Annotated in this window: 98 protein-coding genes, 1 pseudogene and 1 riboswitch; of the genes and pseudogenes, 59 read left to right on the top strand and 40 right to left on the bottom strand. The window is 73.3% G+C overall.

The annotated features are described in order from the left end of the window. The first annotated feature begins 177 nt into the window (after positions 1-177). The 10 genes from ACIG3E_RS38585 (at position 178) to ACIG3E_RS38540 (ending at position 10,582) form a co-directional block, all read left to right on the top strand. On the top strand, positions 178-786 hold the full coding sequence (locus tag ACIG3E_RS38585; protein WP_399625390.1) for a CDP-alcohol phosphatidyltransferase family protein: 609 nt from the start codon (positions 178-180) through the stop codon (positions 784-786). 113 nt (positions 787-899) lie between these two features. Then, entirely contained in the window at positions 900-3,395 is a 2,496-nt protein-coding gene (locus ACIG3E_RS38580) for a sugar phosphate nucleotidyltransferase (RefSeq protein ID WP_399625388.1), read from the top strand. A gap of 89 nt (positions 3,396-3,484) precedes the next feature. After that, entirely contained in the window at positions 3,485-4,384 is a 900-nt protein-coding gene (locus tag ACIG3E_RS38575) for a DUF881 domain-containing protein (protein ID WP_399625386.1), read from the top strand. Continuing rightward, a complete protein-coding gene (locus ACIG3E_RS38570; protein WP_003988855.1) occupies positions 4,381-4,713 on the top strand; it encodes a small basic family protein in 333 nt (110 codons plus the stop codon). Before ACIG3E_RS38575 ends, ACIG3E_RS38570 begins: the two co-directional genes overlap by 4 nt. 5 nt (positions 4,714-4,718) lie before the next feature. After that, positions 4,719-5,579, top strand: coding sequence for a DUF881 domain-containing protein (locus ACIG3E_RS38565; RefSeq protein ID WP_399625383.1), 861 nt, complete (start codon positions 4,719-4,721; stop codon positions 5,577-5,579). An 82-nt stretch (positions 5,580-5,661) separates the two neighbouring features. Further along, entirely contained in the window at positions 5,662-6,609 is a 948-nt protein-coding gene (locus ACIG3E_RS38560) for an FHA domain-containing protein (RefSeq protein WP_399625407.1), read from the top strand. Between the two features lie 42 nt (positions 6,610-6,651). Further along, entirely contained in the window at positions 6,652-7,395 is a 744-nt protein-coding gene (locus tag ACIG3E_RS38555) for a MerR family transcriptional regulator (protein WP_399625381.1), read from the top strand. Between the two features lie 53 nt (positions 7,396-7,448). Further along, positions 7,449-7,922, top strand: a complete 474-nt coding sequence (locus ACIG3E_RS38550; protein WP_028797289.1) for a bifunctional nuclease family protein — start codon at positions 7,449-7,451, stop codon at positions 7,920-7,922. Between the two features lie 262 nt (positions 7,923-8,184). Then, positions 8,185-8,823 carry a MerR family transcriptional regulator gene (locus ACIG3E_RS38545; protein ID WP_399625378.1) on the top strand — a complete coding sequence of 213 codons (639 nt, stop codon included), beginning with the start codon at positions 8,185-8,187 and terminating at the stop codon, positions 8,821-8,823. A 217-nt stretch (positions 8,824-9,040) separates the two neighbouring features. Further along, positions 9,041-10,582, top strand: a complete 1,542-nt coding sequence (locus tag ACIG3E_RS38540) for a DNA polymerase IV (protein WP_399625376.1) — start codon at positions 9,041-9,043, stop codon at positions 10,580-10,582. A gap of 520 nt (positions 10,583-11,102) precedes the next feature. Here ACIG3E_RS38540 and ACIG3E_RS38535 read toward each other — a convergent pair. Then, entirely contained in the window at positions 11,103-11,468 is a 366-nt protein-coding gene (locus ACIG3E_RS38535; RefSeq protein WP_399625374.1) for a PRC-barrel domain-containing protein, read from the bottom strand. 135 nt (positions 11,469-11,603) lie between these two features. After that, positions 11,604-11,701: riboswitch (glycine riboswitch) on the top strand. 186 nt (positions 11,702-11,887) lie between these two features. Between ACIG3E_RS38535 and gcvP the strand changes: the two genes are divergently transcribed. Continuing rightward, positions 11,888-14,776, top strand: a complete 2,889-nt coding sequence (gene gcvP, locus ACIG3E_RS38530; protein ID WP_399625371.1) for an aminomethyl-transferring glycine dehydrogenase — start codon at positions 11,888-11,890, stop codon at positions 14,774-14,776. Between the two features lie 177 nt (positions 14,777-14,953). On the opposite strand, the gene ACIG3E_RS38525 is transcribed toward gcvP, so the two are convergent. Both ACIG3E_RS38525 and ACIG3E_RS38520 read right to left on the bottom strand, forming a co-directional pair. Further along, a complete protein-coding gene (locus tag ACIG3E_RS38525) occupies positions 14,954-15,160 on the bottom strand; it encodes a DUF5999 family protein (protein ID WP_275940270.1) in 207 nt (68 codons plus the stop codon). A 322-nt stretch (positions 15,161-15,482) separates the two neighbouring features. Continuing rightward, positions 15,483-16,079: a hypothetical protein gene (locus ACIG3E_RS38520; protein ID WP_242715347.1), complete on the bottom strand. Its 597-nt coding sequence runs from the start codon at positions 16,077-16,079 to the stop codon at positions 15,483-15,485. Positions 16,080-16,614: 535 nt separating this feature from the next. Here ACIG3E_RS38520 and ACIG3E_RS38515 point away from each other — a divergent pair. After that, positions 16,615-18,135, top strand: a complete 1,521-nt coding sequence (locus ACIG3E_RS38515) for a glutamate--cysteine ligase (protein ID WP_399625367.1) — start codon at positions 16,615-16,617, stop codon at positions 18,133-18,135. A gap of 202 nt (positions 18,136-18,337) precedes the next feature. Further along, the gene (locus ACIG3E_RS38510; protein ID WP_399625365.1) at positions 18,338-19,138 is read left to right on the top strand and encodes a CPBP family intramembrane glutamic endopeptidase; all 801 of its coding nucleotides are present in this window, start codon (positions 18,338-18,340) and stop codon (positions 19,136-19,138) included. A gap of 81 nt (positions 19,139-19,219) precedes the next feature. On the opposite strand, the gene ACIG3E_RS38505 is transcribed toward ACIG3E_RS38510, so the two are convergent. Further along, positions 19,220-20,047 (bottom strand): PhzF family phenazine biosynthesis protein, encoded by an 828-nt coding sequence (locus ACIG3E_RS38505; RefSeq protein WP_399625363.1) that lies wholly within the window; start codon positions 20,045-20,047, stop codon positions 19,220-19,222. Between the two features lie 273 nt (positions 20,048-20,320). On the opposite strand from ACIG3E_RS38505, the gene ACIG3E_RS38500 reads away from it, so the two are divergent. Next, a complete protein-coding gene (locus tag ACIG3E_RS38500; protein ID WP_399625361.1) occupies positions 20,321-20,941 on the top strand; it encodes a PadR family transcriptional regulator in 621 nt (206 codons plus the stop codon). A gap of 165 nt (positions 20,942-21,106) precedes the next feature. Here the strand turns inward: ACIG3E_RS38500 and ACIG3E_RS38495 are convergent, their stop codons facing one another. After that, positions 21,107-21,535 carry an SRPBCC family protein gene (locus ACIG3E_RS38495; protein WP_399625360.1) on the bottom strand — a complete coding sequence of 143 codons (429 nt, stop codon included), beginning with the start codon at positions 21,533-21,535 and terminating at the stop codon, positions 21,107-21,109. 159 nt (positions 21,536-21,694) lie between these two features. Between ACIG3E_RS38495 and ACIG3E_RS38490 the strand changes: the two genes are divergently transcribed. Beyond that, the gene (locus tag ACIG3E_RS38490) at positions 21,695-22,486 is read left to right on the top strand and encodes a putative protein N(5)-glutamine methyltransferase (RefSeq protein ID WP_399625358.1); all 792 of its coding nucleotides are present in this window, start codon (positions 21,695-21,697) and stop codon (positions 22,484-22,486) included. 59 nt (positions 22,487-22,545) lie between these two features. Here the strand turns inward: ACIG3E_RS38490 and ACIG3E_RS38485 are convergent, their stop codons facing one another. Continuing rightward, positions 22,546-22,734 carry a hypothetical protein gene (locus ACIG3E_RS38485; protein WP_399625356.1) on the bottom strand — a complete coding sequence of 63 codons (189 nt, stop codon included), beginning with the start codon at positions 22,732-22,734 and terminating at the stop codon, positions 22,546-22,548. Between the two features lie 198 nt (positions 22,735-22,932). Between ACIG3E_RS38485 and ACIG3E_RS38480 the strand changes: the two genes are divergently transcribed. From ACIG3E_RS38480 to ACIG3E_RS38470, 3 genes are all read left to right on the top strand, one after another. Further along, the gene (locus tag ACIG3E_RS38480; RefSeq protein ID WP_399625354.1) at positions 22,933-23,475 is read left to right on the top strand and encodes a Clp protease N-terminal domain-containing protein; all 543 of its coding nucleotides are present in this window, start codon (positions 22,933-22,935) and stop codon (positions 23,473-23,475) included. A 90-nt stretch (positions 23,476-23,565) separates the two neighbouring features. Further along, positions 23,566-24,582 carry an EamA family transporter gene (locus tag ACIG3E_RS38475; RefSeq protein ID WP_399625352.1) on the top strand — a complete coding sequence of 339 codons (1,017 nt, stop codon included), beginning with the start codon at positions 23,566-23,568 and terminating at the stop codon, positions 24,580-24,582. 276 nt (positions 24,583-24,858) lie between these two features. Next, positions 24,859-25,857 (top strand): DMT family transporter, encoded by a 999-nt coding sequence (locus ACIG3E_RS38470; RefSeq protein ID WP_399625350.1) that lies wholly within the window; start codon positions 24,859-24,861, stop codon positions 25,855-25,857. Between the two features lie 45 nt (positions 25,858-25,902). Here ACIG3E_RS38470 and ACIG3E_RS38465 read toward each other — a convergent pair whose 3' ends face one another. Next, a complete protein-coding gene (locus tag ACIG3E_RS38465; RefSeq protein WP_399625348.1) occupies positions 25,903-26,607 on the bottom strand; it encodes a pyridoxamine 5'-phosphate oxidase family protein in 705 nt (234 codons plus the stop codon). Positions 26,608-26,701: 94 nt separating this feature from the next. Between ACIG3E_RS38465 and ACIG3E_RS38460 the strand changes: the two genes are divergently transcribed. Continuing rightward, complete coding sequence (locus tag ACIG3E_RS38460) at positions 26,702-28,033, top strand: aminotransferase class I/II-fold pyridoxal phosphate-dependent enzyme (protein ID WP_399625346.1); 1,332 nt, start codon at positions 26,702-26,704, stop codon at positions 28,031-28,033. Positions 28,034-28,082: 49 nt separating this feature from the next. On the opposite strand, the gene ACIG3E_RS38455 is transcribed toward ACIG3E_RS38460, so the two are convergent. Next, positions 28,083-29,051, bottom strand: a complete 969-nt coding sequence (locus ACIG3E_RS38455) for a DMT family transporter (protein WP_399625344.1) — start codon at positions 29,049-29,051, stop codon at positions 28,083-28,085. Between the two features lie 94 nt (positions 29,052-29,145). Here ACIG3E_RS38455 and ACIG3E_RS38450 point away from each other — a divergent pair, with 94 nt between their 5' ends. Then, complete coding sequence (locus ACIG3E_RS38450) at positions 29,146-30,048, top strand: LysR family transcriptional regulator (RefSeq protein ID WP_399625342.1); 903 nt, start codon at positions 29,146-29,148, stop codon at positions 30,046-30,048. A gap of 109 nt (positions 30,049-30,157) precedes the next feature. Here ACIG3E_RS38450 and ACIG3E_RS38445 read toward each other — a convergent pair whose 3' ends face one another. Beyond that, complete coding sequence (locus tag ACIG3E_RS38445; protein ID WP_399625339.1) at positions 30,158-30,631, bottom strand: pyridoxamine 5'-phosphate oxidase family protein; 474 nt, start codon at positions 30,629-30,631, stop codon at positions 30,158-30,160. Positions 30,632-30,916: 285 nt separating this feature from the next. On the opposite strand from ACIG3E_RS38445, the gene ACIG3E_RS38440 reads away from it, so the two are divergent. Continuing rightward, entirely contained in the window at positions 30,917-31,567 is a 651-nt protein-coding gene (locus ACIG3E_RS38440; RefSeq protein WP_399625337.1) for a cysteine hydrolase, read from the top strand. A 4-nt stretch (positions 31,568-31,571) separates the two neighbouring features. Here the strand turns inward: ACIG3E_RS38440 and ACIG3E_RS38435 are convergent, their stop codons facing one another. Continuing rightward, positions 31,572-32,060, bottom strand: coding sequence for a Rieske (2Fe-2S) protein (locus ACIG3E_RS38435; protein WP_399625334.1), 489 nt, complete (start codon positions 32,058-32,060; stop codon positions 31,572-31,574). Positions 32,061-32,336: 276 nt separating this feature from the next. On the opposite strand from ACIG3E_RS38435, the gene ACIG3E_RS38430 reads away from it, so the two are divergent. The 7 genes from ACIG3E_RS38430 to ACIG3E_RS38400 all read left to right on the top strand — a co-directional run bounded on the left by ACIG3E_RS38430 (position 32,337) and on the right by ACIG3E_RS38400 (position 38,462). Continuing rightward, complete coding sequence (locus ACIG3E_RS38430) at positions 32,337-33,113, top strand: HipA family kinase (protein ID WP_399625333.1); 777 nt, start codon at positions 32,337-32,339, stop codon at positions 33,111-33,113. After that, positions 33,110-33,520 carry a DUF3037 domain-containing protein gene (locus ACIG3E_RS38425; RefSeq protein WP_399625331.1) on the top strand — a complete coding sequence of 137 codons (411 nt, stop codon included), beginning with the start codon at positions 33,110-33,112 and terminating at the stop codon, positions 33,518-33,520. The genes ACIG3E_RS38430 and ACIG3E_RS38425 overlap by 4 nt, the downstream gene beginning before the upstream one ends. A gap of 146 nt (positions 33,521-33,666) precedes the next feature. Beyond that, positions 33,667-34,428: a 3-oxoacyl-ACP reductase FabG gene (fabG, locus tag ACIG3E_RS38420; protein ID WP_399625329.1), complete on the top strand. Its 762-nt coding sequence runs from the start codon at positions 33,667-33,669 to the stop codon at positions 34,426-34,428. A 46-nt stretch (positions 34,429-34,474) separates the two neighbouring features. Then, positions 34,475-35,230, top strand: a complete 756-nt coding sequence (locus tag ACIG3E_RS38415; protein WP_399625327.1) for an SDR family oxidoreductase — start codon at positions 34,475-34,477, stop codon at positions 35,228-35,230. A 205-nt stretch (positions 35,231-35,435) separates the two neighbouring features. After that, complete coding sequence (locus ACIG3E_RS38410; RefSeq protein WP_399625324.1) at positions 35,436-37,022, top strand: ABC transporter substrate-binding protein; 1,587 nt, start codon at positions 35,436-35,438, stop codon at positions 37,020-37,022. A gap of 106 nt (positions 37,023-37,128) precedes the next feature. Beyond that, positions 37,129-37,797 carry a uracil-DNA glycosylase gene (gene ung / locus ACIG3E_RS38405; RefSeq protein WP_399625403.1) on the top strand — a complete coding sequence of 223 codons (669 nt, stop codon included), beginning with the start codon at positions 37,129-37,131 and terminating at the stop codon, positions 37,795-37,797. A gap of 170 nt (positions 37,798-37,967) precedes the next feature. Continuing rightward, complete coding sequence (locus ACIG3E_RS38400; RefSeq protein WP_399625321.1) at positions 37,968-38,462, top strand: hypothetical protein; 495 nt, start codon at positions 37,968-37,970, stop codon at positions 38,460-38,462. Positions 38,463-38,496: 34 nt separating this feature from the next. Here the strand turns inward: ACIG3E_RS38400 and ACIG3E_RS38395 are convergent, their stop codons facing one another. Together ACIG3E_RS38395 and ACIG3E_RS38390 are read right to left on the bottom strand one after the other, a co-directional pair. Next, positions 38,497-38,997, bottom strand: a complete 501-nt coding sequence (locus ACIG3E_RS38395) for a hypothetical protein (RefSeq protein WP_399625319.1) — start codon at positions 38,995-38,997, stop codon at positions 38,497-38,499. A 135-nt stretch (positions 38,998-39,132) separates the two neighbouring features. Then, the gene (locus ACIG3E_RS38390) at positions 39,133-39,729 is read right to left on the bottom strand and encodes a TetR/AcrR family transcriptional regulator (protein ID WP_399625317.1); all 597 of its coding nucleotides are present in this window, start codon (positions 39,727-39,729) and stop codon (positions 39,133-39,135) included. 93 nt (positions 39,730-39,822) lie between these two features. Between ACIG3E_RS38390 and ACIG3E_RS38385 the strand changes: the two genes are divergently transcribed. Together ACIG3E_RS38385 and ACIG3E_RS38380 are read left to right on the top strand one after the other, a co-directional pair. Then, positions 39,823-41,115, top strand: a complete 1,293-nt coding sequence (locus tag ACIG3E_RS38385) for an FAD-dependent monooxygenase (protein ID WP_399625315.1) — start codon at positions 39,823-39,825, stop codon at positions 41,113-41,115. A gap of 10 nt (positions 41,116-41,125) precedes the next feature. Further along, positions 41,126-42,031 (top strand): Gfo/Idh/MocA family protein, encoded by a 906-nt coding sequence (locus ACIG3E_RS38380; protein ID WP_399625313.1) that lies wholly within the window; start codon positions 41,126-41,128, stop codon positions 42,029-42,031. On the opposite strand, the gene lnt is transcribed toward ACIG3E_RS38380, so the two are convergent. The 5 genes from lnt to ACIG3E_RS38355 all read right to left on the bottom strand — a co-directional run bounded on the left by lnt (position 41,955) and on the right by ACIG3E_RS38355 (position 47,109). Further along, positions 41,955-43,601 (bottom strand): apolipoprotein N-acyltransferase, encoded by a 1,647-nt coding sequence (lnt, locus tag ACIG3E_RS38375; protein ID WP_399625310.1) that lies wholly within the window; start codon positions 43,599-43,601, stop codon positions 41,955-41,957. The two genes, ACIG3E_RS38380 and lnt, sit on opposite strands and share 77 nt — an antisense overlap. A gap of 178 nt (positions 43,602-43,779) precedes the next feature. Beyond that, the gene (locus tag ACIG3E_RS38370) at positions 43,780-44,310 is read right to left on the bottom strand and encodes a nuclear transport factor 2 family protein (RefSeq protein ID WP_399625308.1); all 531 of its coding nucleotides are present in this window, start codon (positions 44,308-44,310) and stop codon (positions 43,780-43,782) included. A gap of 164 nt (positions 44,311-44,474) precedes the next feature. After that, on the bottom strand, positions 44,475-44,624 hold the full coding sequence (locus tag ACIG3E_RS38365; protein WP_374120593.1) for a hypothetical protein: 150 nt from the start codon (positions 44,622-44,624) through the stop codon (positions 44,475-44,477). Positions 44,625-44,751: 127 nt separating this feature from the next. After that, positions 44,752-45,351 (bottom strand): DUF2165 domain-containing protein, encoded by a 600-nt coding sequence (locus ACIG3E_RS38360; protein WP_399625305.1) that lies wholly within the window; start codon positions 45,349-45,351, stop codon positions 44,752-44,754. A gap of 207 nt (positions 45,352-45,558) precedes the next feature. Next, positions 45,559-47,109, bottom strand: a complete 1,551-nt coding sequence (locus ACIG3E_RS38355) for an MFS transporter (protein WP_399625302.1) — start codon at positions 47,107-47,109, stop codon at positions 45,559-45,561. A 67-nt stretch (positions 47,110-47,176) separates the two neighbouring features. On the opposite strand from ACIG3E_RS38355, the gene ACIG3E_RS38350 reads away from it, so the two are divergent. After that, positions 47,177-47,854 (top strand): TetR/AcrR family transcriptional regulator, encoded by a 678-nt coding sequence (locus ACIG3E_RS38350; RefSeq protein WP_399625299.1) that lies wholly within the window; start codon positions 47,177-47,179, stop codon positions 47,852-47,854. Here ACIG3E_RS38350 and ACIG3E_RS38345 read toward each other — a convergent pair. Beyond that, positions 47,851-48,711, bottom strand: coding sequence for a LysR family transcriptional regulator (locus tag ACIG3E_RS38345; protein WP_399625296.1), 861 nt, complete (start codon positions 48,709-48,711; stop codon positions 47,851-47,853). The genes ACIG3E_RS38350 and ACIG3E_RS38345 overlap by 4 nt on opposite strands. Before the next feature lie 156 nt (positions 48,712-48,867). Between ACIG3E_RS38345 and ACIG3E_RS38340 the strand changes: the two genes are divergently transcribed. Continuing rightward, positions 48,868-49,419, top strand: a complete 552-nt coding sequence (locus ACIG3E_RS38340) for a cupin domain-containing protein (RefSeq protein WP_399625293.1) — start codon at positions 48,868-48,870, stop codon at positions 49,417-49,419. 119 nt (positions 49,420-49,538) lie between these two features. Then, positions 49,539-51,314, top strand: coding sequence for a hypothetical protein (locus ACIG3E_RS38335; RefSeq protein WP_399625291.1), 1,776 nt, complete (start codon positions 49,539-49,541; stop codon positions 51,312-51,314). 18 nt (positions 51,315-51,332) lie between these two features. On the opposite strand, the gene ACIG3E_RS38330 is transcribed toward ACIG3E_RS38335, so the two are convergent. After that, on the bottom strand, positions 51,333-52,337 hold the full coding sequence (locus ACIG3E_RS38330; RefSeq protein ID WP_399625400.1) for an NAD(P)/FAD-dependent oxidoreductase: 1,005 nt from the start codon (positions 52,335-52,337) through the stop codon (positions 51,333-51,335). A gap of 110 nt (positions 52,338-52,447) precedes the next feature. Then, positions 52,448-53,458, bottom strand: a complete 1,011-nt coding sequence (locus tag ACIG3E_RS38325; protein WP_399625289.1) for an SMP-30/gluconolactonase/LRE family protein — start codon at positions 53,456-53,458, stop codon at positions 52,448-52,450. A gap of 298 nt (positions 53,459-53,756) precedes the next feature. Between ACIG3E_RS38325 and ACIG3E_RS38320 the strand changes: the two genes are divergently transcribed. Further along, on the top strand, positions 53,757-54,668 hold the full coding sequence (locus tag ACIG3E_RS38320; protein WP_399625287.1) for a maleylpyruvate isomerase family mycothiol-dependent enzyme: 912 nt from the start codon (positions 53,757-53,759) through the stop codon (positions 54,666-54,668). Positions 54,669-54,764: 96 nt separating this feature from the next. Beyond that, the gene (locus ACIG3E_RS38315) at positions 54,765-55,583 is read left to right on the top strand and encodes a GAF and ANTAR domain-containing protein (protein WP_399625286.1); all 819 of its coding nucleotides are present in this window, start codon (positions 54,765-54,767) and stop codon (positions 55,581-55,583) included. Positions 55,584-55,660: 77 nt separating this feature from the next. Here ACIG3E_RS38315 and ACIG3E_RS38310 read toward each other — a convergent pair whose 3' ends face one another. Together ACIG3E_RS38310 and ACIG3E_RS38305 are read right to left on the bottom strand one after the other, a co-directional pair. Then, a complete protein-coding gene (locus ACIG3E_RS38310; RefSeq protein ID WP_399625284.1) occupies positions 55,661-56,479 on the bottom strand; it encodes an ANTAR domain-containing protein in 819 nt (272 codons plus the stop codon). 220 nt (positions 56,480-56,699) lie between these two features. Continuing rightward, the gene (locus ACIG3E_RS38305) at positions 56,700-57,254 is read right to left on the bottom strand and encodes a hypothetical protein (protein ID WP_399625281.1); all 555 of its coding nucleotides are present in this window, start codon (positions 57,252-57,254) and stop codon (positions 56,700-56,702) included. Positions 57,255-57,601: 347 nt separating this feature from the next. Here ACIG3E_RS38305 and ACIG3E_RS38300 point away from each other — a divergent pair, with 347 nt between their 5' ends. After that, a complete protein-coding gene (locus ACIG3E_RS38300) occupies positions 57,602-58,261 on the top strand; it encodes a hypothetical protein (protein ID WP_399625278.1) in 660 nt (219 codons plus the stop codon). Positions 58,262-58,322: 61 nt separating this feature from the next. Here ACIG3E_RS38300 and ACIG3E_RS38295 read toward each other — a convergent pair whose 3' ends face one another. Continuing rightward, positions 58,323-58,502, bottom strand: coding sequence for a hypothetical protein (locus tag ACIG3E_RS38295; RefSeq protein WP_399625276.1), 180 nt, complete (start codon positions 58,500-58,502; stop codon positions 58,323-58,325). Between the two features lie 150 nt (positions 58,503-58,652). Beyond that, positions 58,653-59,156 carry an RICIN domain-containing protein gene (locus tag ACIG3E_RS38290; RefSeq protein ID WP_399625274.1) on the bottom strand — a complete coding sequence of 168 codons (504 nt, stop codon included), beginning with the start codon at positions 59,154-59,156 and terminating at the stop codon, positions 58,653-58,655. A 342-nt stretch (positions 59,157-59,498) separates the two neighbouring features. Between ACIG3E_RS38290 and ACIG3E_RS38285 the strand changes: the two genes are divergently transcribed. The 6 genes and pseudogenes from ACIG3E_RS38285 (at position 59,499) to ACIG3E_RS38260 (ending at position 62,782) form a co-directional block, all read left to right on the top strand. Continuing rightward, entirely contained in the window at positions 59,499-59,789 is a 291-nt protein-coding gene (locus ACIG3E_RS38285) for a hypothetical protein (RefSeq protein WP_399625272.1), read from the top strand. Between the two features lie 175 nt (positions 59,790-59,964). Next, positions 59,965-60,237, top strand: a complete 273-nt coding sequence (locus ACIG3E_RS38280) for a hypothetical protein (RefSeq protein WP_399625270.1) — start codon at positions 59,965-59,967, stop codon at positions 60,235-60,237. Beyond that, a complete protein-coding gene (locus ACIG3E_RS38275) occupies positions 60,218-60,736 on the top strand; it encodes a DUF6879 family protein (RefSeq protein ID WP_399625269.1) in 519 nt (172 codons plus the stop codon). The genes ACIG3E_RS38280 and ACIG3E_RS38275 overlap by 20 nt, the downstream gene beginning before the upstream one ends. A gap of 12 nt (positions 60,737-60,748) precedes the next feature. Next, positions 60,749-61,597 (top strand): annotated as a pseudogene (locus ACIG3E_RS38270) (helix-turn-helix domain-containing protein). A 448-nt stretch (positions 61,598-62,045) separates the two neighbouring features. After that, positions 62,046-62,438: a hypothetical protein gene (locus ACIG3E_RS38265; protein WP_399625267.1), complete on the top strand. Its 393-nt coding sequence runs from the start codon at positions 62,046-62,048 to the stop codon at positions 62,436-62,438. Then, positions 62,435-62,782, top strand: a complete 348-nt coding sequence (locus ACIG3E_RS38260; RefSeq protein ID WP_399625264.1) for a hypothetical protein — start codon at positions 62,435-62,437, stop codon at positions 62,780-62,782. The genes ACIG3E_RS38265 and ACIG3E_RS38260 overlap by 4 nt, the downstream gene beginning before the upstream one ends. 332 nt (positions 62,783-63,114) lie before the next feature. On the opposite strand, the gene ACIG3E_RS38255 is transcribed toward ACIG3E_RS38260, so the two are convergent. Both ACIG3E_RS38255 and ACIG3E_RS38250 read right to left on the bottom strand, forming a co-directional pair. Continuing rightward, the gene (locus ACIG3E_RS38255) at positions 63,115-63,987 is read right to left on the bottom strand and encodes an undecaprenyl-diphosphate phosphatase (protein ID WP_399625262.1); all 873 of its coding nucleotides are present in this window, start codon (positions 63,985-63,987) and stop codon (positions 63,115-63,117) included. Between the two features lie 496 nt (positions 63,988-64,483). Continuing rightward, positions 64,484-64,921, bottom strand: a complete 438-nt coding sequence (locus tag ACIG3E_RS38250) for a winged helix-turn-helix transcriptional regulator (RefSeq protein ID WP_399625398.1) — start codon at positions 64,919-64,921, stop codon at positions 64,484-64,486. Between the two features lie 323 nt (positions 64,922-65,244). Here ACIG3E_RS38250 and ACIG3E_RS38245 point away from each other — a divergent pair, with 323 nt between their 5' ends. Continuing rightward, complete coding sequence (locus ACIG3E_RS38245; protein ID WP_399625260.1) at positions 65,245-66,414, top strand: thiolase family protein; 1,170 nt, start codon at positions 65,245-65,247, stop codon at positions 66,412-66,414. A gap of 31 nt (positions 66,415-66,445) precedes the next feature. On the opposite strand, the gene ACIG3E_RS38240 is transcribed toward ACIG3E_RS38245, so the two are convergent. After that, a complete protein-coding gene (locus tag ACIG3E_RS38240; RefSeq protein ID WP_399625258.1) occupies positions 66,446-67,150 on the bottom strand; it encodes a TVP38/TMEM64 family protein in 705 nt (234 codons plus the stop codon). Positions 67,151-67,199: 49 nt separating this feature from the next. Between ACIG3E_RS38240 and ACIG3E_RS38235 the strand changes: the two genes are divergently transcribed. The 3 genes from ACIG3E_RS38235 to ACIG3E_RS38225 all read left to right on the top strand — a co-directional run bounded on the left by ACIG3E_RS38235 (position 67,200) and on the right by ACIG3E_RS38225 (position 70,551). Further along, positions 67,200-67,904 carry a DNA alkylation repair protein gene (locus ACIG3E_RS38235; protein ID WP_399625255.1) on the top strand — a complete coding sequence of 235 codons (705 nt, stop codon included), beginning with the start codon at positions 67,200-67,202 and terminating at the stop codon, positions 67,902-67,904. 307 nt (positions 67,905-68,211) lie between these two features. Next, a complete protein-coding gene (gene tuf / locus ACIG3E_RS38230; RefSeq protein ID WP_399625253.1) occupies positions 68,212-69,390 on the top strand; it encodes an elongation factor Tu in 1,179 nt (392 codons plus the stop codon). A gap of 327 nt (positions 69,391-69,717) precedes the next feature. Continuing rightward, the gene (locus ACIG3E_RS38225) at positions 69,718-70,551 is read left to right on the top strand and encodes a spermidine synthase (RefSeq protein WP_399625396.1); all 834 of its coding nucleotides are present in this window, start codon (positions 69,718-69,720) and stop codon (positions 70,549-70,551) included. A gap of 332 nt (positions 70,552-70,883) precedes the next feature. Here ACIG3E_RS38225 and ACIG3E_RS38220 read toward each other — a convergent pair whose 3' ends face one another. The 3 genes from ACIG3E_RS38220 to ACIG3E_RS38210 form a co-directional block, all read right to left on the bottom strand. Next, on the bottom strand, positions 70,884-71,966 hold the full coding sequence (locus ACIG3E_RS38220; protein ID WP_399625251.1) for a hypothetical protein: 1,083 nt from the start codon (positions 71,964-71,966) through the stop codon (positions 70,884-70,886). Between the two features lie 195 nt (positions 71,967-72,161). Further along, positions 72,162-73,190, bottom strand: coding sequence for a hypothetical protein (locus ACIG3E_RS38215; protein WP_399625249.1), 1,029 nt, complete (start codon positions 73,188-73,190; stop codon positions 72,162-72,164). A gap of 60 nt (positions 73,191-73,250) precedes the next feature. Beyond that, entirely contained in the window at positions 73,251-74,240 is a 990-nt protein-coding gene (locus ACIG3E_RS38210; protein WP_399625246.1) for a hypothetical protein, read from the bottom strand. Positions 74,241-74,322: 82 nt separating this feature from the next. On the opposite strand from ACIG3E_RS38210, the gene ACIG3E_RS38205 reads away from it, so the two are divergent. Together ACIG3E_RS38205 and ACIG3E_RS38200 are read left to right on the top strand one after the other, a co-directional pair. After that, on the top strand, positions 74,323-74,781 hold the full coding sequence (locus ACIG3E_RS38205) for a DUF4442 domain-containing protein (RefSeq protein WP_399625244.1): 459 nt from the start codon (positions 74,323-74,325) through the stop codon (positions 74,779-74,781). A gap of 248 nt (positions 74,782-75,029) precedes the next feature. Continuing rightward, positions 75,030-75,668 carry a DedA family protein gene (locus ACIG3E_RS38200; RefSeq protein WP_399625242.1) on the top strand — a complete coding sequence of 213 codons (639 nt, stop codon included), beginning with the start codon at positions 75,030-75,032 and terminating at the stop codon, positions 75,666-75,668. A gap of 64 nt (positions 75,669-75,732) precedes the next feature. Here ACIG3E_RS38200 and ACIG3E_RS38195 read toward each other — a convergent pair whose 3' ends face one another. Continuing rightward, a complete protein-coding gene (locus ACIG3E_RS38195) occupies positions 75,733-76,269 on the bottom strand; it encodes a gamma carbonic anhydrase family protein (protein WP_366795312.1) in 537 nt (178 codons plus the stop codon). A 137-nt stretch (positions 76,270-76,406) separates the two neighbouring features. Here ACIG3E_RS38195 and ACIG3E_RS38190 point away from each other — a divergent pair, with 137 nt between their 5' ends. Then, positions 76,407-77,192: an acyltransferase gene (locus ACIG3E_RS38190; RefSeq protein WP_399625239.1), complete on the top strand. Its 786-nt coding sequence runs from the start codon at positions 76,407-76,409 to the stop codon at positions 77,190-77,192. Positions 77,193-77,322: 130 nt separating this feature from the next. Here ACIG3E_RS38190 and ACIG3E_RS38185 read toward each other — a convergent pair whose 3' ends face one another. After that, positions 77,323-78,189 (bottom strand): EamA family transporter, encoded by an 867-nt coding sequence (locus ACIG3E_RS38185; protein WP_399625392.1) that lies wholly within the window; start codon positions 78,187-78,189, stop codon positions 77,323-77,325. Between the two features lie 112 nt (positions 78,190-78,301). On the opposite strand from ACIG3E_RS38185, the gene ACIG3E_RS38180 reads away from it, so the two are divergent. Together ACIG3E_RS38180 and ACIG3E_RS38175 are read left to right on the top strand one after the other, a co-directional pair. Continuing rightward, positions 78,302-78,886 (top strand): helix-turn-helix domain-containing protein, encoded by a 585-nt coding sequence (locus tag ACIG3E_RS38180; protein ID WP_030678512.1) that lies wholly within the window; start codon positions 78,302-78,304, stop codon positions 78,884-78,886. 50 nt (positions 78,887-78,936) lie between these two features. Beyond that, positions 78,937-79,494 carry a YbaK/EbsC family protein gene (locus tag ACIG3E_RS38175; protein WP_399625237.1) on the top strand — a complete coding sequence of 186 codons (558 nt, stop codon included), beginning with the start codon at positions 78,937-78,939 and terminating at the stop codon, positions 79,492-79,494. 9 nt (positions 79,495-79,503) lie between these two features. On the opposite strand, the gene ACIG3E_RS38170 is transcribed toward ACIG3E_RS38175, so the two are convergent. After that, positions 79,504-80,682, bottom strand: a complete 1,179-nt coding sequence (locus tag ACIG3E_RS38170; protein WP_399625235.1) for a CaiB/BaiF CoA transferase family protein — start codon at positions 80,680-80,682, stop codon at positions 79,504-79,506. Positions 80,683-80,997: 315 nt separating this feature from the next. On the opposite strand from ACIG3E_RS38170, the gene ACIG3E_RS38165 reads away from it, so the two are divergent. From ACIG3E_RS38165 to ACIG3E_RS38155, 3 genes are all read left to right on the top strand, one after another. Further along, positions 80,998-81,801, top strand: coding sequence for a GNAT family N-acetyltransferase (locus ACIG3E_RS38165; RefSeq protein WP_399625233.1), 804 nt, complete (start codon positions 80,998-81,000; stop codon positions 81,799-81,801). Next, a complete protein-coding gene (locus ACIG3E_RS38160) occupies positions 81,798-82,607 on the top strand; it encodes a lysophospholipid acyltransferase family protein (protein ID WP_399625232.1) in 810 nt (269 codons plus the stop codon). Before ACIG3E_RS38165 ends, ACIG3E_RS38160 begins: the two co-directional genes overlap by 4 nt. Before the next feature lie 279 nt (positions 82,608-82,886). Then, positions 82,887-83,312, top strand: a complete 426-nt coding sequence (locus ACIG3E_RS38155; protein ID WP_399625229.1) for a hypothetical protein — start codon at positions 82,887-82,889, stop codon at positions 83,310-83,312. A 65-nt stretch (positions 83,313-83,377) separates the two neighbouring features. Here the strand turns inward: ACIG3E_RS38155 and ACIG3E_RS38150 are convergent, their stop codons facing one another. Beyond that, positions 83,378-84,748, bottom strand: a complete 1,371-nt coding sequence (locus tag ACIG3E_RS38150; RefSeq protein ID WP_399625227.1) for a hypothetical protein — start codon at positions 84,746-84,748, stop codon at positions 83,378-83,380. Positions 84,749-84,963: 215 nt separating this feature from the next. On the opposite strand from ACIG3E_RS38150, the gene ACIG3E_RS38145 reads away from it, so the two are divergent. Then, positions 84,964-86,274: a molybdopterin-dependent oxidoreductase gene (locus ACIG3E_RS38145; RefSeq protein WP_399625225.1), complete on the top strand. Its 1,311-nt coding sequence runs from the start codon at positions 84,964-84,966 to the stop codon at positions 86,272-86,274. Positions 86,275-86,650: 376 nt separating this feature from the next. Here the strand turns inward: ACIG3E_RS38145 and ACIG3E_RS38140 are convergent, their stop codons facing one another. The 3 genes from ACIG3E_RS38140 to ACIG3E_RS38130 are packed head-to-tail and all read right to left on the bottom strand — an operon-like array spanning position 86,651 to position 88,859. Then, on the bottom strand, positions 86,651-87,415 hold the full coding sequence (locus ACIG3E_RS38140) for a class I SAM-dependent methyltransferase (RefSeq protein WP_399625223.1): 765 nt from the start codon (positions 87,413-87,415) through the stop codon (positions 86,651-86,653). Continuing rightward, entirely contained in the window at positions 87,412-88,116 is a 705-nt protein-coding gene (locus ACIG3E_RS38135) for a DUF2064 domain-containing protein (protein ID WP_399625221.1), read from the bottom strand. Before ACIG3E_RS38135 ends, ACIG3E_RS38140 begins: the two co-directional genes overlap by 4 nt. After that, positions 88,113-88,859, bottom strand: coding sequence for a glycosyltransferase family 2 protein (locus ACIG3E_RS38130; protein ID WP_399625220.1), 747 nt, complete (start codon positions 88,857-88,859; stop codon positions 88,113-88,115). Before ACIG3E_RS38130 ends, ACIG3E_RS38135 begins: the two co-directional genes overlap by 4 nt. 124 nt (positions 88,860-88,983) lie before the next feature. On the opposite strand from ACIG3E_RS38130, the gene ACIG3E_RS38125 reads away from it, so the two are divergent. Continuing rightward, the gene (locus ACIG3E_RS38125; protein ID WP_399625218.1) at positions 88,984-89,925 is read left to right on the top strand and encodes a response regulator transcription factor; all 942 of its coding nucleotides are present in this window, start codon (positions 88,984-88,986) and stop codon (positions 89,923-89,925) included. Beyond that, positions 89,922-91,037: a sensor histidine kinase gene (locus ACIG3E_RS38120; protein WP_399625215.1), complete on the top strand. Its 1,116-nt coding sequence runs from the start codon at positions 89,922-89,924 to the stop codon at positions 91,035-91,037. Before ACIG3E_RS38125 ends, ACIG3E_RS38120 begins: the two co-directional genes overlap by 4 nt. A gap of 19 nt (positions 91,038-91,056) precedes the next feature. Here the strand turns inward: ACIG3E_RS38120 and ACIG3E_RS38115 are convergent, their stop codons facing one another. Then, on the bottom strand, positions 91,057-92,106 hold the full coding sequence (locus tag ACIG3E_RS38115) for an NAD-dependent epimerase/dehydratase family protein (RefSeq protein WP_399625213.1): 1,050 nt from the start codon (positions 92,104-92,106) through the stop codon (positions 91,057-91,059). A gap of 299 nt (positions 92,107-92,405) precedes the next feature. On the opposite strand from ACIG3E_RS38115, the gene ACIG3E_RS38110 reads away from it, so the two are divergent. Both ACIG3E_RS38110 and ACIG3E_RS38105 read left to right on the top strand, forming a co-directional pair. Then, on the top strand, positions 92,406-93,095 hold the full coding sequence (locus ACIG3E_RS38110) for a hypothetical protein (RefSeq protein WP_399625211.1): 690 nt from the start codon (positions 92,406-92,408) through the stop codon (positions 93,093-93,095). A 135-nt stretch (positions 93,096-93,230) separates the two neighbouring features. Continuing rightward, the gene (locus ACIG3E_RS38105) at positions 93,231-94,319 is read left to right on the top strand and encodes a PucR family transcriptional regulator (RefSeq protein WP_399625209.1); all 1,089 of its coding nucleotides are present in this window, start codon (positions 93,231-93,233) and stop codon (positions 94,317-94,319) included. A gap of 14 nt (positions 94,320-94,333) precedes the next feature. On the opposite strand, the gene ACIG3E_RS38100 is transcribed toward ACIG3E_RS38105, so the two are convergent. Further along, positions 94,334-94,753: a CoA-binding protein gene (locus ACIG3E_RS38100; RefSeq protein ID WP_399625208.1), complete on the bottom strand. Its 420-nt coding sequence runs from the start codon at positions 94,751-94,753 to the stop codon at positions 94,334-94,336. A gap of 135 nt (positions 94,754-94,888) precedes the next feature. Further along, positions 94,889-94,983 (bottom strand): TerD family protein (locus ACIG3E_RS38095; RefSeq protein ID WP_361847963.1); only part of this gene is annotated, 95 nt, incomplete at its 5' end.

Genomic DNA, 94,983 nt, shown 5'->3' with positions numbered 1-94,983 from the left:
GCAGGGGGGACCCTGTGGGAGAGTAGGACGCCGCCGAACAAACTTTGAAGAGGACCCCCGTGCCGGATGGCACGGGGGTTTTCTGCGTTCAGGGCAAGACACCACCCCTCTGCACAGGATCCCGACAACTGACGGTAAGGTCTGGGCATCATCGGCTCGTTCACAGGAGGCCCCCGGGTGGAGGTCCAAGAGACCCGTGTCCAGACGGACCGGGTCCTCACCATCCCCAACATCCTCAGCATGGCGCGCCTCGTCGGCGTACCCCTCTTCCTGTGGCTGATCCTCAGGCCGGAGTTCGGCGGACCGAAGAGCGACGGCTGGGCGCTGCTCGTCCTGGCGCTCAGCGGCGTCAGCGACTACCTGGACGGGAAGCTCGCCCGCCGGTGGAACCAGATCAGCAGCCTCGGCCGGATCCTCGACCCCGCAGCCGACCGGCTCTACATCCTGTCGACCTTGGTGGGCCTGACCTGGCGGGAGATCCTGCCGCTCTGGCTGACCGCCGTGCTACTCCTGCGTGAGCTGGTACTGCTGGTGATGGTCGGGATCCTGCGGCGGCACGGCTATCCGCCGCCGCAGGTGAACTTCCTGGGCAAAGCCGCCACCTTCAACCTGATGTACGCCTTTCCCTTGCTTCTCCTCAGCGACGGAAGTGGCTGGTTCCCCACGCTCGCTGGTATTTTCGGATGGGCGTTCGCCGGATGGGGTACAACGCTGTACTGGTGGGCAGGGATCCTCTACGTGGTTCAGGTCCGCCGACTTGTCAGGGCGGATGCCATGGCCGATTGAGCTCGCCGGTAAGGCGGCTGTTGCGGCTTGCGGGCCCGTAAGAAACCTGAGCGGGCCAATATCGGCGGGCTGAGTCGGCTAGATCGTCACCTATCAAGGAGGACGTTTCCGACATGAAGGCCGTCGTGATGGCCGGAGGCGAAGGCACACGCCTGCGCCCCATGACCTCGAGCATGCCCAAGCCGCTCCTGCCGGTGGCCAACCGGCCGATCATGGAGCACGTGCTGCGCCTGCTGAAAAGGCACGGGCTCACCGAGACCGTAGTGACAGTGCAGTTCCTGGCATCTCTCGTCAAGAACTACTTCGGCGACGGTGAAGAGCTCGGAATGGAGCTCACGTATGCCAACGAGGAGAAGCCACTCGGCACCGCCGGCAGTGTGAAGAACGCCGAGGAAGCGCTGAAGGACGACGCCTTCCTCGTCATCTCCGGTGACGCTCTGACCGACTTCGATCTCACCGACCTGATCAGTTTCCACAAGGAGAAGGGCGCGCTCGTCACGGTCTGCCTGACACGTGTCCCCAATCCACTGGAATTCGGCATCACCATCGTCGACGAAGACGGCAAGGTCGAGCGTTTCCTGGAGAAGCCGACCTGGGGCCAGGTCTTCTCCGACACCGTGAACACGGGCATCTACGTCATGGAGCCCGAGGTCTTCGACTACGTCGAGGCCGACGTGCCCGTCGACTGGTCCGGAGACGTGTTCCCGCAGCTCATGAAGGAAGGCAAGCCGATCTACGGCTATGTCGCCGAGGGCTACTGGGAAGACGTCGGCACCCACGAGAGCTACGTCAAGGCGCAGGCCGACGTCCTCGAAGGCAAGGTCGACGTCGAACTCGACGGCTTCGAGATCTCGCCCGGAGTATGGGTCGCCGAAGGCGCCGAAGTGCACCCCGACGCCGTCCTGCGCGGCCCGCTCTACGTCGGTGACTACGCGAAGATCGAGGCCGACGCCGAGATCCGCGAGCACACCGTCGTGGGCTCGAACGTGGTCGTGAAGAGCGGGGCCTTCCTGCACAAGGCCGTCGTGCACGACAACGTGTACATCGGGCAGCACAGCAACCTCCGCGGCTGCGTCGTCGGCAAGAACACCGACATCATGCGGGCCGCCCGCATCGAGGACGGAGCCGTCATCGGCGACGAGTGCCTCGTCGGTGAGGAATCGATCATCCAGGGGAACGTACGGGTCTACCCGTTCAAGACGATCGAGGCCGGTGCCTTCGTCAACACCTCGGTCATCTGGGAGTCCCGCGGCCAGGCACACCTCTTCGGGGCCCGCGGCGTGTCCGGCATCCTCAATGTGGAGATCACGCCGGAACTCGCGGTGCGGCTCGCCGGGGCGTACGCGACGACCCTGAAGAAGGGCTCGACGGTCACCACGGCCCGCGACCACTCGCGTGGCGCGCGGGCGCTCAAGCGGGCTGTGATCTCCGCGCTGCAGGCCAGCGCCATCGACGTACGGGACCTGGAGAACGTGCCGCTGCCGGTGGCGCGGCAGCAGACGGCGCGGGGCAGCGCCGGCGGGATCATGATCCGTACGACGACCGGAGTGCCGGACTCCGTCGACATCATGTTCTTCGACGGGGAGGGAGCCGACCTCTCCCAGGCCAAGCAGCGCAAGCTCGACCGGGTGTACGCGCGCCAGGAGTACCGGCGGGCGTTCCCCGGCGAGATCGGGGACCTGCACTTCCCGTCCAGCGTCTTCGACTCGTACACCGGGTCGTTGCTGCGGAACGTGGACACGACGGGCATCGCGGAGGCGGAGCTGAAGGTCGTCGTCGACGCGTCCAACGGCAGTGCCGGGCTCGTCCTGCCGAGCCTGCTCGGCAAGCTCGGCGTCGACGCGCTGACGATCAACCCCGGGCTCGACGAGTCGCGGCCCACCGAGTCGTCCGACGCCCGCAGGTCGGGGCTCGTCCGGCTGGGGGAGATCGTGGCATCGGCGCGCGCCGCCTTCGGTGTGCGGTTCGACCCCGTCGGCGAGCGCCTGTCCCTCGTGGACGAGAAGGGGCGGATCGTCGAGGACGACCGGGCGCTGCTGGTGATGCTCGACCTGGTGGCCGCGGAGCGGCGCAGCGGCCGCGTCGCGCTGCCGGTGACGACGACGCGCATCGCCGAGCAGGTCGCGGCGTACCACGGCACGCAGGTCGACTGGACGACCACCTCGCCGGACGACCTGACCCGGGTCGGGCGCGGCGACTCGACGATCTTCGGTGGTGACGGGCGCGGTGGTTTCATCGTGCCGGAGTTCAGCAGCGTGTTCGACGGCACCGCGGCATTCGTACGGCTCATCGGTCTGGTGGCGCGCACACAGCTCACTCTCAGCCAGATCGACGCCCGCATTCCGCGTGCGCACGTGCAGCGGCGGGACCTCGCCACGCCGTGGGCGGTCAAGGGCCTGGTGATGCGGAGCGTGGTGGAGGCCGCGGGCGACCGGTCCGTGGACACCACGGACGGCGTACGGGTCGTGGAGGCGGACGGGCGGTGGGTGCTCGTGCTGCCCGATCCCGCGGAGGCGGTCACGCATCTGTGGGCCGAGGGGCCCGACGAGGCTTCGGCTCAAGCTCTGCTTGACGAGTGGTCGGCTGTCGTGGACGGCGCCGGGCGCTGAGCGTGCGGGTGTGCCGGTCCGCACCCGTAAGTGGTGCTGTCCGGCACACCGGTGGGGCCATTCGGAGGTAGCGCCCGCGACGTGCGACGATGTGCGGCATGCCGCAGCAGCCCCCCGTTCGGAGCACCGTCTCGCGCCCTTCGCGCCCGGACGCCTCCATGTCGCTGCTCACCACCGTCATGGACCACAGCCTGGACGAGGGATACGCCGAGGCCGCCGCCCGCAAGAGGGAATCCGGCACAGGAGGAGTGCCGAAGACCCTCCGGGCGAAGCTGGGGCTCGCGGCGGGGCTCGTCCTGGCCGCGCTCGTGGTGACCGTCGGGGCCGCCCAGGCGCGCATAGCGGCGCCCGTGCTCGCCAAGGAGCGCGCCGAGCTGATCGACCGGGTCGAGTCGGCCACGGCGGACGCGGACGACCTTGAGGACGAGGTCGACGACCTGCGCAACGACGTGAGCGCGCGGCAGCGTGCCGCGCTGCGGAAACACGGCGGCGGCCGGGCCGAGTTGGTGTCGCTGCTGTCCGGCGCCACGCCCGTGCGGGGGCCGGGCGTGCGGCTCGTCGTCAACGACAAGAAGCAGGCCGACCAGGGCGGTGGCGGGCCCCGGGATAGCGCCGGGTTCTCCGACACGGGCCGGGTGCGTGACCGCGACATGCAGCGCGTCGTCAACGGTCTGTGGCAGTCCGGTGCCGAGGCGATCGCCATCAATGACCAGCGGCTGACCGCGCTGTCGGCGATCAGGGCGGCCGGTGACGCGATACTGGTCGACAACAAGCCGCTGGTGCCGCCGTATACGGTGCTGGCGGTGGGCCAGGGGCAACAGCTGAGCACCAGGTTCCAGAACAGCCCCGACGGTCAGTATCTGCATGCTCTGCAGGAGAACTTCGGCATCCGGACCAACATCTCCGTGGCCGACGACCTCCGGCTGCCGGCAGCGCCCAGTGTGACCGTACGTACAGCACAGCCGAAGGCAGGAAAGGGCACATCGTGATCGCCGTACTGGGCCTCGTCGTGGGAGTCGTGGCCGGACTGTTGGTCCGGCCCGAGGTTCCCGCGGTGGTGGAGCCTTATCTTCCGATCGCCGTGGTGGCGGCGCTCGACGCGGTGTTCGGAGGCCTGCGGGCGATGCTCGACGGGATCTTCGACGACAAGGTCTTCGTGGTGTCGTTCCTGTCCAACGTGGTGGTGGCCGCGCTGATCGTCTTCCTGGGCGACAAGCTGGGCGTGGGCGCTCAGCTTTCGACGGGTGTCGTCGTGGTCCTCGGGATCCGCATCTTCTCCAACGCCGCGGCCATCCGTCGGCACGTCTTCCGGGCGTGATGCCGATGAGCTCGACGAACCCCGGAAACGGGGACGACACGCCCGGCGACGGACGCCGCAGAGAACTGCCCCCCGAGGTCCCGCCGACGCCCGGCAGGGCCGGTGGCGCGGCGGCGGGCGATGAGGCAGGCCCCGCGCCGGTGACCGGCCGCCAGCGGCTCGTGCAGGGGTTGTGGCCGCCGCGCCTGACGCGTGCTCAACTCATCGTGGCCCTGCTGCTCTTCGTGCTCGGCCTGGGCCTAGCCATCCAGGTGCGGTCGACCAACGACAGCAGTGACGCGCTGCGCGGGGCGCGACAAGAAGATCTTGTTCGCATCCTGGATGAACTGGATGACCGTACTCAGCGTCTGGAAGATGAGAAGCGGCGCCTCGAAGAACAGCGCACCGGTCTCGAGAGCAGCTCGGACCAGGCCGAGGAGGCCCGCAAGCAGACCGCCGAGAGGGAACGGCAACTCGGCATCCTGGCGGGCACGGTGGCCGCGCAGGGGCCGGGCATCACGCTGACGATCGACGACAAGAAGGGGACGGTGGAGGCACACATGCTGCTCGACGCCATCCAGGAGCTGCGCGCCGCCGGCGCCGAGGCCATCCAGGTCAATGACGTACGGGTGGTGGCCAGCACCCATCTGTCGGACGCGGCGGGCGGCGGTGTGCGGGTGGACGGCCAGAAGGTCGCCGAGCCGTACCGCTTCAAGGTCATCGGTAAGCCCCAGGACCTGGAGCCTGCACTGAACATCCCCGGAGGGGTGGTGCAGACTCTGGAGAAGGAGCAGGCCACAGTCGTCGTCGCACGTACGGAGAAGATCGTCGTGGACGCCTTGCGACCGGCGAAGCGGCCTGACTACGCTCGGTCGTCCTCCCAGTGAGGCGGGGGTGCATGCGGGCTTCCGGTCCAGGGCATGAGGTTGCGGGGGGTCGGCGCACCCGGGACGGGGTGCGTGGTGGAAACTGTTTGGCGGATACGGACGTTGTGAAGATGTCCGTGTTGGCGATGCACGCCGGTGTGTGCAGTCAGGGTTCGTCCTGCCCCACGGGCGGGTCTGTTTCGGTCAAGGGGAATCGCCCGTGAAGTTGTTTGCGAAGTTGTTCGGCAAGAGTGCGCGTGAGGACGCGCGTCATCGTGCGCCGCGCCAGGGAGACGTGCCGGAGACCCAGGTGGGCCAGCGCCCGCTGTTCCGGGACCAGGTGGCTGGTCCGGGTGGTGACAATTCGGGCGGACAGGGCGCGTCGTCTGTTGACCCTGCTACTTCCGGCCGCATAGGTTTCGGGGATCCGTCGACCTCAGGTACGGGTGGAGGGTTTTCCGACCCGTACGCGTCCCACGCCCCAGCGGGGCAGCCGCGGCAGGAGGATCCGTCCATGTCGGCCCTGGTGTGTCAGAGGTGCGGTAACCGCAATGCGCAGGCGAGCCGGTTCTGTTCCAACTGCGGCGCGCCGCTGCGGCCCGGAGCGGTGAGCGAGCGCCCGTCCGAAACCACTTCGACGATCTCCATCTCCGGTCTTGAGGCCTACGACGCCGAGACCACGGGCCAGACGCCGTCCCCGGCGCTCTCGCCCGAGGCCCAGGCGGCCGTGGACGCCCTGCCTCTCGGCTCGGCGCTGCTCGTGGTCCGGCGCGGTCCGAACTCGGGCAGCCGCTTCCTGCTGGACGGCGACCTGACGACGGCGGGCCGTCACCCGCAGAGCGACATCTTCCTGGACGACGTGACCGTGTCGCGCCGCCACGTGGAGTTCCGTCGCGCCGCGGACGGCAGCTTCACCGTCGCCGACGTCGGCAGCCTCAACGGCACGTACGTGAACCGGGAGCGGATCGACTCCGTCGCCCTGTCCAACGGCGACGAGGTGCAGATCGGCAAGTACCGGCTGGTCTTCTACGCGAGCCAGCGGGGCATCTGACACTCCCCCGGACACCGTCCGGGGGAACCCCGAGGAAGGTCCATGCTGCACACACCGAGGGGCGGTGCCGGTCACGGCACCGCCGCTGCGGAACACCGGCTGATGAGCATCGGCGCCGTGCTGAACGTGCTGCGTGACGAGTTTCCCGAGGTCACCATCTCCAAGATCAGGTTCTTGGAGTCCGAGGGCCTCATCGAACCGCAGCGCACGCCGTCCGGGTACCGCAAGTTCAGCCCCGAGGACGTCGAGCGCCTGGCGCACGTCCTGCGGATGCAGCGTGACCACTATCTGCCGCTGAAGGTCATCCGTGAACATCTGGACGCGATGGAGCGGGGCGAGCAGGTCACGCTGCCCTCGGTCGGGCAGCAGCGCGACGGGGGCGCCGACGGCGACACCGAAGCGCAGGACGAGCGCACCGCCGCCCGGGTGGGGCGCGAGGCCCTGCTCGCCGCCGTGGAGGCCGACGAGGGGCAGCTGGCTGACTGGGAGACGTACGGCCTGATCGCCGCGCTGCCGGACGGCAGCTATGACGCGGACGCCGTGACGGTGGCCGCGCTCGTCGTCGAGCTGGGGCGGTTCGGTATCGAGCCGCGGCATCTGCGTGCCATGAAGGCCGCGGCGGAGCGGGACGCCGCGCTCGTCGACCAGGTCGTGGCACCGCTGCGCAGGCACCGCAATCCGCAGACCAGGGCCCATGCGGAAGCACGTACGAAAGAGCTCGCGGGCCTTGCGGGACGGCTGCACACGGCCCTCGTGCACAGTGCGCTGGGCGTGCGGGAGCGCTGACTCGGCGGGAGCCCGACTACCCAAACCCGCCGGGCACGTCCTAGGGTTGCTGTGTGAACGAGCTCGACGTCGTAGGTGTCCGGGTCGAAATGCCCTCCAACCAGCCGATCGTGCTCCTGCGTGAAGTGGGAGGCGACCGGTACCTCCCCATCTGGATCGGACCAGGGGAGGCGACCGCCATCGCCTTCGCACAGCAGGGCATGGCACCCGCGCGGCCACTGACCCACGACCTGTTCAAGGACGTGTTGGAGGCCGTCGGCCAGGAGCTCACCGAAGTGCGCATCACCGACTTGAGGGAAGGCGTGTTCTACGCCGAGCTGGTCTTCGCCAGCGGGGTCGAGGTGAGCGCCCGTCCCTCGGACGCCATAGCGCTGGCCCTGCGCACCGGGACGCCGATCTTCGGCAGCGACGGCGTGCTCGACGACGCGGGCATCGCGATCCCGGACGAGCAGGAGGACGAGGTGGAGAAGTTCCGCGAGTTCCTCGACCAGATCTCGCCCGAGGACTTCGGCACCAGCAGCCAGTGACGGGCCGGAATCCGCTGCGCGGGTAGGGCGCGGCCCGCAGGGAGCGGGCCGGGCGCCGACCGCGGCGGACGAACGGCTCAGAGACCCTGCGAGGAGCGGCCGAGGGGCCCGCTCCGGAGCATTCGGCTAGCCTTTCCCCGCAGTGCGGTACGGGAAACCACTCGCAGGGTGATTATCACTCGGCGTGCCGAGTGTGGCGATCGTTGACGAGCCCCTGGCGACTGCCTACCGTCGAGAAGGCAGGTCAAGGACGGAGGTCGGCGTGAGAAGCAGCGGCGACGGTACAGCGGTGGGCGGTTCGTATCCGCTGCACGGTGGCTCGGCCGAACCCTCGTTGAGGCGCCCGGTGCCGGTTCACGGTAGCGGCAGCCCGTCCGGACCGGAAGGCCAGGCGCAGCAGGGCGACAAGGACCAGATCGGATACCGGGGCCCGACGGCGTGCGCGGCCGCGGGCATCACCTACCGCCAGCTCGACTACTGGGCGCGCACCGGTCTCGTCGAGCCCAGCGTGCGCGCCGCGGGCGGCTCCGGCACACAGCGGCTCTACAGCTTCCGCGACGTCGTCGTCCTGAAGATCGTGAAGCGCTTCCTCGACACCGGTGTGTCGTTGCAGAACATCCGCACCACGGTGCAGCACCTGCGGGACAGCGGCTTCCGGGACCTGGAGCGCACGACGCTGATGAGCGACGGCGCGACGGTGTACGAGTGCACGTCGCCCAGCGAGGTGCACGAGCTGCTCCAGGGCGGGCAGGGCGTCTTCGGAATCGCCGTCGGCGTCGTCTGGCGCGATGTCGAGGCGGCGCTGTCGCAGCTGCACGGGGAGCGCGTCGACACGGGGGAGACCCTCGTCGGGAACCACCCGGGGGACGAGCTGGCGCGGCGCCGCAATCGCGCTGTGTGAGGCTCTGCGGGGCGAGCGGAGGCGCTGACGCCCTCCGCCCTCTTCTGCGCGCCCGAGGCGCGCACAGAGCCGTACGCGCCCTTAGCGGGCGCCTGCCTGCGCCGTCTGCGGGGCCGACCCGTGGCCGGAGGTCCGGCCTGTCGTCGTACGGCCTCGCTGACTCGTCCGTCGCCGCAGGTCACGAGCATTGTCAGTGGCGTGGGGCACCATCAGGGGCGTGAGAACCGCGCCGACGATCCTGCATCTCGACATGGATGCCTTCTACGCGTCCGCCGAGCAGGCCGCGAAGCCGAGCCTGCGCGGCAAGGCCGTCGTGGTCGGCGGCCTCGGGCCGCGGGGCGTGGTCGCGACCGCGTCGTACGAGGCCCGGCGGTTCGGGGTGCACTCGGCGATGCCGATGGGGCAGGCGCGGCGCCTCGCGCCGAACGCCGCGTACCTCGTGCCCCGCTTCGGTCTGTACCGGGAGGTCAGCGAGCAGGTCATGGCGCTGCTGCGGCAGCTGTCGCCGCTCGTGGAGCCGCTCAGCCTCGACGAGGCCTTCGTGGACCTGGAGGCGGGCGGCGTCGCCGACGACGAGGCGTCCGCGCGGGCCGTGGGGGAGCGGCTGCGGGCGGACATCCTGCGGGTGACCGGGCTCAGCGGGTCCGTGGGCCTGGCCGTGTCCAAGATGCTGGCGAAGATCGCCTCCGAGCAGGCCAAGCCCGACGGCCTCGTCCTGATACCGCCCGGCACGGAGCGGGCGCTGCTCGGGCCGATGCCGGTGCGGGTGCTGCCCGGTGTGGGCCCCGCGACCGGGGACCATCTGCGGCGGGCCGGGATCACCACCGTGGAGGAGCTCGCCGAGGCCGGGGAGGACGAGCTGGTGCGGCTCCTGGGCAAGGCCCACGGCGGGGCGCTGTACGCGATGGCGCTGGCCCGGGACGAGCGGCCCGTGGTGGCCGAGCGGGACACCAAGTCGGTCAGCGTCGAGGACACGTACGACGTGGACATCCACGACCGGGTGCGGGTGCGGTTGGAGGTGGCGCGGCTCGCCGACCGGTGTGTGCAGCGGCTGCGGGCGGCCGGGCACTCCGGGCGGACCATCGTCCTGAAGGTGCGGCGCTTCGACTTCTCGACGCTGACCCGCTCCGAGACGCTGCGGGGGCCGACGGACGATCCGGCCGTGGTGCGGGAGGCGGCGGCGCGGCTCCTGGAGTCCGTGGACACGACGGGCGGGGTGCGGCTGCTGGGCGTCGGGGTGAGCGGCCTCGCGGACTTCACGCAGGAGGACCTCTTTGCGCAGGCCCACGCGGTGCTGCAGACCGAGTCCCTGGCGCCCGGGGCCGAGGAGGAGGAAGCGGTGGCTGCCCCGGTGGCCGTCGTGGCTGAGGAAGGCGGGCCCGACGCGGCGTCCGGGTCGGGCGAGGCGGCTGGGGAGCCGGTGGCGCCCGCCGAGCGGCGGTGGCCCGCGGGGCACGACGTACGGCACGCGGTGTACGGGCCCGGATGGGTGCAGGGCAGTGGCCTGGGGAGGGTAACGGTGCGGTTCGAGACCCCGGATTCGGCGCCGGGGCGCGTGCGGACGTTCCGCACGGATGACCCGGAGCTGGAGCCTTCGGATCCGCTGCCGTTGGTGGTGGCGGACGCGGGGGCTTTGGCGGAGCGGCAGGCTTCGGCGGGGGAGCCGGTGGACCAGGGGGCCACAGAAGCGGCTTCGGCGGGTCGGGAGACCTCAGACGGGGAGGAAGGGACGCTGCCGCTGGCGGAAGGGGCCGGGTAGGCGCCCCTCGGTGCTGGGGTGCTGGGGTGCTGGGGTGCTGGGGTGCTGGGGCGGCGGTGCGGCGGTGCGGTGCGGCAGGTCCGGTGGCCCGGCGGGACGGCAGGTCCGGCGGGGCGGCGGGTCCGGTGGTGCGGCGGGTCAGGCGGTGGAGCGGGTCCGGCAGGTCCGGTGGTGCGGCGGGTCGGGCGGCGCGGCGGATACGGAGGTGCGGTGGTGCGGCGGTGCGGGCGGCAGGTCCGGCGGGTCTGGCGTATCCGGTGGCTCGGCGGATCGGGCGGTGCAGAGGCGCGGTGGGTCTGGCGGTGCGGCAGGTCGGGCGGTGGAGCGGGTCCGGCGGATCCGGTGGTGCGGCGGGTCTGGCGGTGCAGCGGGTCGGGCGGTGCAGCGGATCGGGCAGGCCCGGCGGGTGGGGCGGTGGGGTGGCGCGGCAGGTCCGGTGGTCCGGTGGTGGCGCGGTCGTCAGGTGCCCGGCCCGTCCACCCCGTTCGCCCGGTGAGCCCGGTGAGCCCGGTGAGCTCGGTCAGGCCGGTCCGGCCCCGGGGCCGAAGTCGTGGTCCGGTGCGGGCGGCGGCGTCACGTCCAGGCCGTAGTGGCGGTAGAGCTGGAGCTCCTGCTCGGGGGAGAGGTGGCGGCCCACGCCGAAGTCGGGGGCGTCCTTGATCAGGGAGCGCTCGAAGGGCACGCGCAGGGTGCCGTCCTGGACCAGCTCGCTGGGCTCCAGCGGGACGAACGCGTCACGGCTGAACAGACCGGTGCGTATGGCCGCCCACTCCGGGGCACCCGTGGCGTCGTCGAGATAGATCTCGTCGACCGTGCCGATCTTGGTTCCGTCGCGGTCGAACGCCTTGCGGCCGATCAGATTGCGGGGATCGATATCCGTCTGCACGTTCCCTCCAATTGGTCGCAAGTGATCCGGGCTCATCCGTTTTTCGGTCGTCATACCTACGAAAGAGCACATCGGGACGGGCGGCCACTCGAGGGATCGGCCACGGACCGCGCTGGTAGGCTGGCAAGCGGCTGTTGACCCCGTGCGGGAGAGCTCTTCGGTGGCAGCACCGGAGGCGCCGAAGGAGCAACTCCTCCCCGGAATCTCTCAGGCCCCTGTACCGCACGGACGAGGCCACTCTGGAAAGCAGGGCGGGCGTCGGGCGGGCACGTTCGGAACCCTTCCTCACCGACGGTGAAAGCAGAGCCGCTCCGGCGGTCCTGTGAAGCTCTCAGGTTGAGATGACAGAGGGGGAGGCCGTCCGGGTACCCGCGCCGTGGTGCCCCTCGCAGGTCGTGTCAGACCAGGAGGCCTCCGCAATGACAGCCACCCCTCGCACTCCGCTCACGCAGCTCGAGCAGGGAATCCCCTTCGAGCAGCGGCACATCGGGCCCGACGCGGAAGCCCGCGCCAAGATGCTCGCCCAGGTCGGCTACGGCTCCCTGGACCAGCTCACGGCCGCCGCCGTGCCGGATGTGATCAAGAACGCCGAGGCCCTCGAACTGCCCGGTGCGCGCACCGAGGCCGAGGTCCTGGCCGAGCTGCGCTCCCTCGCGGACCGCAACCAGGTCCTCGACTCGATGATCGGGCTCGGCTACTACGGCACGTTCACGCCGCCCGTGATCCTGCGGAACGTGATGGAGAACCCCTCCTGGTACACCGCGTACACCCCGTACCAGCCGGAGATCTCGCAGGGCCGCCTCGAGGCGCTCCTCAACTTCCAGACCGTCGTCGCCGAGCTGACGGGGCTGCCCACCTCCGGCGCCTCGTTGCTCGACGAGGGCACCGCGGCGGCCGAGGCCATGGCCCTCTCCCGGCGCGTCGGCAAGGTCAAGAACGGCGTGTTCGTCGTCGACGCCGACGCGCTGCCGCAGACCATCGCCGTGATCCAGACCCGGGCCGAGCCCACCGGCGTCGAGGTCGTCGTCACGGACCTCAGCGACGGCATCCCCGCCGACCTCGCCGAGCGCGAGATCAACGGCGTACTGATCCAGTACCCCGGTGCCTCCGGTGCCGTGCGCGACATCAAGCCCGTCATCGAGCAGGCCCACGGCCTCGGCGCGATCGTCACCGTCGCCGCCGACCTGCTCGCGCTCACGCTGCTCACCTCGCCCGGCGAGCTCGGCGCCGACATCGCGGTCGGCACCACCCAGCGCTTCGGTGTGCCGATGGGCTTCGGCGGTCCGCACGCGGGCTACATGGCGGTGCACGAGAAGTTCGCCCGCAACCTGCCCGGACGCCTGGTCGGCGTGTCCGTCGACGCCGACGGCAACAAGGCCTACCGCCTCGCCCTGCAGACCCGCGAGCAGCATATCCGCCGCGAGAAGGCGACCAGCAACATCTGTACCGCCCAGGTGCTGCTCGCCGTCATGGCCGGGATGTACGCGGTCTACCACGGCCCCGAGGGCCTGAAGACGATCGCCCGGCGCACCCACCGCTACGCCACGCTGCTCGCCGAGGGCCTCAAGGCCGGCGGCGTCGAGATCGTGCACGGCGCGTACTTCGACACGCTGACCGCGCGGGTGCCCGGCAAGGCCGCCGACGTGGTCGCCGCCGCGCGCGAGGGCGGAGTCAACATCCACCAGGTCGACGCCGACCACGTGTCGTTCGCCTGCGACGAGACCACCACGCGCGCCCAGCTCGCCGCGCTGTGGACGGCGTTCGGCGTCGAGGCCGACGTCGAGGCCCTGGACGCGAGCGTCGCGGACACGCTGCCCGCCGGGCTGCTGCGCACCGACGAGTACCTGACCCACCCGGTCTTCCACCAGCACCGCTCCGAGACCGCGATGCTGCGCTATCTGCGTCGGCTCGCCGACCGCGACTACGCGCTCGACCGCGGCATGATCCCGCTGGGCTCCTGCACGATGAAGCTCAACGCGACCACGGAGATGGAGCCCGTCACCTGGCCGGAGTTCGGCCAGCTGCACCCCTTCGCGCCCGCCCAGCAGGCGCAGGGCTATCTGACCCTGATCCGCGAGCTGGAGGAACGTCTCGCCGAGGTCACCGGCTACGACAAGGTCTCCCTCCAGCCGAACGCGGGCTCCCAGGGCGAGCTGGCCGGTCTGCTCGCGGTGCGCGGCTACCACCGCGCGAACGGCGACGACCAGCGCACCGTCTGCCTCATCCCGTCCTCCGCGCACGGCACCAACGCCGCGAGCGCGGTCATGGCCGGGATGAAGGTCGTCGTGGTGAAGACCGCCGACGACGGCGAGATCGACGTCGAGGACCTGCGCGCCAAGATCGAGAAGCACCGCGCCGAGCTGGCCGTGCTGATGATCACGTACCCGTCCACGCACGGCGTGTTCGAGGAGCACGTCGCCGACATCTGCGCGGCCGTGCACGAGGCGGGCGGTCAGGTGTACGTCGACGGCGCCAACCTCAACGCCCTGGTGGGCCTCGCCAAGCCGGGCCACTTCGGCGGCGACGTCTCGCACCTGAACCTGCACAAGACCTTCTGCATCCCGCACGGCGGCGGCGGCCCCGGCGTCGGCCCGGTCGCGGTGCGCGAGCACCTCGCGCCGTACCTGCCGAACCACCCGCTGCAGCCCGCGGCCGGTCCCGAGACCGGTGTCGGCCCGATCTCCGCCGCGCCGTGGGGCTCGGCGGGCATCCTGCCGATCTCCTGGTCGTACGTCCGGCTCATGGGCGGCGAGGGCCTCAAGCGCGCCACGCAGGTGGCCGTGCTCTCGGCGAACTACATCGCCAAGCGCCTGGAGCCGCACTACCCGGTGCTCTACACCGGCCCCGGCGGGCTCGTCGCGCACGAGTGCATCATCGACCTGCGGCCGCTGAGCAAGGCCACGGGCGTGAGCGTGGACGACATCGCCAAGCGCCTCATCGACTACGGCTTCCACGCGCCGACCATGTCCTTCCCGGTCGCCGGCACGCTGATGATCGAGCCGACGGAGAGCGAGGACCTGGTCGAGATCGACCGGTTCTGCGAGGCGATGATCGCCATCCGCGGGGAGATCGAGAAGGTCGCGAGCGGCGAGTGGACCGCGGAGGACAACCCGCTGCGGAACGCGCCGCACACGGCGGCCGCCCTCGGCGGCGAGTGGGAGCACGGCTACAGCCGCGCCGAGGCCGTCTTCCCCGCCGGTGTGTCGACCGCGGACAAGTACTGGCCGCCGGTGCGCCGCATCGACCAGGCGTACGGCGACCGCAACCTGGTCTGCTCCTGCCCGCCGCTGGACGCGTACGAGGACTGAACCGCGGGCGGGCCGATCCCGACGGCTGAGGGGCCCGGGCGGCAGGCCGTGTGACCCGGGCACGAGTCAGGGCCGGTGCGGAGGACTTCGCGTCTTCCGGGCCGGCCCTGCGGTTCTTACTGGACTGTCTGCTGTTCTGGCGGACTATCGGTGGTGCTCCGCTTCCGTGCGGACGGCTCAGGCGGCCGTCATCACCTGATGGGTGCCCAGCGGCCGGTGCGGCGCGATGATCTCGCCGTTCGGCAGCAGCTCACCGGTGTCCTCGAAGAGCAGGACACCGTTGCACAGCAGGCTCCAGCCCTGCTCCGGGTGGTGCGCGATCAGGAGCGCGGCCTCCCGGTCGGCGGATTCGGCTGTCGGGCACGGCGGCTGGTGCTGGCACATGGAAGGGTTCTTTCGCTGCGAAGTGGTGGTTGTCGCGTCTGTGCTGCGGCTCGATGCGGTGGTCATGCCGCCCCCGTTCCCCCGTTGGTTTGGTCGGTCCCGTCCAGTGTTGCCCCACGGACGCGATTCCGCAGGGATTTTGCGGCAGTGCTCCCTACTGCCTTAAGGACGTATCACCCGCCCGGACGGTTCAGCCCAACTCCCCTGTCCCTTCGGGTGGTTCGGCGTGGCCGAAGTGGGCTAGTCCGGATGGGCAATCCAGACAGGGGCGTGCCCCGCGGCCCGAGGGGCGGCGGGGCACGCAAGCGGAATCGCGCCGGGCTCAGGCGGGCGAGCCGAGCAGCGGGGCCGGGGCCAGGCGGTGGGTGAGCACCGGGAGGAGGTCGGCGACGCGGTGCGGCCGGTGGGCGGCGATGCCCGGGGGCGCCGGGGCGAGCGGCACCAGGATGTCGGTGGGGGCGAGCGGTCCGCTCGCGGCGTCGGCCGCGCGGTCGGCGTGCAGCCACAGGGTGAGCATGTAGAGCTCCGGTACGGACAGCAGACGCGGTTGGTAGAGCTGCGGCATGGCCTCGGCGTGGCGCAGCGCGCGCTCGGCGGACGCGATGTACGGACCCTCGCAGAAGTGCGAGAACGCCCAGCCGTCGGGGGTGAGCATGGTCTCCGCCGCGGCCACAGCGCGCTCGCCGCAGCGGATCAGGAAGCGCCAGCCGGTGAGCTTGGTGGCCGCTCCGGTTCCCGGTGCGGGCCCCGTCGCCGCGTGGTCCAACTCGTGCACGGGCAGCGGGACATCCGGGCTCACGGGCCCTTGGGCGGTGCGCAGGGACGGCGTACGGGCCTCGCGGACGGCGGTGGGGGAGCTGAGGGCCGCGAGGACGCTGCGCAGTGCGGGCGCGGGAGCCGGGGGAACATGCAGCGGCATGGTGGGTCGCCTCTCTTATTCGACAGGCACAAGTGGAGCCGGGGGGCAGGTGCGGACGGCGCTGTCTGCTCGGGGCCAGAGGGGGCGGGGGCAGGGGCCCCGGGGGACGGGGGACCGCGAGCGCCAACTCTCTGCCTCAACCCGGGAGTTTATACGACACGTGTTCAGGAAGTGTTTCGGCTAGCCGTTCCTCATATGCCGGGCAAGTCGTCATTCGGTCGCACTTCTGGGGGATTTCTCCTGATTCCGGATCGCGTCCGGGCGTTTGACCTCGGGATTTCCCACGACTGCGGTCGGCTGATTCTCGTCGGTTTTTTCACCACAACTGGAGGAACAGAAAGCGACATCGCGTCCGCTGTCCACCCCTTGCTCGCCCCATGCCCGCCTCATGCCCCGTGAATGTGCCGCACGGCACATTCTGGAGCCTACCGGCCCATGGGCCCGCGCGGGGCGTTATGGATCACATCGTCGGGGCATCATCCCCCGTACACAGCGGCCGGGTCGTTGGCTGCCCATCCGGAGGAGGGACACTTCGATGGGGGAAAAGGTCGAGGCGGGATCGTACGACCTGTCCGATCGCCAGCTGTACCGGATCAAGCACCGGCAGTGCCTCGCCGCGCTCGGGCGGATGCTCGACGAGCGGCGCTTCGACCGGCCCAAGAACCTGCTGGGCCTGGAGATAGAGCTGAATCTCGCGGGGCCCGACGGCACTCCGAGAATGATGAATGCGGAAGTTCTCAGGCGCATCGCGAGCCGGGATTTCCAGACCGAACTCGGAATGTTCAATCTGGAAGTGAACATTGCCCCGCACCGGCTCGGCGGCCGTGTTCTCGACCAGCTCGCCGAGGAGTTGCGCACGGCGCTCGCCTACGCCCACCGGAAGGCGAACGAGGTGGACGCGGGCATCGTGATGATCGGCATTCTGCCGACCCTGAGCCGTGCGGACCTGGTGTCCGCGAACCTCTCCGAGGACGACCGCTACGCGCTGCTCAACGACCAGATGGTGGCGGCCCGCGGCGAGGACTTCGCCCTGGACATCGAGGGCGTGGAGCGGCTGCGGTGCTCGTCGGCGTCCATCGCGCCCGAGGCCGCGTGCACGTCGGTGCAGCTGCACCTCCAGGTCACGCCGGGCAAGTTCGCCGACGTGTGGAACGCGGCGCAGTCGATCGCGGCCGCCCAGGTCGCGGTGGGCGCCAACGCGCCGTTCCTGTTCGGGCGCGAGCTGTGGCGCGAGTCGCGGCCGCCGCTGTTCCTGCAGTCCACGGACACGCGGCCGCCCGAGCTCCAGGCGCAGGGCGTGCGGCCGCGCAGCTGGTTCGGGGAGCGCTGGGTCAGCAGCGCGTACGACCTCTTCGAGGAGAACGTGCGCTACTTCCCGGCGCTGATCCCGCTGTGCGACCACGAGGACCCGCAGCGCGTGCTCGACGACGGCGGGGTGCCGCAGCTGGGCGAACTGACGCTGCACAACGGCACGGTGTACCGCTGGAACCGCCCCGTGTACGGCATCGCCGACGGGGTGCCGCACCTGCGCGTGGAGAACCGGGTGCTGCCCGCGGGCCCCACCGTCACGGACGTCATCGCCAACGCCGCCTTCTACTACGGGGTGGTGCGCGCGCTCGCCGAGGAGGCGCGGCCCGTGTGGAGCAGGCTGCCCTTCGAGACGGCGGCCCGGAACTTCGACACCGCGTGCCGCCACGGCATCGAGGCGTCCCTGGAGTGGCCGCGGCGCGGGCGGTACGGCGGCCTCGCGCGGGTGGCGGCCGTCGATCTCGTACGCGACGAACTGCTGCCGCTGGCCGGGGCCGGGCTCGACGCGTGGGGTGTGGAGCCCGCCGACCGCGATCTGTACCTGGGTGTGATCGAGGAGCGGTGCAGGCGGCGGGTCAACGGCGCGTCCTGGCAGGCGGCGACGTACCACCGGGCCCTGGAGCGCGGCCTGGAGCGCGACGCGGCCCTCGCGGCCACCACGCGCCGGTACTGCGAGCTGATGCACGCGGGGGAGCCGGTGCACACCTGGCCCGTGGGCCTTCCGGAGCCGGCGCTGCCGGTGCGGTGACGCGCCGCGGCGCGGCCGGGGCCTCGGTGGACGAGGGGCCCCGCGCCCCTGCCGTGGCGTGCGTGATCTCGTGAGCGCGGGTCGGCCGACCGCCCCCGGCGGTCATCGGGCAAGCTTGACGACCCAGGCGCGGCCCCGTGCCGATCGGTGCGACGGGGCGGTGCGGTGAGCGACGAGGCGGGATCACGCAGTGGAGGCAGAAGTGCGAGCGGAGCCGGGGCCGACGGCTGGTGTCCTTCCTGAGGCGAAGCCCTCGCGGCGGTCCTTGCGCGACGAGACGCTGCTCGTCCTCGCCCTGTCGCTCGGCGCGAGCGGGGTGTCCGCGCTCATCAGTTTCATCGGCTCGGTCACCAAGCCGGGCGGGCTCAAGGACCAGGCGGCGACCCTCAACTCCTCGGCGGCTCCAGGGCGGCCCTGGCTGGACCTGGCGTGGCAGCTGTTCGGCATCACCACCGCCCTGGTGCCGGTCGCCCTCGTGGCCCACTTCCTGCTGCGGGAGGGCTCGGGGCTGCGGGCGCTCGGCTTCGACCGGACGCGGCCGTGGCCGGACCTCGGCCGGGGAACCGCGGTCGCGGCGGTGATCGGCTCCACGGGCATCGCCTTCTATCTGGCGGCCCGTGGCCTCGGCTTCAATCTGACGGTGGTGCCGGAGGACCTGCCGGACGTGTGGTGGAAGTACCCGGTGCTCGTCCTGTCGGCGCTGCAGAACTCGATCCTCGAGGAAATGATCGTCGTCGGGTATCTGCTGCGCAGGCTCGACCAGTTGGGGTGGTCGCCGATGGCCGCGCTCGGGGCGAGCTCGGTGCTTCGCGGCTCGTACCACCTGTACCAGGGCATCGGCGGGTTCGTCGGCAACATGGCGATGGGTGTGGTCTTCGTCCTGCTCTACCGCAGGTGGGGCCGGGTCGGGCCGCTGGTCGTGGCGCACTCGCTCCTGGACATCGGGGCGTTCGTCGGCTACGCGCTGCTCGCCGGGAAGGTGGGGTGGCTGCCCACCGCGTGACGTGCCGGGGCGGTGGCGGACCGCCGCCCCGGGCCGTGCCGAGCGCCCGCCGCGTGATCCGACGCGGCGGGCGCTCGCGCGTCAGGCGAGGAGGTCGCCCTCGATGACGGTGACCGCGCGGCCGGTCAGCAGGGTGCGGTCGCCGCGCAGCTCGGTGCGCACCAGGCCGGAGCGGGGCGAGGCCTGCAGGCCCGTCAGGTCGGTGCGGCCGAGGCGCGCGGACCAGAAGGGCGCGAGGGCGGTGTGCGCGCTGCCCGTGACCGGGTCCTCGTCGATGCCCACGCGCGGGAAGAAGCCGCGCGAGACGAAGTCGTAGCCGCGGGCGGGATCTTCGGCGCGCGCGGTCGCGATGATGCCCCGCTCGGAGTGGCGGGCCAGGGCCCGGTGGTCGGGGGTGAGGGCGCGGACCGTCTTCTCGTCGGCCAGTTCGACCAGCAGGTCGCCGGTGTGCGGCCCGGTGTCGTACACCGAGAGCGGCTCGGCGCCGAGCGCTTCGGCGATGCCGTCCGGGGCGGCGGTCGCGGTGAGCGGGGCGGTCGGGAAGTCCAGCGTGAGCGTGCCGTCCGCGTGGCTGGTGGAGACGAGCACCCCGGCCCGGGTGGCGAACCGCACCGTGCCCTCGGCCGTGCCCGTGGTGTGCAGGACGTGGGCGAGGGCCAGGGTGGCGTGGCCGCACAGGTCGACCTCGGTGGCGGGCGTGAACCAGCGCAGCGCCCAGTCGGCGTCGCCGCCCGGCGCCAGCGGGTGTGCGAAGGCGGTCTCGGCGTGGTTGACCTCGGTGGCCACCTGCTGGAGCCAGGCGTCGTCCGGGAACGAGTCGAGCAGCAGGACGCCCGCGGGATTGCCGGTGAAGGGGCGCTCGGCGAAGGCGTCGACGATGCGGATGCGCTTCCGTGGGGATGTCGTCATGGGGCGACGGTAGGGGGCCAGTGAGGGCCTTTGGTAAGGCCAATTCGCTGGAACTGGCTCTTCTCGGTGGTTCGGGGTGGGTTTTTGGTCATGGATGCGGGCCGGTTCGGTGGGTGCGTGGCAGCAGGGGATTGCCAGCCGAACAGTTCCGATATATCGTTGAAGCATCGCGACTGATCAACGATGTCACTGATGGGTGGCGCGGCTGATCGGCGATGTTGCTGCTCCGTGGATGAGCGGCGACGTGAGGGAGCAACGAAAGGAATGATCGACATGCGTTCCCATGGTTATGAGCACGAGCACCAGCGCGGTCGCGGACGCGGCCCCTTCGGCCCCGGCCCCGAGGGGCGCGGCGGCTTCGAAGGGCGGCGCGGAGCCTTCGGCCCCTTCGGGCCCGGTTTCGGGGGCCCCGGCCCCTGGGGCGGACGCGGCGGGCGGGGCGGTCCCCGCGGCCGCGCCCGGCGCGGCGACGTACGCGCTTCCATCCTGGCCCTCCTGAAGGACCGGCCGATGCACGGCTACGAGATGATCCAGGAGATCGCCGAGCGCAGCGGCGGGGCGTGGAAGCCCAGCCCCGGCTCCGTCTATCCGACCCTCCAGCTCCTGGAGGACGAGGGCCTGATCGTCAGTGAGACCGAGGGCGGCAAGAAGCTCTTCTCGCTCACCGAGTCCGGCCGTGCCGCGGCCGACGAGGGCACGGACGCGCCCTGGGAAGAGGCCGGGCGCGGGGTCGACTGGGAGGCCCTGACCGAGATCCGGCAGGCCGGATTCGGCCTGATGGAGGCGTTCGGCCAGGTCTGGAAGACCGGCTCCAAGGAGCAGCGCGAGAAGGCCCTGACCGTCATCAACGACGCCCGCAAGAAGCTGTATCTGATCCTCGCCGATGAGGACTGAGGCAGCGAGGACCGCGCCCCTGGCGCGGCCGTCGAGGCGCCCCGCACGATCCGTGCGGGGCGCCTTCCTCGTCTGTCCCGGCCTCCTCGTCCGCGCCGCTTGCCGCGCGCGGGTGCCGCCGTGGGCCGCCCGCCGATGGTGTCGTGAGCGGCGCGGGCCTCTTGCTCACGTCACCAGGTCGCCCAGCTTCCGCAGCGACTCGTTGAGCGCCGCCGTCACCGAGTCCCTGAGCTTGCCCGCCATCATCGAGACCGCCGCGCCGCTGAACTCCCCGTTGGCGCGCACCGTCGTCGCCCCGCCGTCCGGCTCCACCGTGTAGCGGGTGCCGACGGTGACGCCCATGGGGCCCTTGCCCTTGATCGCGAACGTACGGCCGGGCTCCAGGTCCACGACCGTCCAGGCGACCTCGGCGGGGAAGCCCATCAGCTTCATGTTCTCCGTGAACGTTCCGCCCACTTCCAGCGAGGCGGGCGGGCCCTGGGGAAAGCCAGTGTGCGTCGCGTTCCACTTCCCGTACTGGGACAGGTCGGTGAGCTGCGCCCAGACCTTCTCCGCTGGTGCCTCGATCCGTGCCTCCGCGCTGACTTCGGGCACTGCGACCACCCCTTCTCGACGGGCGCTGCGGCGGGCGCAGCGACGGTGTCGCGGAAAGTAGCCCCCGGGTCCACAACATTCAAGACGGCCGAACCGGCCGTCCGTGGCGGGCGGATAGGCTGGTCGCTCCAGCTCCCCGCCCTGTCGGAAGGCCCCCGCATGCCCACACCCACCCGTCCCCCGGCTTCCGCCGCCGTCGTGGCGCGGCTGCGCGCGGCGGGCTGTGTGTTCGCCGAGGAGGAGGCGGAGCTGCTCGCGGCCGCCGCCGCGAGCCCCGCGGAACTCGACGCCATGGTCGCGCGGCGGGCGAGCGGCCTGCCGCTGGAACACGTCGTGGGCTGGGCCGAGTTCGCGGGCCTGCGCATCGCCGTCGACGCCGGGGTCTTCGTGCCGCGCCGACGCACCGAGGCCCTCGTCCGCGAGGCGGCCGCGCTCGCCGCGCCCGGTGCCGTCGTCGTCGACCTGTGCTGCGGGTCCGGCGCCCTGGGAGTCGCGGTCGCGGCCGCGCTCGGCCGGGCCGAACTGCACGCCGCCGACATCGACCCGGCGGCCGTGGCCTGCGCGCGCCGCAACGTGAGCGGCGCCGGAGGCCGCGTGTACGAGGGCGATCTGTACGCGGCGCTGCCCGCCGGGCTCCGCGGCCGCACCGACGTCCTGCTGGCCAACGTCCCCTATGTGCCGTCCGACGAGGTCGCCCTGCTGCCCGCCGAGGCCCGCGAGCACGAGGCGCGCGTCGCGCTCGACGGCGGCGCCGACGGCCTCGACGTGCTGCGGCGGGTGACGGCGGACGCGGCGCGCTGGCTGGCGCCGGGCGGGTCCCTGCTGTTCGAGACGAGCGAGCGGCAGGTGGCCTCGGCGGTCGAGGCCGTCACGGACGCGGGCCTCGTACCGCGCGTCGTCACGGACGAGGAGCTGTACGCCACGGTGGTGACCGGCAGGCGCCCCGCGTAGGCGCCCGTGCGCGGTCGCTCCGGTGCGGCCGAAGGCGCCGGTCGCCCCCTCGGCCCGGGTCAGCCGAAGCGCTGTATCTCGGCCGCGTCGAAGAGGTCGGAGGCCCGGGGGAAGGGGCCCTCGTCGTGGCAGTGCCAGGCGTCCCAGAACAGATCGGCGGGCAGGGCGTCCTCCGGCGCGTACACGCGGTACACGTACAGTCGGCCGTCGATCGCCGACAGGGTGACCAGCCAGCACCTGCTCTCCATGTCACAGACAGACGAGCGCCGGAGCGAACTGGTTGCGCACCCGGCGCGGAGCACATGGGCGCACGCCCCACCAGCGAAAACAGCGGAAAGTCATCCGTAAGGAGGACAACCCGCCCGGCAGTGCCCAACTTGTGCGGGACGCGGAAATGCTCCCCGCCGCCGATGCCGGAAGCGCCGGGGGCTGATGGGGTGGGAGGTGTGCAAAGCCGTACCCCCCAGGGCGCCGAACCCGGCCCGACCCGAACCGACGTCGATCCCCGTCTGAGCGCGGAGCTGGCCTCGGTGGTGTCCGGCGCGCGCAGGCGGGCCGTACGGGACGGGGACCGCCAGGTCGACACGGCCCATCTGCTGCACTCGCTCCTGGAGTACGAGCCCCAGGTACGGGCGGTCTTCGACGGCGGCCCGCAGGTCGCGCGGCTGCTCGGCTATCTCGTCCAGCGCAGCATCGGCTACGGCCTCCAGTGGCAGGGCACCGTCGAGGACTCCGGGGCCGTGCCGGTCGTGCCGTCCGCCAAGGAAACGGTTCTCTCGCCCGCCGCGGCCGGAGCCATGGAGGCGGCGCACGAGCGTGCCCTGCTGCGCGGCGAGCCGCGGGCTCAGGGCGTCGACGTGCTCGCCGCGCTCGCCGCCGACCGGGAGTGCCGGGCCGTCGAGGTGCTGCGGCGCGCGGGCGTCGACGCCGAGGCTCTGCTCGCCCGCCTTGAGAGCGACGGCGACGCGGAGCCCGAGCCCGTCGTGTGACGGCCCGCGCGCCCCGTGCAGGGGCGTCCGCCGATTGAGACAGTGGTCATCGGGCGTGACGGTCATGACCTTGGCTGTCATCATGTGCCGGTGCGGGGGACTCAGGAGAAGCTTCGGGGCGCGGCGGCGGACGGCGGCAGAGGGCTCGGCCTCGGCCTCGCCCTGGTGTCGGCGGTCGCCTTCGGCGGCTCGGGAGTGGCGGCGAAACCGCTGATCGAGGCGGGGCTCGACGCACTGCACGTGGTGTGGCTGCGGGTCGCGGGCGCCGCGCTCGTGATGCTGCCCCTGGCCTGGCGGCACCGGGCGCTCGTGCGCCGCAGGCCCGTGCTGCTCGCCGGGTTCGGACTGCTCGCCGTCGCCGGTGTGCAGGCCTGCTACTTCGCCTCGATCTCGCGCATCCCGGTCGGTGTGGCCCTGCTCGTGGAGTACCTCGCGCCCGCGCTCGTCCTCGGCTGGGTGCGGTTCGTGCAGCGCAGGCCCGTGACGCGGGCGGCGGCGCTCGGCGTGGTGCTCGCCGTCGGCGGGCTCGCCTGCGTCGTCGAGATCTGGGCGGGGCTGGGCTTCGACGCGCTCGGACTGCTGCTCGCGCTCGCCGCCGCCTGCTGCCAGGTCGGCTACTTCGTCCTCTCCGACCAGGGCGGCGACGCGGGCGACGACGCCCCGGACCCGCTCGGCGTCATCGCGTACGGCCTGCTCGTCGGCGCGGTGGTGCTCACGGTGGTCGCGCGCCCCTGGGGCATGGACTGGGGCGTGCTCGCCCGCGCCGTCGACATGGACGGCGCGCGGGTGCCCGCCTGGGTGCTCATCGGCTGGATCGTGCTGCTCGCCACGGTCGTCGCGTACGTCACCGGAGTCCTCTCGGTGCGCCGCCTCTCGCCGCCGGTCGCGGGGGTCGTGGCCTGTCTCGAAGCGGTCGTCGCCACCGTGCTCGCCTGGGTCCTGCTGGGGGAGCGGCTCTCGGCGCCGCAGCTCGCCGGGGGCGCCCTCGTCCTCGTGGGCGCGTTCATCGCCCAGTCGTCGGCGCCGCGGAAGCCGTCGTCCGGCGCGGCCGCGGGCGCCGTCCCGCGATCCGAACAGCAGTTGTCCCCGAACGGGACCGGCGCATAGGGTGCCGATCATGCACGCACGAGCACTCGTTCTTCCGCCTCCGGCCGCCTGAGCGCGGGCCCCTCGCGGATCACGCCCGGCCGTCGGCCGGGCCGAACGGTGCTGCCCGCAGACGACAGTCCCTGACCTGCGTCCTCGCGGCCCGTGCGGGCGCCGCCCTCTTCTGTCTTCCGGGCGGCCCCTGTCGAGCCGGTGCCTACGGGCACTCCTCGTCGCCACGACCGGCCGTGACGCGGTCTCCCTCCTGAACTGCTGCGGAGATTCCACGTGTCGAGCGTGTCCAGCACGTCCCCCGCGTCCACGGACGCGACCCCCGTCGCCCCCAACGCCCTGCCCCGGCTTTCCGTGGGGCGCGGCCTCGTCTATCTGAGCATCGCCGGAGCCGCCTGGGGCACCGCCGGTGCCGCCGCCTCGCTGGTCTTCTCGGCCGGTGCCATGGGGCCCGTCACCCTGTCCTTCTGGCGCTGCGCCGGAGGGTTCCTGCTGCTGCTCGCCGCGCGTCTGGTGCGGCCGCGCGGCGGCGCGCGCGAGGCCGTGCGGACGCCGCTGAGCCGCAGGGCCCTGCGCGTCACCGCGATCGGCCTGGCCCTGACCGTGTTCCAGACCGCGTACTTCGCCGCCGTGGAGGCCACCGGGCTCGCGGTCGGCACGGTCGTCACGCTCGGGGCCGGGCCCGTGTTCATCGCGCTCGGCGCCCGCCTGACCATGGGGGAGCGCCTCGGCACCGGCGGCCTGTGCGCGGTGGGCGGGGCGCTCGCCGGGCTCGGCGTCCTGTTCGTGGGCGGCGGCGAGTCGGCCGTGCGCCCCTGGGGCGTCGTCTTCGCCCTGGCGTCCGCCGCCGGGTACGCCGTCATGACGCTCCTGACCCGGTGGTGGGGGCGGACCGGCGAGAGCGACGCGTCCAGCACCACGGTGTGGTCGTTCGCGGTGGTGTCGCTGACCTTGCTGCCGTTCGCCGTGGCCGAGGGGCTGTGGCCGCACGCCGCCGACGCCACCCGCGTGCTCGGCTGTCTGCTGTACATCGCCGCCGTGCCGACGGCCCTCGCGTACGCGCTGTACTTCGCCGGGGCGGCCGTCGTCCGTTCCGCCACCGTCTCCGTGATCATGCTCCTGGAGCCGGTGAGCGCGGCGGTCATCGCCGTCGTCCTGCTCGGTGAGGAGCTGAACGCCGCCACTGTCGCGGGCACCCTCCTGATGCTCGCGGCCGTCACGGGCCTCGCCGCCGCGGAGGCGCGCGCCGCGGCCCGCGCGCGCCGCGCGGAGGCGACGGCCTAGGGCCCGTCCGGCGGGCGGGGCGCACCGTCCCGCCCGCCGCGCGGGTCAGGGCTCGATCAGATAGTCCGGGACCTCGATGCCGGGCGCCAGGTCGGCGGCGGCGATGATCGGGTCGTAGCCCTTGCGCAGCGGCACGACGCCCGCCCAGTACGGCAGGTCCATGTCCTCGGGGTCGTCGTTCGGACCGCCGGTGCGCACCTTCGCGGACACCTCGTCGAGGTCGAGGCGGAGCACGGCGGTCGCGGCCAGCTCCTTGGCGTTCGCGGGCCGTGAGTCGGCGGCGCGCCCCGGGACCACGTGGTCGACGAGTGCGTCGAGCGCGGTCCGCTTCTCCTCCGGGTCCGTGACCTGGCGCGCGATGCCGTGCACCACCACGGAGCGGTAGTTGATCGAGTGGTGGAAGGCCGAGCGGGCCAGCACGAGTCCGTCCACGTGCGTCACCGTCAGACACACCGGAAGGCCCGGGTCCGCCTGCTCGTCCGGCTGCGCCGCACCGGCCATCCGCAGCGGGCGCGACCCCGTCGAACCGTGCACGTAGAGCCGCTCGCCGACCCGTCCGTACAGCGTCGGCAGGACGACCGGGGCGCCGTCGCGGACGAAGCCGAGGTGGCACACGTACGTCTCGTCGAGTATCGCGTGCACCGACGCGCGGTCGTACGCCGCGCGCTCGCGGGCCCGCGTGGGCACCGTGCGGTCGGTCGCCGCATAGGGGGTGCTGTCCGGTGCGGCCGGGTGCGTCGTCGTCTCCATGGCTTCTCCCTCGGGTGCGCGTCGTGCTCGGCGTCCGCGTGCCGTGCGTGTCGCCGCGTTGCCTCATCTATTGCACTAGTGCATACTGTGCTTTGTGCTAGGAGAGTATCCGATCGCCGGGCGGGGCGCAGCCGAGATCGCCGCCAGTGTCGAGCGCGCCGTGGGGCGCGGTGACCTCGAGCCGGGGCAATCGCTGCCCCCGATGCGGGAGTTGGCGCGCCAGCTGGGGGTGAATCCCAATACGGTGGCGGCGGCCTACCGCACGCTGCGCGAGCGCGGCGTCATCGAGACCGCCGGGCGGCGCGGCAGCCGGGTGCGCAGCAAGCCCGCGACCACCGCGCGCGAGTACAGCCGCCTCGTCGTGCCGCCCGGGGTGCGGGACGTCGCCAGCGGCAATCCGGACACCGCGCTCCTGCCGCCGCTCGCCGAGGCCTTCGCGACGGCGGCGGCGCACGCGGACCACCACCCTGACCTGTACGGGGAGTCAGCCGTCGCCCCCGAGTTCGGCCGCTGCGCGCGCGGGACGCTCGACCGGGACGGCGTGCCCCAGGGGCCGTTGGCCGTCACCTCCGGAGCCCTCGACGCGATCGAGCGGGTGCTCGTCGCCCGGCTGAAGGTCGGCGACGCGGTGGCCGTGGAGGACCCCGGGTGGGGCAGCGTCCTCGACCTCGTGCCCGCGCTCGGCCTGCGCCCGGTGCCGGTCGGCGTCGACGACCAGGGGCCGTTGCCCGACGACGTCGAGCGGGCGCTGCGGGCGGGGGCCCGCGCGCTCGTCGTCACCGCGCGCGCCCAGAACCCGACCGGCGCGGCCGTCGGTGCCGCACGCGCGCGTGCCCTGCGCGAGGTCCTCGCCGCGCACAAGGAGACGCTGGTCATCGAGGACGACCACGGCCACGGCATCGTCGACCTGCCGCTGCACACGCTGACCGGTGTGACCCACGCCTGGGCGTTCGTCCGCTCCACGGCCAAGGCGTACGGACCCGATCTGCGGCTGGCCGTGCTCGCCGGTGACGTCGAGACGGTCGACCGGGTGCAGGGTCGGCTGCGGCTCGGGCCCGGCTGGGTCAGCAAGGTGCTCCAGCGGGCCGTGGTCCACCTCTGGGAGGGCGGCGCCGTGGACGCTCGGGAGGTGGCGGCGGCGTACGGACGCAGGCGCGACGCGCTGATCGCGGCCCTCGCGGAGCGCGGCGTCACGGCGTACGGACGCAGCGGCATGAACGTGTGGGTGCCGGTCCCCGACGAGACGGGGGTGGTGGCCCGCATGCTGCACGCGGGGTGGGCCGTCGCCCCGGGAGCGCGCTTTCGCCTGAGCGCGGCCCCAGGGGTGCGGATCACCGTCTCCGCGCTCGGCGGGGACGACATCGAGGCCGTGGCCGAGGCCCTGACGGCGGCCGTGGGGCCGGTGGCGGAGCGCCGCTACGGCTGACGGCGGCGCCTGCCGCACGGCGGTGCCGCTTGCCCTTTTCGAGGGGCGGTCACCCCTGTCCGCGCGGCTTGGACTGGGTGAGTGCGGCTCCTGCCAGGACGATGACGGCGCCTATCGGGGTCGTCCAGGACAGGGACTCGCCGAGCACGGCGACGCCCGCCGCCGTCGCGATCACCGGAGTGAAGTACGTGACCATCTGGGCCGTCGTCGGGCCGACCTCGGCGACGATGTCGTACTGCACCAGGAAGGCAAGGCCCGTGCCGACCGCGCCGAGGACCACGACCGCGAGCAGCGGCACCACGGGGAAGTGCCGGGGCAGTGACGTGAACAGCGGGGTCACGACGGCCAGTTCGACCGTGGCGACGAGGAGCTGGGCGCCGGTGAGGGCGAGGTTCGAGTGGCCGGAGCCCGCCAGGGTGCGGCGGACGTAGATCCAGCCGATCGGGTAGCACAGGGAGGCCAGCAGGGCCATGCCCGTGCCCCGGGCGTCCAGGCCGCTGAAGCCCTGCCAGGCGCCGAGCACCGTGAGCACGCCGAGGAAGCCGAGGCCGAGGCCCGCGACCCGGCGGCGCGTGGGGCGGTCCTCGGAGAGCGCGACGAGGGACAGGGCCATGCCCCACAGCGGCGACGTCGCGTTGCAGATCCCCGCGAGCGTCGAGGGGATCGTCAGCTCCGAGTACGCGAACAGGGAGAACGGCGCCGCGTTGAGCAGGAGCGCCGCCACCGTCAGATGCGCCCAGGTGCGCGGGGCGCGGGGGAGCCGCTCGCGCTTCACGACCAGGAAGACCGCGACCACCAGCGTGCCGAACAGCAGCCGCCCGAAGGTGACCTGGAACGGCGCGTACCCCTCCGTGCCGACCTTGATGAACAGGAAGCTGAAGCCCCAGACCAGGGAGAGGAACGCGAAGCGCAGCCGCCAGTCCAGCTTGCGTCGGCCGTCCGCGCGCGGGGAGGCGGGTGCGGGGGCGGGCGCCGGTGGGGGCGCGGAGGTCGGGGCCGGGGCGGCGGAGGTGCTCATGGTCGTCACGATGGATCAGCGGACGGCTTAGCACAAGTGAGTTTTTGTCACCGGTATCGCGTAGCATCTCTTATATGTCGACCCTGGAGCGGCCATGTTGAATCTGGAGCGCCTGCGGACCCTCGACGCGCTCGCGCGGCACGGATCGGTGAGCGGTGCCGCCGCCGGGCTGCACGTCACGACGTCCGCCGTCTCGCAGCAGATGACCAAGCTGGAGCGCGAGGTGGGCCAGCAGCTGCTGGCGAAGAACGGCAGAGGCGTGCGCCTCACGGACGCCGGGCGGTTGCTCGCCGACCACGCCGCGCGCATCCTGTCCCAGGTGGAGCTGGCCCAGTCCGATCTGGAGCGGCAGCGCGGCAAGGCGGTCGGTGAGCTGGGGATCGCCGCGTTCCCGACGGCGATGCGCGGGCTGCTGCCCACCACGCTCGCCTCGCTGCGGGCCCACCACCCGGGCCTGCGCGTGACGGCCGAGGAGCTGGAGCCCCAGGCGGGCGTCCAGAAGGTGGTGCGCGGCGACCTGGACGTGGCGGTGGTCCTCGACTGGTACAACAAGCCGCTGCCGCTGCCCGAAGGCCTGCTCAAGGCCCCGCTTCTCGACGACCCCGCCGATGTGGCGATGCCCGTGGCGCACCCGCTGGCCGACCGCCCGGAGGTCGACCTGGAGGACTTCGCCGAGGACGAGTGGATCACGTGGACGGAGGGCGAGTTCTGCCACGAGTGGCTGATGTTCACCCTGCGCGGCCAGGGCTTCGAGCCGCGCATCGCCCACCGCGCCGAGGAGCACCACACCCAGCTCGCCCTGGTCGCCGCCGGGCTCGGCGTGTGCGTGGTGCCGCGCCTCGGCCGCGACCCGATGCCCGCGGGCGTGCGGACCGTGCCGGTCCGTCACCGGGTGCGGCGGCATGTGTACGTGGTGTGGCGCGCGGACGCCGACCGCCGCCCGTCGATTCGCGCGGCGGTGGAGGCGCTGCGGGTGGCGGGCGCGGGGCTCGGCTGAGGGCGGCGGCCCGGCCGCGGCGGGTGGCGGTGCGGCCCTCCCGCGGTCCATCAGGCCGTGGCCCCGGCCCGCCCGGCCCCGGCCCGCCCGGCCGTGGCGTCGGGGCGGGCTACCGCACGGGCGGCGCCAGCTTCCGGAAGTCCCAGGACGTCACCGCGTCCGGAGTGAGCCGCAGCCACGCGTGCCGCCCGTCGTGCACCATCGCGTCGAGGCCGAAGTTCTTGCGGGCGAACAGCGCCTCCACCGCGTCGAGTTCGGGGCAGGGCTCGCCGGTGCGCGGTGTCTCCCCGACGCGCTCGACGGTGCCGGTCAGCTCGGCGCCGCGCAGCTCGCCGTACGCCTCGCCCGCGTCGACGACGACGGCGATCCGCGGGTCGCGCGCGAGATCGGCCCAGCGCCTGCTGCGCGTGAGCGAGTACAGCCACAGGGACGTGCCGTCCCACACGAACCACAGCGGGCTCGCGTGCGGGGAGCCGTCGGCGGACACCGTCGCGACGCGGCAGGTCCGCTCCGCGGCCAGGAAGGCGTCCAGCTCGCCCGGCGTCATCATGATCCTGCGGCCGCGGCGCTGTGTGAGGGCCATGCGTCATCTCCTCGTCGGGGGCCGTGCGTGCGGTGGTCCACGGCCGCGCGGCCGTGGCCGTTCGGCGTCGTGCCCGCGCGGGGTGCGTGCCCGCGAGGTCGCGTGCCCGTGCGACGCCGTGCCCGCGCTGCGGCGGCCGTAGCTGACAATGCGTCAGATGAGCATGCGGTGTCTTCCGCCGGGGCGCAATGCCGGTTAGCCTCCCGCGCACCGCGGCCGCCGGACGGCCACGGCCCGCGACCGCGCGGGCCGGGCCCCGCGCGACGGGCTCAGCCGAGGGGGACCATGCCCACGTACGAACAGCTCAGCCGCCTGCTCGACCCCGCGATCACCGCCCTGCTCACGGTCGAGTGCCAGCAGGGCGTCGTCGGGCCGCAGAGCGCGCTGCCCGAACTCGCCGAGGCGGCCCGCGCGTCGGGGGCCCTCATGAATGTGGCGCGCCTGGTGGCCGCCGCGCACGTCGGCGGTGTCCAGGTCCTGCACGCCGTCGCCGAACGGCGGCCCGACGGGCGCGGGGCCAGCGGCAACGCGCGGCTCTTCAAAGCCGCGGCGAAGCTGCCCGTGCAGCAGCTGTCCGGCACCACGGCCGTCAGGGTCGCGCCGCCGATCGAGGTCGCCGAGGAGGACTTCGTCGTCCGCCGTCTGCACGGCCTCTCGCCGCTCGCGGGCACCGACGTCGACGCCCTGCTGCGCAACGTCGGCTGCCGCACCCTCCTGGTGACCGGGGTCTCGGCCAACGTGGCGATCCCCAACGCCGTCTTCGACGCCGTGAACCTCGGCTACACCGCCGTCGTGCCCGCGGACGCCATCGCGGGAGTACCGTCCGACTACACCCCCGCGATGGTCCGCAACACCCTCGCCCTCGTCGCCACCGTGACCTCCACCGAGGACGTCCTCGCCGTGTGGCGGCGGCCGCGGCGGCTACGGCCCGCGTAGCGGCTCAGGCCAGTCGGATCGCGTCCCCCTCCACGCGGATCTCGGCCGGGGGCAGCGGGCTCGTCGCCGGGCTCTGCCGCACGCCGCCGTCGGCGATGTCGAACTTGCTGCCGTGGCAGGGGCAGTTGATGGTGCCGCCCTCGACGCTGGTGACCGGGCACTGCTTGTGGGTACAGCGGTTCGAGAACGCCTTGAAGTGGCCCTTCGTCGGCTGCGTGACCACCACGCCCTCGTCCTTGAAGATCTTCCCGCCGCCCACGGGGATGTCGGCCGTCCTGGCGAGCACGGCGGCGGCCGCGCCGCCCCCCTCCTCCTTCTCCTTCTTCTCGCCCGCCGGTTCCGGCGCCCCCTTGTCGTCGCCCCCGCTGTCGCTGCCGGAGCCGCAGCCGATGAGCGCGATGGCCAGGCTCCCGGCGCCTGCGGCGGTGACGACGGTGCGGCGGGTGAAGTGGTGGCCCGTGGGCAGGGGAGAGGTGTCCCTTGAAGCAGTCATGTGGGGGGATACGGATGCCCGGGGCGGGTTGTTCAAGGTTCAGCCGACCCTCGCGGGGCGCCCCTGGGGGCTCCGCCCCCAGACCCCCGCTCCTCAAACGCCGGAGGGGCTGATATCTCTGCCGCAACCGGCGACAGTTCTAGCCCGTCCGGCGTTTGAGGACGAGGCGCGGAGCGCCGAAAAGAGCGGGGGCGCGGGGGCGGCAGCCCCCGGATCGGGAAGGGGCGGGCCTGGGGCGCACCGCGAGGGTTCGGGGGAGGCCAGTAACCTGGGGCAATGCTCTCCGAAGTCACCGCCGTCCGGTACGTCACGCCCCTGCGTGAGGGCGGGTCGCTGCCCGGCCTCGTCGAGACCGCCGACGGGGACGGGGTGTACGGGACGTACGTCACGAAGTTCAGCGGGGCGGGGCAGGGCCGCAAGACCCTGGTCGCGGAGGTGATCTGCGGGCAGCTGGCCCGCCGCCTGGGGCTGCGCGTGCCGCGCCTCGTGGGCGTCGGGCTCGACCCGGTGCTGGGTCTGGCCGAGCCGGACCAGGAGGTGCAGCAGCTGCTCAAGTCCAGCGGCGGGCTGAACCTCGGCATGGAGTACCTGTCGGGCGCTGTCGGCTTCGACCCGCTGGCCTTCGTGATCGACCCCGTGGAGGCAGGCCGCGTCGTGTGGTTCGACGCGCTCATCAACAACGTGGACCGCTCCTGGCGCAACCCGAACCTCCTGGTGTGGCACGGCGAGCTCTGGCTCATCGACCACGGCGCCAGCATGATCTGGCACCACAACTGGCCCACGGCCCAGACCGCTTCCGCCCGGGCGTACGACGCCAGTGACCACGCCCTCGCCCCGTACGGCCCCGACGTCGCCGCGGCCGCCGCCGCCCTGGCCCCGCTGGTCACCAAGGAGCTGCTCGCCGAGGTGACCGCCGACGTGCCCGACGCGTGGCTGGACGGCGAGCCGGGCTTCGACGGCGCCGACGCGGTGCGGCAGGCGTACGCCGACGCGCTGCTCCCGCGCGCGGAGAGCGTCCACGAACGGATCACCCTGGAAGGCACCGGCAAGTGACTGACGCGACCGAATCGGCCGGGTCCCCCGCGCGGGACGTCTACGAGTACGCCCTCCTGCGGGTCGTCCCGCGCGTCGAGCGCGGCGAGCAGTTCAACGCGGGCGTGGTGCTCTACTGCCGCGCCAAGTCCTATGTGGCCGCCCGCGTCCACCTCGACGAGGCCAAGCTCCGCGCCCTCGACCCGGCGGCCGACGCCGCGGGGGTGCGCGCGGCCCTCGGCGCCGTCGCGGGCGTCTGCGCGGGCGGCGACGCCGCGGGGCAGGCCGCGCGGGACGACGCAGGGCGGCGCTTCCGATGGCTCATCGCGCCGCGTTCGACGGTGGTCCAGCCGGGGCCCGTGCACACCGGCCTCACCGCCGACCCCGAGGCCGAGGTCGAGCGGCTCGTCGAGCTCCTGGTGCGCTGAGCGCCGATCGCCCCGCGCGCCGAACCCGGAGGTGCCGTTGACACCGGGTGCCAGGGCTTCTAGCGTCTCGTCTGCTGAAGGTACTAAGCGGTCGCTCACCTGGGGGCGTGCCGCGGAGCCGCATCCCAAGGGCGAGGAGAGCCAGCATGTCCACCACTGAGCAGCGCGTCGCGGTCGTGACCGGAGCGGCGCGAGGCATCGGCGCCGCCACCGCCGTACGGCTCGCCGCCGAGGGCCGCGCCGTCGCCGTGATCGACCTCGACGAGGCCGCCTGCAAGGACACCGTCGAGAAGATCACGGCGACGGGCGGCCGGGCCCTCGCCGTCGGCTGCGACGTGTCCGACGAGGCGCAGGTCGAGGCCGCGGTCGCCCGGATCGCCCAGGAGCTCGGCGCCCCGACGATCCTCGTGAACAACGCGGGCGTGCTGCGCGACAACCTCCTGTTCAAGATGAGCGCGGACGACTGGGACACGGTCATGAACGTGCATCTGCGGGGCGCCTTCCTGATGTCCAAGGCCTGTCAGAAGCACATGGTGGACGCGGGCTTCGGCCGCATCGTGAACCTCTCCAGCTCCTCCGCGCTCGGCAACCGCGGCCAGGTCAACTACGCGGCGGCCAAGGCGGGCATGCAGGGCTTCACCAAGACCCTCGCCAAGGAGCTCGGCAAGTTCGGCGTCACCGCCAACTCGGTCGCGCCCGGCTTCATCGCCACCGAGATGACCAAGGCCACCGCCGAACGCGTCGGGATGGGCTTCGAGGACTTCCAGGCCGCCGCGGCCACGCAGATCCCCGTGCAGCGCGTCGGCGAGCCCGAGGACGTCGCCAACGCCATCGCCTTCTTCACCGGCGACGCGGCGGGCTTCGTCTCCGGTCAGGTCCTGTACGTGGCCGGCGGCCCGCTCAACTAGCGCGCTCCCTCCCCGACGCAAGGCCCGACGCAAAGGACAGTACGGAATGGCAGTGCAGGACAGCGGCAAGGCGGCGCTCGTCACCGGGGCGAGCCGCGGCATCGGCTACGGCATCGCGGAGGCGCTCGTCGCCCGCGGGGACCGCGTGTGCATCACCGGGCGCAACGAGGACGCCCTCAAGGAGGCCGTCGACAAGCTCGGCTCCGACCGCGTCATCGGCGTCGCGGGCAAGGCCCACGACGAGGCGCACCAGGCGGTCGCCGTGGAGCGGGCCATGGAGGCCTTCGGGCGCGTCGACTACCTGGTCAACAACGCCGGGACCAACCCCGTGTTCGGGCCCATGGCCGACCTCGACCTGAACGTGGCCCGCAAGGTCTTCGAGACGAACGTGATCTCGGCGCTCGGCTTCGCGCAGCGGGCGTGGAAGGCCTGGCAGGGCGAGCACGGCGGCGCGATCGTGAACATCGCCTCGATCGCCGGTGTGGCCGCGTCGCCGTTCGTCGGCGCGTACGGCATGAGCAAGGCCGCCATGGTCAATCTGACGCTCCAGCTGGCGCACGAGTTCGCCCCGAAGGTCCGGGTCAACGCGATCGCCCCGGCCGTGGTCAAGACCCAGTTCGCGCGGGCGCTGTACGAGGGCCGCGAGGAGGAGGTGACGTCGGCGTACCCGCTGGGGCGGCTCGGCGTGCCGTCCGACGTCGGCGGCGCGGCGGCCTTCCTCACCTCCCAGCAGTCCGACTGGATCACCGGTCAGACGCTCGTGGTCGACGGCGGCATCTTCCTGAACGCGGGCGTGGGCTGACCGGCCGCTGCCGCCTCCGGCCGGTGCGGGCGGCCCCGCCCCACCGGCCGAAGAGGGGCGCAGCGGCACATCGTACAAACCTCAACAACCGCTCGTACGCGACGTACGCACGCATCAAGTACCCCCTCGGCGAGCCGGGTTGGAGCGGCTGGACCTTGCGGTATGGTCTGCCGCCCCATGGCACGGCAGATCGAGGAGCGCCACCGTGTTCACAAGAGGTCAGCTGCGATGTCTGCGTCCGTTCGCGGCGTCGTTGTCCATAGCCCTGCTCGCCGGGTGCGGGGTGTTCTCGTCCGACGACTCCGGCGAGGAGGACGTCATCACCGTGGGGACGACGAGCGCGCCGACCACGCTCGACCCCGCGGCGTCCTGGGACGGCTCCTGGGAGCTGTACCGGAACGTGTTCCAGACGCTCCTGAGCTTCCCCTCCGGTGCCACGCAGCCGCAGGGGGACGCCGCGCGCTCGTGCCGGTTCACCGACGGCTCCAGCACGGTCTACGCGTGTACGCTCCGCGAGGGCCTGACGTTCTCCGACGGTGACGCGCTGGACGCCGCGGCCGTGAAGCACACCTTCGACCGCATCCGGCGCATCGACGTCAAGGGCGGCCCCGCGGGACTGCTCGGCGCCCTGGACTCGGTCGCCACCAAGGGCGAGCGGACCGTGGTCTTCCGGCTGAAGAGGCCGGACGCGACCTTCCCGTTCGTGCTCGCCACGCCCGCCATGTCGCTCGTCGACCCCGACGACTACCCGGCGGACAGGCTCCGCGAGGGCGACGGAGTCACCGGCTCGGGCCCCTACGAGCTCGACGACTACCGCGCCGACGACAAGGCGGTCCTGGTCAAGAACGACCGCTACCGGGGCGCGGCCGACCGCAAGAACGACGCCGTGACCATCCGCTACTTCGACGACTCCGCGGCCATGGTCAAGGCGCTGCGGGACAAGGAGCTCGACCTGACCTTCCGCGGCATCGCCGCCGAGGACGTCGTGGCGCAGCAGGGCGCGGGCAAGGCGGAGCACCTCCGGCTCGTCGAGGGCGCGGGCGCCGAGATCCGCTACCTGGTGTTCAACCCCAAGGACCCCTGGGCGCGCAAGCCCGCGGTGCGCAAGGCGTTCGCGCAGGTCCTCGACCGCCCGGCGCTCGCGCACAAGGTGTACAAGGACACCGTCGAGCCGCTGTACTCGATGGTGCCGCGCGGAGTGAACAGCCACACCACGGGCTTCTTCGACGAGTACGGCGAGCCCAGCGCGGCCAAGGCGAGGCGCGTCCTCGCGGCCGCGGGTATCACCGAGCGGGTGCCGCTCACCCTCTGGTACGCCACCGACCGCTACGGCTCGGTGACCGCGGCGGAGTTCGCCGAGCTCAAGCGGCAGCTGGAGGGCTCGGGCCTGTTCCGGATCACGATCAAGGGCCGCCCCTGGAAGGCCTTCGAGGCGGGCTACAAGGAGGGCCGGTACCCGGTCTTCGGGCGTGGCTGGTTCCCGGACTTCCCGGACGCGGAGAACTTCATCGCGCCTTTCGTGGGCGAGCGCAACGTCCTCAACACGCCCTACCCGTCGCCGACGATCACCGAGCGGCTGCTGCCGCGCTCGCGCCGCGAGGCGGACCGGGGCAAGGTCGCCGGAGAGTTCGAGGAGGCGCAGCGCGTCCTCGTCGACGACGTCCGGCTGCTGCCGCTGTGGCAGGGCAAGCAGTACATCATGGCCAGCGAGGAGATCGCGGGCGGCGAACGCGCCCTCGACCCGTCGGCGATCATGATGATGTGGGAGCTGAGCCGGAAGACCAGCTGGTAGCGGCCCTGGCGGCGGGCGGCCGGGACCGGTTGTCAGTGGTCGGCGGTAGGTTCTGAGCCGAAGAACAGACCGCACACCGGAGGTTGTTGACGTGACCGACATCGCCATGCTGCCCGCGTCCTGGCGCGGAGTCCTCGGCGAGGAGCTCCAGAAGCCCTACTTCAAGGAGCTCACCGCGTTCGTCGAGGAGGAGCGGGCGAAGGGGCCGGTGTTCCCGCCGCGCGAGGAGGTCTTCGCCGCCCTGGACGCGACGCCGTACGACGACGTGAAGGTCCTGGTCCTCGGCCAGGACCCGTACCACGGCGAGGGCCAGGGCCACGGCCTGTGCTTCTCGGTCCGCCCCGGCGTGCGCACCCCGCCGTCGCTGCGGAACATCTACAAGGAGATGCAGGCGGAGCTCGGCCTGCCGATCCCGGACAACGGCTATCTGATGCCGTGGGCCCGCCAGGGCGTCCTGCTGCTCAACGCGGTCCTGACGGTGCGCGCCGGTGAGGCGAACTCGCACAAGGGCCGGGGCTGGGAGAAGTTCACGGACGCGGTGATCCGGGCCGTTTCCGACCGCGCGGAGCCGGTCGTCTTCGTCCTGTGGGGGAACTACGCGCAGAAGAAGCTGCCCCTGATCGACCAGGAGCGGCACGTCGTGGTCAAGGGAGCGCACCCCTCCCCGCTGTCCGCCAGGAAGTTCTTCGGCTCGCAGCCCTTCACGCAGATCAACGAGGCGGTGGCGGCCCAGGGCCACGCCCCGATCGACTGGCGGATCCCGAGCGCGGGCTGACCTCGAGGCCCGCCCACCGGGCCGGGTCGGTGTCCGTCACCGGCCTGGCGCAGCGGGCGGGCGCGGGCCACCCGCGTCGCACCGCGCCTGACGGGGATTGTCAGTGGCGGCGGCTAGCGTCGGAGCCGTGGGACGACCGAGGACGGACGGCGGACGCGGAGGGCGGCGCGGTGGTGGAGCGGCAGGAACGGACGGCGGACGGCGAGGACGTCGTGATGACCCGGATCGGACAGGCGGTCATGCTCCAGCACGCCGGTGACCGCGAGGAGGCGAGGACCCGCTTCCTCGCGCTCTGGGCGGAGATCGGCGAGGACGGCGACGCGCTGCACCGCTGCACCCTCGCGCACTACATGGCGGACACCCAGGACGACCCGGCCGACGAACTGGCCTGGGACCTCAGGGCGTTGTCGGCGGCGGACGAGCTGACCGACGAGCGGGTCGGCGCCCACCACCACTCGCTCGCGGTCCGCGGGTTCTACCCCTCGCTGCATCTGAACCTGGCGGCGGACTATGTGAAGCTCGCCCGCCCCGAGGCGGCCCGCAGCCAGCTGCGCCTCGCGCGCGGAGCGGTCGGCGCGCTGGGCGACGACAGCTATGGGGACGGCATCCGCGCGGCCCTGCACCGCCTTGAGGCGCAGGTGGGCGAGGGCGCCGTCGAGGAGTGACCCGGCCTCGCGCGGTGCGGCCGGGCGGTGCACCTCAACTCCCGTACACCTCCCGGCAGATGACTGCCTGAGGGCTGTCCGGGTCCCAGTGGGCGTGCCGCCGCGCGAGGGCGCAGACCCCCGGCTCGCCGCGAGGGCGGGGCGGCGGACCGTGCGGCGTCTCGCGGGGCCGGGGCCCGTGCCGGGGCGCGCTGGGGCGCGGCTGCTCGGGGCGGGCGCGCGCGGGGGCCGGTGGCTCGTCGGGTGCGACCGCGCGGGGCGGCGGCGCCGGGGCCGGGGCGGCGGGGGAGGCCGGGCGAAGCACCCGCCTCGGCGGCGCGGACGGCGGCGCGGCGCGCTGCAGCCGCTCGCGGGCCGGGGGCTGGGTGGCGCGCGCAGGCGGCCGGTCCCCGGTGCGGGGCGGACGCACCGCCGGGCCCGAGGGCGCCTTCCCCCGGTCGGCGGCCGCCCGGTCGACGCTCACGCCGACGCAGCCGGAGACGGCCGAGACGGTCACGGAGACGAGCAGGGCCATGGTGGTCGTCGTACGCCGCATCCCGAGCACTCTGCTGGACGCCCGGCGGCGCGGGCCGTGAAGGCGGGCCGATGCGCCCGCACGGGGGAGGGTACGGCCCTCCCGGCGGGGCGCGCCCCGCCGGAGTGCGCCGCCCGGCAGGCCGTGCCCCCCTCGCTATCCGTCCAGCATCCCGCTCAGCAACTCCCCGAAGCCCGCGCGCAGTTCCGCCAGGGTCGGGGTCTTCGCGCTGTACGAACCCGCCACGCAGGAGAACATCAGGCCGTCGCACCACGCGACCAGGGACAGGGTGTGCCGGTCCGGGTCCGTGGAGCCCGCCGCGCGGACGAACGCGTGCAGCGGCTCGCGGAACCGGGCGCCCGTGGCGTCGTAGTACGCCCGCAGCTCGGGGCGTCGCGTCGCCTCCAGGGCCAGCTCGTAGCGGGACACGAGCAGGGCCCGGTGCTCGGCGCCGGACAGGAAGCGGTGCAGGGTCCGGGCGAGGCCGTCGACCAGGCCCGCGCGGCCGCCCGCCGGGTCCGGCAGCTCGTCGGGGGTGAGCACGGCCGCCTCGCGCTGCGCCTGGCGCCGCACCGCCGCTTCGAGGAGCGCGAGCCGGGTGCGGGCGTGGTTCGACGTCGAGCCCGGGGGGAGCCCCGCCGCCTCGTCGACGGCCCGGTGGGTCAGCCCCCGCATCCCGCGCTCGGCGAGCAGGGCCAGCGCGGCGTCGGCGATCAGGTCGGGGCGCGAGGAGCCCTTGGCGCGTGCGGACATGGGGACACCCTACCCAGCGCACTACAGCTGTAGTAACTTCATCCCATCGGCACTACAGCTGTAGTGCCGTGGGTGTGCGACCGAGGAGAGACCATGGCCCCCACAGGCAAGCCCCTCAAGTCCCGCAAGTCCCTCAAGCCCCGCAAGTCCTTGGCGTCCGGCGGGTCCGCCCGGCCCCACGCCGTCGTCGTGGGCGGCGGCATCGGCGGACTCACCAGCGCGATCGCCCTGCACCGGTCCGGCTGGCGCGTCACCGTCCTCGAACGCGCGGCCTCCCTGGAGCCCGTCGGCTCGGGCATCGGCCTCGCTCCCAACGCCCAGCGCGCCCTGGACGTCCTGGGCCTCGGCGACGCCGTGCGCGAGCTCGCCGCCTGGCAGGGCGTGGGCGGCCTGCGCGCGCAAGGAGGCCGCTGGCTGGTGCGCACCACGTCTGCCGCCACGGCGCGGGAGTTCGGCGGCGCGCTCGTGCTCCTGCACCGGGCGACGCTGGTCGACCTGCTGGTCGCCGCGCTGCCCGCCGACAGCCTGCGCACCGGCACGGCCGCGCGGCTCGTGGACCGCGGCGGGCCCGGCCGCCCCGCCGTCGTGAGCACCTCCGCAGGCGACATCGAGGCCGACCTCGTCGTCGGCGCCGACGGCATCAACTCCGGGGTGCGCAAGGAGCTGTTCCCGGACCACCCCGGGCCCGAGTACACCGGGTTCACCGCCTGGCGGCTCGTCGTGCCCGCGCCGGAGCGGCCCTTCGCCCCGCACGAGACCTGGGGCCGCGGCGGCGTCTGGGGGACCCAGCCGCTGAAGGACGGCAGGATCTACGCGTACGCCACGGCGCTCGTGCCCCCGGGCACCCGCGCGCCCGACGACGAGAGGGCCGAGCTGACGCGGCGCTTCCACGACTGGCACGACCCGATCCCCGAGATCGTCGCCGCCGCCCGCCCCGAGGACGTCCTGCGCAACGACGTGTGGCACCTCGCCACCCCGCTCGCCGCCCACCACCGCGGCCGCGTCGCGCTCGTCGGCGACGCCGCGCACGCCATGGCGCCCACCCTCGGCCAGGGGGGCAACCAGGCCATCGAGGACGGCGTCGTGCTCGCCCACCACGCGCGGCCCGGCGGCGACCTCTTCGCGGGCTTGGCCGCCTACAGCGCCGCCCGCGTGCCCCGGACCACCGCCGTCGTCCGGCGGGCCGCCCGCACGGCCCGCCTCAACCACCTCGCCAACCCCAGGCTCATCGCCGCGCGCGACACCCTGCTGCGCGCCGCGCACCGGCTCGGGCCGAACCTGATCCTGCGGGGCTTCTCCTCGATCGCCGACTGGCAGCCGCCGGGTCCCCCGTATGCTGCGGAGACGGGCGCGGGGGCGCATGGGCGTGAACCGGCACGACGGTAGGGAGACAGTGGTGAAGGTCGGCTGCATCGGACTCGGTGACATCGCGCAAAAGGCGTACCTGCCGGTGCTCACCACGCAGCCAGGCCTCGAGCTGCACCTCCAGACCCGCACGCCCGCCACCCTGGAGCGGATCGGCGAGACCCACCACATCCCCGCAGGACAGCGCCACACCGACCTGGACGCGCTGCTCGCCCAGGACCTCGACGCGGCCTTCGTGCACGCGCCGACCGCCGCGCACCCCGAGATCGTGGAGCGCCTCCTGGAGGCGGGCGTGGCGACGTACGTGGACAAGCCCATCGCGTACGAACTCGCCGACTCCGAGCGGCTCGTGGAGCTCGCCGAGCAACGCGGCGTGAGCCTCACCGTCGGCTTCAACCGCCGCTACGCGCCCGGCTACGCCCAGTGCGCCGAGCACCCGCGCGAACTGATCCTGATGCAGAAGAACCGCGTGGGGCTGCCCGAGGGCCCGCGCACGATGGTGCTCGACGACTTCATCCACGTCGTGGACACGCTGCGGTTCCTCGTGCCCGGCGCCGTCGACCACGTGAGCGTGCGCGGCCGGGTCGCGGACGGCCTCCTGGAGCACGTCGTGCTCCAGCTCGCGGGCGACGGCTTCACCGCCATCGGCGTGATGAACCGGCTCAGCGGCTCCACCGAGGAGATCCTCGAAGTCTCCGGGCAGGACACCAAGCGGCAGGTCCGCAACCTCGCCGAGGTCGTGGACCACAAGGGCCAGCCCACCGTGCGGCGGCGCGGCGACTGGGTGCCGGTGGCCCGCCAGCGCGGCATCGAGCAGGTCACGCTCGCCTTCCTCGACGCCGTGCGCGCGGGCAAGCTGCTCAGCGCCCGGGACGCGCTGGCGACCCATGAGCTGTGCGAGCGGGTGGTACGAGCGGTGTGCGAGCAGGCCGCCTGAGCGCCCGCGCCGCCTCGGCGGCCGCGAGCGCCGCGAGGACCGCGAGCGCGCCGTACACCGGCCAGTCACCGAACCGCACGTACGGCGTGGTGCCCGTGGCCAGCGGGACGTCGTACTCCGCCGTGCTCGACGCCGAGGTGCCGAGCGGCTCGCCGACGCGCTCGCCGCTCGGGCCGTAGACCGCCGAGACGCCGGTGAGCGTCGCGTGCACCATGGGGCGGCCGGTCTCGGCGGCCCGCAGGGCGGCGAGCGAGGCGTGCTGCTCGGGGGCCCAGCTGTGCTGGAACGAGGACGTGGCGGACTGCGCGAGCAGCAGCCGCGCGCCCTCGCGGGTGAGGTGGCGGCTCATGTCGGGGAACGCCGACTCGAAGCACACCAGGGGCCCCACGCGCAGGCCGCCCGCCAGGTCCATCACGACGGGCCGCTCGCCGCGCCTGCGGTCCTCACCGGCGGCCTTGCCCACCGACGTGGCCCAGCCGAGCAGCGAGCGCGCCGGGACGTACTCGCCGAACGGGACGAGGCGCATCTTGTCGTAGCGGTCGCCCGTCGGCCCGTCCGGGCCCACCAGCACGGAGCTCTTGAAGATGCCGGTCCTGTCCGAGCGGCGGGCGTCCACGTTCACCAGGATCTCGGCGCCCACCCGACGCGAGAGCGCCGCGATCCTGCGGGCCAGGTCGGGCCGGTCCGCCAGGTCGTGCCCGACGCTGCTCTCGCCCCACACGACGAGGTCCAGGCCGCGGCCCGCGAGGGCGCGGGTCAGCGCCTCCTCGCGGTCGAACCGCCGCTCGGGGCCGTCCGCCCCGTCCAGGACGCCGGGCTGGACGACGGCGACGCGGACGCTGCCCGCGGCCTCGGGGCGCGGCGACCAGGTCCACGCCGTGGTGGTCGCCGCGGCCACGGCGACGAGTCCGGCGACGGCGGGAGCCCGCGCCGACCGCCAGGCGAGGAGCACCGCGACCCCCGTGTTCACGGCCACGACGAGCGCGCTGACCAGCCACACGCCGCCCACCGAGGCGAGCCGCAGGGCGGGCTCCACCTGCCACTGGCTGGAACCGAGCAGCCCCCACGGGCCGCCGAGGCCCTCCCAGGACCGCACCAGTTCGACGCAGAGCCAGCCGGACGGCAGCACGAGCAGCGCGGCCCCGGCCCGCCCCCGGGACGGCGCGCCGCCGAGGAAGCGGTGCGCGAGCCAGCCCCAGGGCGCCCACAGGAGCCCGAGGAGCGCGGCGATGACGAGCGTGAACACATGCAGGCTCGGCAGCAGCCAGTGGTGCACGGCCACCATGAAGCCGAGTCCGCCGAGCCAGCCGTCGAGCGCGGCCCGCCGCCCCGATTCCGCCGAGCGGATCAGCAGGATCCACGGCACGAGCGCGACGTACGCGAACCACCACCAGGACGGCTCGGGGAAGGCCAGGGCGGGCAGGGCGCCGCTCAGGGCGGCAAGGGTGCCGCGCTGCCACCGCGAGGCGAGGGCGGCGTCCAGGCGGTGGCGCCACGAGGGGCGGGCCTCTCGGGGCCGGGCCCGTCGCGGGGCCCACCGGCGTGGCCGCTTGCCGCTGAGTACGTCCATGCAGCGCGCCTCCTTGCCCCCGACTCGGCCCGACGCCCGGTCGTGCTCCCAGTGTGCGCGCCGGTGACGATCTAGGACAGGGGGCGGAGCCGCCCGGGTCACGGAGCGCCCCGCAGGGGTGACCGCTTCCGCCCGGGCGCGCGCGGATCCGCCGCGGGCCGCCGGGCCCCGGCCCCGGTCAGCCAGGCTCGGTGAGCGGGGGCGTCCGCCGCCCGATGACGGCCTGGTCCCACGTCTGCCCCGCGGCCCGGGTCTCGCGCCACTTCTCCCGTACGACCACCTGACGCAGCCGCCAGCCGCCGGGCGTCCGCAGCGCGGTGAATTCGTAGCGGCCGCCGCAGGTGAAGTCGGGCGCGGTGGCGGACTCGGCGTCCGGCTCCCCGGCGAACCGCATGGGGTTCAGATAGTCGGCCCGTACGCGCGCGGTGTCGCCGACGTCCTGCTCGCGGACGCCGAAGCGGAGTCTGCGGTTGACGATGAAGTGCTGGCGCATCGCGACCGTGCGCATCGTCTCCGCGAGCCATGCGGAGACCTCCGTCGCGGAGCCCTCGATGCCGCCCGCCGACCGGTAGTCGGCGCGCCCTTCAGGTGTGAACAGCTGTCGGTACGCGTCCCAGTCGCCGTCGTCGACGGAACCGGCGTAGTCGGTGATGAGGGTGTCGATGGCCAAGCGGTCGATGAGGGCGGCGAGTTCCACGCGCTGCGTCATCGCCTCAGTGTTGGGCACCGCGCGTGCGGAGCCAAGAGGGAGGACGTGGATCGAGGAACTCCTCGTGACCTGCCCGCGGGAGGGGGGAACTCCCGGGAAGAACCCCCGGGGACAGTGTCCCCGGGGGTGGGGCGCCATAGCGTCCGGGGGAGGGGGAGTGTTGCCTAGGCGGCCTGGACGACCTCCGCGCGCACCGCCTCGGCCCACTCGGTCACCAGCTGCTCGTACTCCCGGCGCTGCTCGGCGGAGAGTCGGCCGCCGGCGCGCAGCCACAGGCCTCGTATCCGCTCGTTCAACTCGGTAGAAGACCGCACGGAACCATGGGGTTGAGGGGTTAAGGGCATGCACTCAGCCTAGGCGATGGGTCCGACAATCGGAACTGTCGGCTACCGCACACCTGCGGCACGTGATCACGCCGGAGTGGGATCCGGCGCGCGGGCCTCAGGCGTCCACATCCCCGCTCCGCGCGGGGTCCGCGCCGTCCGGACCGCTCGATCGCCGTCCCACGAAGGGCAGGTGCACCACGAGCAGCGCGATGCCGCACAGCGTGACCACGCGCGTCGCGGCGTCGAGGCCGTTCCAGTCCTCGGACTGCCACATCGCGAACCACTCGCCGCCGATGCCGATGAAGCCGCCGCCGAACAGCAGCACCAGCATCAGCAGTCCCGCGGTGCTCACCCGCCGCGCCCGGGTGAAGTCGTCATCCCGACCGCGCAGCCCGGCGATCCACAGGGCCGTGCCCGCGATGAGCGTGAGGGCGGCCAGCGTCTCCCAGACGATGATCGCGACGTACGCGGCGTCCTGGAGGGCGCGGGACTCCACGGCCCGCCACATCAGGTCGTCGTCCTTGAACGTCGTGTCCATCGCCAGGACGTGCCGGACGAACTGCTGGTTGCTGTCGAAGTCGGTGATGTTCCCGAACGCGACGAGCGCGATGTAGAGCGCGACGACACCCGTGAGGACGGCCGCCGCGACGGCAGGGGTGCCAAGGGCGGTCCCCTCGTGTCTCCTCTTCGTGCGCTCGCCAGCATTTGTGCTCATGCCCAACTCCTCTCGCCCGCCTGTCCGTTCGCCCACTGCGGGCGGCTGAAGACCCGCGCCGCCGAGCGCCGGGGCGGGCGCGGAACGGCGCGCCCCGCCACCTCGCGCAGCGGATCGGTACGCCATTCTCACGGATCGGCGCGCGATTCCCGCGGGCCGGGTGCGCCATTTCCCATCGGCGAATCCCGGCCCGCGGACCGGCGTCGTTCAGGACGCCGCGGGCCGGATGCGGTGGGCCGCCAGGATCCCGGCCGCCGCGAGCGCGCCGGTGAGCGTGAAGGTGGCGGTCAGGGCGACCGTCACCGTCGAGCCGTACGCCGACGCCAGCGAGACGGCGGCACCGCCGAGGCCGCTGAGCACCGCGACCGCCAGGGTCTGGGCGAGCTGCATCGCGCCGCTGGCCTCGCCCTGCCGGTCGGCGGGCGCCTGCTCCATGGCGTCGGTGGTGGCCGCGTTGAACGCCACGCCCATGCCCGCGCCGCCGATCGCCCAGCCCGCCACGGCGACCAGGGCGGGCACCGCGTCGACGAGGACGCCGAGCGCCATCACCACGATGCCCACGAGCAGCACCGCGAACCCGGCCGCGATCGGCACGGCGCGCGAACGCCCGCTCCAGCGGCCGTCGGCCCGCCCCTGCCAGGCGGCACCGAGCACCCAGGTGATCGCGCCCGCCGACAGGCCGAGCCCCGCCTCGGACGCGCTCAGGTCCCGCAGCCGGACCAGGCCGAGCGGCAGGAAGGCCTCGCTGCCGAAGTACGCCCCGCACAGCAGGAAGCGCAGCACGACGCCCGTCGGCACGCCGCGCCGCACCGCGAGGGTGCCGGGCGGCGTGACCGTGCGCAGGGCGAGCACCCCGGCGACGCCACCGGCCACGACCAGCGGGACCAGCAGGGCGAGTTGGCGCAGCTGGAGCCCGGCGAGCAGGACGCCGGTGCCCGCCGCGAGCAGCACGCTGCGCGCGATCGGCGTGGCCCACCAGCGGGTCGCCGGGGCGTCGGCCGGGGTGCTCGCGGCGCCCTCGGGCCGGTCCAGGCGGCGCAGCTGCGGCAGCGCGAGCAGGGCGGCGACGGCGATCAGGGGCAGCAGCAGGACGAAGACGCCGCGCCAGGAGATGTGGTCGGAGATCACGGCGGCGAGCGTCGGGCCGACGAGGGACGGCACCGTCCAGCCGCCCGCGACCAGGGCGAACATTCGCGCCCGCAGCCGCTGGGGGTAGGCAAGCGAGATGGCCGCGTACGCGAGGGCCATCACCGCGCCGACGCCGAGCCCCTGGAGGAAGCGCCCGGTGAGGAAGACGGGCCAGTTCGGCGCGGCCCCGGCGAGCGCGCAGCCGGCGGCGAACACGACGAGCCCGACGGCGAGCGGCCGCGCCGGGCCGTGCCGGTCGGCGTCGCGGCCCGCGGCGACGGTGCCGATGAGGTTGGCGAGCATCAGCGCCGACAGGCCCCAGCCGTAGGCGTGCAGGCCGCCGAGCCGCTCCGCGATGTCGGGCAGGACGGTGGCCACGCCCATCGACTCGAAGGCCACGAGCCCGACGGACAGGACGATGCCCCAGGTCAGGGCGGCGTAGGGGGCACGGAAGACGCTCTCGGCGGCATGGGCGGCGACGGGCTCCGCGTGGGCGGCGACGGGCTCCGACGGCCGCGCGTCGCCCGGGCCCGCCGTGTCGGCCGGTGGGACCGGGCCGCCCGGTTCGGGCGCGGGGGACGTGGATGCGGTGGGACCGCCGTGGACGGTCGCTTCCTGCTCTGACGGCAAGGCCGACCCCTCCTTTATGTTTCGATCCGGAACGGAACGAAATCACATGCTACCTATACTGATCCCCATGGCAACCCCGGATCTCTCCACGGCAGCCTCGGATTCCGCAGCCCCGCCCGCCCGTTCGGCGGGCCGCCCGCGCGACACCCGGCTCGACGAGGCCATCGTCAGGGCGACGCTCGACCTCCTGGAGGAGTCCGGCTATCCGCACCTGACGCTTGAAGGCGTGGCCCGGCGCGCGGGCACCACCAAGCCCGCCATCCGCCGCCGCTGGCCGTCCCGGCAGCACCTCGTGATCGCCGCGCTCGCCGAGAGCATGGGCACCGCGCCCACGCCCGACACCGGGTGCACGCACTGCGACCTCATCCTGGGCATCGAGACCCTCAGCCAGGCCTTCGGCGGCACCCTCGGGCGCCGGACGCTGCCCGCGCTCGTGGCCGAACTGGCCGACGACCCCGACCTCGACCGCGTCTTCACCGAGACGGTCTTCCGGCCCCGCAGGGCCACCACCGAGGCGGCGCTGCGCCGGGGCATCGAGCGCGGCGACATCCGCCCGGACGCCGACATCGACCTGCTCCTGGACATGCTCGGCGCCACCACGTACCACCGCGTGCTCTTCGGGCATCTGCCGGTCACCGCGTCGCTCGCGCACGACGTGGTGATGACGGTCATGGGCGGCGCGGCCACGCCGCGCTGGCGCGGGCACTACCAGCGCCACCACGAGCGCGCGGACAGCCAGGCCTAGGGCAGCACGTCGAGCAGCTGTCGGAGCGCGGGCCCCGGCGCCCCCGGACGCACCGCCACACACGTCGTGACGGCCGGGGCGGCGAGCGGCCGCACCGCCACGCGCGGGAACGACGGCAGGCCCGCCACCTCGTAGAAGACCGTCCACGACGGGGCGCCCGCGCCGATCTCGGCCAGGGTCTCCTGGAGCGTGGTGAACGGCGGCCCGAGCGGCGGCGCGACCCCGGCCGCCCGCAGCGCGCCGGTCACCAGGTCGTGGAACGGCGGGTTCTGCTCGCGCGGCGCGAGCCGCAGCGGCAGCTCCCCGAGTTGTTCGAGGCGCAGCGGCGACGAGCCCGCGAGCCGGTGCCCCGCCGGCAGGGCCACGTACAGCGGATCGCTCCACACCGGCAGGAGTTCGAGGCCCGGCGCGGTGGCCGCCGCCCGGACGAGGGCCGCGTCCAGCTCGCCGGAGCGCACCGCGGCGAGCCGCTCCGCGAGCCCCAGGCGCCGCAGCCGGACGGGGAGCCGGGGCGCCGCGACCGCGAGGTCGGCAAGGAGGCGGTGGACCCGGTCGCCGGGGCCCTGCACGGTGCCGAGGCGCAGCGGCGCGTCGCCCGCCGCGAGGTCGGCCGCGACCTGACGGGTGCGGCGCGCCGCGGCGAGCACCGCGCGCGCCTCGGGCAGCAGGCGCTCGCCCGCGCCGGTGAGTTCGACGTGGCGCGTGGTGCGCCGGAAGAGCCGGACGCCGAGCTCGCGCTCCAGGCGGCGCACCTGCTGGCTCACCGCCGACTGGACGATGCCGAGCCGATCGGCGGCCCGGCTGAAGCCGCCCTCGTCGGCGACCGCCGCGAAGTACTGGAGCTGGCGCAGTTCCACGGCCCCGCCCCTCCCGCCCGTCCCGGCCGATTCATCACGATCGATGATTTCTGCGGGTGACAACTGCTTCTGGTACGCGGCTTGTTCCCCGGGTCGAATGAGTCCCGCGCAGCGTGCGCGGACCGCGCCGCGGTCGACCGAACCCGAGGAGCCCGGATGACCGACCCCAAGACCACCGCCGAAGCCCTGGTCGTGCGGCCCGGCACCGCCGAGCGCGTGCCGCTGCCGCACGGCGGCGGCTTCGAACTGCTCGCCGACGCCGCGGCCACCGGCGGCTCCCTGGGCGTCAACCGGCTGACGCTCGCCGACGGCGCGGACGGCGCGAGGCCGCATCTGCACGCCCTGTCCACGGAGCTGTTCTACGTCCTCGACGGGACCCTCGACTTCTTCCTGGACGGCGCCCTTGAGACCGTGGAGCGCGGCGGCCTTGTCGTCGTGCCGCCCGGAATGCCCCACGCCTTCGGCGCCGCCGCCGGGGCGAGCGCCGATCTGCTCGCGGTGCTCACGCCGGGTGTCGACCGCTTCGACTACTTCCGGTCCCTCGGCCGCATCCAGCACGGCCTGGACTCCTTCGACAGCCTCCTGCCCGAACAGGACCGCTACGACGTGCACTTCCTGGACGCCACGGACTGGCGGGCGGCGCGCGCCGCCGCCGGGGCCCCGGCCGCCGGGGGAGCACAACGCGCCAAAGGCCACCGCGTGCCCTGACGGCCGTGGTGACCCCCAGCAGGGTTCTGGGCAACACTGCACACAGCACGCAGCACACAACGGGACGCCGCCCGCTACAGCCTGTGCCTGGCGGCAGGGCTCACGTCAGGAGGCTGCTGGTGTCGACGGTGGAGAGCCGGGAGGTCCGCCCGGCCCGCGAGCGCTGGGAGGTCGCCCTGCCGGACGGCCGCGTCGTGCCGTGGACGGGGTTCCACGTCGGCCCGGCGGGCATCGCGCCGGGGGAGCTCGCGGGCATCTGCCGCAGGCTGCTCGGGTTCGGTCCCGCCGAGGCCGAGGCCGCCGCCCGCGAGGAGCTGGTCCCGGCCGGGGCCACCCGCGACCGGCCCGGCATCGTGGCGTACTCGCCGCCCATGGCCAAGCGCATGTTCGAGGGCGCCCTGGAGAGCCTCGCGGCCGGTGAACCGGCCGAGGACTGGCCCACGATCCTGGAGGCCCGCTCGGTCTGCCTGGCACACGCGGACGACCTGCTCATCGGCAGGACGCCGCCCTGGCGGGAGGCCGCTGCGGGCCGCCCGGTGGTCGTGGTCCCCGACCACGACCACTTCCACCTCAGCCACGCCCTCCTCAAGCTCGCCGACGGCCCCGCCGACCGGTGGGCGCGGGTCCTCGGCCCGGCGATCGACCGGCTGCGCGCGGACCCGTCCTGTGTCGTACGCGTCTACGCCCTCGACGAGCCGATGCGGATGCTGCTCCTGTGGCTCAAACGGGTCGCGGGCGTCGACCGCCTCCTGGTCGAGGCCAACCACCCCGACATCACCGAGCGGTGGGGGCACAAGGCGGTCCTGCACCCCGAGGCCCGCGCGGCCCGGGACCTGCCGTCCGCCGCCGGGCGCGACCCCTTCGACGTACTCGACGAGGAGACGGCGCTCACGCCGCTGCATCGCGCGTTCGGCCTGGCCGTGCCACGGCTTCCCGGGTACACCGTCGTCTGGGACGGCGGGCTCGGGGACGACACCGGCGCGGACGGCGGGATCCGGACAACTCCTGTCGGCCCGCGGGTGCCGGGCGAGCCCGGGGACGACGTGCTCGGCAACGGCGTCGGCCACCGCGCCGAGGACGCCTTCGCACATCAACTGCACCTGGCGGCAGCCCTCCTGAGGGAACGTCATGGGCTGCGCCTGGGCTGTCTGAAGCCCGTCAGGGGCGGCACGGGGCAGCGCATCCACGTCGGGGTGCCGCTCGACGAGCCGGACACCCTGGCCGCGCTGGCCCACCAGGCGGCCCGCTCCGGTGAGGACTACCTCCTGGAGGCGCACGCCGACTACCTCCGGCACGCCGTGACCGGCCACGAGTTCCTGCTCGCGCCGTCCGTGCACGTGCGGGCGGGCGCCCTCGCGGACGGCATGGCCCTGCAGTTCCTGAACGGCACCATGTGGGAGGGGAACGTCTTCCTCGACGAGGCCACCCACGCGGCGTTCGGCATCACCCGGGACCACTACGCGCGCGTCCGCCGCGCCATGGCCGACTTCGTGCGCCTCTTCCAGGGCCGGGGCCTGATCAACGGAGGCGTCGACTTCGCGATCGCCCGCGTCGGCGGCCGCTTCGGCGGCACGCCCCTGGTGGCCATGCAGGACCTGAACCTCTCCGCGTGCGGCGCCGACTACCTGCACGCCTTCCTGGAGGAGAGCCGCACCGCGCTCGGCGACCTCGCCGCGACCGGGACCGGCATCTCCGCCGCGACCAAGGTGATCCGCCCGGCCTCCGACATGGACCTGCCCCGCCTGCGCCGCCTCGTCGACCAGCGCACCCCCACGTCCTACGCCCGGGCCCTCACGTCCGTGCCGGGCAACTGGGGGCTGATCGCCGTCGCCTGCCCGGACGCCGTACGCGCGGCGGAGGAGGTCCTGGCGCTGGAGGCACGGCTCACGGCCTGACGGGTCGGGTCCACGCCGTCACTGTCGTACGCGTACGACGTCGGTCTCCGGTCTGTCCGGCCTCGGAGCGGCGGCGCGCCGGGCCTCGACGGCCAGGCGGGTGTCCTCGGCGACCAGGTCGGCGTTGATCTGGGCACCGGCCGCGGCGCCCGCCGCCGCGGCCGCGCCGACCTGGGCGGACAGGTCGGTCACGTTGCCCGCGACCCACACCCCCGCCACATCGGTGCGGCCGGTCGCGTCGCAGGGCACGTACTCGCCGATGCCCAGCGGGTGTTCGGCTGCCCGCAGCCCGAGCGCCGCGAGGAAACCGGCGCGCGCCACGATCCGCGGCGACACCGCCAGTGCCTCGCGGGCGACCACCCTGCCGTCGCGCAGCCGTACGCCCGCGAGGCGGTCGTCCGCGATCTCCAAGCCCGTCACCTCGCCCGCCACCACGCGGACGCCACGGGCGGCGAGGCGCTCCGCGTCCTCGTCGGACGGCGGCGCTCCGGTGTGGGTGAAGAACGTGACGTCGTCGCTCAACTGCCGGAACAGCAGCGCCTGGTGCACGGCCAGCGGCCCGCCCGCCAGGACTCCGACGGCCCGGTCGCGGACCTCCCAGCCGTGGCAGTACGGGCAGTGCAGCACGTCACGGCCCCAGCGCTCGCGCAGCCCCGGCACGTCCGGCAGCTCGTCGACGAGGCCGGTGGCCACGAGGAGCCGCCGCGCCCGGACCGTACGGCCGTCGGCCAGCGCCACCGCGAAGCCCACCCCATCACGGGTCGCCGAGGCCACCGTGGCGGACACCACGTGCCCGCCGTATCCGCGTACTTCCGCCCGGCCGCGCGCGAGGAGCTCGGCGGGCGGCATCCCCTCCCTGGCCAGGAGCCCGTGCACGCCGTCGGCCGGGGCGTTGCGCGGCGCGCCCGCGTCGACCACCGCCACGGAACGCCGCGCCCGGGCCAGCGTCAGGGCCCCGTTCAGTCCGGCGGCACCGCCGCCGACCACCACCACGTCGTAGCTGTCGCTCAGCTGATCGGTCATCGTGACCACCTCCACGACGACCTTGCGCAGGGCCTCGCGATATAGGCAAACGCAGTTGCCGATGTGGCAAGTACGGGCCTCGGCTCCCGCCACGGTCGGGCCCGGGCCGGTCAGGCCCGTGCCGGTGGCAGCGCGCACACGGCGATGCCCGGCTCCACGAGGCTGCCCAGGACGAGGGTCCCGGCGTGGGCGCTGACGCTGGTGACCATGCGGTACCCGGCGCCCCTGCGGGCCAGGTCGTGCACGGTCTCGCCCCGGGGCGAGAAGGCCATCACCCGCAGCACCCGGCGCGGCGGCACGCGCACGCGGCGTGCGGCAGCGGCGGCCGCGCGGCGCACGGCGGCGGGCGCCCGGTGCAGCTGCTCCAGGAGCGGCTCGCGCGGTCCGGCGAGGGCGACCCAGAGCGTTCCGTCCGCGGCGCGCGACAGGTTGTCGGGGAAGCCGGGCAGGTCCTCGGCGAAGGGGTCGGCCCGCCCCGCCCGGGGGCCGGTGAGCCAGTACCGGGTGAGGCGGCGGGCGCCGGTCTCGGCCACGGTGACGTACGACGCGTCGGGTGCCAGGGCCGCCCCGTTCGCGAAGTGCAGCCCGTCGAGCAGCACTTCGGGCGCGCCGCCCGGGGCGAGCCGCAACAGGCGGCCGGTGCCGACGTGCTCGACGATGTCGGCCCGCCAGTCGTCGAGGCCGTAGCGGCGGCTGGACACCGTGAAGTACACGGTGCCGTCAGGGGCGGCGGTCGCGTTGCTGCAGAACCTCAGCGGCTCCCCGGCGACCGCGTCGGCGAGCACCTCGACCGCGCCGCCGTCCTCCGGGGCGACGCGCAGCAGCCCCCGGTGCGCGTCGCAGACGAGCAGCCGCCCGTCCGGAAGCGGTTCGAGGCCCAGCGGCCTGCCGCCGGTGCGGGCCAGCTCCTCCACGCGGCCCCCGCGCCCCTGCCCCGGCAGCGTGACGCGCAGGATCCGGCCGTCGGCGGTGCCGGTGAGCACCCGGCCCGTGCCGTCGACGACGACGTCCTCCGGACCGGCGGCGGGCAGCCGCAGGACGCGCAGCGGCGGCAGGGGAGACGGCGGGACCGAGCCCGCCGCGCGCCGGGCACGCGCGCGTGAGGCACCGAGGGTGGGCATGGGGTGGACCTCCTGGTGATGCGTGGTGACAGGGGCCTTCCGGTGCGTGCCGGGCGGCGGCCTTCGCGCCGCGCGCCGGGCGGCGGCCCTTCCGCCGGGCTCGGCGGGGCGGGCCGCCGGGGCCGGGCAGCGGGGACCGGACCGGTCGGCCCGTATCCTTACGGCTCCCAGCCCGTATAGGTGCCCAGCGGGGACCGGCCGATGCGCGCGGCGCCCGGTGAGCAGGTCCGACCCGGTCCGCATGACCGGAACGCGATATTCAGTGGCCGATCGGCCACCGCTGCCACAGGCTTTGGGCATGGCTCTTCCTCCCGCCCCCGACCTCCCGTGGCTCGGCCCTCCGATCGACGCCCGCCCCCTCTTCGCCGCCGAACACGCGGAGCTCCTGGCGACGCTGCGCGCGCTGGAGCCCGCCGACTGGCGGCGGGAGGCCGTACCCGGCTGGACCGTGCGCGATCTCGCCGCGCACCTCGTCGGCGACTGCTACGGACGCCTCGCCCGTGACCGCGACCGCCACGAGGGAGGGCCGCGCCCCGCGCCCGGCGAGGCCCTTGAGGCGTTCATCCACCGCATCAACCAGGAGTGGGTCGACGCCTGGGCGCGCGTGAGCCCCGCCGCCCTCATCGACACCCTGGACCTGGTCGGCGCGCAGGTCGCCCGCCTCTTCGCGACCGCCGACCTCGACGCCGCCTCGCTGGGCGTCTCCTGGGCGGGGGCGGACCCGGCGCCGATGTGGCTCGACTGCTCGCGCGAGTTCACCGAGTTCTGGACCCACCGCCAGCAGCTCCGCCACGCCGTCGGCCAGGAGACCGACCCCGAGCCGCGGGCCCTCGCCGTGGTCCTCGACACCTTCATGCGGGCGCTGCCGCACACCCTGCGGCACACGGAGGCGCCCGTCGGCACCCGGGTCCAGGTGCGCGTCGGCGGGCCGTCCGGCGGTACGTGGACGGCGACCGCGACCGGGGCGGCGCGCCGTTGGTCCCTGGCCTTGCCGGACGCCGCGGCCGAGGTACGGGAGGCGAGGAAGGCCGCCGCCGCGACCGAGGAGTCGGTCACCCGCGCCGACGCCGTGGTCGAACTCGACGCGGAGACCGCGTGGCGGCTGTGCACCCGCGGCATCTCCCCGACCGCAGCGCTGGCCAGCGCCCGCACGGAGGGTGACAGTCACCTCGTCGAAGCGGCAGGCCAGATCGTGTCCGTCGTCCACTAACTCCCCCGCACCGGGGCACCCGTCCACCCGGCCCACGCCGCTCCGGGTTGCCCGGAACCCGGGTGGGCCGTCAGCACGAGCGGGCGGAGGTGCGACATGCGGGCTGATCGCCCTGGCGGCGACGCGTCCAACGGTTCCTCGGGGGCGGAACGACGGCGCGTCGGCGACGCCTTGGCCGCGGCCGTCGCCGCCGCGACCGAGCCCCGGGAGGTGCCCGCGGCCCTGTGCCGTGGTTGTCTCGACCTGATCGCGGTGAGCGGCGCGTCGCTGTCCTTCATCGCGGGGCAGGAGGTGCGCGCGCTGTGGTGGGCGAGCGACTCCGCCGCGGCCCGGCTCGCCGAGGCGCAGTACACCCTGGGCGAGGGTCCGTGCGAGAGGGCGTTCACGCTGGCCGAGCCGGTGCTCGTCGGCGATCTGACCAGCGCTGCGGAGACCTGGCGCTGGCCGGTCTACGCCCAGCAGGCCCGGAGCCTCGGCGCCCGCGCGGTCTTCTCGCTGCCGCTCGGCGCCGGGGCGCGGACGCTCGGCACGCTCGACCTGTACCGGGACACGGCCGGTGGCCTGTCCGCACGCGAGTTGCGTACGGCACGGATCGTGTGCGACGCGGTGATGCTCGCCGTCCTGGACCTCGGGTTCGCCGGGGCGGGCATCGGTGCGACGGCGGACGGGGAAGCGGCGTCGTGGCTCGAGGCCGCGGAAGCCGACCACATGGAAGTCCACCAGGCCGTCGGCATGGTGATGGTCCAGCTGGGCGTCGACTCGCAGCACGCCCTGGACCTGCTGCGGGCGCGGGCCTTCGCCGAAGGGTGGGGGGTGAGCGAGGCGGCGCGCGAGGTCGTCGCCCGCAGGCTCCGGTTCCGACCGGACGACGACACCGGCGGCGGGCCCGGTCCCACGGACGAGGACCCGCACTAGCTCACTGTCCGGAAGTACGCACTAGCTCCCGGACGGGGGGCACGCACTGGGCGGGACGAGGCGCGCCACGAGCGCGGTCAGTCGGCCGCCTCCGCGCGAGGCAAGCGCGGAGCGGGCGGCAAGGGCGGAGCGGGCGGCAGCGGCGGGTCCGCGGTGCCGTCCACGACCTCCTCGGCGACCGCGGTGAGCCGTCGCCGCTGGGAGCGGGCGTACTGGCGCAGCAGCGTGAACGCCTCGTCCACGCCGATCCGGTGGCGGTGCGACAGGGCGCCTTTGGCCTGCTCGATGACGACCCGGGACCGCAGGGCCGTCTCCAGCTGGCCGACGAGGACGCTCTGCCGGTGTACGGCGCGCTGCTGGAGGATCCCGATGGTGGCCAGCCGTGCCAGGGCCTGGGCGAGCCCGAGCCGCGCGCCCGGCAGCGGCTCGGGGTGCTCGCGGAAGAGGCTGAGCGCGCCGATGGTCAGCCCGCGCAGCCGCAGGGGCGTGGTCGTGACGGCGGCGAAGCCCGACTGGTGCGCGTGCGGGGCGAAGCGGGGCCAGCGCGGGTGCGGGTGCCCGGGCGTGCTCTCGTGCGTGTTCCCGTGCGGGCTTCCGTTCGTCAGGAGCGTGCCGTCGACGACCCGGCCGGAGCGGAAGCAGTCGAGGCCCGGCCCCTCACTCCACTCGACGCCGAGCTGTTCCAGGCGACGGCTGCGTTCGTCGGAGCCGGATGCCTCCAGGGGGCCGCCCTCCGGCGTGGACAGGATGACGCCCGCGGCCGCGACGTCCACGAGGTCGACGCATCGCGTGGCGAGGAGATGGAGGAAGCTGATGACGTCGAAGTCGTCGACGAGCGTGTCGGCGAGCTCGACGAAAGCGGCGGCGAGCCGCTCCTCACGGGCCTGCTCGGGCATTCCGGCTCGACGCTCCTTTCTCAGTGGTCACCGGACCTGCGCTGGGGGAGGGGTGGCTACGGAACGGAGGAGGAAGAAGGAGGAGGCGAAGGAGAGGGGGTGGCTGAAGACGGCGAAGGCCAGCGGGGCGGCCGCTTCCTGACCTTGCCTCGTACGCAATGTAACCCTGGGGTGTAGGGAGGGAAAAGCCCCCGGTCCGGTGCTGGTGGGACCCGCGCCGTCAGTCGCTCGCCGACCCCGGCGGGGCGGGCGCCGCCGACGGACCGCCCGCGGTGGGAACGGCGACCATCGCGTACGGGGGGACACGCGGACGGCGCAGGGCCTCCGCGTCGGCGAGGCCCTGGCTGCGCCGGACTTCGACGCGGAAGTCGTGCAGCGCGTCCCTGAACCTGGCGTCGACCTCCTGGTAGTCACGCGTGTCCACGGTCAGGCCCCGGCCCACGGCGTCCCTGAAGTCCCGCAGCACGGCGAAGGCGTGCTCACAGGCGACCGTGACGTGCGACGGCGCGGTGACCAGCAGGAGCTGCCGCGAATCCGCCGTGCCCGCGTCGGCCATGAGGTCCCTGACGGTGCCGTAGTTCCGGTCGGCCGCCCGGTCCTCGCGGCACGCGACGTCATAGAGCCCTTCATAGGCCCGCATCAACGCCCTCAGGAACTCGACACAGACCTCCACCTGTCTGTCCCGCTGTTGATGGGCCCGGTCGCGCTGCCACCGCACCCGATCGGCGACGACCGTCGACGCGACACCGGCAGCCGTACCGCACAAGGTCGCCACGAGCGTGATCCACACACTGCCCCCAGAACGCGTGATCGAGGTCTGTCGTCGAACTCTCGCACTGGACCTGGCATGTTCGTACCCCGAGGCCCGGTCCAGTGCCGTCGAGTACGGTGCCAAGAAGAGCGACCTCGTGGCAACTGCCGCGCGGCGCCCGGGGCCAGGCTGCCACCTGTCCCGAGGCTGACTGTCGACACGCCCGACGGCCCGGGCCGGTGCTGTGAGCGACACCGACTCCGCTTGGCTGACAACGGGGCTGATCTATGTCACGAATCAGGCACTTCGCCCTCTGCGGTGCTCACACAGGCAGCATCATGCGCATACACAGCGCAACCACAAGGGGACCCATGAGCAACACCACGCCGCCGATGCCCTCGCTCCCGCCGCAGCATCAGCCGACACGCGGGAAGAGGCGTACCAACGCCGTCGTCATCGGGTCGGCAGCAGCCGTGATCGCGACTGTCGTTGCCACAGGGGTCTTCATCGTCAACAACCGCGACGACGAGAAGGCGGAGACCTCCCGCACAGCCGACTCGGCAACTTCCGATGACGTGTTCGCCGACGACGAGACGCCGGCGGACGACAAGGCGGAGCGGGAGGATGACGACGACTCCCAGGTGTTCGGCCTGAACGACACCGTCACCTACAACAACGAGGTGGCGGTGAGCTTGTCGAAATTTTCGCGGGGCACGTCAAGTGCGACCGCAGCACCGGAGAACACGCCGTACCTGAAGTTCGATGTACGGGTGGAGAACAGCGGTACGTCGACGATCGACACCACGGCCTTCTCCGTGCACTGCGCGTATGGCGAGGACAGCAAGGAAGGCGAGTTGGTCATCGATAGCGAGCGAGGGCTGGACGGAGGCCCTTCGACGCGGCTCCTCGCGGGTCGGGCGCTTACCGTGACATGGGCGTGTGCGGTGCCGAAGCCGGAGAAGGCCGTGCAGATCGAGGTGTCACCGGACTTCGAGACGGAGACGGCGATCTTCACGGGCGAGGTGAAGTAGGGCCTGGCCATTGCGGGGCCGCCTCGACCACCGGCTGCTGCGCGCCTCTTGGCGCCCTGGGTCAGGCCGCCGTGACGACGTCCGCTCGTACGGCGGCTTCCCACTCGATCAAGAGGCGCTCGTACAGCTCCCGTTGGGCGGCCGTGAGCCTGACGCGGGGGTCTCCACCGCGGCCTGCCCACAGGGCGCGGATGTCCTCGTTCACGACCGCGGGGGCCCGGGGGCTGGGAGTAGGGGACATGCGACTAGCGTAGGGGGCGGCACTGACAGCGGCATGGGCGCTTTCGGGACCGCGCGCCGCCACTCCGAGCGGGGCCCGTCGGTGATCCCGAGCGACCGGAACGGGACACCCCCTCCGGCTTGGCCCGGAGGGGGTGCGGGAGCGCGTTGCTCAACCGGCGTGCCACTGCTGGTTGCTGGCGCCCGAGCAGTCCTTGAGTACGACCGAGGCGCCCTGCCAGTAGTTCGCGTCGGCGATGGTCAGGCACCGGTGGTTGAGGGCGGTGTGCAGCTCGGTGCCGTTCCAGTGCCACTGCTGCCGGGGCAGGCCGGCGCAGCCGAACACCTGGATCGCCGCCCCGTTGTCACCGTTGTCGATGGCTGGCTCGAGGCATCTGCCGCTCAGGTCGCTGCGGAACTCGGAGCCGTTCTGCGTCCAGCGTCGGCTGGGTGAACCGTCGCAGTCGTATATCTGCACGGAGGCGCCGTCACCGGTGTTCAGGTGGGCGACGTTCAGGCATCTGTTGTTGAAGTTGGAGACGATCTGTGCACCGGCCGCCTCCTTGGCTCTCTCCTTGCGGGCCGTGTCGGCGGAGGCCGACGAGGAGACGGAGGCGAAGGTGATCGCCAGTCCGACCGCCGCCAGCATCCCCACCGACTGATACGTCTTGCGCATGCTCTCCCCCTCAGGGACATGTGCGCGGATACGCCTCGCCCGACGATGCTCCCGCCGGCGCGACCCCACAAGGCACGGTTCCATTCAGCGTCCCCACGCCCGCCGAATGTCCGACTACGGCCGGGCTCCGGCCGGAATCGGATGCCCCCATGGGGGTTCAATCACTGCCTACTGCCGAGGAGCTAGGAAGAGACCGTCATGGGTCAACCGGCAGCTGTTCCGCCCGATGTACTGAACCGCACGCAGCGGGCCCTCGCGGCCGCCCTGTGGCACTACACGACGACCCCTGTGGCCAAGCCGTACTACGTATGCGGATGCGTCCCGGACCTGAAGGAGCCAAGGGTGACCGTCGCCCTGTGGTCCGGTCCCGCCGCGCGAGAGAAGAGGAACCTCTACCTGTCCTTCCCTCTGGTCTCCGGCGGCGTGCCCGTCGCTGCAACGCAGGTGACCCTGGGGCTCCTTCGGTTGGGCCGGGGCGTACATCTGTTCGGCTCCACCGGCCACCGGTTCGACGGTAAACGTGTCCTCGACGGCAGCGCGCTTCTCGATGATGTCGTGGCGCCTTCACCGCTTACGAGGACGACGAACAGCACGGAATGCGGGGCTTCTACTACGAGCGGCCAGGCCGACTGAAGCAGTACGGGGGGACGTGGCTGCCAACATAGGCGGTGGCGCTGACGGCCGTCGACGCCTGCCTCCGGCCATGTCCAGCCACGGTCACACCCGGTGACGCGGTATTGACGCAGCACCCTGCGGCCATGAAGGTGCGGTGCGACAGCGTGCAATCCGGTCGGCAGAGGAGATCGCGATGGCCCTTCGGTTTCTCGGCATCATCCCCAACACCCCGCAAGACGAGTCCCCGACGATCTGGCTCGACGAGGCGACAGGGGATCTGCTGATCCAGTCTTACAAGGCAACGGAGGAAGAGGTACGGGCTTGCCAAGAGATCGGTTCAATCCCGGGCCACTCCACGGATGTGCCGGATCACGAGACGATCATTAGGCTGCCTGCGGTCATGCTGCAGTACATCCCCCGCCCGGAGCACAGTGGAGAGGTAGCAAGTGCAGCCACCAGCGCGTAGCGCCTTGGCTCAAGCTCAACGTTCAGCGGCGCACCTGGAGTTGCGTGACAGCTACATGCTGGACGACCCCGAATTCATCGCCTGGCAGGAGGGGCACCGGCTCGATCCGTCAGACAGAGCCTCGTGGTGGGGAGGTTGGCACGACGTCGTCAGCCAGGCCACTGCGCGGGGCGTTGCGGTCCGCCGCGTCCGGGTCGTGTCGGAACCGGTCAGCGACTACATCCGCTTCGAGTACGACGTGACCTTCACCAACGTCGCTGCGGGGGAACAGGTCCGCTGGCTTCCCCGGCGTCAGGCGAAGGACCTCCTGCTCCCTGGCACCGATCTGTGGGTTTTCGACGAGGAGATGGTCCTCTTCCACCACTTCACCGGCGACGGCCAGCTCGCAGAGAACGGGCGCGAGTACGTCACCGATCCAGCGCTCGCCAAGCAGTGCACCGACGCGTTCGAGACTGTCTGGCGACGGGCGATCCCCCACGACGAGTACCGGCTGGATTAACGGCACACGCTCATGGCCCTGTCCGCATCATCCAGTGCAGAGTAGGCCCGGAAGGATCTCGCCGACCGCCTCGGCGAGATCCGGCTGGACGCCGGGCTGAAAGGAGCCCAGCTCGCCGCGCGTCTCGGCTGGTACCCGTCCAAGGTGTCCAGGATCCAAACTGCTCGCACGTCGCCGTCGGCCGACGACATCCGTGCTTGGTGCACCGCGTGCGGTGTCGAGGATCAAGCTGCGGACCTCGTCCAGCGGCTCCGTGACGTCGAGGGCATGTTCGTGGAGTGGCGGCGCATGGAGCGCGACGGCCTGCGCCGCGCACAGGAGGCCGTGCGGCCTCTCTTCGAGCGCACGACACGCTTCCGGGCCTACTCCTCGTGGTTCGTTCCGGGCCTTATCCAGAGCCGTGCGTACACGGACGCCGTTCTGCGGGCGGTGCAGCGGCGTCGCGTTGTCGTGGACGATGTCGATGCGGCCGTGGCCGCGCGGATGGAGCGACAGCAGATCTTGCACGAGGGCGGCCGCACGTTCGCGTTCCTCATCGAGGAGTCCGTGCTGCGGTCAGGGATGGGCGGGCGGGAGGTCATGGCTGGCCAGCTGGGACAGCTGATCACTGTCGGCTCGTTGCCCAACGTCAGTCTCGGCATCGTCCCCATGGGCGCTGAGCGGAGCCGCATGCCGGTTGAAGGGTTCTGGATCTACGACTCCACGCAGGTCGCTGTCGAGCTGGTCTCCGGCTACCTCACCATCACGCAGCAGCGCGAAGTGGCGATGTACGCCGAGACGTTCGCCGAGTTGGCCGAGCACGCTGTCTACGGGGCCGACGCAAGGAGCTTGATCGCCATTGCGCTGAGGGCTCTTGGGTGAACTCCGTAGAATCTCGTAGAACTTTCTGGAGATCTGCGGTGCCTCGTCCGTACGGTCCGTAACAGGACCTCACGAGACGGAGCAAACTCCATGGCCAGCCAGCAGGAACAGCACGATGCGGGCGACGACTGGTTGGCCAACTGCGCTCCGGCCCCCGACGCCGCGCGGGAGGCCTGGAGCCTGGGCGCGCTCGCGCCCATCCGTATCGGTGAACATTGGATCGTCGCCGAAGCTCGACTCGCCCCGGTGCTCGGCGCGATGAATCGCATGCCGCTCGATCAGCGGGGGCCAACCCTCGTTGATCCGGGCATCGAGCTCGCCTGGTGGTTGCTGCCGAGCGCTGGCCCCGCTGAGCGCTACAGCCGCATGGGGGCAGTCGTGGTCCATCCCGTCGGCTGGCCGCTGCCCTTCGCGTCGGCGGCCCTCAACTTCCCGCGGAGGCATTCGGATGACCGTGCGTCACGACCCCACACCGCCCGCTCGTACGCCCGTCGAGGAGCGCCTGCGGGCCTGGGATGCCAAGGAGCTCGACCGCATCGCGGTGACGATGTTCATCGAGGAGCGCGAACTCCTGGCCCGGCCCGCCGTGCAGCGCATCCTGGTCGTACAGACCGAGGGCCGTGTGTACGCGGACTGGACCCACCTGTCCCTGCGCCTCCCCGAGATGGAACTCTCCGACGGCGAGTACGCCTTCCTTGAGGTCGTCCTCGCCATCGCGCTAGGACGCCAGGTCCTCATCGACCGCGTCCTGCCACTGGGCGAGCGCCGTCTGGCTGTCGTGCTGCGCGCGCTGGCGGCGTGGGCGGGTGTCGATTCCCTCGCGGTGGGCGTCCGGTCGTGAAACTCGCCGTGGACCAGCTCGATCCCGCTGGCCTCGTGGAAGCGAGTCTGGCCACCTTGCGTGAACTGCCCCCTGCGGATGCGACCGCCCCCTTGCGCCAGCGCTTGGTCGCCGAGATCCACCTCCGCCTGGCACGGGCAGAGCGAGCCGCGGCTGCGGCGCCGGAGCGCAGCCGCGCGTGGTACGCACACGTGCGGGTCATAGACGCGACCCACGACGCCCTGCTGATGGTCGGCGAGCCGAGCCCGCACGATGGTCCGCTCATCGCGGCGCTGAACCTCGCCGAACTCGGCCAGCGACTTCAGGACCTGATGGCGTACTCGGCTGAAGGTGAGGGCTCGTGAGCGAGGGTGTGCGGCTGTGCTGGCGGTGTGATGGGCCGATCCGGCCGGATGAGCGGGCTGAGACGGCCTCGAAGGACTCGGCATCCGGTGCGGGGGCCGCGGTGATCCGGCACCGGGATCCGTGCCCTGTCGAGGGGCGCTACCCGGGGTTCAGCGGCAGAGGAGTTCCGCCGGTGGGACGTCGAGCGCGTCGGCGATGAGCAGGAGGTCGACGAGCGTGGGCACGCTCTGAGTGGTCTCCCGGGTGAGGACCCAAGCGGGCAGCATCTACTCCGGTTATCTCCAGCTATCTCTAGGTCCCGATAGCGGCATACGGATGGCGAAGCCTCCGTCTAGTCGGCGGATTCTCCCGCGTGGGGGCTCAGTTCGCCCATGCCCACCAGGATGAACAGGACGATGCCCAGCAGGATGCGGTAGTAGACGAAGGGCATGAAGCTCTTGGTCGTGATGAACTTCATGAACCAGGCGATGACCGCGTAGCCGACGACGAAGGCGATGATCGTCGCGAAGATGGTCGGGCCCCAGGAGACGTGGCCCTCGCCCGCGTCCTTGAGTTCGTAGGCGCCCGAGGCGAGGACCGCCGGGATGGCCAGGAGGAAGGAGTAGCGGGCCGCGGATTCGCGGGTGTAGCCCATGAGGAGGCCGCCGCTGATGGTCGCGCCGGAGCGGGAGACGCCGGGGATCAGGGCCATGGCCTGGCACACGCCGTAGATGAGGCCGTCCCTGACGTTGAGCTGCTTGAGGTCCTTGCGCTCGCGCACCGCGCGGTGCTTGCCGCCGGTCTCGTCGCGGGCGGCCAGGCGGTCGGCGAAGCCGAGCACGACGCCCATGACGATCAGGGTCGTGGCGATGAGCCTCAGATCCCGGAACGGGCCCTCGATCTGGTCCTTGAGCGTCACGCCGAGCACACCGATCGGGATCGAGCCCACGATCACGAGCCAGCCCATCTGCGCGTCGTGGTCCGACCGCGGCACCCTGCCCACCAGCGAGCCGAACCACGCGTAGAGGATGCGGCCGATGTCCTTGCGGAAGTAGATCAGGACGGCGGTCTCGGTGCCGATCTGCGTGATGGCGGTGAACGCGGCACCCGGGTCGTGCCAGCCCGCGAACGCCGCGGTCAGCCGCAGGTGCGCGCTGGAGGAGATCGGGAGGAACTCGGTCAGTCCCTGGACGAGTCCGAGGATGAACGATTCGAGCCAAGACATGAGAACTGCGCCGTCCAGTTACTGATCGTGCGCTGACCCGTGTGGTGGCGGTCAGAAGCGGTGAAGGGGGACCGGGGCGGCGAGTGGTGTCGGGTAGGAAGGGGTGGGGAAGAAGGGGATCACGTGCCTCGCCGGGGGCAGCGTAGCGTCACAAAGTTACGGGTCCGCGTGAGGGCCGTGTGTTGGCGGCCGAATGCTTTCTTCGGGTTCCCTACGCCGGTGTTCCCGGCGTTCCCGGCGTTCCCATGCCGTTAGCGCTTCCGGTGCTCCCGTGCTGCGGGTGTCCCCGTGCCGCCGGTGCTTCCGGTGGGCCCGTGCCGCGGGTGTCCCTGTGCCGCCGGTGCTTCCGGTGTTCCCGTGCTGCGGGTGTCCCCGTGCCGCCGCTGCTTCCGGTGTCCCGGCGCCCCCCGTGCCGCCGGTGTCCCCGGTGCTCCCGGTACCCCCATGCCGCCGGGGCCACCGGTGCCCCGCCGCCCCCGCGGCCCCCGCACCCCCCTCACACCCCCGCAGGCCCCGTGACCGTCCACCCCGGCGCCTGTGGATGCGCCGTCAGGTCCTCGTGGCGGACCTCCGTGCCGCAGTGGGCGCAGGTGACCACGGGGGTGAGCGTGTGTCCGCAGGCGTGCTCGACGAGCATGGGGCGGTCGTCGTCGGGGCGCAGGTGGCGGTCGCCCCATGCCATCAGGGTCATCAGGACGGACTCCAGCTCCAGGCCCGCGGGCGTCGGCCGGTACTCGAAGCGTTGGGGGCGCTCGCTGTAGCGGACCTTCTCCAGGACGTTCGCGTCGACCAGGCGGCGCAGCCGGGCCGTCAGGACGTCGCGCGGGGCGCCCGTGTTGCGGGCCAGCTGGTCGAAGCGCCGGGCGCCGAGGAAGACCTCGCGCAGGACGAGCAGGGAGTACTTCTCGCCGACCAGGGCGAGCGTGTCGGCGATCGCGCAGGGGCGGGGGCCCTTCGCGGGCGTAGCGGCCGGGCGCCGCCGGTCCGGCGCGGCCTCGGTGCCGGAGGGCGTCCCCCGCGGACGGTCCTTGCGGGCGGTCTTCTCCCTGGGCGCCGCCTCGTGGGCGGTCTTCTCCCCAGGCGTCGCCTCGTGGGCGGTCGGCTGCGGGTCCTTCGTCGACGGCATGAAAGCCAGTCTACGGGTGGGTTGGAAAATCAAACCCACTTGGTTACCGTGGAGTACGCAAGTGCGTCCAGTTTTCAAACTCGTTCCCAGGTCGCCGGGCACACGGCCCGGCCTGTCCGAGAGGCACCCTCATGCGCGACGCCGTCATCGTCGAAGCGGTACGCACCCCGGTCGGCAAGGGGAAGCCGGGCGGCTCCCTCCACCACGTCCACCCCGTCCAGCTCCTCGCGCACACCCTGCGCAGCCTGGTCGAGCGCAGCGGCATCGACGCGGCGCGGATAGATGACGTGATCGGCGGCTGCGTCGACCAGGTCGCCGAGCAGGCCATGAACACCACGCGGTACGCCGCCCTGGCCGCGGGCTTCCCGGAGTCCGTGCCCGCCACCACGGTCGACCGCCAGTGCGGCTCGTCGCAGCAGGCCGTGCACTTCGCCGCGCAGGGTGTGATCGCGGGCGCGTACGACATGGCGATCGCCTGCGGCGTGGAGTCGATGAGCCGCGTACCGATGTGGTCGAACGTGCCCGCCGGTGCCGACCCCTTCGGCCCCGGCATCGCCGAGCGCTACCCCGAGGGGCTCGTCCCGCAGGGCGTCAGCGCCGAGCTCATCGCCGCCAAGTGGTCCATCAGCCGCGAGGAGATGGACGTCTTCGCCACCGGCTCGCACCGCAAGGCGGCCCGCGCCTGGGCGGGCGGCCTCTTCGACGCGGAGGTCGCGCCGCTCGACCACGTCACCCGCGACGAGTCCGTGCGCCCCACCACCACGCCCGAGGTGCTCGCCGGGCTCAAGCCCGCCTACGAGGACCCGGCCTTCGGCGCGCGCTTCCCGCAGATCGACTGGTCCGTCACCGCGGGGAACACCAGCCCCCTCAACGACGGGGCGTCCGCCGTGCTCATCACCACCAGCGAGAACGCCGCCCGGCTCGGCCTGCGCCCGCTCGCCCGGCTGCACAGCTTCGCCGTCGCGGGCTCCGATCCGCTCCTGATGCTCACCGGCATCCTGCCCGCGACCGAACAGGTGCTGCGCCGGGCCGGTCTGACGCTCGACGACATCGACCTGTTCGAGGTCAACGAGGCGTTCGCCAGCGTCGTCCTGGCCTGGCTGCGGGAGACCGGCGTCGACGAGCGGAAGGTGAACGCGCACGGCGGCGCGATCGCCCTCGGCCACCCGCTGGGCGCGAGCGGGACGCGGATCATGACCACCCTGGTCCACGCCATGCGGGTCCGTGGGGCGCGGTACGCCCTGCAGACGATGTGCGAGGCCGGGGGCCTCGCCAACGCGACCATTCTTGAAGCCGTGTGAGGTGCGAGGGGCGCGCCCTCGCCGAGGCCGGTCAGTTCCCGCGCAGCCGGTGGCGCTTGCGCCAGGCCACCGCCGCCGCCCCGAGGCCCGACACCGCGATGAAGCCCATCGCAAGCAGGAACGCGGGCGAGGTCGGGGTGTCGGCGCGGGCGCCCGCTATCACGTAGGCGGCCGTGTTCGGGATCGAGCCGACGGCCGTGGCGAGGAGGAAAGGGAGCCAGCCCATCCGGGAGACGGCCGCGCAGTAGTTGGCCGCCGCGAACGGCACGCCGGGGAAGAGGCGCACCGCGAGCATCGAGCGGAAGGCGTGGCGGCTGAGCTGGCCGTCGGCCGCCTTCAGCCAGCGGCCGCGCAGCAGCGGCCGCAGCGCGTCCTGGCCGAGGATCCGGCCGAGCCCGAAGGAGGCACCGGCCCCGAGGACCGTGCCCGCGACCGCAGCGGCGAGCCCCGCCTGGGAGCCGAACAGCGCGCCCGCCGCGAGGTTGAGCAGCGGCCGCGGCACGAACGCGACCGTGCACGTGCCGTACGCCACCGCGAACACGCACACCGCGGCGGCCCCCGTGAGCTGCGGCGGCCAGCCGTCGGCGAGCAGCCGCTGGGGCTCGAAGAGCAGCACGCACGTGCCGGCCGCGGCGAGCAGCAGCACGAGCAGGGACAGCCGCGACCACGGCGAGAGGAGCACCCGGGTGCAGCGCACGGCGAGGCCCCGCGGGGGAGCGGCAGCGGTGTCGAGCATCCGGGGAGACTAACCGACGAACGCGTCTGATCGCCGTATGGTGCGTCTCATGAGCGTCACAGTGCCGCGCAGTTCCCTGGCCGACACGGTCATGGACCGGCTCACCACGATCTACGCGGAGGCGGCCGATCCGGCCCGGGCCGCGGAGATGCGCGCGTACATGAAGGACGTCGCGCCCTTCCTCGGCCTCGCCTCCGGGGTGCGCCGGGACCTCGCGCGGACCGTCCTCGCGGGCACCCCGCGCCCGGACGAGGCCGACTGCGCGGCGCTCGCGCTGCGGTGCTGGCGGCTGCCCGAGCGCGAGTACCACTACTTCGCGGTCGACTACCTGCGGCGGCACGTGAAGCGCTGCTCGTCCGGCTTCCTGCCGGTGGCCCGGCACCTGGTGACGACCGTCCCCTGGTGGGACACCGTCGACCTGCTCGCCGCGCACGTCGTCGGCGGCCTCGTCGCCGCCGACCGGGAGCTGGCGGCCGACATGGACGCGTGGAGCGCGGACGACGACCTCTGGGCGGTCCGCACCGCCCTGCTCCACCAGCTGCGCTACAAGGAGCGGACGGACTCCGACCGGCTCTTCGCGTACTGCGCGCGGCAGGCCGGGCACCCCGACTTCTTCGTCCGCAAGGCCGTCGGCTGGAGCCTGCGCGAGTACGCGAAGACCGATCCGGACGCGGTACGGGCCTTCGTCGAGCGCCACCGCGCCGCGCTGTCGCCGCTCTCCGTGCGCGAGGCCCTGAAGAACATCGGCGGCTGACGGGGCCTCAGGGGCGCGCGGGGCGCAACTGCCGTACGTGACCGGTGCGTCGCAGAAAATCATTCGACGCGCGGCGACGGGTCAGCCATGATCGTCGTCATGTTCCGGCACGCCTTCCCCACAGCTCCGGCCGCGGTCGCGGTCGCTGCGAAGGCTGCCGCTCTTCCTTTCGACGGCGCCCGAAGCTGACTCTCCCCGGACATTCCGGCGGACCCCTCAGGGGGAGGGTCGGCCAGGCCCCAGGGGTCCCCGTCCGACGGCCGCGCGCCGCGGGCCTCACCTTTCGAGTTCCGGAGAAGGAACGACCATGTCCAAGACCGCCTACGTCCGTACGAAGCCGCATCTGAACATCGGCACGATGGGCCACGTCGACCACGGCAAGACCACCCTGACCGCCGCCATCACCAAGGTCCTCAGCGAGCGCGGCACCGGCACGTTCGTGCCCTTCGACCGCATCGACCGCGCGCCCGAGGAGGCGCGGCGCGGCATCACCATCAACATCGCGCACGTCGAGTACGAGACCGACACGCGGCACTACGCGCACGTGGACATGCCCGGTCACGCCGACTACGTAAAGAACATGGTCACGGGCGCGGCCCAGCTCGACGGCGCCATCCTCGTGGTGTCGGCGCTCGACGGGATCATGCCGCAGACCGCCGAGCACGTCCTCCTCGCCCGCCAGGTCGGCGTCGACCACATCGTCGTGGCGCTGAACAAGGCCGACGCCGCCGACGAGGAGCTCGCCGACCTCGTGGAGCTGGAGGTGCGCGACCTGCTGTCCGCGCACGGGTACGGGGGCGACTCCGCGCCCGTGGTCCGGGTCTCGGGCCTCAAGGCGCTGGCGGGCGACCCCCGCTGGACCGCGGCGGTCGAGGCGCTGCTCGACGCCGTGGACACGTACGTGCCGATGCCGGAGCGCTATGTCGACGCGCCGTTCCTGCTGCCGGTGGAGAACGTCCTGACGATCACCGGCCGCGGCACGGTCGTCACGGGCGCCGTCGAGCGCGGCACGGTCCGCGTCGGCGACCGCGTCGACGTCCTCGGCGGCCTCGGCGCCGACACGGAGACGGTCGTCACCGGCCTGGAGACGTTCGGCAAGCCCATGGAGTCCGCGCAGGCCGGTGACAACGTGGCGCTGCTGCTGCGCGGCGTGCCACGCGACGCGGTCCGCCGCGGGCACGTGGTCGCCGCCCCCGGCAGCGTCCGGCCGAGCCGCCGCTTCACCGCGCAGGTGTACGTCCTCTCCGCCCGCGAGGGCGGTCGTACGACCCCGGTGACGACCGGCTACCGGCCGCAGTTCTACATCCGCACCGCGGACGTGGTCGGCGACATCGACCTCGGCGAGGTCGGCGTGGCCCGCCCTGGGGACACGGTCACTCTGACCGTGGAGCTGGGGCGTGACGTCCCGTTGGAGCCAGGGCTCGGCTTCGCGATCCGCGAGGGCGGGCGGACGGTGGGGGCCGGAACGGTGACGGCTGTCGCCTGAGGTTCCGGTTCCGGTGAGGGGGCTCGGCCTGGGGAGGCCGGGGCCCCCTCTTTGGTTGGGGGGCCTTCGGTCGGTGGTTTGCTGTTGGCTGGGGCTGCTTCTGGTCGGTGGTCCGCTTCCGGTTGGGGGGCTGCTTCTGGTTGGTGGGGCCGGTTCTGGTCGGTGGGTTCCCTTCTGGTTGGTGGGTCCGTGTTCGGCGGGGGCGGGCACAATGGGGCGGTGGACCAGCCTGCCGATGCACCCGACCCCACGCCGATAGGCGACGCCGAGCGGCCTTCCGGGCGCGAGCCGGAGCCCGAGTACGGGACCGGCTCTCCGGACGAGCCCGTGCCCGTCACCCGCGTCGTCGACCACGGCACCGCCAAGCTGCTGCCCGACGTGGACCGGGACCGTGCCTGGCTCCTGACCGTCGACGGTGCCCCGCAGTCGTACGTCGACCTGGACGCGCCCACGCATCTGGAGTTCGAGTACGCGCGCAGGCTCGCCCACGTCCTGGACACCCTCGCCGCGCCCGGCCTTCCGCTGGACGCCGTGCACCTCGGCGGGGGTGCCCTCACCCTGCCCCGCTACCTCGCCGCGACCCGGCCCGGTTCCCGGCAGGACGTCGTCGAAGCCGACCTCGCGCTACTGCGGCTCGTCGTCGAGAAGCTGCCCCTGCCCGACGAGCCGGGGATCCGGCTGCACGGCACGGACGCCCGGGCCTGGCTGGAGGCCGCGCCCGCCGACAGCGCGGACGTGGTCGTGGGCGACGTCTTCGGCGGCTCGCGCGTGCCCGCGCACCTCACGTCGGACGCGTACGTCCGTGCCGTCGACCGGGTCCTGCGCGCCGACGGCGTCTACGCGGCCAACCTCGCCGACGGCGCGCCGTTCGACTTCCTGCGCTCCCAGCTGGCCACGTTCGCCGAGTGCTTCGCGGAGCTGGCCCTCATCGCCGAGCCCGCGCTGCTGCGGGGGCGGCGCTTCGGCAACGCCGTGCTGGTCGCCTCGCACGGGCCGCTCGACGTCGAGGCGTTGGTACGGCGGGCTCGGGCCGACGTGTTTCCTGCGCGGGTCGTGTACGGGGGTGAGCTGCGGGGGTTCGTGGGGTCTGCGCGTGGGGTGCGGGACGGGGATGCCGTGGCTTCGCCGGAGCCGCCGGGCGGGGCCTTCAGCGTGGGCTGACCCTCCCCGCCGGGCCCCGCTGCCGCGGCGGGTTCTCTCCCACCCGCCCACCCGTACCTGCCCCAGCGACCCGGGCCTGCCCCGACCTGGCGGCTGCGGGCCGTCTCCCCCCTTGCCCGCCGCTACCGCGGCGGGATCTCTCCCACCCACCCACCCGTTCCTGCCCCAGCGACCCGGGCACGCCCCGACCTGGCGGCTGCGGGCCGTCGTTCGGCTGCCCGCCGCTGCCGCGGGCTGGGGTTATCAAGCCCGTCCGGCGTTTGAGGACGAGGCCGGAGGCCGATGAAAGGGCGGGTGGGTGGGAGGAGCCAGCAGCAGGGCCAGGGGCAGGCTCAGGACTCGTTGGACTCGCCGTGGAGGCGTACCGTGGCGAGGATCTTCTTCACCAGCGTCTCCGGAACCTCCCCCTTCACCCCCTTCGCCCCGTGCAGCGTCCACGCGACATAGTCGCCCGCGCCGTTCTTGAAGGCGAACGTCGTGGCCTTGCCGTTGGAGTCGCACTTGCCCGAGCCGGGGTCGCCGACCGAGGTCGTGGTGACGACGCTGCCCTCGACGCCCGACTTGGTGGTGTACGACTCCACCTTGCCGATCTTGATGTTCTTCTTGTCGGCCTTCTTCTGGCCGGTGTAGCCGCCGAAGACCCACCACGCGGAGTCGTTGCGGGCGACCTGCTTGGTGCTCTTGGCGCCGTTCTGGCCCTTGGTGCCGACGCTGGCGAGCGAGGAGTCGTTCATCCGCCCGTCCTTGTCCTCGTCGGAGGAGCACCACTTCTCTTTGTAGATGGCCGGGGCGGACATGATGATCAGGGGCTTGGAGCCGTCGCCCTTGTTGTGGTCCTCGAAGCCGATGTATGTGTCGGGGGTCTTGACCGTCCAGTCCGGCGGTACGTCGAAGGCGGTGCCCCACTTGGGGTTCACCACGACCTGCCAGCCGGGGACCGTCGGCTTGGGGTCGTTGCCCGTGCCGCGCGGGTTGTCGTCGTCCGACGGCTTGGGGCTCGGCTTCTTGGTGGCCGACTTGGACGGCTTGGTGGCGGCCTCGGCGGACTTGTCGTCGTCACCACCGCTGAAGACCAGGAAGCCGGTCACGCCCGCGGCCACGACGACGGCCGCCACGGCGACGAGGGCCGTGACCTTCGTGCGGTTGCCGCCGCCGTCGCCCCCGCCGCCTCCCGCGTCCGGGCCGCCGGGCCGCGCCGCCCCCATCGGGAACGTCGGCGCGCCCCACTGGGGCTGCCCGCCGGTGGGCTGGCCCGCCACGGGCTGGCCCCCGGTCGGCTGCTGGTACGGGTTCGGCTGCTGGTAGCCGGGCTGCTGGTACGGGTTGGGCTGCTGGTACCCGGGCTGCTGATACGGGTTGGGACCCGGACTCTGCGGGTTCTGCTCGCCCCCGGGCGGCTGCTGTTCTGGCCACATGGCCAGTAACCATAGATGGGCTCGGGCCCCAGGTGCCACGCCCGGTCAGCGGCCGGACGGGCACCGGCCATGACCTCGTACGAAGCCGTGACGAATCGGTGAAGAAGCGGTGGACGAGGTGATGAGAATGGTGTGGTGTGTGGGTGAGAGGGCGGTTCGTCCGCTATGGCCCGGCATGCGGGAAGGTGGCGCGGTTCACGACTCCGTCGCGTCGCCGTGGAGGCGTACCGTGCTGAGGATCTTCATGATCGTCTCGTCCGGGATCTCCTCCTTGACGTCCTTCGCGCCGTAGAGGCTCCACGCCACGAAGTCGCCCTCGGCGTTCTTGAAGCCGAACGTGATCGCCTTGCCCTCCGAGGCGCACTTGCCCTTCTGGGGCGTGTGCCGCGAGTGGGACCACGCGATGCTGCCCTTGATGCCCGCCTTGGTGGTGTAGGGCTTGGCCTTCTCGTCGAAGTGCAGGCTCTTCTTGTCCGGCTGCGTGTAGCCGCCGAACACCCACCAGGCGACCTGGTTCACCGCGACCTCGTCGGTGTTCTTCGCGCCGTTGGCCCCCTTGGTGCCGACCGCGCCGAGCTCCTTGTCCTCGGTGCGGCCGTCCCTGTCGTCGTCGGAGGTGCACCACTTCGACTTGAAGTACGCGGGCCCCGACATGGTCATCAGCGGCTTGCCGGTCTTGACGTCCTCGAACGCGACGATCGCGTCCGGCTTCCTGACGTCCCAGTCGGGCGGCACGTCGAAGGCGGTCCCCCACCGGGGGTTCACCACGACCTGCCAGCCGGGGATGGTCGGCTTGGGCCCGTCCGCGGTGCCGCGCTCGTCGTCGTCGCCGTCGGCCGTGCCGGAACCGGGCTTCGCGGCGGCGGACGCGGACGGCTTGCCCTCGGCCTGCGGGGACTTGCCGCCCTTGCCGTCGTCGTCCTTGTCGTCGAGGAGCAGGAAGCCGGTCACACCCGCGGCCACGACGACGGCCGCCGCCGCGACGATGGCGATGACCTTGGTCCTGTTCCCGCCACCGCCACCGCTGCCACCGTCACCCGTCGGCGCCTGGGGTGCGCCCGCGGGGACCGTCGGCGCGCTCCACTGGCCGGGCTGCCCGGCCGGGCCCGGCTGCTGGTATCCCGGCTGCTGATAGGGGTTGGGCTGCTGGTATCCCGGCTGCTGGTACGGGTTCTGCTGCTGCGGGTTCTGCTCGCCCCCGGGCGGCTGCTGTCCTGGCCACATGGCCGGTAACGATACGTGTGGCTGGTTGATGTGCTCACAACCACCCTGGGGCGGCCGGCCTCAGCCCTTCTCGGGCGAGCGGTACTCGCGCACCGTGCGCAGGATCGCGCGTACCGTCCGGTCCGGGATCTCCTCCTTGACGCCCTTCACGCCGTGGAAGGACCAGGAGAGGAACTCGCCCTCGGCGTTCTTGAAGCCGAACGTGGTGGCCTTGCCGTCCGTGTCGCACGTGCCCTTCTTCGGCACGCCGGAGGAAGTGGCCGTCACCAGGCTGCCCTTGAGGCCCGACGCGGTGGTGTAGGACTCCGCCGGGCCGGTGGTCACCTTCTTCTTGTCCGGCTGGGCGTACCCGCCGTAGACCCAGGCCGTCGCGTTGTTCCGGGCGATCTCCGCCGTGCTGCGCGCGGTCTTGTTGCGCTTGGTGCCCGCGAGGCCGAGGGGCGTGTAGTCCTTCCTGCCGTCCTTGTCGTCGTCCGCCGCGCACCAGCGCTCCTTGAGGACGGCGGGGGCGAGCATGGCGACGAGGGGGGTGTCCGAGGGGTCGTCGTCCTCCGCGACCCAGGTGGCGTAGTCGGCCGACTTCAGGTCCCACTGCGGCGGGACGTCGAAGGCGAGCCCGTCCCTGGGGTTCACGACGGTCTTCCAGCCCGGCACCGTCGGCTCGGGGCCGTCGTCCGTCCCCCGGCGGTCGGAGTCCTCCGGCTGCGCGGGGCGGGGCGCCTTGGTCGTGGAACGGGTCGGTCCGGGTGCCGCCGCGTCGTCCTCGTCGCCGCCGAGGACCACGAGGGCGGTGGCGGCCGCGGCCACCACGACCACCGCCGCGGCGGCGACGGCGATCACCCCGGTCCTGCGGCCGCCCCCGCCCGGCGGGGTGGCGGGCGCCGCGGACACCGTCGGCGCGTTCCACGGCTCCTGTGGCGAGGGCGCCGGGGCGGGCTGCTGGTAGGGGTTCGGCTGCTGGTATCCCGGCCGGTGGTACGGGTTCGCGTCCTGCCCCTGGCCGGGGTCCGGCTGCCGGGGTCCATCGGGTTGATCTTGTCCTGGCCACATGGGCGTCCACGATAGGCCCGGTGGGAACGGCTGTTCGCGCAAGCCTGGCCAAGGGTGGCTACTCGTGGGTAACATCCCGGTCATGAGCGCAGACCAGATGTCGATCGGCGAGATGCTCGCCGCCACCGTGCCCATGGCCCGGACCCTCAAGCTGGAGTTCCTGGAGACGACCCCCGAGCGCGCCGTGGTCGAGCTGCCGGACCAGGCGGAGTACCACAACCACGTGGGCGGGCCGCACGCCGGCGCCATGTTCACCCTGGGGGAGTCCGCGAGCGGGGCCATCGTGCTCGCCGCGTTCGGGGACCAGCTCTCGCGGGCCGTGCCGCTCGCGGTGTCCGCGGACATCGCGTACAAGAAGCTCGCGATGGGCAAGGTCAAGGCCACCGCGACCCTGGGGCGCCCGGTCGCCGACGTGGTCGCCGAGCTCGATGCCGGGCAGCGCCCCGAGTTCCCGGTGGCCATCGCCCTCACCCGCGAGGACGGGGCCGTGACCGGCGAGATGTCCGTGACCTGGACCCTGCGGCCCAACGAGCCGAAGTAGGGGCCGACTTCCGCGGCCGGGCCGACACCGGCCCTGATGTCGGCGCGGCTCGCCACCGGTGGTGCGGCGGCCCGCGCCCGCGTGGACGGGGCAGGTCGGCTGCCGCGGCGGCGGGGACAGCCACGCGTGCGCGGCCACGGGCGGCTGAGGCAGCGCGCGGGCGGTGAGGCGTGAGCGGGTAGGCTTCCCCGGCGTGCGCGGTTGTCGCGCGCGCCGGGGGAGTTGTCCGCGTACGGAAGGAACCGGGGTTGCACGTCCAGGAGTGGCTGGAGAACGTACCCGCCGTCAGCGTCTACGCGCTCGTCGGCCTCGTCATCGGTCTGGAGTCACTGGGCATTCCGCTGCCAGGCGAGATCGTCCTCGTCTCCGCGGCGCTCCTGTCGTCGCAGCACGGCGACCTGAACCCGGTGGTGCTCGGCGCCTGCGCCACCGCCGGGGCCGTGATCGGCGACTCCATCGGCTACGCCATCGGCCGCAAGGGCGGCAGACCGCTCCTTGCCTGGCTGGAGCGGAAGTTCCCCAAGCACTTCAGCGCGGCGAACGTCGGCAGTGCCGAGCGCTCCTTCCAGAAGTGGGGCATGTGGGCGGTCTTCTTCGGCCGCTTCGTCGCGCTCCTGCGCATCTTCGCGGGCCCCCTCGCGGGCGTCCTGCGCATGCCGTACTGGAAGTTCTTCACCGCCAACGTGCTCGGCGGCATCATCTGGGCGGGCGGCACCACCGCCGTCATCTACTACATCGGCGTGGTCGCCGAGGACTGGCTGAAGCGGTTCTCGTACGTCGGTCTCGGCATCGCGGTGCTCATCGGCATCGGTTCGATGCTGCTGGTCAAGCGGCGGGCGAAGAAGGCCGCCGAGGAGCACGCGGCGAGCGAGGCCGCGGCCGCGTAGGAGTCGTGTGCGAGAGGCCGGGGGCGGGTCCGCCCCCGGCCTCTCGCGTGCGCGGCGAAAGCGCTCAGTCCTCCTGGGCGTGTGCGGCGCGGTGGGCCTTCGCGAGCTCCACGTACATCGCGCCGTTGAGCGAGATGCCCGCGCGCTCCTCCTCGGTGAGCGGCCGCTTCACCTTGGCGGGGACGCCCGCCACGAGCGAACCGGGCGGCACCCGCATGCCCTGCGGCACGAGGGCCTGCGCGGCGACGAGCGAACCGGCGCCGATCACGGCGCCGTTGAGGACGGTCGCGCCCATGCCGATGAGGCAGTCGTCCTCGACGGTGCAGCCGTGCACGACGGCGTTGTGGCCGACCGAGACCCGCTCCCCGATGGTGACCGGGAAGCCGGGGTCCACGTGCAGGCTGCAGTTGTCCTGGATGTTGCTGTCGGCGCCGATCTCGATGGGCCCGCAGTCGGCGCGCAGGACCGCGCCGTACCAGGTGCTCGCGCCCGCGTGCAGCGTCACCTCGCCGATCACCACGGACGTGGGCGCGGTGAACGCCTCCGGGTCGATCCGGGGGTCCTTGCCGCCGATGCCCATGACGAGTGCCTGGTGACTCATCGTTCTCTCCTTGGATCGTTGCGTCCGTCGCGCCTGAGCGAACCGTACGGGACCCCCCGTTCCGGCCCGGCGGTGTGGGGTGAAGATCACAGGTCGGGGGAGTGCTCGCCCCGCGCGGGGCTGAGTAACGTGAGCGCGTGCCCAGGAACAAGAACGTGTTCTCATCCCTCGCCGCGTGGCGGCGCGGCGTCGCGCAGCGCGCCGTCCACGCGGGCTGGGCCTGGGTGCAGCGCACCGGCGCGGTCACCGCGCGGCGGCCGGGGCGCCTGGAGTTCGGCGCGATCGGCGAGGGCACGAAGCTCGCCTTCCCGCAGGGCACGGTCTTCGGCGCCCCCTGGATCCGGCTCGGCGCGCACTGCATCGTGGGCGAACAGGTCACGCTGACCGCCGGGTTGATGCCCGACCTCGACCTCGGCCCCGACCCGATCCTGCGCGTCGGCGACGGCGTGGTCCTCGGCCGCGGCAGCCACGTGATCGCCGACACGTCGGTGACGATCGGCGACGACTGCTACTTCGGGCCGTACGTGTACGTCACCTCGACCAACCACAGCTACGACGATCCGCACACGCCGATCGGCAAGCAGTGGCCGCGCATGGAGCCGGTGACCATCGGCTCGGGCTGCTGGATCGGCACGGGCGCGGTGATCCTGCCGGGCGCCAGGCTCGGCCGGAACGTGGTGGTCGCGGCGGGCGCCGTGGTGCGCGGCGAGGTGCCCGACCACGCCGTGGTGGCGGGGGCGCCCGCGCGGGTCGTCCGGACGTGGTGCGCGGAGCGGGGGTGGCAGCCGCCGCTGCGGACGCCCGCTCCGGTGCCGATCCCGGAGGGCGTCACGCCGGAGCAGTTGCTCGCGCTCGGCGACCTGGAGGACCTCGGCCGCCTCGGCGGGCTGACTGACGCGGCGGACGCCGAGGGCAACGCCTGACGCTTCGCTGGAGTTGCCGTGATGGGGCGTCGATCGCCTGCGGGTCCGTTGGGGCTGGTCGCGCCCGCGCGGCGGAGCCGCATATCGGCACAGCCCCGCGCCCCTTCGGGGCGCTGCCGCCTCAGCCGTCTCACCCCGTCGCCAGTAGTACCGTGCCCACCAGGGCGAGGCCCGCGCCTGCCGCCTGGACCCCGCGCAGGCGCTCCTTGAGGACGCCGCGTGCGGCGAGCGCGGTGACCACGGGGTAGAGGGAGGCGAGGACGGCGGCGACGGTGACGGGTCCGCTGCGGGCCGCCATCGCGTACGTGCCGTTGGCGGCGACGTCTGCGAGGCCCACGAAGGCGAGCGCGGGCAGCGCCGCCCAGATGACCCCCATGCCGCTGCCCTCCGGCAGGGCCGCGCCGCCGCGCCGCACGCTGACGTACAGGGCTGTCCCGCCCGCCAGGACGTTGGTGGCGCGCTGGACGAACAGGGCGAGGAACAGGCCCGTGACGCTGGTCGACGCCTCAGCGATCAGGGCCATCACGGCGCCGAAGCCGAAGGCCGCGAGCAGCGTGAGCAGGACCGCCTGGCGCTGCACGGGGGCGCCGCGCAGCTCGGGCCCGCCCGCGAGGACGATGCCGACGACGGCCACCGCGATGCCCGCGAACTGCGCGGGGCCCGGCCGCTCGCCGAGGAACAGGCCGACGCCCACCGGCACCACGACGCCGAGGGAGCCGAGCGGCGAGACCACGCCCATCGGGCCGAGCGCGAGGGCCTTGTAGAAGGCGAGCATCGCGACAGGGCCCACCAGGCCCGCGCCGACGGCGAACCACAGCTGCGGGCCCCACGCGGTCCACCCGCCGGTGGCGACCACCACGACCCCGAGGACGGCCACCGCGACGCACTGGGACGCCACGACCACCGTCAGCGCCGGGATGCGCCGGGTCAGCAGGCCGCCGCCGAAGTCGGCGAGGCCCCACATCAGGCTCGTGGCCAGGGCGAACAGCGCTGTCAGTCCTGACATCGGGAACCTCGCAGTACAGTGTGGTGAACCATCGGGAGCCTTCGGGTGCACCACACCGTAGTTCAGTACAGTGAACCCTGTCATCCAAAATATTGGACGGAATGTGTCGGATCTCGACCAGCTCACGCAGTCGCTCGCGCGGAACCTGAAGCGCTGGCGCGGCGAGAGGGGCTTCACACTCGACGCCCTCGCGGCCCGCTCCGGGGTCAGCCGCGGCATGATCATCCAGATCGAGCAGGCCCGCACCAACCCCAGCGTCGGCATCACCGTGAAGCTCGCCGACGCCCTCGGCATCAGCATCACCACGCTGCTCGACTACGAACAGGGGCCGCACGTGCGCGTCGTGCCGCCCGAGCAGATGGTGCGGATGTGGTCCACCGACGAGGGTTCCAGCACCACACTGCTCGTCGGCGCCGAGGCGCGCGGCCCCTTCGAGCTGTGGTCGTGGCACCTGATGCCCGGCGACGGCAGCGACTCCGACGCGCACCCGCCGGGCACCATCGAGCTGCTGCACGTCCGGGCCGGTGAGCTGACCCTCGTCGTGGACGGCGCGGAGCACCTCGTGCCCGCCGGGTCCTCGGCGACCTTCGAGGCCAACGTCCCGCACGGCTACCACAACAAGGGCGCCGAGCCGGTGGAGATGACCATGTCGGTGGCGGTGCCGCCCGCCCACGCCGGGTCGTACTGACGGCTGCCCTCGGGGCCGGTCGTCCCCAACCGCCCTGTTACGGTGCGGACATGCGCGCTCCTCTCGGAAACTTCGACGTCGTCCGCCCCGCCCCGCAGGCCCTCGACCTGCTCGTCGCCCCCGTGGCCGAGGCCGTGCGGGCCTGGAGCGGGCCCGTGCCCGCCGACGAGTTGATCCATGTCGACACCGAGCCGGAGTGGGCGGACACCGCCGCGTTCGTGGAGCACTACGGTCCCGAGCTGCTCCAGGAGTCCGCGAACTGCGTCGTCGTCGCCGGGAAGCGCGGCGGCGAGACCACGCTCGCCGCGTGTGTCGTCCTCTCCGGCACCCGCGTCGACGTGAACGGCGCCGTGCGCCGCCAACTGGGCGCCCGCAAGGCCTCGTTCGCCCCGATGGACACCGCCGTCGGCGAGACCGGCATGGAGTACGGCGGCATCACGCCGATCGGCCTGCCCGCCCACTGGCCGCTGCTCGTGGACGCCGCCGTCGCCGCGCGGCCGCACGTCCTGATCGGCAGCGGCAGCCGCCGCGGCAAGCTCATCGTGCCCGGCAAGGCGCTCGCGGCCCTGCCGAACGCCGTGCTCATCGAGGGCCTCGGCGTGGCCTGAGCGTCACCTTCAGGGCGCTGCCGAACTGCCGTCGGGGCCGCGCCCGAGCTCGGCCAGGATCTTCTCCGTGTGCTCGCCCGCCGCGGGCACCGGGCCCATGCGGGGCTTCACCCCCGAGAGCCCGGCGGGCGGCAGGAGGGCGTGCATCGGGGGCGCACCGCCCGGAAGGCCCACCTCTCGCCAGCGCCCGCGCTCGGTCAGGACGGGGTGCTCCAGGAACTCGGCGACCGAGTTGACGCCCGCGTGGGCGATGTTCGCGGCGTCGAGCAGGGCCGCCGCCTCCTCGCCGTCCAGCTCGGCGCACCGCGCCGCCACGATCCCGTCGAGCTCCTCGCGGTGCGCGACCCGGGCCGGGCCCGTGGCGAAGCGCGGCGCGTCGGCCAGCTCTGGGCGGCCGAGGAACACCCGGCACAGCGCCGCCCACTCCGGCTCGTTCTGCACCGAGAACAGGACCTCCTGGCCGTCGCGCGCGGTGAACACGCCGTACGGCGCGACCGTCGCGTGCCGGGCGCCGACGCGCGGCGGCTGGGTGCCGCCGTAGCGGGTGTAGTACGCGGGCTGGCTCATCCACTCGGCGAGCGCGTCGAACAGGGACACCTCGACCGCCGGCGCCCGGCCGGTCGTCGCCCGCGTGTACAGCGCCGACAGGATGCCGCTGTACGCGTACATACCGGCCGCGATGTCGGCCACCGAGATGCCGACGCGCACGGCCTCCTCCGGGGTGCCGGTGAGCGAGAGCAGCCCCGTCTGGCACTGCACGAGCAGGTCGTAGGCCTTGCGGTGGGCCCAGGGCCCGGACGTGCCGTAGCCGCTGACCACGCAGGTGACGAGGGACGGGTGGCGGGCCTGGAGCGCCTCGGCCGACAGGCCGAGCCGGGCGGCCGCGCCCGGCGCGAGGTTCTGCACGAACACGTCGGCCCGCGCGAGGAGTTCGCGCAGCACCTCCTGCCCGTGCGCGGACTTCACGTCCAGGGTGATCGACTCCTTGGAGCGGTTCAGCCAGACGAAATGGCTGGACTGGCCGTGCACGGTGGTGTCGTAGCGGCGGGCGAAGTCACCGCCGCCCGGCCGCTCCACCTTGATCACGCGCGCGCCGAGGTCGGCGAGCTGGCGGGTGGCGAACGGCGCGGCCACGGCCTGTTCGAGGCTGATCACGGTGAGGCCGGTCAGGGGCAGGGGGTGCGGCATGGCGGGGCTCCATCCTCCCTCGGGCGTCCGGAACTGTGTGCTCGGACGTCCGGAACTCTGTGCTCGGGCGCCGGAACTCTTTGTACGGGACAGCGACCCGTCGCGGTACGGGGCGAGGGGCCCGGCGGCCGGGGCGCGCGGCGCCGGGCGCCGTTCACCTGATGCTCACGAGGGTCGGCCCGATCCGCCGCGCGGACCTCGTGCGCAGTTCAGCCGGGGCGGTCACCGTGCTGAGTGGGTGCCCTGCCCGTTCCTCAGGCCCGTCGTCCCCGTCCGTCCCGCCGAGATCGCCCGTCGAACGGAGAACGTACTGTCATGCCCGCGACGCCCGCCACGCCCGCGACCCCGCCCGTCCTGGCCCCCGGCCGGGCTTCCGGGACCCGCCCCGTCTACGTCCCCTCCATCGCGCACGGCGAGGAGCAGATCCGCGCCGCCCAGCGCCTGCGCTTCCAGGTGTTCGGCGAGGAGCTGGGCGCCGCCCTCGACACGCCCCTGCCCGGCCACGACGTCGACGCCTTCGACGCGCTCGCTGACCATCTGATCGTCACCGAGACCACGAGCGGCGCCGTCGTCGGCACCTACCGGCTCATCCCGCCAGGACGCGGCGAACTCTCCTACTCGGCGGGCGAGTTCGACCTGAGCGCCCTGGCCCCGCTGCGGCCCGCGACGATCGAGGCCGGGCGGTCCTGCGTCCACCCCGACCACCGCTCCGGCGCCGTCATCAACCTGATGTGGTCCGCGCTCGCCCGCTACGTCCTGCTCTCCGGCCACCGCTATCTGGCGGGCTGCGCCTCCGTGCCGCTGGCCGACGGCGGCACCGCGGCCGCGAGCGCCTGGCTGCTCGGCACCGCCAAGCACGCCTCGCCGCCCGAGCTGCGCGTCCACCCGCACCGGCCGTGGACGCCGCCCGAGCAGCGCGCCGGACACCGGCCGACGTACGCCGACCTGCCGCCGCTGCTGCGCGGATACCTGCGCCTGGGGGCCTGGATGTGCGGGGCGCCCGCGCACGACCCCGACTTCGACTCGGCCGACTTCTTCGTGGTGCTCGACACCGAGCGGCTCACCGAGCGCCACCGCCGCTTCTTCCTCGGCGACGAGGGAACCCGGGGGCCGGTGTGAACCCCTGGTCCGTGGACGCGGGCTGTCCGCGGACCTGCGCCCTGCGGGCCGATTCCCGCGTGGGCGCCGTCGGGGCCGCGCGGCGGTACGCGGCGCTCGGGCACGAGCTCGGGCGGAGCCTGGCCCTCGGGGAGGGGCTCGCCGACGGCGACGCCGTACGGGTCCGGGCACGGCGGGTCCTTGGGGCGCTCGGCGTGCGGCTCGACGCGGGGCCGGTGCCGCTGACCGTGCCCGGCGGGAGCGCGGGCACGCTCGTCGTCGCCAACCACATCTCCTGGCTGGACGTGGTGGCGCTGCTCGCCGTCGAGCCCGTCGCCTTCGTCGCCAAGCGGGAGGTGGGCCGGTGGCCCGTCGTGGGGACGCTCGCGCGGCGGCTCGGCACGCAGTTCATCGACCGCGAGGGCGGCCGCCGCGAACTCCCCCTGATGGTGCAGGAGCTGGCCAAGACGCTGGCCCGGGGCCGCTCCGTGCTCGTCTTCCCCCAGGCCACGACCTGGTGCTCGGTCTCCGGCGGCCGGTTCCGGCGGGCGGCGTTCCAGGCGGCGGTGGACGCGGGGGCGGCGGTGCGCCCGGTGACCGTGGCGTACGAGGCGGGCGGGACGGGAAGCACGACGGCGGCGTTCCTGGGCGACGAGGGGTTCGGGACGTCGCTGCGCAGGGTGGTGCGGGCGCGGGGCCTGAGCGTGCGGGTCCGGGCCCACGTGCCGCTGTACGGGAGCGACCGCAAGGGCCTGGCCGAGGAGGCCTGGACCGCGGTCACGGGCTGTCGGCCACTGCCGGGACTTCCGCGCGGCCCCGCGCACTAGGGCCTGTCCGAGGGGCACCTCCCTTTCCTGTGTATGTCCCGCGCCTCACGGATGTCTGGCCCAACGGACCAGGAACGGCGTCACTGCACCCTCAATCGTTCGCGCCCCGATCATTCGGGAAGCCCCGCCGAGATCCGTCCGCAATGGCGGAATATTCCTCTGGCGGCATCCGCTGGTTGACGGCAGAATCACCATTCCAGTGACGTTCGATTCACTGTCCAGCTCACGTCGAGAATCAGCACAAGCAGCGTGCCGGAAAACACGACGAGAGGACGGTCGATGGACGCGATATCTCCCGCGGAAGGCACCTTCGCCCAGGCGCTGGCGACGCGGCCGCAGAGTGCCCTGATGACGGGCCAGTTCCGGATCAAGCTCTACTACCCGAGCGGTACGTTCAAGGGCTATCTGAACAGGAACGGTGACAACTGGGCCATCATCAGCCAGGACCCGCTGACCCTCGAATTCTACGAGTGGAACGGCGTGACCTACTACAAGATTCCAGGGGAGGCCCGGTATCTGTCGGTCAGCAACAACGGATACGGCGGCTTCTACAGCTGGTCCGGCGCATCGAGCTTCCGGCTCACCGACGACAAGGAACTCGTCTCGAATTACAACGAGAAGCGGGCCTCGTTCCGCAACGGCGAACCGTGGGTCTTCTACTGGGACGAGTACAACATCTTCAAAGTGGAGTTCGAGAAAGTCTGACTCCGAAGGCGGACCGGGGGCCTGCCCCCGAAGGCCGACCGGGGACGCGGAAGTCCGACCGGGGTTCACCAGCCCGTGAACAGCACGTGGTTGAGGGCCAGGGCGAGGACCGCCTGCCCCGCTAGCCAGAAGCGGCGACCGCGCTCGGGAAGGAGCGCTGTCGCCGCGAGCAGGAAGACGGCGAACGGCAGCCAGATGCGTTCGGTCTCCGCCTTGCTCATGCCCGAGACGTCCGCGACCGCCACCGCCAGGAGGGCCGCGAGGGCGAGCCCCGCGACGCCGTCCGCCGCCGTGGCCGCCCCGGCCCGCCAGCGGCGCACCGCGCCCGGTGCGGAACCCACCGCCCGGCGCAGCCCGGCCACCGTCGCGAGCCCCACGGTCAGGACCGTGCAGGCCGGATTGGCCCAGATCCAGTACCAGTAGGGGCGCACCCCGGCCGCACCCTGGTAGTAGCGCTCCACCAACAGGCGGTACGCCTCCCACCAGTCGAAGCCGAACGCGGTGAACACCGCGGGGACGACGAGCGCGCCCGCCACGAAGTACGGCAGCGGGCGCAGCGTCCTCGTCAGGACCAGGACACCGGCCACGACCACCGCGAAGAGCGTGAGGCCGTACGACAGATAGCAGAGCAGGCCGTAGAGGAGGCCCGCGGCGCAGGCGGCGAGGACGGGGCGGCGGACCGCGCGCGTCGCGGCGAGCGCGAGCAGCGCGGTCAGCCAGGCCGCGACGGCCGCGAAGTAGCCGTCCGCCGACGCGCCCATCCACACGGCGGCAGGAGCGAGCACGAGGAACGGCGCCGCCCGGCGCGCGCTCGCCTCGTCCCCGAGGGCCTTCAGCGTGAGCAGGACGGCGACGACAGCCGTGCTGCCCGCCGTGATGACGAACGCGCCCGCCCAGCCGCCACCGCCCAGACCGATCCGGTCGAGGAGGACGAAGGTGAGCGGGGCGGCGGGCGGATGGCCCGCCGTGTGCGCGGGCCAGTGGTACGCGCCCGGCTCCCCGAGCAGGATGTACTGGGTGTAGTCCCGCAGCGTCGCGGGGATGTCCGCGAAGCGGTCGATGACCTGGAGGTACTCGTACTTCGTGGTGAGCCGCCGCGCGACGCCCCGGTGCCAGCCGTCGACGAGCGCGAGCGACCAGATCCACGCCGTCGACGCCGCCCACGACGCGGCGAGCAGCGCCCGCCACGGCAGGCGGGCCGCGAGCACCGGGCCGTGGCTGACGACGGCCACGGCGACGGCGAGCGCCGCCGGGGTGCCGGGCCCGACGTGCGGATCCCAGTCGGCGTACAGCGGCGGCCAGTTGACGTGCAGGCTGCCGTCGGAGCGCTCGACGGCCCGCCCGACCACGACGGCGGCGGTGACGAGGAGGGCGGCGAGCCCGGCGGCGAGCAGATCGCGGCGGGGGCCGGGGTTACGTCGTTCGGGGTGGTTCACGCTGGCACGCTAGGCCGCCGGGGGCGCGCGGGGGCCGCCGCGCCGCCCCCTGTCACGGAACCGTCAGATCTTCGGCCGCCCCGGTGTACTCCGTCCGGGCCCACCGCGATCCGTCAGCGTTTCGTCATGCGTCGCGGCCGCCTGCGGGCCGCCCGCCGGTCTTACGGTCGACGCGAGGCGACGGACCCGCGTCGCGCCGACCCCCGAGGACACCCATGGGCAAGCCAACGAGGCCGCCGACCACCAGGACCGCACGACAGGCGGTGGAGCGGGCGTCGACCGGCGTGTGGCGCAGCCCGCTGCGCGGCCCCTGGCTCACCTCCGTGCTCGGCGTGGTGCTCCTCGTCGGGATGACGCTGCTGTTCGTCACCGGGCTGCTGTCCTACGCCGCGTACAACCCCGGCCTGTCGCCCGTCAACGACAAGACACCCGACAAGGGGCTCCTCGGCTTCTACCTCTTCCCCTGGCCGACCCACCCGCGCTGGCTCTACCGCCTCACCCAGGGCCTGCACGTCACCGTCGGCATCGCGCTCGTCCCGGTGCTGCTCGGCAAGCTGTGGTCGGTGCTCCCGAGGCTGTTCGAGCTGCCGCCCGTGCGGTCCGTCGGGCACGCCCTGGAACGCCTCTCGCTGCTGCTGCTCGTGGGCGGCGCCTTGTTCGAGTTCGCGACGGGCATCCTGAACGTGCAGCTGGAGTACGTCTTCCCGGGCTCGTTCTACCCCTTGCACTTCTACGGGGCGTGGGTGTTCTTCGCCGGGTTCGTCGCGCACGCGGCACTGAAACTGCCGCGGACCGTAAGGGTGTTGCGGGAGCACGGGTTCCGCGCCCGGCTGCGGACGCACGACACGGAGCCCGACCGCGGCTCCGGGCTCGTCGCCGAGCGGCCCGCCGAGCCGACCGTGTCCCGCCGTGGCGCCCTCGGCCTGGTCGGCGGCGGCTCGCTGCTGCTGTTCGCGACGACCGCGGGGCAGAGCTTCGACGGCTGGCCGCGCGCCACGGCCCTGTTCGCGCCGCACGGCGGCCGGGAGCCCGGCACCGGACCCGGCGCGTTCCAGGTCAACAAGACGGCCGCGGCGGTGGGCCTGGGGCGCCGTGACCTCGTCGACGGCTGGCGGCTCGACCTCGTGGGCCGGGGCCGCACCGTGCGCCTGACCCGCGCCGATCTGCTCGCCCTGGCGCAGCACCGCGCGGACCTGCCCATCGCGTGCGTGGAGGGCTGGTCGACGTCCGACCAGGCCTGGCAGGGCGTCCGGCTGCGCGACCTGGCCGCGCTCGTCGGATACGGAGAGAGCGGGGACGGCCCGCCCGGCGTCCTCGTGGAGTCCTTGCAGACGCGCGGCGCCTTCCGCCGCGCCGCGCTGCGCGACAACCAGGTCCGCGACCCGCGCTCGCTGCTCGCCCTGCGCGTCAACGGCGCCGACCTGACCCCCGACCACGGCTACCCGGCACGCGTCATCGTGCCCGCCGCACCGGGCGTACTGAACACCAAGTGGGTGGCGCGAATGACCTTCGGGGAGCTGGTATGAGCCGGACGGAGAAGCGTACGGACAAGCCGACGGCCGGGCGGCGGGACGCGGGCGGCCGGTGGGCCGGGGCGGCGCGCCGCCGGTACGGGGCGGGCCCCTGCCACCTCCTGCTGCTGCTCGCCTCGTTCGCGCTCGCCGGGTACGCGGGGGTGCGGCTGCTGCGCGACGACTGGGCGGGGGTCGCGGTGTGGTTCGTCGGCGCCGCGCTGCTGCACGACCTCGTGCTCGCGCCGCTGTACGCGGTCGCCGACCGGGCGGTGACGGCCGCGCTGGGCGGGCGGCGCCGGAACCTGACCGCGTTCGTACGGGTCCCGGCGGCCCTGTCGCTGCTGCTCCTGCTGGTGTGGTATCCGCTGATCACCCGTCAGGTGCCGCGCTACGAACGGGTCACGGGGCTGCCCGCCGACGTGTTCCTGGCCCGCTGGCTGCTCGTCACGGCGGGCCTCTTCGCGGGCTCCGCGCTGTGGCTCGCGCTGCGGGCCGCGCGGCGCCGCAGGGCCACGAAGCAGCGCCCGTCGGCCGCCCACTGATCGGCCGGGCGCAGCCCCGCCCGGCGGGCGTGGCCGACCAGCGCGGCCGTGCCGAGCCGGGCCCACGGGAACGTACCGCCGGGCCCGGCGCGCCCCGTGCCGTCGTCGACCCGGACGCGGACCCGCTCGTCCACGTCGACGGGCGCCGCCTCGGCGATCAACAGGCCGCCCGGAGCGAGCAGTTCGGCCACGCGGGCGAGGAGCGCGGCCGGGTCGCCGCCGATGCCGACGTTGCCGTCCATGAGCAGCGCGGTGCCCCAGCGGCCCTCGCCCGGCAGCGGGTCGAAGACCGACCGGCGCAGCGCGGAGCCGCCGAGGCGCAGCGTGTGCCGGACCGCAGCCTCGCTGACGTCGATGCCGAGCGCGCGGTGGCCGCCGGCGGCGAGCGCGGCGACCAGGCGGCCCGGGCCGCAGCCGATGTCGAGGACGGGGCCCGCGCAGCGGCGCAGCGCCGAGCGGTCGGCCGGGTCGGGCGCCGCGCACCAGCGCTCCACGTCGAGCGAGAGCAGCCAGCCGTCGGCCCGGCGCAGGAACAGCGGGCCGCGCCCGGCGCGCAGCGCCTCCTCGTACAGGTCGGCACCCCACGGCGTCGGCGGTACGACGGTGCTCATCGGCGGGCCGTCCCGTCGGTCCGAGCCGTCCCGCCGATCCGAGGCGTCCCGCCGATCCGGGCCGGGCGGTCGATCCGCGCCAGCGTGGCGGCGAAGCGGGTGCCGGGGGCCAGGGCGGCGACGCGGGCGGCGTCGGCGGCCGTGTCGACGTCCCGCAGCACCGCGAGGTCGCGCACGCGCAGGCCCGCCCCGGTGAGCCGGGCGCGCTGCGCCGCGCCGGTCGTCGGCGTGGACATGGGCACCCCGCGCAGCAGGTCCGGGTCGGGCTCGGCGAGCCCGAGGGCCCAGAACCCGCCGTCGGCGGCGGGCCCGAACCAGGCGTCGGCGTCCCGCCGGGCGTCGGCCGCGAGCGCGGGCGCGAGCAGCGCGGGCGTCACCTGCGGGGTGTCCATGCCGATGAGCACGGCGGGCCCCGCGCAGCCCGCGAACGCGGCGGCCAGGCGGGCGTCGAGCCCGCCCGCGGCCTGCGGCACCACCTCGATGCCGGGCGGCAGCCACGGTCCCGGCTCTCCGGCGAGCACGAGCACTCTGCGCCGCGCGGGAGCCGCGAGCACGGCGTCCAGGGTGTCGGCGAGCGCGGCCTCGGCGAGCCGGGCTGCCTCCTGCGGCGTGTAGGGCGGGGTGAGCCGGGTCTTCACGGTGCCGGGAACGGGCGCCTTGGCGATGACCAGGAGCGTGGCGGGCCCCGTGCGCGCGGTCATCGCGGGCCCGCCGCGCGCGGGCCGCGCGGCCGTGGCGCGAGAGGCGGTTCGGCGAGGACGCGGCGCATGTCCCGCACCGCCTGCCAGGTGCCCCGCCAGGTGCCGGTGACCTTGGACGCGCCGACGCGCGGCAGATACGGCACGTCGCGCTCCTCGACCCGCAGGCCCGCGTCGGCGGCCCGCACCACCATCTGCAACGGGTAGCCGCTGCGCCGGTCGGTGAGCGCGAGGGCCAGCAGGTCCGTGCGGCGCGCCGCCCTGAGCGGGCCCAGGTCGTGCAGGGCGAGGCCGGTGCGGCGGCGCAGCATCAGCGAGAGCGCGAGGTTGCCCGCACGGGCGTGCGGCGGCCAGGCCCCGCGCGCCTGGGGCCGCCTGCGGCCCAGGACGAGGTCGGCGCGGCCCGCCGCGACGTCGCGGACGAACGGCACAAGCAGGCCCGGGTCCAGGGAGGCGTCGCAGTCGCAGAAGCACACGACGTCCGCCTCGGCGGCGGCGAGCCCGGCGTGGCAGGCGGCGCCGAAGCCGCGCCGGGGCTCGTGCACGACGGTCGCGCCGAGCGCGCGGGCGACCTCCGCCGAGCCGTCCGTGGAGCCGTTGTCCACGACGATCGCGCGCCAGCCCGCCGGAACGCGGGCGAGCACCCACGGAAGCGCCGCGGCCTCGTCCAGGCAGGGCAGCACGACGTCAGCGGGCGGAACGGGTCGCTCCACCGGGGCCGGGGAGTCGGGGGAAGGGTGAGTCACGGCCCTCACCCTACGAAGCGAAAACGGACATAACGGACTCTGGGTCCTTACGAAACGCGGACGTCGGGGCTGCCGGACCCCGCGGCGGTCCGCACCCGTGGGCACGCGGTGCGACGCTGGTGACATGCGGAACCCACCACCAGGCACCGGCGCGCGCGTCCTCGTCGTGGACGACGACCTGACCGTCGCCGAAGTCGTCACCAGCTACCTGGAGCGCGCCGGGTACGCCGTCGACCGTGCGGTCGACGGACCCGGCGCGCTCCTGGGCGCGACGGCACGCGAACCCGACCTCGTCGTCCTCGACCTGATGCTGCCCGGCATGGACGGCCTGGAGGTCTGCCGCCGTCTGCGGGCCCGCGGCCCCGTACCGGTGATCATGCTGACCGCGCGGGGCGACGAGGACGACCGCATCCTGGGCCTGGAGGTAGGGGCGGATGACTACGTGACCAAGCCGTTCAGCCCGCGCGAGCTGGTGCTGCGGGTCGAGTCGGTGCTCCGCCGCAGCCGTGCCGCCGACCCGGCGCCGCGACCGGGCACGCGGCTGCGCGCCGGGGCCCTCGCCCTCGACCCCGCGGCGCGCCGCGCCACCAAGAACGGCACCGAACTCGCCCTCACCGTCCGCGAGTTCGACCTCCTCGCCTACTTCCTGAGGCACCCGGGCCGCGCCTTCGGCCGGGAGGAGCTGATGCGCGAGGTATGGGGCTGGGACTTCGGCGACCTGTCCACGGTCACGGTCCACGTCCGCAGACTCCGCGGCAAGGTGGAGGACGACCCCGGAGAACCGCGCCTGATCCAGACGGTGTGGGGGGTCGGCTACCGCCTGGAAACGGGTGGGCCCGGCGGGCCGGGTGAGCTGGGTGACCCGAGCGGGTCGGCTGAGCCGGGCGAGTCGGGGGCGCCGGATGAGCCGGGTGGGTCGGGAGTGGGGGCCCCGGTGGTGGTCGTGGGTCCGGGGCGCGGCGAAGGCGGGCCGGGGCGTGGCGAAGGTGGTCCGGGGCGTGGCGAAGGTGGTCCGGGGTGCGGTGAAGGCGGTCCAGGGCGTGGTGAAGGTGGGGCGGGCTCGTGAGTGACATGTTGCTCATCGCGCTGTACGCCTTCCTCGGCGCGGTGGCCGCCGGGCTGTTCGGCGCCGGTGCGCTGCGGCTGCTGCGCCACCGTTCGCTCGTCGTGTCCCTGACCGTCGTCGTCGCGGTGGCCGTCACGGCCATGCTCGCCGGGACGCTCGCCGTCGCGTGGCAGATGTTCCTGTCCCCGCACGACCTGACCGTCGTCACCGTCGTCGTCGCCATGGCCTCCGTCGTGTCGTTCGCGACGGCCGTCCTGCTCGGCCGGTGGGTGGTCGCCCGCAGCAGGGACCTGGCGCGGGCGGCCCGCTCGTTCGGCACCGGCGGCAGCTTCGCCGCGCCCGACGCGCCCACCACCGCCGAGCTCCTCGCGCTCACGCGGGAGCTGGAGCACACCAGCGCGCGCCTGGCCGAGTCCCGGGAGCGGGAACGGGCCCTGGAGAGCTCGCGCCGCGACCTCGTCGCCTGGATCTCGCACGACCTGCGCACCCCGCTCGCGGGCCTGCGCGCGATGGCCGAGGCCCTGGAGGACGGCGTGGCCGCCGAGCCCGACCGCTATCTGCGCCAGATCCGCACCGAGGTCGAGCGCCTCGACGGCATGGTGGGCGACCTGTTCGAACTCTCCCGCATCCACGCCGGGGCCCTCGCCCTCACGCGCGCGCGTATCTCCGTCTACGACCTGGTGGGCGACGCCCTGGCCGGGGCCGACCCGCTCGCGCGCGAGCACGGCGTACGCCTCGTGGGGCAGCGCATCGACGCCGTGCCGGTGGAGGTCGACAGCAAGGAGATGAGCAGGGTCCTCGGCAATCTGCTGATCAACGCGATCCGCAGGACGCCCGCGGACGGCACGGTCGCCGTCACGGCGGAGCGGTCCGCCGACGGAGTCGTCCTGTCGGTGACGGACGAATGCGGCGGCATCCCGGAGGAGGACCTGGCGCGGGTCTTCGACATGGGCTGGCGCGGGACGCACGCCCGGACCCCACCGGCGGGCGCCGGACTCGGCCTCGCCATCGTGCGCGGCATCGTCGAGGCCCACCGGGGCCGCGCGGCCGTGCGCAACGTCTCCGGCGGCTGCCGCTTCGAGGTGGTCCTGCCACCGGCCGGGGCGGTGTAGCGGGCCCGGCGAAGCGCCGCTACCGCAGCGGCGCCCCCGCGAACTCCCGCATCCCCGCCGCGAAGCCCGTCAGCGGCTTCCACCCGAGCTCCCGGCGCAGCCGGGCCGAGTCCGCCGTGATGTGCCGTACGTCGCCGAGCCGGTAGGCGCCCGTGGTCACCGGGGCGGGCCCGCCGTGGGCCCGGGCGAGGGCCTCGGCCATCTCGCCGACGGTGTGCGGCTCCCCGCTGCCGGTGTTGTACGCGGTGAGCGTCCCGGGCGCGCCGTCCGCCGAGGCCTCGACGGCGGTCGCCGCCGCCGACGCCACGTCCCGCACGTGGACGAAGTCCCGCAGCTGCCCGCCGTCCTCGAAGACCCGCGGCGCCTCGCCCCGGGCGAGGGCGGACCGGAACAGGGACGCCACCCCGGCGTACGGCGTGTCGCGGGGCATGCCGGGCCCGTACACGTTGTGGTAGCGCAGCGACACCGCCCGGCCGCCGGTGGTCCGGGCCCAGGCGGCGCACAGGTGCTCCTGCTGGAGCTTCGTCGCCGCGTACACGTTGCGCGGGTCGGCGGGCGCGTCCTCCGGGACCAGGCCCGGCGTCAAGTCGTCGCCGCACAGCGGGCAGAGGGGCTCGAAGCGGCCCGCCGCCAGGTCCGCCTCGGCGCGCGGCCCGGGCCGCACCACGCCGTGGCGGGCGCACGCGTACCGCCCCTCCCCGTAGATCACCATCGACCCGGCGAGCACCAGGCGCCGCACCCCGGCGCGGGCCGCCGCGGCGAGCAGGACGGCCGTGCCCAGGTCGTTGCAGCCGACGTACGCGGGCGCGTCCGCGAAGTCCTTGCCGAGCCCCACCATCGCGGCCTGGTGGCAGACGGCGTCGACCCCACGCAGCGCCTGGGTGACGGCCGCCTCGTCCCGTACATCCGCGACGATCAGCCGCTCGCCGGGCCGGGCCGCGCGCGACGGTCCCGAGTGCGCCGACGCCAGGAGCGTGTCGTAGGAGACGACGTCGTGGCCGCGTTCGAGCAGCGCGTCGACGAGGTGTGTTCCGATGAACCCGGCTCCGCCGGTGACCAGTACCCGCATGCCGTCCACGCTAGGCAGCCGCGCGGGCCGCGGGCGGGTGCCACCGGCCCGTGTCACCGTTCCGTAAGACCTCGCCCCCGTGTGGCGACGTTGCCGTACCCCGGCCGTCAAGAGGACCCCGCCCGGCATCAAGAAAGCATAAAGATTGCCGGAAAATGGCAGTGCGCCGAGGCGTCCGGACAGGTCAGGATGGAAAGGCAGGAACGGGGGGCGAGGCCCGGGTGCCGGATCACGGAAACGAGGTCCGGCACCCGAGTGGGGACGACCCCCGGATGACCACCGGTCAAGGGGGCGGGGGCATGGGGGAGTTGTCGGGCGCGGTGGTGGGCTTTCCAGGGGTGGTGTTCACCTCGGCCCTGGCCGTCGTCGTGTGTTTCTGGCTGCTCGTGGCGGTGGGTGTCACCCGCGCGGACAGCTTCGACGAGGACGCCGACCTGGACGTCGTGGGGCTCGGGGGAGTGCCGGTGTCCGTGGCGGCCTCGCTGTTCACGCTGGGCGGATGGGTGACCGGTGTCGCCGGTTCGGTGGCGATGACGCGGGCCGGTCTGACGGGCATGGCGCACGCGGCGGTCGACCTGGGCCTGCTGCTCGCGGCCACGGGCGTCGGCTGGGGCGTGACCCGGGTGCTCGTCCGCGCCCGCGCGCGGTGCTCCGCCCGCACGTCAGGGCCCTCGCCCCGGGACCTCGTCGGCTCGGTGGGCAGGGTCCGTACGGGCGGAGCGGGCGCGGATTCCGGCCAGGCCGAAGTCGCCTTGCCCGACGGCGCCGCGGTGGTCGTGGACGTGCGGCAGGACCCGTCCGGGACGACCGCGGCCCTCGCCCCCGGCAGCAGCGCGGTGCTGTACGCGTACGACGAGTCCGGCGGCTTCTTCTGGGCGGCCCCGGCCGCGGTGACGCTGACCCCGGGGCCACGCCCGCCGCACCCGCATGAGCACCTGCGGGAACGGTCCTCCGCAGGCCACGACTGGCCCTGCGCCGACTGCGCCTGAGGCTCTGTCATGCCGAGGTTTTCCCTGGTCAACGGGGTGAGGGCGGAATCCGCCACGGCCCCACCCCCGTGCCTGCCGCCGGGCCCCCATGCGTTAGAAAGGCGGAGAGGGCCGAGCGGAAAACCGGGGGCGTACATGGCGGGTCAGGACATACCGGACGAATTCCTGGACGGCTATACGCGGCTGCTCGCCGACGCCTCCGCGACCGGACGCGGCCTGACCCGCGACGAGCTGGACTCGCGCCGCGCCCTCGGCGAGCGCGCGGCCGACGCCGGGTACGGCCTGCGCGCGCTGGTGGGCGCGCACCTGGCGCGGGCCCGGGCGTTCGGCGCCGCGCCCCGCGCGCACGGGGCTGCGGGAGCCGGGCCGCCGGTGTCCGCCGAGGCCGTCCTCGCCGCCGTCGAGCAGGCCGTCGACGCCTTCGCCGAGGGCTACGAACGCGCCCAGCGCCTGGCGATCCGTCAGGAGGAGGCCGCGCGCCGTGAGTTCATCGACGACCTGCTGCACGGGCGGAGCGACTTCGGGCTGCTCGCCGAGCGCGCGGAGCGGTTCGGGCTGCGCCTGTCCCTCGCGCACGCGGTCGCCGTCGCCCAGGGCGACCGTGCCTACGAGGACGGCGACGACGCCCCGCGCGAGGTGGAGCGGGCGCTGACGGGCCGCTTCGGTGACCGCAGCCCGCTGCTCGCCACCAAGGACGGCCGTCTGGTCTGCGTGACCACGGCCGACCAGGAGGACGTCCTCGACTTCTTCGCCAAGCAGGCGCACGCCGCGACGGACGGCGGCCGCGTCGCCGTCGGCCGCCCCCAGCCGGGCGCGGGCGGCGTCGTCCAGTCGTACGAGGAAGCCCTGAGCGCCCTCGACCTCGCCGCGCGCCTCGGTCTGCCCGAGCCGGTCCTGCGCGCCGCCGACCTGCTCGTCTACCCCGTCCTGACCCGCGACCGGCAGGCGATGGCCGACCTGGTCCTGAACACCCTCGGCCCGCTGCGGGCGGCCAGGGGCGGCGCCGAACCGCTCATCGAGACCCTCGCCGTCTACTTCGACGCGGGCTGCGTGGCCGCGCAGGCCGCCCGCCGCCTCAGCCTGAGCGTGCGCGCCCTCACCTACCGCCTGGAGCGCATCCACCGCCTCACCGGCACCAACCCCGCCGATCCGATGCACCGCTACACCCTCCAGACAGCGGTGATCGGAGCACGCCTCCTCGGCTGGCCCGCGCGGGAGTTCTGACCCTGCAGGGGGGCTCAGTGCGGCGCGGGGCCGAGCCGCGGGATCTCGATGGCGGGGCACCGGTCCATCACCATGTCGACGCCCGCCGCCCGCGTCCGCTCGTACGCCGCCTCGTCGACGACGCCGAGCTGGAACCAGACCGCCTCGGCGCCGATGGACACCGCCTCGTCGGCGACGGCCCCGGCGAGCTCGCTGTTCACGAAGACGTCCACGACGTCCACGGTGAAGGGGATCGCGTCCAGGGACGGATACCCCTTCTCCCCGTGCACCGTCTCCGCCTTCGGATGCACCGGCACGACCCGCTTGCCGAACCGCTGGAGCACCTCCGCGACGCCGTACGCCGCCCGCTCCTGGTTGGAGGAGAGCCCCACGACGGCCCAGGTGTCCCCGAGCTCGGTGAGGATCTTGCGGACGGTGGCGGGGTCGCCGTACATGGGGGCCTCCTGGGCGGTGGTCGGTGTGACTGCCGTAACCACCTCGGGGGCGCGGTGATTCCTGAACGCCGTCTGCCCGGAGAACGCGGGTGCGTTCTCCGGGCAGACGGCGTCGGTGCCGGGCGGCGGGAGTCCTCAGACGTTGACGCCGAAGTCCGATGCGATGCCGCGCAGGCCGGAGGCGTAGCCCTGGCCGACGGCGCGGAACTTCCATTCGGTGCCGTGGCGGT

The sequence above is a fragment of the Streptomyces sp. NPDC053474 genome, from assembly GCF_044544845.1.
In the GTDB taxonomy this organism is placed as follows: domain Bacteria; phylum Actinomycetota; class Actinomycetes; order Streptomycetales; family Streptomycetaceae; genus Streptomyces.
Note: the sequence above shows the minus strand (reverse complement) of the source record. Positions and strands in the feature narration are given on the sequence as shown.

Excerpts from the sequence above, each read along its gene's own strand:
- ACIG3E_RS38580 (WP_399625388.1), top strand. The coding sequence starts at position 900 with ATGAAGGCCGTCGTGATGGCCGGAGGCGAAGGCACACGCCTGCGCCCC.
- ACIG3E_RS38575 (WP_399625386.1), top strand. The coding sequence starts at position 3,485 with ATGTGCGGCATGCCGCAGCAGCCCCCCGTTCGGAGCACCGTCTCGCGC.
- ACIG3E_RS38565 (WP_399625383.1), top strand. The coding sequence starts at position 4,719 with ATGAGCTCGACGAACCCCGGAAACGGGGACGACACGCCCGGCGACGGA.
- ACIG3E_RS38555 (WP_399625381.1), top strand. The coding sequence starts at position 6,652 with ATGCTGCACACACCGAGGGGCGGTGCCGGTCACGGCACCGCCGCTGCG.
- gcvP (WP_399625371.1), top strand. The coding sequence starts at position 11,888 with ATGACAGCCACCCCTCGCACTCCGCTCACGCAGCTCGAGCAGGGAATC.
- ACIG3E_RS38525 (WP_275940270.1), bottom strand. The coding sequence starts at position 15,160 with ATGTGCCAGCACCAGCCGCCGTGCCCGACAGCCGAATCCGCCGACCGG.
- ACIG3E_RS38520 (WP_242715347.1), bottom strand. The coding sequence starts at position 16,079 with ATGCCGCTGCATGTTCCCCCGGCTCCCGCGCCCGCACTGCGCAGCGTC.
- ACIG3E_RS38515 (WP_399625367.1), top strand. The coding sequence starts at position 16,615 with ATGGGGGAAAAGGTCGAGGCGGGATCGTACGACCTGTCCGATCGCCAG.
- ACIG3E_RS38505 (WP_399625363.1), bottom strand. The coding sequence starts at position 20,047 with ATGACGACATCCCCACGGAAGCGCATCCGCATCGTCGACGCCTTCGCC.
- ACIG3E_RS38500 (WP_399625361.1), top strand. The coding sequence starts at position 20,321 with ATGCGTTCCCATGGTTATGAGCACGAGCACCAGCGCGGTCGCGGACGC.
- ACIG3E_RS38490 (WP_399625358.1), top strand. The coding sequence starts at position 21,695 with ATGCCCACACCCACCCGTCCCCCGGCTTCCGCCGCCGTCGTGGCGCGG.
- ACIG3E_RS38485 (WP_399625356.1), bottom strand. The coding sequence starts at position 22,734 with ATGGAGAGCAGGTGCTGGCTGGTCACCCTGTCGGCGATCGACGGCCGA.
- ACIG3E_RS38465 (WP_399625348.1), bottom strand. The coding sequence starts at position 26,607 with ATGGAGACGACGACGCACCCGGCCGCACCGGACAGCACCCCCTATGCG.
- ACIG3E_RS38455 (WP_399625344.1), bottom strand. The coding sequence starts at position 29,051 with ATGAGCACCTCCGCCGCCCCGGCCCCGACCTCCGCGCCCCCACCGGCG.
- ACIG3E_RS38450 (WP_399625342.1), top strand. The coding sequence starts at position 29,146 with ATGTTGAATCTGGAGCGCCTGCGGACCCTCGACGCGCTCGCGCGGCAC.
- ACIG3E_RS38445 (WP_399625339.1), bottom strand. The coding sequence starts at position 30,631 with ATGGCCCTCACACAGCGCCGCGGCCGCAGGATCATGATGACGCCGGGC.
- ACIG3E_RS38440 (WP_399625337.1), top strand. The coding sequence starts at position 30,917 with ATGCCCACGTACGAACAGCTCAGCCGCCTGCTCGACCCCGCGATCACC.
- ACIG3E_RS38435 (WP_399625334.1), bottom strand. The coding sequence starts at position 32,060 with ATGACTGCTTCAAGGGACACCTCTCCCCTGCCCACGGGCCACCACTTC.
- ACIG3E_RS38430 (WP_399625333.1), top strand. The coding sequence starts at position 32,337 with ATGCTCTCCGAAGTCACCGCCGTCCGGTACGTCACGCCCCTGCGTGAG.
- fabG (WP_399625329.1), top strand. The coding sequence starts at position 33,667 with ATGTCCACCACTGAGCAGCGCGTCGCGGTCGTGACCGGAGCGGCGCGA.
- ACIG3E_RS38415 (WP_399625327.1), top strand. The coding sequence starts at position 34,475 with ATGGCAGTGCAGGACAGCGGCAAGGCGGCGCTCGTCACCGGGGCGAGC.
- ung (WP_399625403.1), top strand. The coding sequence starts at position 37,129 with ATGCTGCCCGCGTCCTGGCGCGGAGTCCTCGGCGAGGAGCTCCAGAAG.
- ACIG3E_RS38395 (WP_399625319.1), bottom strand. The coding sequence starts at position 38,997 with ATGCGGCGTACGACGACCACCATGGCCCTGCTCGTCTCCGTGACCGTC.
- ACIG3E_RS38390 (WP_399625317.1), bottom strand. The coding sequence starts at position 39,729 with ATGTCCGCACGCGCCAAGGGCTCCTCGCGCCCCGACCTGATCGCCGAC.
- ACIG3E_RS38385 (WP_399625315.1), top strand. The coding sequence starts at position 39,823 with ATGGCCCCCACAGGCAAGCCCCTCAAGTCCCGCAAGTCCCTCAAGCCC.
- lnt (WP_399625310.1), bottom strand. The coding sequence starts at position 43,601 with ATGGACGTACTCAGCGGCAAGCGGCCACGCCGGTGGGCCCCGCGACGG.
- ACIG3E_RS38370 (WP_399625308.1), bottom strand. The coding sequence starts at position 44,310 with ATGACGCAGCGCGTGGAACTCGCCGCCCTCATCGACCGCTTGGCCATC.
- ACIG3E_RS38360 (WP_399625305.1), bottom strand. The coding sequence starts at position 45,351 with ATGAGCACAAATGCTGGCGAGCGCACGAAGAGGAGACACGAGGGGACC.
- ACIG3E_RS38350 (WP_399625299.1), top strand. The coding sequence starts at position 47,177 with ATGGCAACCCCGGATCTCTCCACGGCAGCCTCGGATTCCGCAGCCCCG.
- ACIG3E_RS38340 (WP_399625293.1), top strand. The coding sequence starts at position 48,868 with ATGACCGACCCCAAGACCACCGCCGAAGCCCTGGTCGTGCGGCCCGGC.
- ACIG3E_RS38330 (WP_399625400.1), bottom strand. The coding sequence starts at position 52,337 with ATGACCGATCAGCTGAGCGACAGCTACGACGTGGTGGTGGTCGGCGGC.
- ACIG3E_RS38325 (WP_399625289.1), bottom strand. The coding sequence starts at position 53,458 with ATGCCCACCCTCGGTGCCTCACGCGCGCGTGCCCGGCGCGCGGCGGGC.
- ACIG3E_RS38320 (WP_399625287.1), top strand. The coding sequence starts at position 53,757 with ATGGCTCTTCCTCCCGCCCCCGACCTCCCGTGGCTCGGCCCTCCGATC.
- ACIG3E_RS38315 (WP_399625286.1), top strand. The coding sequence starts at position 54,765 with ATGCGGGCTGATCGCCCTGGCGGCGACGCGTCCAACGGTTCCTCGGGG.
- ACIG3E_RS38310 (WP_399625284.1), bottom strand. The coding sequence starts at position 56,479 with ATGCCCGAGCAGGCCCGTGAGGAGCGGCTCGCCGCCGCTTTCGTCGAG.
- ACIG3E_RS38300 (WP_399625278.1), top strand. The coding sequence starts at position 57,602 with ATGAGCAACACCACGCCGCCGATGCCCTCGCTCCCGCCGCAGCATCAG.
- ACIG3E_RS38295 (WP_399625276.1), bottom strand. The coding sequence starts at position 58,502 with ATGTCCCCTACTCCCAGCCCCCGGGCCCCCGCGGTCGTGAACGAGGAC.
- ACIG3E_RS38290 (WP_399625274.1), bottom strand. The coding sequence starts at position 59,156 with ATGCGCAAGACGTATCAGTCGGTGGGGATGCTGGCGGCGGTCGGACTG.
- ACIG3E_RS38280 (WP_399625270.1), top strand. The coding sequence starts at position 59,965 with ATGGCCCTTCGGTTTCTCGGCATCATCCCCAACACCCCGCAAGACGAG.
- ACIG3E_RS38265 (WP_399625267.1), top strand. The coding sequence starts at position 62,046 with ATGACCGTGCGTCACGACCCCACACCGCCCGCTCGTACGCCCGTCGAG.
- ACIG3E_RS38255 (WP_399625262.1), bottom strand. The coding sequence starts at position 63,987 with ATGTCTTGGCTCGAATCGTTCATCCTCGGACTCGTCCAGGGACTGACC.
- ACIG3E_RS38245 (WP_399625260.1), top strand. The coding sequence starts at position 65,245 with ATGCGCGACGCCGTCATCGTCGAAGCGGTACGCACCCCGGTCGGCAAG.
- ACIG3E_RS38240 (WP_399625258.1), bottom strand. The coding sequence starts at position 67,150 with ATGCTCGACACCGCTGCCGCTCCCCCGCGGGGCCTCGCCGTGCGCTGC.
- ACIG3E_RS38235 (WP_399625255.1), top strand. The coding sequence starts at position 67,200 with ATGAGCGTCACAGTGCCGCGCAGTTCCCTGGCCGACACGGTCATGGAC.
- tuf (WP_399625253.1), top strand. The coding sequence starts at position 68,212 with ATGTCCAAGACCGCCTACGTCCGTACGAAGCCGCATCTGAACATCGGC.
- ACIG3E_RS38220 (WP_399625251.1), bottom strand. The coding sequence starts at position 71,966 with ATGTGGCCAGAACAGCAGCCGCCCGGGGGCGAGCAGAACCCGCAGAGT.
- ACIG3E_RS38215 (WP_399625249.1), bottom strand. The coding sequence starts at position 73,190 with ATGTGGCCAGGACAGCAGCCGCCCGGGGGCGAGCAGAACCCGCAGCAG.
- ACIG3E_RS38210 (WP_399625246.1), bottom strand. The coding sequence starts at position 74,240 with ATGTGGCCAGGACAAGATCAACCCGATGGACCCCGGCAGCCGGACCCC.
- ACIG3E_RS38205 (WP_399625244.1), top strand. The coding sequence starts at position 74,323 with ATGAGCGCAGACCAGATGTCGATCGGCGAGATGCTCGCCGCCACCGTG.
- ACIG3E_RS38195 (WP_366795312.1), bottom strand. The coding sequence starts at position 76,269 with ATGAGTCACCAGGCACTCGTCATGGGCATCGGCGGCAAGGACCCCCGG.
- ACIG3E_RS38175 (WP_399625237.1), top strand. The coding sequence starts at position 78,937 with ATGCGCGCTCCTCTCGGAAACTTCGACGTCGTCCGCCCCGCCCCGCAG.
- ACIG3E_RS38170 (WP_399625235.1), bottom strand. The coding sequence starts at position 80,682 with ATGCCGCACCCCCTGCCCCTGACCGGCCTCACCGTGATCAGCCTCGAA.
- ACIG3E_RS38165 (WP_399625233.1), top strand. The coding sequence starts at position 80,998 with ATGCCCGCGACGCCCGCCACGCCCGCGACCCCGCCCGTCCTGGCCCCC.
- ACIG3E_RS38155 (WP_399625229.1), top strand. The coding sequence starts at position 82,887 with ATGGACGCGATATCTCCCGCGGAAGGCACCTTCGCCCAGGCGCTGGCG.
- ACIG3E_RS38145 (WP_399625225.1), top strand. The coding sequence starts at position 84,964 with ATGGGCAAGCCAACGAGGCCGCCGACCACCAGGACCGCACGACAGGCG.
- ACIG3E_RS38140 (WP_399625223.1), bottom strand. The coding sequence starts at position 87,415 with ATGAGCACCGTCGTACCGCCGACGCCGTGGGGTGCCGACCTGTACGAG.
- ACIG3E_RS38135 (WP_399625221.1), bottom strand. The coding sequence starts at position 88,116 with ATGACCGCGCGCACGGGGCCCGCCACGCTCCTGGTCATCGCCAAGGCG.
- ACIG3E_RS38125 (WP_399625218.1), top strand. The coding sequence starts at position 88,984 with ATGCGGAACCCACCACCAGGCACCGGCGCGCGCGTCCTCGTCGTGGAC.
- ACIG3E_RS38115 (WP_399625213.1), bottom strand. The coding sequence starts at position 92,106 with ATGCGGGTACTGGTCACCGGCGGAGCCGGGTTCATCGGAACACACCTC.
- ACIG3E_RS38110 (WP_399625211.1), top strand. The coding sequence starts at position 92,406 with ATGGGGGAGTTGTCGGGCGCGGTGGTGGGCTTTCCAGGGGTGGTGTTC.
- ACIG3E_RS38105 (WP_399625209.1), top strand. The coding sequence starts at position 93,231 with ATGGCGGGTCAGGACATACCGGACGAATTCCTGGACGGCTATACGCGG.
- ACIG3E_RS38100 (WP_399625208.1), bottom strand. The coding sequence starts at position 94,753 with ATGTACGGCGACCCCGCCACCGTCCGCAAGATCCTCACCGAGCTCGGG.